The organism is Roseomonas indoligenes (assembly GCF_017813365.1).
Lineage (GTDB): Bacteria > Pseudomonadota > Alphaproteobacteria > Acetobacterales > Acetobacteraceae > Roseomonas > Roseomonas indoligenes.
In genome coordinates this window covers 1-80,893 of record NZ_JAGIZA010000021.1, presented here as the reverse complement: position 1 = coordinate 80,893, position 80,893 = coordinate 1, and the positions used below count along the sequence as shown (strand labels likewise).

Annotated in this window: 64 protein-coding genes and 2 pseudogenes; 47 read left to right on the top strand and 19 right to left on the bottom strand. The window is 66.9% G+C overall.

Annotation, left to right across the window (positions count from 1 at the left end; translation table 11 throughout):
* The 4 genes from J5Y10_RS23725 to J5Y10_RS23710 form a co-directional block, all read left to right on the top strand.
* Window positions 1-1,160, top strand: a 1,160-nt coding sequence (locus J5Y10_RS23725) for a site-specific integrase (RefSeq protein WP_209376611.1), incomplete at its 5' end; no start/stop codon positions are given.
* On the top strand, window positions 1,160-2,743 hold the full coding sequence (locus J5Y10_RS23720) for a tyrosine-type recombinase/integrase (RefSeq protein WP_209376610.1): 1,584 nt from the start codon (window positions 1,160-1,162) through the stop codon (window positions 2,741-2,743). The genes J5Y10_RS23725 and J5Y10_RS23720, both read left to right, overlap by 1 nt.
* On the top strand, window positions 2,740-4,761 hold the full coding sequence (locus J5Y10_RS23715) for a hypothetical protein (RefSeq protein WP_209376609.1): 2,022 nt from the start codon (window positions 2,740-2,742) through the stop codon (window positions 4,759-4,761). Before J5Y10_RS23720 ends, J5Y10_RS23715 begins: the two co-directional genes overlap by 4 nt.
* 25 nt (window positions 4,762-4,786) lie before the next feature.
* A complete protein-coding gene (locus J5Y10_RS23710) occupies window positions 4,787-5,263 on the top strand; it encodes a hypothetical protein (protein WP_209376608.1) in 477 nt (158 codons plus the stop codon).
* A gap of 508 nt (window positions 5,264-5,771) precedes the next feature.
* On the opposite strand, the gene J5Y10_RS23705 is transcribed toward J5Y10_RS23710, so the two are convergent.
* The 3 genes from J5Y10_RS23705 to J5Y10_RS23695 all read right to left on the bottom strand — a co-directional run bounded on the left by J5Y10_RS23705 (window position 5,772) and on the right by J5Y10_RS23695 (window position 9,636).
* On the bottom strand, window positions 5,772-8,954 hold the full coding sequence (locus J5Y10_RS23705; RefSeq protein ID WP_209376607.1) for an error-prone DNA polymerase: 3,183 nt from the start codon (window positions 8,952-8,954) through the stop codon (window positions 5,772-5,774).
* A 2-nt stretch (window positions 8,955-8,956) separates the two neighbouring features.
* A complete protein-coding gene (locus tag J5Y10_RS23700) occupies window positions 8,957-9,181 on the bottom strand; it encodes a hypothetical protein (RefSeq protein ID WP_209376606.1) in 225 nt (74 codons plus the stop codon).
* 188 nt (window positions 9,182-9,369) lie between these two features.
* A complete protein-coding gene (locus tag J5Y10_RS23695) occupies window positions 9,370-9,636 on the bottom strand; it encodes a helix-turn-helix domain-containing protein (RefSeq protein ID WP_209376605.1) in 267 nt (88 codons plus the stop codon).
* 177 nt (window positions 9,637-9,813) lie between these two features.
* On the opposite strand from J5Y10_RS23695, the gene J5Y10_RS23690 reads away from it, so the two are divergent.
* The 4 genes from J5Y10_RS23690 to J5Y10_RS23680 all read left to right on the top strand — a co-directional run bounded on the left by J5Y10_RS23690 (window position 9,814) and on the right by J5Y10_RS23680 (window position 11,875).
* On the top strand, window positions 9,814-10,020 hold the full coding sequence (locus tag J5Y10_RS23690) for a hypothetical protein (protein WP_209376604.1): 207 nt from the start codon (window positions 9,814-9,816) through the stop codon (window positions 10,018-10,020).
* Between the two features lie 48 nt (window positions 10,021-10,068).
* Window positions 10,069-10,422, top strand: a complete 354-nt coding sequence (locus J5Y10_RS28945) for a DUF6634 family protein (RefSeq protein ID WP_408901599.1) — start codon at window positions 10,069-10,071, stop codon at window positions 10,420-10,422.
* Window positions 10,403-10,735 (top strand): hypothetical protein, encoded by a 333-nt coding sequence (locus J5Y10_RS23685; protein WP_209376603.1) that lies wholly within the window; start codon window positions 10,403-10,405, stop codon window positions 10,733-10,735. Before J5Y10_RS28945 ends, J5Y10_RS23685 begins: the two co-directional genes overlap by 20 nt.
* A 561-nt stretch (window positions 10,736-11,296) precedes the next feature.
* Entirely contained in the window at window positions 11,297-11,875 is a 579-nt protein-coding gene (locus J5Y10_RS23680) for a transcriptional regulator (protein WP_209376602.1), read from the top strand.
* Window positions 11,876-12,064: 189 nt separating this feature from the next.
* On the opposite strand, the gene J5Y10_RS23675 is transcribed toward J5Y10_RS23680, so the two are convergent.
* Entirely contained in the window at window positions 12,065-14,314 is a 2,250-nt protein-coding gene (locus J5Y10_RS23675; protein ID WP_209376601.1) for an alkaline phosphatase, read from the bottom strand.
* 155 nt (window positions 14,315-14,469) lie between these two features.
* Window positions 14,470-14,925 carry a MerR family transcriptional regulator gene (locus J5Y10_RS23670; protein WP_209376600.1) on the bottom strand — a complete coding sequence of 152 codons (456 nt, stop codon included), beginning with the start codon at window positions 14,923-14,925 and terminating at the stop codon, window positions 14,470-14,472.
* 168 nt (window positions 14,926-15,093) lie between these two features.
* Here J5Y10_RS23670 and J5Y10_RS23665 point away from each other — a divergent pair, with 168 nt between their 5' ends.
* From J5Y10_RS23665 to J5Y10_RS23635, 7 genes are all read left to right on the top strand, one after another.
* Window positions 15,094-15,459, top strand: a complete 366-nt coding sequence (locus J5Y10_RS23665) for a hypothetical protein (protein ID WP_209376599.1) — start codon at window positions 15,094-15,096, stop codon at window positions 15,457-15,459.
* Window positions 15,460-15,548: 89 nt separating this feature from the next.
* Complete coding sequence (locus tag J5Y10_RS23660; protein WP_209376598.1) at window positions 15,549-16,871, top strand: TolC family protein; 1,323 nt, start codon at window positions 15,549-15,551, stop codon at window positions 16,869-16,871.
* Entirely contained in the window at window positions 16,871-18,127 is a 1,257-nt protein-coding gene (locus tag J5Y10_RS23655) for an efflux RND transporter periplasmic adaptor subunit (RefSeq protein ID WP_209376597.1), read from the top strand. The genes J5Y10_RS23660 and J5Y10_RS23655 overlap by 1 nt, the downstream gene beginning before the upstream one ends.
* A 13-nt stretch (window positions 18,128-18,140) precedes the next feature.
* Window positions 18,141-21,383 (top strand): efflux RND transporter permease subunit, encoded by a 3,243-nt coding sequence (locus J5Y10_RS23650; RefSeq protein WP_209376596.1) that lies wholly within the window; start codon window positions 18,141-18,143, stop codon window positions 21,381-21,383.
* Between the two features lie 69 nt (window positions 21,384-21,452).
* Complete coding sequence (locus tag J5Y10_RS23645; RefSeq protein ID WP_209376595.1) at window positions 21,453-21,830, top strand: hypothetical protein; 378 nt, start codon at window positions 21,453-21,455, stop codon at window positions 21,828-21,830.
* Window positions 21,831-21,928: 98 nt separating this feature from the next.
* The gene (locus J5Y10_RS23640) at window positions 21,929-22,849 is read left to right on the top strand and encodes a cation diffusion facilitator family transporter (RefSeq protein ID WP_209376594.1); all 921 of its coding nucleotides are present in this window, start codon (window positions 21,929-21,931) and stop codon (window positions 22,847-22,849) included.
* A 320-nt stretch (window positions 22,850-23,169) separates the two neighbouring features.
* The gene (locus J5Y10_RS23635) at window positions 23,170-24,057 is read left to right on the top strand and encodes a cation diffusion facilitator family transporter (protein ID WP_209376593.1); all 888 of its coding nucleotides are present in this window, start codon (window positions 23,170-23,172) and stop codon (window positions 24,055-24,057) included.
* A gap of 38 nt (window positions 24,058-24,095) precedes the next feature.
* Here the strand turns inward: J5Y10_RS23635 and J5Y10_RS23630 are convergent, their stop codons facing one another.
* A complete protein-coding gene (locus J5Y10_RS23630) occupies window positions 24,096-24,824 on the bottom strand; it encodes a sulfite exporter TauE/SafE family protein (RefSeq protein ID WP_245215021.1) in 729 nt (242 codons plus the stop codon).
* 149 nt (window positions 24,825-24,973) lie between these two features.
* Between J5Y10_RS23630 and J5Y10_RS23625 the strand changes: the two genes are divergently transcribed.
* The 6 genes from J5Y10_RS23625 to J5Y10_RS23600 all read left to right on the top strand — a co-directional run bounded on the left by J5Y10_RS23625 (window position 24,974) and on the right by J5Y10_RS23600 (window position 30,645).
* The gene (locus J5Y10_RS23625; protein ID WP_209376591.1) at window positions 24,974-27,496 is read left to right on the top strand and encodes a heavy metal translocating P-type ATPase; all 2,523 of its coding nucleotides are present in this window, start codon (window positions 24,974-24,976) and stop codon (window positions 27,494-27,496) included.
* Window positions 27,493-28,023: a signal peptidase II gene (lspA, locus tag J5Y10_RS23620; RefSeq protein WP_209376590.1), complete on the top strand. Its 531-nt coding sequence runs from the start codon at window positions 27,493-27,495 to the stop codon at window positions 28,021-28,023. The genes J5Y10_RS23625 and lspA overlap by 4 nt, the downstream gene beginning before the upstream one ends.
* 36 nt (window positions 28,024-28,059) lie before the next feature.
* Complete coding sequence (locus tag J5Y10_RS23615) at window positions 28,060-28,518, top strand: SCO family protein (RefSeq protein WP_209376589.1); 459 nt, start codon at window positions 28,060-28,062, stop codon at window positions 28,516-28,518.
* Between the two features lie 12 nt (window positions 28,519-28,530).
* Window positions 28,531-29,187: an MYG1 family protein gene (locus J5Y10_RS23610; protein WP_280855925.1), complete on the top strand. Its 657-nt coding sequence runs from the start codon at window positions 28,531-28,533 to the stop codon at window positions 29,185-29,187.
* 322 nt (window positions 29,188-29,509) lie between these two features.
* Window positions 29,510-30,142, top strand: coding sequence for a glutathione S-transferase (locus J5Y10_RS23605; RefSeq protein WP_245215020.1), 633 nt, complete (start codon window positions 29,510-29,512; stop codon window positions 30,140-30,142).
* A 128-nt stretch (window positions 30,143-30,270) separates the two neighbouring features.
* Window positions 30,271-30,645 (top strand): VOC family protein, encoded by a 375-nt coding sequence (locus J5Y10_RS23600; RefSeq protein ID WP_209376586.1) that lies wholly within the window; start codon window positions 30,271-30,273, stop codon window positions 30,643-30,645.
* Window positions 30,646-30,866: 221 nt separating this feature from the next.
* Here J5Y10_RS23600 and J5Y10_RS23595 read toward each other — a convergent pair whose 3' ends face one another.
* Window positions 30,867-31,526 (bottom strand): helix-turn-helix transcriptional regulator, encoded by a 660-nt coding sequence (locus J5Y10_RS23595; RefSeq protein WP_209376585.1) that lies wholly within the window; start codon window positions 31,524-31,526, stop codon window positions 30,867-30,869.
* Between the two features lie 12 nt (window positions 31,527-31,538).
* Between J5Y10_RS23595 and J5Y10_RS23590 the strand changes: the two genes are divergently transcribed.
* The 3 genes from J5Y10_RS23590 to J5Y10_RS23580 are packed head-to-tail and all read left to right on the top strand — an operon-like array spanning window position 31,539 to window position 33,863.
* Window positions 31,539-32,072: a VOC family protein gene (locus tag J5Y10_RS23590; RefSeq protein WP_209376584.1), complete on the top strand. Its 534-nt coding sequence runs from the start codon at window positions 31,539-31,541 to the stop codon at window positions 32,070-32,072.
* Window positions 32,073-32,110: 38 nt separating this feature from the next.
* Window positions 32,111-33,031 (top strand): exopolysaccharide biosynthesis protein, encoded by a 921-nt coding sequence (locus J5Y10_RS23585; protein ID WP_209376583.1) that lies wholly within the window; start codon window positions 32,111-32,113, stop codon window positions 33,029-33,031.
* Between the two features lie 13 nt (window positions 33,032-33,044).
* A complete protein-coding gene (locus J5Y10_RS23580) occupies window positions 33,045-33,863 on the top strand; it encodes an Ntn hydrolase family protein (protein WP_209376582.1) in 819 nt (272 codons plus the stop codon).
* A 270-nt stretch (window positions 33,864-34,133) separates the two neighbouring features.
* Here J5Y10_RS23580 and J5Y10_RS23575 read toward each other — a convergent pair whose 3' ends face one another.
* On the bottom strand, window positions 34,134-34,517 hold the full coding sequence (locus J5Y10_RS23575) for a hypothetical protein (RefSeq protein WP_209376581.1): 384 nt from the start codon (window positions 34,515-34,517) through the stop codon (window positions 34,134-34,136).
* A 369-nt stretch (window positions 34,518-34,886) separates the two neighbouring features.
* Between J5Y10_RS23575 and J5Y10_RS23570 the strand changes: the two genes are divergently transcribed.
* The 3 genes from J5Y10_RS23570 to J5Y10_RS23560 all read left to right on the top strand — a co-directional run bounded on the left by J5Y10_RS23570 (window position 34,887) and on the right by J5Y10_RS23560 (window position 36,173).
* A protein-coding gene (locus J5Y10_RS23570; protein WP_209376580.1) for an IS5 family transposase occupies window positions 34,887-35,650 on the top strand; the annotation gives its coding sequence in 2 pieces (ribosomal slippage) (window positions 34,887-35,220 and window positions 35,220-35,650; 765 coding nt in all).
* Between the two features lie 17 nt (window positions 35,651-35,667).
* A complete protein-coding gene (locus J5Y10_RS28940; protein ID WP_209376579.1) occupies window positions 35,668-35,958 on the top strand; it encodes a DUF1488 family protein in 291 nt (96 codons plus the stop codon).
* Complete coding sequence (locus J5Y10_RS23560) at window positions 35,955-36,173, top strand: hypothetical protein (protein WP_209376578.1); 219 nt, start codon at window positions 35,955-35,957, stop codon at window positions 36,171-36,173. The genes J5Y10_RS28940 and J5Y10_RS23560 overlap by 4 nt, the downstream gene beginning before the upstream one ends.
* On the opposite strand, the gene J5Y10_RS23555 is transcribed toward J5Y10_RS23560, so the two are convergent.
* Window positions 36,127-36,567, bottom strand: coding sequence for a tyrosine-type recombinase/integrase (locus tag J5Y10_RS23555; protein WP_245215019.1), 441 nt, complete (start codon window positions 36,565-36,567; stop codon window positions 36,127-36,129). The genes J5Y10_RS23560 and J5Y10_RS23555 overlap by 47 nt on opposite strands.
* Before the next feature lie 518 nt (window positions 36,568-37,085).
* On the opposite strand from J5Y10_RS23555, the gene J5Y10_RS23550 reads away from it, so the two are divergent.
* Entirely contained in the window at window positions 37,086-39,305 is a 2,220-nt protein-coding gene (locus J5Y10_RS23550) for a CHASE3 domain-containing protein (RefSeq protein ID WP_209376576.1), read from the top strand.
* Between the two features lie 90 nt (window positions 39,306-39,395).
* Here J5Y10_RS23550 and J5Y10_RS23545 read toward each other — a convergent pair whose 3' ends face one another.
* The 5 genes from J5Y10_RS23545 to J5Y10_RS23525 all read right to left on the bottom strand — a co-directional run bounded on the left by J5Y10_RS23545 (window position 39,396) and on the right by J5Y10_RS23525 (window position 47,485).
* Entirely contained in the window at window positions 39,396-42,767 is a 3,372-nt protein-coding gene (locus tag J5Y10_RS23545) for a PAS domain S-box protein (protein WP_209376575.1), read from the bottom strand.
* A gap of 175 nt (window positions 42,768-42,942) precedes the next feature.
* Window positions 42,943-46,239 carry a PAS domain-containing protein gene (locus tag J5Y10_RS23540; RefSeq protein WP_209376574.1) on the bottom strand — a complete coding sequence of 1,099 codons (3,297 nt, stop codon included), beginning with the start codon at window positions 46,237-46,239 and terminating at the stop codon, window positions 42,943-42,945.
* 50 nt (window positions 46,240-46,289) lie between these two features.
* On the bottom strand, window positions 46,290-46,487 hold the full coding sequence (locus tag J5Y10_RS23535; protein ID WP_209376573.1) for a type II toxin-antitoxin system ParD family antitoxin: 198 nt from the start codon (window positions 46,485-46,487) through the stop codon (window positions 46,290-46,292).
* A 63-nt stretch (window positions 46,488-46,550) separates the two neighbouring features.
* Complete coding sequence (locus J5Y10_RS23530; protein WP_209376572.1) at window positions 46,551-46,859, bottom strand: hypothetical protein; 309 nt, start codon at window positions 46,857-46,859, stop codon at window positions 46,551-46,553.
* Window positions 46,860-47,101: 242 nt separating this feature from the next.
* A complete protein-coding gene (locus tag J5Y10_RS23525; RefSeq protein WP_209376571.1) occupies window positions 47,102-47,485 on the bottom strand; it encodes a response regulator transcription factor in 384 nt (127 codons plus the stop codon).
* 324 nt (window positions 47,486-47,809) lie between these two features.
* Here J5Y10_RS23525 and J5Y10_RS23520 point away from each other — a divergent pair, with 324 nt between their 5' ends.
* The 6 genes from J5Y10_RS23520 (at window position 47,810) to J5Y10_RS23495 (ending at window position 54,833) form a co-directional block, all read left to right on the top strand.
* On the top strand, window positions 47,810-48,262 hold the full coding sequence (locus tag J5Y10_RS23520; RefSeq protein ID WP_209376570.1) for a DoxX family protein: 453 nt from the start codon (window positions 47,810-47,812) through the stop codon (window positions 48,260-48,262).
* 158 nt (window positions 48,263-48,420) lie between these two features.
* The gene (locus tag J5Y10_RS23515; RefSeq protein ID WP_209376569.1) at window positions 48,421-49,425 is read left to right on the top strand and encodes an AraC family transcriptional regulator; all 1,005 of its coding nucleotides are present in this window, start codon (window positions 48,421-48,423) and stop codon (window positions 49,423-49,425) included.
* A gap of 149 nt (window positions 49,426-49,574) precedes the next feature.
* The gene (locus J5Y10_RS23510; protein ID WP_209376568.1) at window positions 49,575-51,083 is read left to right on the top strand and encodes an alpha/beta hydrolase fold domain-containing protein; all 1,509 of its coding nucleotides are present in this window, start codon (window positions 49,575-49,577) and stop codon (window positions 51,081-51,083) included.
* A 169-nt stretch (window positions 51,084-51,252) separates the two neighbouring features.
* Window positions 51,253-52,341 (top strand): catalase family protein, encoded by a 1,089-nt coding sequence (locus tag J5Y10_RS23505; protein WP_209376567.1) that lies wholly within the window; start codon window positions 51,253-51,255, stop codon window positions 52,339-52,341.
* A 275-nt stretch (window positions 52,342-52,616) separates the two neighbouring features.
* Entirely contained in the window at window positions 52,617-52,808 is a 192-nt protein-coding gene (locus tag J5Y10_RS23500; protein ID WP_209376566.1) for a hypothetical protein, read from the top strand.
* A gap of 351 nt (window positions 52,809-53,159) precedes the next feature.
* Entirely contained in the window at window positions 53,160-54,833 is a 1,674-nt protein-coding gene (locus tag J5Y10_RS23495) for an ATP-binding protein (RefSeq protein WP_245215018.1), read from the top strand.
* A gap of 157 nt (window positions 54,834-54,990) precedes the next feature.
* On the opposite strand, the pseudogene J5Y10_RS28145 reads toward J5Y10_RS23495, so the two are convergent.
* Window positions 54,991-55,794 (bottom strand): annotated as a pseudogene (locus J5Y10_RS28145) (alpha/beta fold hydrolase).
* 373 nt (window positions 55,795-56,167) lie between these two features.
* Here J5Y10_RS28145 and J5Y10_RS23480 point away from each other — a divergent pair.
* Window positions 56,168-57,040, top strand: a complete 873-nt coding sequence (locus J5Y10_RS23480; protein ID WP_209376562.1) for an NmrA family NAD(P)-binding protein — start codon at window positions 56,168-56,170, stop codon at window positions 57,038-57,040.
* 26 nt (window positions 57,041-57,066) lie between these two features.
* Here J5Y10_RS23480 and J5Y10_RS28830 read toward each other — a convergent pair whose 3' ends face one another.
* The 3 genes and pseudogenes from J5Y10_RS28830 to J5Y10_RS23470 all read right to left on the bottom strand — a co-directional run bounded on the left by J5Y10_RS28830 (window position 57,067) and on the right by J5Y10_RS23470 (window position 63,643).
* Window positions 57,067-57,288, bottom strand: a complete 222-nt coding sequence (locus J5Y10_RS28830; RefSeq protein WP_342453003.1) for a thioredoxin domain-containing protein — start codon at window positions 57,286-57,288, stop codon at window positions 57,067-57,069.
* Between the two features lie 37 nt (window positions 57,289-57,325).
* Window positions 57,326-57,493: pseudogene (locus tag J5Y10_RS28825) on the bottom strand (FAD-dependent oxidoreductase); the annotation flags it as partial.
* Between the two features lie 69 nt (window positions 57,494-57,562).
* Window positions 57,563-63,643, bottom strand: a complete 6,081-nt coding sequence (locus J5Y10_RS23470) for an autotransporter outer membrane beta-barrel domain-containing protein (RefSeq protein ID WP_209376561.1) — start codon at window positions 63,641-63,643, stop codon at window positions 57,563-57,565.
* Here J5Y10_RS23470 and J5Y10_RS23465 point away from each other — a divergent pair.
* The 12 genes from J5Y10_RS23465 (at window position 63,633) to J5Y10_RS23410 (ending at window position 80,046) form a co-directional block, all read left to right on the top strand.
* Entirely contained in the window at window positions 63,633-63,791 is a 159-nt protein-coding gene (locus J5Y10_RS23465) for a hypothetical protein (RefSeq protein WP_209376560.1), read from the top strand. The genes J5Y10_RS23470 and J5Y10_RS23465 overlap by 11 nt on opposite strands.
* A gap of 852 nt (window positions 63,792-64,643) precedes the next feature.
* On the top strand, window positions 64,644-67,511 hold the full coding sequence (locus J5Y10_RS23460; RefSeq protein ID WP_209376559.1) for a winged helix-turn-helix domain-containing protein: 2,868 nt from the start codon (window positions 64,644-64,646) through the stop codon (window positions 67,509-67,511).
* A 464-nt stretch (window positions 67,512-67,975) separates the two neighbouring features.
* Window positions 67,976-68,221 (top strand): hypothetical protein, encoded by a 246-nt coding sequence (locus tag J5Y10_RS23455; protein WP_209376558.1) that lies wholly within the window; start codon window positions 67,976-67,978, stop codon window positions 68,219-68,221.
* A 34-nt stretch (window positions 68,222-68,255) separates the two neighbouring features.
* Window positions 68,256-68,726, top strand: a complete 471-nt coding sequence (locus tag J5Y10_RS23450; protein ID WP_209376557.1) for a cupin domain-containing protein — start codon at window positions 68,256-68,258, stop codon at window positions 68,724-68,726.
* 59 nt (window positions 68,727-68,785) lie between these two features.
* The gene (locus J5Y10_RS23445) at window positions 68,786-69,148 is read left to right on the top strand and encodes a GCG_CRPN prefix-to-repeats domain-containing protein (RefSeq protein WP_209376556.1); all 363 of its coding nucleotides are present in this window, start codon (window positions 68,786-68,788) and stop codon (window positions 69,146-69,148) included.
* A 41-nt stretch (window positions 69,149-69,189) separates the two neighbouring features.
* Entirely contained in the window at window positions 69,190-69,417 is a 228-nt protein-coding gene (locus tag J5Y10_RS23440; RefSeq protein ID WP_209376555.1) for a hypothetical protein, read from the top strand.
* A 69-nt stretch (window positions 69,418-69,486) separates the two neighbouring features.
* Window positions 69,487-69,705, top strand: coding sequence for a hypothetical protein (locus J5Y10_RS23435; protein WP_209376554.1), 219 nt, complete (start codon window positions 69,487-69,489; stop codon window positions 69,703-69,705).
* A 465-nt stretch (window positions 69,706-70,170) separates the two neighbouring features.
* Window positions 70,171-71,238, top strand: coding sequence for a dsDNA nuclease domain-containing protein (locus tag J5Y10_RS23430; protein ID WP_209376553.1), 1,068 nt, complete (start codon window positions 70,171-70,173; stop codon window positions 71,236-71,238).
* A gap of 51 nt (window positions 71,239-71,289) precedes the next feature.
* On the top strand, window positions 71,290-72,981 hold the full coding sequence (locus J5Y10_RS23425) for an AAA family ATPase (RefSeq protein WP_209376552.1): 1,692 nt from the start codon (window positions 71,290-71,292) through the stop codon (window positions 72,979-72,981).
* A gap of 643 nt (window positions 72,982-73,624) precedes the next feature.
* On the top strand, window positions 73,625-74,770 hold the full coding sequence (recF, locus tag J5Y10_RS23420; RefSeq protein ID WP_342453001.1) for a DNA replication/repair protein RecF: 1,146 nt from the start codon (window positions 73,625-73,627) through the stop codon (window positions 74,768-74,770).
* 150 nt (window positions 74,771-74,920) lie between these two features.
* Window positions 74,921-77,377 (top strand): DNA topoisomerase (ATP-hydrolyzing) subunit B, encoded by a 2,457-nt coding sequence (gene gyrB / locus J5Y10_RS23415; protein WP_209376550.1) that lies wholly within the window; start codon window positions 74,921-74,923, stop codon window positions 77,375-77,377.
* Window positions 77,378-77,736: 359 nt separating this feature from the next.
* Window positions 77,737-80,046 (top strand): nSTAND3 domain-containing NTPase, encoded by a 2,310-nt coding sequence (locus J5Y10_RS23410; RefSeq protein WP_209376549.1) that lies wholly within the window; start codon window positions 77,737-77,739, stop codon window positions 80,044-80,046.
* Here the strand turns inward: J5Y10_RS23410 and J5Y10_RS23405 are convergent.
* Window positions 80,029-80,760 carry a nucleotidyl transferase AbiEii/AbiGii toxin family protein gene (locus J5Y10_RS23405; RefSeq protein WP_209376548.1) on the bottom strand — a complete coding sequence of 244 codons (732 nt, stop codon included), beginning with the start codon at window positions 80,758-80,760 and terminating at the stop codon, window positions 80,029-80,031. The two genes, J5Y10_RS23410 and J5Y10_RS23405, sit on opposite strands and share 18 nt — an antisense overlap.
* Window positions 80,761-80,893 lie beyond the last annotated feature (133 nt).

Here is an 80,893-nt window from a genome sequence, read left to right as displayed (position 1 = left end):
TCGGATGGGTAGCGCTTCGTCTTGCGGGCGACTTCGGCCATCCGGCGGCGCGTCTCTCGGGTCCACATCCCGAGCTTGAATCATCTCGCCCACGTCGCGCCAAGCCATTCTCAAACGGTCACTTAGCGATAGGACTTGGAAAAGAATTCTGCACAACCCGCGGCATATCCCTGATCGAGCGAATTGCAAACGGCAACTTCCTCTCGCGCGAAGAGTTGGTCGGCTTCGCTGACGTTTGCCGGTGCCGTAACGGCAACAGCAATGTTAGAGTGCAGACTGCCTATGCGGCAACTCGATTTACAGCATTTTTAAACTACGTCTTCTGGATTTCAGAACCTATCCTCGTCAGAGCATCTGACGCTAAAGATAGAGCTCAGCTAAACGACGAATTGCGTCAATTCAAGCGTCGAGTCTTAGCTACCCAGCCCGTGATGCAGGGCCCATCTGAGGCAGCTGAGTCTTTGCGAGGGCGGTATGGTCTCGACCCCGATCAGCGTGCCCTGCTCTTGTGTGCAATTCAGCCAGGCAGTCCAGAAAATCCTTGGGGGCTTGGTGTGCAGCACCGCAACCAAGCAATCTTAGCGACAGCGTTCCGCTTTGGGCTTCGAACGGGCGAAATACTATCCCTTAAGGTTCGAGATTTTAAACAATCAATGAGCCCAGCGACTCTAACCATTCACCGTCGGCATGATGACCCCGAGGATCCTCGACGAGATCAACCCGTAGCGAAAACTCTTGGCCGACTTTTAGAGGTCGACGAGGATTATCGGCGGATATTATCTGATTGGATAACTGAGCACCGGGCGGATCGGCAACGCTACCCGGATGCTCGGCGCCACCCGTTTATGTTTGTAAACCAAAGGGGCCAACCTTTGGGGAAAGGTGGGTTCAGGAAGATCTATTTGGCCATGCGCCACCGTCATCCGTCACTTGGGCCTATTGTGAACCATATACTCCGACACGACTGGAACGAGCGTTGGGAAGAACTATCCGAGCAACACGGATGGGATCGAGAAGCGGCCGGAAAGGATCAGAAGTACGCAATGGGGTGGTCGAGTATTTCTAAGATGCCGGCCCGTTACGGCAAGCGAGTTATACAGAAACGATCCAACGCGCGAATTTCCCTAATGCAACAACGCGCAACTAGTGGAGAGCGATGATGATCAGCTGGGCCGTCGCCTACGAAAACGACAATTGCGGCAGCACTGTTCTGGCTCGGTCCGGTGCGGCAATCGACACATCAGAGTTGATATGGATACTTTCGGCCGAGGACACGATCAATTGGGAGCAGTTTCCGACACTGCCGGACCACATACGAGATGCGGTTGAAGACTACATAAAGCAATTGATCCGGTCCAGGGCTCCAAGGTACGTCGTGGTGGCGTATAACTGCCTACTCGCTGTGTTCAGGGCCGTTCAAACTAAGTTCGATACACTCTCCCCTGCAGACATTATCGATCGCTCTTGTTATGACTATGTGAGACTAAGTCTGCCACCCAATCTCGATAACGACACGGTGAATCATTATTTGGGGGCCTTTCTCCGGTGGTATACCTGGTGTGCTGATGCCGGATTAGACGGGTTCGATGAGGATGTTGCGATTGAACTAGAGGAGCGCAGGCTAGGGCGGAACAGGTCAGGCGCTGCAGTCCTTAGTCAGGATCCCGAAGCAGGACCGCTCAATCATGTAGAATTCAACTTGCTTATCACCAAGCTACGCTCGCCCGAAGCTCTGGCGCTCTCGTTGAGAGATCGTTGCGCGGTATGGCTGGCAATAGCTTGCGGTACGAATGAAAAGAACATGAGGCTGCTCCACGAGGATGACTTACTAAAAACAGTCCTTAACGATGGAACTGAAATCTACGAGATACGGATTCCTCGGATTAAGAAGGGCACGGTCGGTGAGCGTGATCAGTCTAGAACTCGACCGCTCGATGCACATATCGGACGACTTGTAGAAGCGTTAATCCTCGAGAATGCAGAAGTGAGAGCTCTAGATGACCGGTGGGACAGTGACCGCTTCGCCAGGCCTCTTTTTGCTCGACGGCGTGTTCACGACCAGATCGCCATTACAGCTTTTGAACGGGATGCCTATCGCCAGCGCAGAGGAATTTTTTCAACCATGCTTGGTCGAGTTGTGGAAGCTTTCGATCTTCGGGCATTCCCGTCAAATGAGCGGCTCGTTTTGACCACCCGACGTTTGAGATATACGTTCGCCACACGTTTAGTCGAAGCCGGAGCTCCGCCCGTTGATGTCGCCGATGCGCTAGATCATTCAGACACTAGTAACGTAATGACGTACTACAACTCGCGTTCCGATGTCGTTACGCGTTTAGATAAGGCTTTGGCGTTACGAATGGCACCGATAGCGAAAGCCTTTCTGGGGAAGATCATCTCTTCAGAGGCGGACGCGATACGGTCCGAAAACTCCGCTAGTAGGATTCGGCACTTCGATCCGGAAAGGCAAAAGTTGGAGAACGTGGGTTCTTGCGGCAATGCAAGCTACTGCGGGCTATTCGCGCCTGTAGCATGCTACACTTGTAAGGTGTTTCAGCCTTGGCTCGACGCGCCCCATGAAAAAGTTCTGGAACATCTTCTTCGACAACGTGATGCAAATCTCGAGCGGCGAGCTGATCCGAAATTCACTCAGATGAATGATCTTGCGATCTTTGCCGTTGCTGAGGTCGTGGATCGATGCAAGGATGTTCGACTTTCTAGAGCGCATGTTGGGGAAGGATCATGAATCTAAGATCCTTCAAAAGCGCGACTACCCGTACCGCCGAGAACAACCTGTGCATTTTCATCGGCGCGGCACAATCGGCGAATCCATTCCGGGTGGTGTGGGGTGATCGAACCTGGAAGACTCGCAAGAAAGCTAGGGCCAGCCGCAGAGGGAACGAAGTAATTCGATTCTGGAGACATTTGTATGTGTCCCCAGCGCGGGCTGATTTCAACGAGCCATTCGGCTCGTTCGTTCGTGCTGTGGTGTGTCACCGGGAAATACTGTCAGCTGATGGGCTTGCGATATCTCGCCATGAAGACATGGTGCGCGCTTGTCGTTACTTATACGAGGTGCTGCTACTGCGAGAGACGGTTGGCTTAGAAGATGATCGAGTGAAGATCAGCCCCTGCCGGCTTATGCGCGGAGACTTCGACGAAGCCGAATCTTCCGCGCGAGTTAGAGAAAGTGTGGGAGCAGCAAATAACATTTCAAGCGCGCTCGAAATACTGGGCGAAATGATGGACCGACGTGGGCTTGCTGCAGTGCCTCTTCAGTGGTCAGGATCGCGGAGAAGTCGGGACAAGTACGATCGGGTTGGTGATGCTGCGGAGCGGCGCCGTCAGGCGAAACTGCCGAGCGACGAAGTGTTTTCTGCACTTGCGATGATATCGTCCCGCGGCGACCTGCCCGATCGAGATTTATTGCGGCAGCGTGGGGCAGAAATACTAATGTGCTGTGGATTTCGAATCAATGAGCTACTCACGCTGCCTCGGACAACTTGGGTCGTGACACCAGTTGTCGATCGAGACGGTGAGGTGATGCTCGACCGATCTGGACGGCCAGCTGAGCGGGTCGGCTTACGTTACTGGCCCGAGAAGGGTGGGTCGACCGAGACTCAGATTAAATGGCTTCATTCTGCTGCGGTAGAAGTGGTCCGAAGAGCATTGGATGACATAACCCGTATCACGGCGCCCTTCGCTGAAGCGGCTCGCTACATGGTGGAGAACCCTGGACGTACCGTGCTTGGTCCTCCTTGGGATGCAATGCCAGCCGACCGTCACCTCTCAATGGCTGAGGCAGCTGCACTCCTGAATTTTGGCAGCCCAGTAGCAATGAGTTCGTTCGTGAAGAGGACGGCAATGGAGGTCAGACAGGTAGACTTGGGTCGTGGTCGAACGCAACTTGCCGTGCTGAAAGGCGATGTAGAGGCCCATCTGGTTCGACAATCCGGCGTAGGTGAAATTGTACTACCCGGGGGGGAAGAAAACATCGCGCTACACGATTGTCTCTTTGTGGTTCCAGTTGAGTTTTTTCATCCTAAGAACGGCAATTTGCGCGGCACGGCCACTATCGTGAACGACGGGCAGCTGAACGCCTATCTTTGTGGGAACGGCGGTACCAAGTCGATCTTCGAGCGTTTCGACGTGAGTGGTCTAGATGGGCGCTCACTCAGGGTGAATAGCCATCAGTTTCGGCACTGGTTGAACACTGTTGCACAAGAGGGCGGCCTAAGTGAGGCCGAGGTGGCCCGCTGGATGGGGCGCGTCAGCCTCGGTCAGAATGCTGCTTATGATCACGTATCACCATCTAAGATGGCGCGGCGATTACGAGAGAAGCTGCATAGTGGGCAGGCAGTAGGGCCAGTCGTCGAGCAACTTCGAGACATTAAGGATCCTGTGCGGCGCGAAGAGTTTGCACGCTCTGCTATTCCCGCTGCGCACGCGACTGATATCGGGACCTGCCTACACGATTGGTCCGCTTTGCCGTGTGACAAGCATGGGGCTTGCGTCAACTGCGAGGAACATTGGTTAGTAAAGGGTGATACCCTGCAAATGCTGAACGCCGAGCGGTTTAGAGATGATACTAAGATACTGCTGGAGATGGCTCGATTGGAAGCGAGCGAGGACACCTATGGTGCTGACAATTGGCTCGCGCATCATGAACGAGCACTCTCGCAAATCGGAAGGGTACTCGAAGCGCACCGTGATCCTAACATTCCGGATGGAACGCCTGTGCGTCTTCGACGCATCGACAATTAAGAATTGTGGGGCAGGAAGGATGGGAATGTCTAAGAACATTGGGTCACAGCGGGGGCGGGCCGCCTTGACGCCTACGATAATCGAGCGGATTGCTGGCCTGATAGAAGATTGGCCTGTGGAACGTTCGCTCACTTGGGACAGCGTTGTTGCTCAAGCTGAGGCTTACTTACGCCATAGATGGACACGTCAGGGTCTCGAGCGGCATCCCCGCATCAAGTCCGCCTATGAGGCTAAACGCCTGCGTCATCGTGAGTTTGCACGTACCGGCACAGTACCGAAACCTCGGCGCCCTGAAATCGAACTCCGTCTTCAGCAGATGGCGAAACTTGCTGCGGAGATTGAGAAGGCCAAGCGCATTGTCCGTGAGTATGACGAGCGTTTTATCCTACTCCAGGCTGCCGCTCTCCGACATGGCCTGACGCTCGCCCAACTGGAAGCTAACTTGCCCTCTATCGATCGCAGTGTGACCGATCCGATTTTGGCCAAAGTCAGACGTTTATAACAAAATACCTGGTAGCTCCGATGTCAGTTCCGAATTCGGGGGAATGCCGGGATGAACGGGTAGCGAATCCCACCTGGAAGAGCGCAAGATCGACGGGAACACGTTGTGGTTGATCTTCAGGAACAGTATGGCGCGCGACAGGAAGACTTCACGTTTCTACGCAGGTTATCTCATCTTAGATCTTCGGATTCTCACTATCTGAAAACCGGTTACGTCAATCTTCTGGGACGGGAATCGGATGTGCTACTTATGAAATCGTCGGATCCTCCGATTTTGTCTTATAAGTCGGTCGGCATGCAGGCTTCGACGGCGATAATCTTGAACTTCCGAGCCGGTGGTACTTTTAATCTCGTGGAGATGAGAAATGTCTCTGGCCGAAATGCCACGTTAGCTTGCTGAGGCGGTTCCATGACACAGTTTAGCGGATGTCGCGGCTCACCGGCAGCTTCATGGCGTGGATAGGATTGGGAGTGGAACGTCCTGAATGGTCCGAGCAACTGAGTGGAACTTACCAGCCTTTCACGGGACGATGTATCTGATTCAGTTCGTCAAGAAGGTTAGATCGATCCAGGAGCTTGCGGGCAATGACGTGGATAATCGGGATCTCGGCGTGGTCGTCCACCCGCTCCACCCGGCCCTCAGTCACGAGCAGCCGAGCGCCGAGCAGCGCCTGACGGTCGCGGGCGCCGATGGCCTTGTAGACGACCACGTTGGCCTCCCCGTGCTCGTCCTCGACGGTGACGAAGACCACGCCCTTTGCGGTGCCGGGCTGCTGCCGGAGCAGGGTGATGCCGGGCAGCCGGACCGTCTGCCCCTGACGGGCGTCGCGCAGGTACCGCGTGTCATGCAGCCCCAGACGCGCCAGGGCAGGGCGCAGCAGGGCGAGCGGGTGCTGGCGCAGGGTAAGGCCGGTCGCGCGGTAGTCGGCCGCCACCGCCTCACCGGCCGTTTCGTCGCCCAGGGCGGGCGCGGGCTCCTCGAAGTGCGGCCCCTCGGCCGCAGCGAAGAGCGGAAGGTCGTGCGGTGCCCTGATGTCCACGGCGGCCGCGTCCCAGTGCGCCCGCCGCCGCGAGGACGCGAGCCCGGCGAAGCTGTCCGCCTCCACCAGCGCATCCAGGGCCTTCCGGCTTAACTGCGCCCGCATCGCGGCCTCCTCCACCGAGGCAAAGGGCCGCCCGTTGCCGGCGTCCCTGACCTTGATGAGCCGCTGACCCTCCTCCTGGGAGAGCCCGGCCGTGACCCGCAGCCCGAGGCGGATCGCCAGCCCGTCGACGCTGTCCCGGTGGGGCCCCATCGTGCTGTCCCAGTGGGAGAGGTTCAGGTCCACCGGCCGCACCTGCACCCCGTGCCGCTGCACGTCCCGGACGATCTGCGCCGGCGAGTAGAAGCCCATCGGCTGGGAGTTCAGCAGCGCGCAGGCAAACACCCCGGGGTGGTGCCGCCGGATCCAGGAGGAGGCATAGACCAGGTGGGCGAAGGAGGCCGCGTGGCTCTCCGGAAAGCCGTAGGAGCCGAAGCCCTCGATCTGCTTGAAGCAGCGCTCGGCGAAGTCGCGGGGATAGCCGCGCCGGACCATGCCCTCCACCAGCCGGTCCCGGTAGATGCCCACGCCCTGGGTGTACTTGAAGGTCGCCATGGCCCGCCGGAGATCATCCGCCTCCTCCGGCGAGAAGCCGGCGGCGACGATCGCCACCCGCATGGCCTGCTCCTGGAAGAGCGGCACGCCCAGCGTCTTCTCCAGCACGCGCTTGAGTTCGTCCGGGTCGCCGTGCTCGGAGGACGGCCCGGCATACTCCGGCTCCTCCTGCCCCCAGCGCCGGCGGATGTAGGGGTGGACCATGTCGCCCTGGATGGGGCCGGGCCGCACGATCGCGACCTGCACGACGAGGTCGTAGAAGGTCTTGGGCTTGAGGCGGGGCAGCATGTTCATCTGCGCCCGGCTCTCGACCTGGAAGACGCCGAGGCTGTCCGCGCGCCGGAGCATCTCGTAGGTGTCGGGGCAGTCCTTCGGCAGGCCGGCGAGGTCCAGGTCCCGGCGTTTGTGCTGGCGCAGCAGCCCGAAGGCGCGCCGAATGCAGGAGAGCATCCCCAGCGCCAGCACATCCACCTTGAGGATGCCGAGCGCGTCGATGTCGTCCTTGTCCCACTCCAGGGTGGTGCGGTCCTGCATGGCGGCGTTGGTGACCACCGCCAGCTCGGTCAGCAGGCCACGGGTGATGACGAAGCCGCCGAAATGGGTCGCGATGTGGCGGGGGAAGTCCTGGATCTCCTCCGCGAACCTCACGGCCATGGCGAGGCGCTGGTCGGAGAGGTCTAGGCCCTCTGCCTCGGCGACCTCGCCCACGCCGTCCTCGCGCCCCGGGCCCCAGACGCCCTTGGCCAGCTTGCCTGTCACGTCCTCCGACAGTCCGAAGGCCTTGCCCACCTCGCGGATGGCGGAGCGCGCCCGGTAGCGGATGACGTTGGCGCAGATGGCGGCGCGGTCACGGCCGTAGCGCTGGTAGATGTGCTGGATCACCTCCTCGCGCCGCTCGTGCTCGAAGTCGATGTCGATGTCCGGCGGCTCGCCGCGGGAGGCGGAGACGAAGCGCTCGAAGAGGAGGTCGTGCTTGCTGGGGTCCACCGCCGTGACACCGAGGACGTAGCAGACGGCGGAGTTGGCCGCGGAGCCCCGGCCCTGGCAGAGGATCCCCTCGCCGCGCGCGAAGCGGACGATCTCGTGGACGGTGAGGAAGTAGGGCGCGTAGCCCAGGCTCTCGATCAACTGGAGCTCGTGGCGGAGCCGGCCGGCCACGTCCTCGGACACCCCTTCGGGCCAGCGCTCCTCGACCGCCGACCAGACACGCGCCTCCAGCGTCTGCTGCGGCGTCCGGCCCTCCTCCAGGATCTCGTCAGGGTACTCGTAGCGGAGCTGGTCCAGGGAGAAGCCCCGGGTCGCCTCCAGCACGTCAAGGGTCGCCGCCACGGCCTCGGGGTACTCCTCGAAGAGCCGCGCGATCTCGGCTGCCGGCTTGAGGCAGCGCTCCGCATTCGGCTCGGCCGCGAAGCCGAGCCCATCGATCGGCACCCCGAGGCGGATGCAGGAGAGCACATCGGCCAGCCGCTGCCGGCCCGGGTGATGGTAGCGGACGTGGTTGGTGGCGAGCAGCCGGGCCCCGACCTGCTCGGCAAGACCGGCGAGCCGCCGGATCCAGGCGCGGTCGGCACCGGCAAAGGTGTGCCAGGCCGCAAGGTGCAGCGGCAGGGCAAGGCGGTCACGCAGGTCGCGCGCGTCCGCCTCCAGCCGCGCGCCGAAGTCCGTGCCCGGCAGCTCGGGGGGCATGGCCGCGAGCACCAGCCCCTCGGCATGGGCCAGGAGGTCCGCCCTGCGCAGTTCGCAGCTGCCCTTCTCGGAGGCGAGGCGCCCGCGGGAGAGGAGGGAGGTGAGCCGGCCATAGGAGGCGCGGTCCGTGGACCAGGCGAGGTAGCGCGCCCCGCCCAGCAGCTCCAGGCGGGCGCCCACGGCGAAGGGCAGGCCCAGCTTCTTGGCCGCGACGTGGCCGCGCACCACGCCGGCGAGGCTGTTCGTGTCGCAGATGCCGATGCCGGCCAGCCCAAGTTCGGCCGCGGTCGCGACCAGCTCGGCCGGGTGCGACGCGCCGTCGAGGAAGGAGTAGTTGGATCGTGCGCCCAGCTCCGCGTAGGCGGGCATGTTCAACCGGTACTGTGGGGGCGGGCGCCGCGGCCGCGGAGGACGACGAAACCGGCTTGCCGGAGGTGCTCGGCCAAGCGCTCGGCCGCGAGGCTCGCCGCCAGGTCGCCGCCTCCGCGACGGGCCTTGCCTCGGGCGTCGAAGCGGAGCGCGTGTGAGAGTGCCGCCGCGATCTCCTCCTCGGTGACGGGGACGAGGTCGTCGGCCGGGCGGGAGGGTTCGGACATGGGCAGAGGCTCCTGGCTGCCCGACCGCTATAAGACCGCGTTCCCGATTCGTTCTAGGCGATTCGGCCGTGTGTCCCGAGGGCCCTCCACGAGCCGCAGACCTGTCGAAGGTAGTGAAGCTGGCCTGCCAGCAGGTTGAAGGAAGCGGCGACTGGTCGAGAAACCGTCACAAGCGTCTAAGCACCGCTTCAAGTTGTGCGACGTATTGTTCGATACGCTGGAGCCTCGCGAACGGTATCCAGAAATTCTTGTTCATTGAGTCCGAGCGCTTCGGAAAAGTCCATAAAGTCTTCCAACGTCAAACGTCGTTCGCCGTTCTCGATACGTGAAACGTAGGCCTGCAGCCGATGCATTCTGGCTGCAAGTTCTTGTTGGGTTAACCCAGCCTCAATCCGCTTCTTCGTGAGAATTTCTTGAATTCTGAGGGATCTGGGGGTGCGCCGCACAAGCGGCATGAGCGTCTCCAGAGAACGGAAACACTCCCGCTAAGGGGCTTGAGCGATTATACCGAAACAGTATAAATCATGGCGTTTCCGACGAGGCGTGGTGGACAGGCGTCCAGCACAGATCTCGCGCCCAATGATGCGCGCCGAGGATCCACGATGTTGCCAGAACTGCGGAAAGACACAGTCATGGCGGTGATGGACCATTTGCTGGTGCAGGACCTCAGCCTTCAGCAACGGCTCACCATGGTGGAGGCTCGACTAGCCGACCTTGAGCGCCGCTTCGGTGCCGCTGATCATGAGATCCTCAAAGCCCATTACGAGCTGATCAGCCATTTCCCTGACTTCGTAGAAGCAGCGAGGAGCAGATCCAAAGTGAAGGCAGCAGCCAGCTGAGCGTCCGCATCGGTCGTCTTCGCCCGTAAACTGGAGCTGCGTGAACGCATGATACGCATTGATGGCGTGTGCGATCTGACCACGAGGCTGAATTTACTTCGAGAAGCCACGCGCCTCGAACTGCTGGCAGCCGATCTCCGGCGCATCGCTGATGAAGGTGCGCCGACGAAGCAAGAACTAGATCGGGCGCCAATCCTCCGCGGCTGGAGCCTAACCACGATTGACCTACCATGCCTGGTCGGGATGGGATCGAATCATCCGACTCTCCGGCAAGGGCCGATTTATACGACCGATGTCTGGGCCATTGATGAGGACGCCTGTTGGGCCAGGACCCTCTCGCGATTTTACAGGCTGGCCGAGCCTGCTCAGTCAGGAGCAAGGAATGACGGAGCGACACGGTAAGCAGCAGGTTGCAGGCGCAACCTTCATCACGCAGCCAAGTGCGGTGACTGCTTTCGAACTGAACCAACCTGGCTGTGTCGGACTCGATGCCGCTGGAAGATTGGTCGTTGATCTTGCCGACGGGGCTACGGTCGACGTCGCTCAAAGTACGGCTTCGCTTGGGGAGCTTGTTGTGACAGCCGGAAGTGGTGACCGCCTGCTGTTGTTGATGGGATTCGTGACACGCGATGACGGTGAGCCGCCGCCCACGGCAGCCGAGATCGATGTGGCGGTCGATGCCTATCGGAGGAACTTAAATGCGAAGGGCAAATGATTTTCGAAGAACGAGATCAGGCGTTGAGCAACGATGCAATGTACGAAACCCACTCGCGCACTACTGCCTTCAGACTGAGCGGACAGCCTACACGCGGACTGCCCGCTCCAGTCTTTAGGCGGAACTTGCCAGCTGAACGCAGTTCTAGCGAGCGGTGATCCGGCCGCTCATGTCACAGTAGAGCACGATATTCATATCCCGTATCTCCTGCCTTGCGAGATTATCCGGCGTTCCGTGCGCAGGACTGCGATGAGATATCAGCTCTCAATCGAGTGCATCAAGGCATTTTGGAAGCGGTCGTTGTGAGCGAGGCGGTGGAGGTGATGTTGGACAGGTCCAGGGTCTCCGCAAGTCGGACCCCTCGCTGAGCCGGGAAATCGCAAGTGAGGCGACATCGTCTTATCAGGCACGCATCGGGCGATCGGTCGGCTTGGTGGTCGATTGAAAAGCCGCATCATGGTCGTGCGGAGTACCGGGCTGGGAGAGGGAGCGATGATCGTCTTTTTGGATTTTGAAGCGTCGTCGTTGGGGCCGGGGTCGTACCCCGTGGAAGTAGGTTGGATGCGCGAGGACGGCGAAGGCGAGACGCACCTCATCTGTCCCGCGTCGGAGTGGGACGATTGGTCCCTGGAATCCGAGAAGGTTCACGGACTTACCCGCGACCTCCTGGCGCGAGAAGGTATACCAGTGGAGGAGGTGGCCCGGCGGATGCTCGACGTGCTCGGCATGGAAGATGTCAGGGTTACATCAGACGCTGCAAGGTGGGAGCAGCAGTGGCTGGATCGTCTGATGCAAGCGGCCGGGCTCCAACACTCGATCAGGGTCCTCGATTTAGAGCGTGAGATCCTGCTGCCCGAAGCTCAGCGCATCCTACGCGACGCGCCGGCCGAGGGCGCGCCAGGCGCACATCTAGCCTGGGCAGCCCTCCTGGACCGAGCCAGCGACATCGTTGGGGGCTCACGGCACGCTGAGCAGAACCTTAGACGGATCCGTCATCGCGCACTCCAGGACGCTGGAGGCATGCGGTGGTGGTGGCTCGAAGTTCGGGAGCGGACCGCTGAGGCTCTTGACGAGGGTTACGGCAGTCGACTTCTCGCTCGTAAAGGGACAGTTCCACGCGGGGTCTTGGGTTGGGACTGATTACTCTCGTTTGATGCTGGGGCGGTTGATTCTGCAAGCGCGTGACCGCCGCGGCAGCGGACGTTCAGCGGCATTCGGCATATCAGGTCTTGAGCGTGGCGCGTCGGTTTGGGTGAAATCGAGGAGGGCCGCCGTCATCCGACGGCGGCCCTCCAAAAGTCAGCTCAAGAAATGCAGCGGGCGCCCGGCTCAGGCAACCCAGACGTCGCTGACCGCGAGCGCCGTACCAGCGACGAGCGTGCCGATACGAACGGCAGCCGCCCCGCCCAGACCGTCAGCGTCGTAGAGGAAGTCGCCAGAGGCCTGGTCATAGAGGACGTGCTGCTCGGCGGTGGTCGCCGTGCGGCCCAGGCCGAAGCGGGCGGCCGAGAGCTGACCCTCGCTGCCCAGCGCCGTGAACACGGAGCCGACCAGCTCGATCCGGTCCTCGCCGGAGACGAAGTCCATCAGGCGGGTCAGGTTGCCCATGCCGCCCGAGGTGTCGAAGACGAAGGTGTCGGCGCCCTCGCCGCCGAAGAGCCCGTTCTTGCCGGAGCCGCCCATCAGCGTGTCATCCCCGCCATTGCCGTGGATGCTGTCGTTGCCACCCAGGCCCGAGATGATGTTCGCCGCCTCGTTGCCGAGCAGGCGGTTGTCCAGCTGGTTGCCCGTGCCGCGGATGGCGGCACCCTCCATGATGAGCTTCTCGACGTTCGCGCCCAGCGTGTAGTCAATGAGGGCTGTGACGCGGTCGTAGCCCTCGCCCGCCAGCTCGACTACCACGTCGTTCACGTCATCCACCTGGTAACCGTCGTCGCCCCCGCCGCCCGTCATGGTGTCGGCCCCGGCACCGCCCAGGAGGCGGTCGTTGCCGACGCCACCGAAGAGCTGGTCGTCACCGCCGTTCCCGATCAGCGCGTCGTCCCCGGCCAGTCCGTGGATCACGTCGCCCGCGTTGGAACCCAGGGCGCGATCGGTGCCCTTGGTGCCGCCGCCGCTCACCAGCTCCTGCAGGTAGTTCCCCAGCTCGGCTTGGTCCGTGTAGTTCCGGCCGCTGCCGACCGTCTCGCCCGCCGCGGTGGTCGCGCTGTCCACCTGGTCGGCCAGCTCCAGGATCCCCTCGGACCCGGCACCGTAGGCGTAGAGGGGGACCAGCTGGTTGGAGTGGCCGTTGCCGAACCACTGGTACTTCGGAACCAGGTCGCCGTCCGCGTCGGGCTGGATGGCCTGGTAGGGGATGGTCTCGCCGTCCGGCCCAAAGAGCAGGTGATCGTGGTCGGCGGTGACGATGAGCAGCGTGTCGTCCCAGGTCGCCAGGCTCTCGTCGGAGGAGACCCAGTCCATCACCGACTTCACCGCGTCGTTGAAGGAGATGTACTCCTCGATCATGCGGCCGAAGTAGTTCGAGTGCATGGCGCGGTCGACCTCGCCGCCCTCGATGGTGACGACCAGCCCGTCGGCACCGGCCTCGGCATTCTGGTTCAGCTTGTTCAGCGCGGCCAGCGACAGCTCGCTCAGGGTCGGCGAGGTTTCCAGGCGGGGAACCGTGAAGGGGTCCTCGTTCACCGGGTCGGGGCTAGAGCGGTAGGAGTTCGCGCCGGTGAAGGATTCGATGATCATGGCCAGCCGCTGCTCGGAGGGCGCGGCGTCGATGGCGGCCACGATGTCGGCGCGGTCCTGCAGCAGGTTCCAGCTCACCCCGTCCTCGGACTCGAAGGTCCCGGCCTTGAGGGCGTTCCACAGCTCGTTGCCGATCCAGGTGTTGTTCGGCGTGTTCAGCAGCTGGCCGTTGTCGTTGTAGTCGGGGTTGCCCGACCCGGCGATGACGTCGAGGATGCCCTTCGCGAACATCTCCTGCGCGATGTCGGTGCGGTTGGCACGCGACACGTTGTGGGCGCCGCCGCCCGCCGCCGGGGTGGCGTCGCTGATCTGCACGGTGGTGACCACGCCGACCGTCTTGCCGATCTCGTGTGCCAGCTCAGCCAGGGTGAATAGCGGGTTGCCGTTGCCGTCGACGTTGATGGCGTTGTTGTAGCTCTTCTCGCCGTTGAAGATGGATGAGGCGGTGTTGGCGGAATCCGGCGCCGTGGCGCGGTTCCAGTCGTAGCCGTCGAAGCCGTGCGGGTAGCCGCTGGAGGTGTTCCCGGCCACCGGGTCGAGGTCGTAGTTCTTGGCCGGGTCGTAGACGGTGTTGGGGTCCTGCTGGAGACCGGCCTCGCCGGGGAGCGGGGTGGAGCGCGTGCTCAGCGGGTAGGTGGACTGGGCGGTGGAGACGAAGCCCTCGCCGTCCACGACCAGGCTGTCCGCCAGCCCGTGCCGCGGGTCGCCCTCGGGCAGGTTCGCCAGGTACTGGCGGGTCGCCTCGAGCGTGTTGAAGCCCGCTCCGTCCGCGATCATGACGATCACGTTCTTGACCTCTCCCGTCGAGGTCGTGGCGGTGGTGGTCGTGAATTGCGTCATGTCGTGGCCCCCGTACTGCGCCCGAGAGCGCGGATCAGGAGCGTCCCTAAGGGTGGATCGGGACAGGGCCATGAACCCGACGTTTCAGTCAGGTGAACATGGAGGACGGCTTAACCCTTGTTTATTCAGTCGTTCGAAGCAGCCAGGGGAGGTGGTCAGGAGTTCAGGCGCTCCTCGGCATGGCCATGGCTGGGCGCCGCGCAGTGCCCGTGCCCGAAGTCAGCCAGGGTCTCGATGATACGGCACTCCCCAACATGTCCGCCCACGCACTGGCTGGCCATCCGCTCCAGCTCCACCCGGAGCGCCTCCAGGCGCCTCGTCCGGGCATCCACCTCGGCGATGTGGGCCATGGCGATGGCGTGGGCGGCAGAACAGTCGGCTCCTGGCCTGTCAGCGAGATCCAGCAGGGAGCGGATGTGCTCCATGGAGAAGCCGAGTTCCCGGGCGTGCCGGATGAAGCCGAGCCTCCGGAGGTGGGCATCCCCGTAGGAGCGGTGCCCTCCCTCCGTGCGCGCCGGGGGAGGCAGCCAGCCCTCGGCCTCATACCAGCGGATGGTGGTCGCCTTCACGCCTGTCAGCCGGGACAGCTCGCCGATCGTCAGCCGCGCCATGGTGTCTCCTCGATCAGGGGCATCCTCAAGGATATGGGGCCTTGGGGTTGCCGTGCCGCCCTGTCGCGGTTCCTGACCCGCTCCTCATGCCGGACAGGGGTGGTGGGACAAGATGTCCTCCTCCGTCCCGATGACACCGGATTACGGTTGCGTTAGACTTGGGCCAGCATGCTCGCCCTGCCGACATCGCTGGCCGCCCGGATCCTTCGCCGAGTTCTCTCGGTGACGATGTGCGTGCTCATGCTCCTGTCCGTGGCGGTCTCCACGGACGCAGGCGCCTCGACCGTTCCGGCTCCCGCCGGGCAGGTCGGGATCGTGCTTACGGATCGTGGCCCAGGTGACGAGCCGCTGCAGCCGGATGCCCTGCCTTGTGAATGCGCCCACCATCTCTGCAACAAGGTGGTGCCTGTTCCACCGATCATCGTCGTCGGAAGCCCTGCCGTTGCCCGCCCGGACTCCATGCCGGTCCGGGCACCCACGCCGGTGCTGCTGTCCGGCCTGACGGAATTGCCGCCAAGACCACCTCGCGCCTGACGGAACGCCCCTTCCTGCCGGTCCGGCCCGCCCATTCCTGAGGGCGGCGGTGTCCGGCCCGTTCGCGGTCCGTCATCCCAGGTGCCCCTATGCCATTCAGCGTCGCCCGGCTCACGGCGGTTCTCGCCGTCGTCCCGGCCCTGGCCTTCGCGCAGGACAGCCGTCCGCCCGTTGCGCCCCTTCTCGTCACCTCGCCCCAGCAGGCGGTCGAGGCCGCGCTCACCGTCTCCCCCGCACTCCGGGGTGCCGGGGCCGCCCGCCAGGCCGTCCAAGCCGACGCCCTCCAGGCGCGACTCCGGCCCAACCCGGAGCTGAGGGGCAGTTTCGAGAACTTCGGCGGCTTCGGCGGCCGCCAGGAGAACCGCGGCGTCCGAGCGATGGAGAGCACGGTCGGCCTGGCCCAACGAATCGAACTCGGCGGCAAGCGCTCGGCGCGGATCGGGCTGGCCGCCCGGAGCGGCGAGGTCGCGGCGCTCGACTTCACGGGCGCCCGGCTGGAGATCGCCCGGGAGGTGGTGACGGCCCTGGCAACGGCGGAGGCCGCCCGGCGGCTGGTGGGTGTCGAGCGCGAACGGGCGCGGCTGGCCGCCGAGACCCTCAGGGCCGCCCGCGCCCGGGTCGAGGCAGGTCGCGACCCGCTGCTCCAAGCCGAGCGGGCCGAGGTCGTCCGAGCCACCGCCGACATCGCGGCCGAGCGCGCCCAGCGCGAGGTGGAGATAGCCCTGGCCGACCTCGCCGTGTTCATCGGCGTCCCGCGCGTGGATCTTGCCCCGCGGCAGGCCTGGTTCGATGACATCGGCCCGAATCCCGGCCGCCCCGTCCCGGCCGATCCGCTGGCCCGCCTCTCAGGCAGCCCGGAGCTGGCACGGCTGGAGGCGGCCATCGCCCAGCAGCGGGCGAACCTGACCTTACAGCGGGCCACGGCCGTCCCGGACGTGACCATCTCGGGCGACGTGCGCCGCTTCGGCGACAGCAACGAGACGGCCTTCGTCGCGGGTGCCTCCATCCCGCTGCCCTTCTACGACCTCAACCAGGGCGGCATCGCCCGCGCTCAGGCCGAGGTGACGCGGGCCGAGGCCGAGGCCGATCGCGGGCGCAGCGTGTTGGTCGCCATCCTCGTCGCAGCCGAGCAGCGCCTCGCGCTGGCCTGGCGGTCTGTCGACACGCTGCGCAGGACCGCGCTCCCCTCCGCCGAGCAGGCCGCCCGCTTTGCGACCCTCGGCTACGGCGAGGGCCGGTTCAGCTTCCTGGAGGTCTTGGACGCCCAGCGCGCTCTTTCCGACACCCGCGCCCAGCTGGTCGAGGCCATCCAGGCCTTCCATGCCCTGCGTGCCCAGGTGCAGCGCCTCCGCGGCGATCTTCCCGCCGTCTCCGCCCAGCCCGTGAACGCCCCGAACGGGAGTGCCCGCTGATGCTCCGCATGACCCTGCTGGCAGGCGCCGCTGTCGGCGGCCTCGCCCTGGCCGTCGCCTTTCCCTCCGTCCCCGAGACGGCCCGTGGACTGCTGGGCCTCTCCTCTACCCCAACCGGGGCAGCACGTGCTGCTGCGCCCGCAGCAGGTCCGAAGCCCGGCGGCCATGGCCACGGCCACGCCGAGGGCGAGGAGCACGGCGAGGAAGGCCACATCGCCATGACCGCCGAGGGCATCGAGGCGGCCGGGATCCGGGTGGCTCCGGTCGGTCCGGGCACGCTGGTGACCCGTGCGGCCGTCCCGGGGGTGCTCGCGGCCAGCCAGGACAGGCAGGCGCGCGTGACGGCCCGCCTGGGTGGCATCGTGGCCGAGGTCCGGACGGCGCTGGGCCAGGAGGTCGGGAAGGGCGACGTCCTGGCCGTGCTGGAGAGCCGCGAGGTGGCGGACGCCAAGGGCGAGTTCCTGGCCGCGACCCGGTCCGCTGCCCTGGCCGAGACCACCCTGGCCCGCGAGACCCGCCTCTGGCGCCAGCGGATCTCGGCCGAGCAGGAGTTCCTGCAGGCCCGGACCGCCGCCGAGGAGGCCCGCATCAAGGTGGATCTCGGCCGCGCCCGCCTCGCCGCCCTCGGCCTGTCGGAGACGGAGGTCGCATCCCTCGCTCGTCAGCCCGCCGCCACCCTCCGGCGCCTGGAACTGCGCGCGCCGATAGCGGGCCGGATCACCGCCCGCAACGCCGTACTGGGCGCCTCGGTGGCTGCCGACGCCGAGGTCTTCTCCGTCGCCGACCTCTCCGTCCTCTGGGTGGAGTTGGCCATCTCACCCCGTGACCTCCCCATGGCCCGGCAGGGCCAGACGGTGCTCGTCACCGGGGAGGGCGAGGCACGCACCGAGGGGAAGATCGTCTTCCTCAGCCCCGTCTTGGATCCCGAGACCCGGTCCGCCCGGGCCGTGGCCGAGATCCCCAACCTGGAGGGTACCTGGCGCGCGGGCGGCTTCGTAACCGCCCATCTCTCCACGGCCGAGCAGCGGGTGGACGTGCTGGTGCCCCGCGACGCCATCCAGGAAGTCGAGGGCAGGAAGGTCGTCTTCGTGCGGAACGAGGAGGGCTTCGAGCTGCGCGAGGTGGAGACCGGGCGCGAGGACGGGAACGGCTACGAGATCGTCTTCGGGCTGGACCAGGGGACGGAGATCGCGGTGGCCAATGCCTTCTCGCTCCGGGCCGAGCTGAGCAAGTCCGAAGCCGGGCACGCGCACTGAGGCCCGCCCGGACATGATCGGACCTATCCTCGACTTCTCCGTCCGCAACCGCTGGACGGTGGTGCTGCTGGCCGTCATCGCGGCCTGCATTGGCGCCTGGTCGGTCACGCGGCTGCCCATCGATGCGACACCGGACATCACCAACAACCAGGCGCAGATCAACACGCTGGCGCCCTCGCTCTCCCCCTACGAGATCGAGAAGCAGGTGACCTTCCCGATCGAGACGGCCCTGGCGGGCATCCCGGGGCTGGAGAGCACGCGCTCCATCTCCCGCAACGGCTTCAGTCAGGTCACGGCGGTCTTCACCGAGAGCACCGACATCTACTTCGCCCGGCAGCAGGTGCTGGAGCGCCTGATCGAGGCGCGCGAGGCCATGCCGGAGGGGGTGGAGCCGCGCCTCGGCCCCGTCTCCACCGGCCTCGGCGAGGTCACCATGTGGACGGTGAACTTCGCGCCCAGGAAGCAGGGCGACGTGGTGCCGGACGGGCAGCCTGGCTGGCAGGCGGACGGCAGCTACCTGACGCCCGAGCGCGAGCGCCTGACCACGGAGGCGGACCGGGCGACCTACCTCCGCACGGTGCAGGACTGGATCATCCGGCCGCAGATCCGGAACGTGCGGGGCGTCGCGGGGGTGGACGCCATCGGCGGATACACCAAGCAGTACGTGGTACAGCCCGACCCGGCCCGCCTCATCGGCCTGGGCCTCAGCTTTTCTGACATCAGCACGGCCATCGAGCGGAACAACGTCTCGACCGGAGCAGGCTACGTGGAGCGCGGCGGCGAAGGCCTCGTCGTCCGCTCGGGCGGGCGGGTGACGAGCGTCGCTGAGTTGGAGCAGGTCGTCGTCGCGACGCGGGAGGGCGTTCCCATCCTGCTCCGCGACGTTGGCCGCGTCACCATCGGCCAGGCGCCCCGGACGGGGAGCGCCAGCGGCAACGGGCAGGAGATGGTGGTCGGCACCGCCCTCATGCTCCTCGGCGAGAACAGCCGCATCGTCGCCGAGGCCGTCCACGCCAAGGTGGACGAACTTCGGCGGACCCTGCCGCGCGGCGTCGAGGCGGTCACGGTTCTGGACCGCGGCCTCCTCGTGGACGCCACCATCCACACCGTCGCCAAGAACCTCGGCGAGGGCGCGCTGCTGGTCATCGTCATCCTGTTCCTGATGCTGGGGAACATTCGGGCGGCCATCATCACCGCCCTGGTCATCCCGGTGACCATGCTGCTCACCGCATTCGGGATGGTGCGGGGTGGGATCTCGGCGAACCTGATGAGCCTGGGGGCCCTCGACTTCGGCCTCATCGTCGATGGTGCCGTCATCATCACCGAGAACAGCCTGCGCCACTTGGCCGAGCGCCAGCACGAGAAGGGCCGCCTGCTCACGGTTGCCGAGCGGCTTCAGACCGTGGCGGACAGCGCCAAGGAGATGATCCGGCCCTCGCTGTACGGGCAGGCCATCATCATCCTCGTCTACGCGCCGCTGCTGACCTTCACTGGGGTCGAGGGCAAGATGTTCATCCCGATGGCGCTGACCGTCATCATCGCCCTGGTCTTCGCCTTCATCCTCTCCCTGACCCTGGTGCCCGCGCTCATCGCCATCTGGATCAGCGGGCGGGTCCAGGAAAAGGACGTCGCCATCGTCCGCGGCCTCAAGCGCGCCTACGCCCCGGTGCTCGGCGGCGCGCTCCGGGCACCGTTCCCCGTCGTCGCCGTGGGCGCCCTCATCTTCGTCGCCTGCCTCGGCCTGTTCTCGCGCCTTGGGCAGGAGTTCATCCCGACGCTGGACGAGGGCAACCTCGCCATGCAGGCCCTGCGAATCCCCAGCACTTCGCTCCAGCAGTCCCAGGCTATGCAGTCCGTGCTGGAACGGCGCATATCCCGCCTGCCCGAGGTTCAGGTCATCTACTCCAAGACCGGCACGGCCGAGGTGGCATCCGACCCGATGCCGCCGAACGCCTCGGATACCTTCATCATCCTCAAGCCCCGGAACCAGTGGCCGGACCCGTCGCTGCCGAAGGCCGAGCTGGTCCGGCGCATCGAGGCGTCGGTCGCGGGCATCCCCGGCAATGCGATGGAGTTCAGCCAGCCCATCCAGATGCGCTTCAACGAGCTTCTGGCGGGCGTGCGCGGCGATCTCGCCGTGAAGGTCTTCGGCGACGAGTACGGCCCCATGCTCCAGGCGGCCGGGCAGATCTCCAACATCCTGAACGGCGTCGAGGGTGCCGAGGACGTCAAGGTGGAGCAGGCGACGGGCCTGCCCTTCCTGGAGATCACGGTGAACCGGGCGGAGATCGCCCGCCGGGGCCTGAGCGTCGCGGACGTGCAGGCCGTGGTGGCGACGGCCGTGGGCGGCCGCGAGGCGGGCATGGTCTACGAGGGGGACCGGCGCTTCGCCATCGTGGTCCGGCTGCAGGACAACCTGCGGGGCAACTTCGAGACGCTGCGGAATCTGCCCGTGCCACTGCCCGCCGTCGCCGGGCGCCCGGCGAACTCGTTGCCGCTGCAACAGCTGGCAGACCTGCGCGTCGTCGAGGGGCCGAACCAGATCAGCCGCGAGCAGGGGCGTCGACGCGTTGTCATCCAGGCCAACGCCCGTGGCCGCGACATCGGCTCCATCGTGGCCGAGGCGCAGGCCAAGGTCGCGGAACAGGTGCAGCTGCCTCCCGGCTACACCATCACCTGGGGCGGCCAGTTCGAGAACCTGGCAGAGGCGCGGGAGCGACTGACCGTCGTGGTGCCCGCCTGCTTCCTGCTCATCCTGGTGCTGCTCTACGCGGCCCTCGGTTCGGTGCGGGACGCCCTGGTCGTGTTCAGTGGTGTGCCGCTGGCCCTCTCGGGGGGCCTGCTCGCCCTGTGGCTCCGAGACATGCCTTTTTCGGTCCCCGCGGCGGTCGGCTTCATCGCGCTGTCCGGCGTGGCCGTCCTGAACGGGCTGGTGATGGCGACCTCCATCAAGGACCTCATCCTCCGCGGGCACCTGTCCTTGCGGGATGCGGTGTACCATGGCGCCATGACCCGGCTTCGGCCCGTCGCGATGACCGCGCTCGTCGCATCCCTGGGCTTCGTGCCCATGGCGATCGCGACCGGGCCGGGGGCGGAGGTTCAGAAGCCGCTGGCGACTGTCGTCATCGGCGGCCTGATCACGGCGACGCTGCTCACCCTGCTGGTGTTGCCAGCCCTCTACGTGATGTTCGGCCGAGTGCAGGCGCCCGCCTCTGAGGAAGCCCCCGCCGGGGCAGGTCACGCCCCGGCCGAGTGAGCGTGCCGGTGGCCGCCTGGAACGGCGGCCACCGGGTTCAACCAACCCCAGCTAGCAAGGATTTATGACATGCGCAGGACCTTCCTCGCGACCATCGCGGCCGCCACCCTCTCCACGGCTGCCCTGGCGCAGCAGGGCCATAGCCACGGCGACCAGGGACCGCACGGCGGGAAGATGCAGGACGTCGTGGGCGTCCACGCCGAACTGCTCACCGCCGAGCGGACGCTGACCGTCCACCTCTATGACGAGGCCGGGAAGCCTGTTCCCTCGACCGGCTACACCGCCTCGGCCCTGGTCGGCTCGGGGCAGGCGCGCCAGGTGGTCCAGCTGGCACCCGGCGCGGAGAACACGATGACCGGGACTGCGGCCAGCCCGGTCGCCCGCGGGACCTCCGTCACGCTGCAGATTAAGAACCCCACCGGGCGCAGCGGCCAAGCACGGTTCTGAATCTGCGGCCCGTGTGATCGCCCGCTCGCCAGGGCAGGCGCCTGCCGCCGTGCAGCTCCGCGCGGTGGCCCCGGCCAGTGGGCCAATATGGAGGGCGAATGGGACAGGATCACGACCACGGTGTGGGCAATGCCAACTCCGCCGCGCTGACGAAGGCGCTCGCCCTGACCGGCACCTTTTTGCTGGCCGAGGTCGCGGGCGCCTACGTCTTCAACAGCCTCGCGCTCCTGTCCGACGCAGCGCACATGCTGACGGACGCGCTGGCCCTTGCCGTTGCCCTCGTTGCTATCCGGGTCGGCCGCCGTCCCGCCGACAGGCGCCGGACCTGGGGCTATCACCGCTTCGAGATCCTCGCGGCCGCCTTCAACGCCTCGCTGCTATTCCTGGTGGCGATCTACATCCTCTACGAGGCGTACCAGCGCTTCCGCGCGCCCGCCGAGGTCGGCACTGTCGGCATGCTGGCCGTCGCCGCCTTCGGCCTGCTGGTGAACTGGATCTCCATGCGCCTGCTCGCGGGCGGGAGCGAAGGCAGCCTGAACGTGAAGGGCGCATACTTGGAGGTCTGGAGCGACTTCCTTGGCTCGGTGGCCGTCATCGCCGGGGCCGGGGTTATCTGGGCCACGGGCTGGACCTGGGTGGACGCCGTGCTCGGCATCGGCATCGCTCTCTGGGTGCTGCCCCGGACCTGGACCCTCCTGTCCGAGGCGATCGACGTGCTGCTGGAGAGCGTGCCGCGCGGCATCGACCTCAACGCCGTCGAGGCCGCCATGCGCGGGACAGCTGGGGTTCAGGACATCCATGACCTGCACGTCTGGTCGCTGACCAGCGGCAAGGTGGCCCTGTCAGCCCACGTCGTGGTGGAGCCGTCCCTGGCCAGGGAGGACCGCCTGGAGGATGCGCTGGGCACCATGCTGGCCGAGCGGTTCGGCATCACCCACGTCACCGTTCAGGCGGAACTGGCGGGTGCCCATGGCGGCACCACGACCGACGACTGGGGCGCCGCGCCTACACGAGCGTGACGCAACCGAGGGGAAGCTGTCGGGAGCAGAACCAGGTGCCCGACTGCACGTCGAGGCAGCCCTCGGATAGCTCAGCCTGTCGAGGTCTCAGGTGACAGGCCAGAACTGAGACCAGCCGGACCACGCCGTCAAAGTAGCCCCGCTTCACCTAAACAGCTTGATAGCTGTTCATATGTTGACGGTATGGTGAGGCTGTCATATCGGGGCGCCTGCGCCACCAAGCGGCTCGTCCACGAGCCTCGCTCCCGCCGTCCGTGACTGGGCGAAGCGGGTCAGCGGCCGAATTTCGGCCGCCCCCTGCCACACAACCGAGTTGCACCATGCCCCGCACCGTCCGCTTCGGCATCTACAGCATTGCGGTTGGCCTGGCCGTCCTGGTGACGAAGTTCGGCGCGTGGTGGGTCACCGGCAGCGTCGCCCTGTACTCGGACGCGCTGGAAAGCATCATCAACGTCGTGGCGGCCTGCGTGGCCACTTTGGCACTGCACGTCAGCAGCCGCCCCGCCGATGCTGGTCACCCCTACGGCCACGGAAAGGCCGAGTACCTCTCCGCGGTGCTGGAAGGTGTCCTAATCATCCTGGCCGCCCTCTCGATCCTCCGGGAGGCCTATTCTGGCTTCGTCCACCCCCGGCCGATCGAGGCTCCGCTCCTGGGCATCGCAATCAACGCGGCGGCATCGGTCATGAACGGCATGTGGGCGGCGGTGCTCGTGCGGTCCGGCCGGAGCCTGCGTTCCCCCGCCCTGGTAGCGAGCGGCAAGCACCTCTTCACCGACGTCTTCACCTCCGGTGGCGTGCTCGTCGGGTTCGCTCTCGTGCCGCTGACCGGACTGCAATGGCTTGACCCGGCGCTGGCGGCGGTGGTGGCGGTGAACATCCTCTGGAGCGGCTATGGCCTTGTCAGGACCTCCGTCGGCGGGCTCATGGACGCGGCACCCGACCCGGAGACCCTGAAGCGGCTCCGAACGCTCATCTCGGCACACGCGGAGGGAGCGCTCGAGGTCCACGAGCTGCGGGTGCGCCACGTTGGGAATGCGACCTTCCTGGAGTGCCACATCGTCATGCCCGGCGACATGCCGCTGCGCGACGCGCACGCCATCTCAGACCGGATCGAGGCGGCCCTGCGTGAGGACGAGGAGCACATGGTGGTCACGATCCACATGGAGCCGGAGGAGGAAGCCCAGCACCGCGGCGTGCTCGTTCTCTGACAGTTGCTGCGCCGGAGCCTAACCGGGGCTTCACGGCCTCAGCGCAGTAGGAGGCGGGTGCCCGCGAACAGGAGAACGGCCGCGAGGACGTAGCTGGTCGCCCGCTCCGTCATCCATCGCTGTCCGATGGCGGCGCCCAGGATGGCCCCAATGATGGCCCCTACCGAGTAGGCGGCTGTCCCCGAGGCGATCTGCTGCCCGGCGAGCAGGGCGCCCGCGAGGCCGAGCACGGAGTTGAACAGGATGAACGGGGCCGAGATGCCCGCCGTGTGCCTGGCGGAGGCCCAGCCGAACAGGACGAGTTGCGGCACCAGGAAGACGCCACCCCCGACCCCGGTCACCCCGGACAGGAACCCGGCCACCGCACCCGCCAGCATGGCGGGCTGGAGCCTCACGGTGGTCGAGCTGTCGGATGGCCTGCGGCGGTACAGCATCAACCCCGCCGCCACGATGAGCAGGATCCCGGTCGCCCTGAAGTAGAGGGGGCCGTCGAGGACGAGCAGGCCGCCGAGGAAGGCCGTCACCAGCGAGGGCAGCGCGATCGGGAGCAGCAGGCGCCAGTCGATGACGCCGGATCGGTGGAGCCGCCAGGTGGCGTAACCGGCGGCCACGATGTTCATCAGGAGGGCCGTCGGCCTCATCTCCCCGGCCGGGAAGCCCGCGAAGGCCATGACGGCGAGGAAGGCCGTCCCTCCCGCCTGGCCGACGGTAGCGTAGAGAAGCGAGACGCAGGCGATGAGGAAGGTCAGCAGGACGGCGTGATCCATGAGAGGGTGCTGTCGCCCCCTCGGCTCCATGGCAAGCCCGGACGCGATGTCCGATGGATGCGACAGCCGTCCCTCGGACGCAGATTTCCCTCTTGAACCTCCAGCCACTGGAGGTCCTATCTCTGGAGCCGTCAGCAGGAGATCGCTCGATGGACGGCACAGGGACCGAGCGCAAGCAGGGGCAGTCTGTGACCTGGCGCGTGGAGGGCATGGACTGCGCCTCCTGCGTGGCCAAGGTGGAGAAAGCCGTCACCCACCTGCCGGGTGTCACGGACGTCACGGTGAACCTCATGGCCGAGCGTCTGGGAGCCACCCTGGCGCCGGGCGGCGCTACTCCGGCGGCCGTGGAGGGCCAGATCTCCGCCCTGGGCTACAAGGCCACCCGCCTGGACGCCCCGGCCGCGGCCTCGCCGGAGTTCGCCTGGCACGTGGACGGCATGGACTGCGCCTCCTGCGTCGCCAAGGTCGAGGGCGCCGTGAAGCGCCTGCCCGGCGTCTCGGACGTCGCGGTGAACCTGATGGCGGAGCGGCTCACCCTGCGCCTGGAGCCGGGCCAGACCGACCCGGCCGCCGTCGAGCACACCATCTCCGCCATTGGCTACACGCCCCGCCCGCTTCCCGCGAGCTCGATCGCGAAGGTCGCCCCGCATGCGGCCGATGACGAAGCGGGCCATGACTATGCCGCGCACGACCACGCGGGCCACGACCACGGCGACCACGATCACGCCGGACATGACCATGGCCATGGCGGCGCCTTCGGCCATTCGCATGCCGACCACGACGACCCGGCGGACGCGACCAAGCCCTGGTACGCCACGGGTAAGGCCCGCCTCGTCTGGCTCCTGGGCGCCCTGGTCGTTGGCGTCCATGCCCTGTCACTGGTCGTCCCGGACCGCCTGACCTACCCGCTCTTCCTGGCCGCGACCCTCGTCGCCCTGGTACCCTTCGGCCGCCGGGCCTTCGCCCTGGCGCGGGCCGGGACGCCGTTCTCGATCGAGACCCTGATGGTGACGGCCGCCGCGGGCGCCGCGGTCATCGGCGCCGCCGAGGAGGCGGCCGTGGTCGTCCTGCTTTTCGCCCTGGGCGAAATGCTGGAGAACGTGGCGGCCGGGCGCGCCCGGGCGGGCATCAAGGCGCTCGCGAGCCTGATGCCTCGGACGGCCCTCCGCCTGCGGCCCGACGGCTCCACCGAGGAACTCCCGCCCGAACGGCTCGCGGTCGACGATCTCGTGCTGGTGCGCCCCGGCGACCGGGTGCCTTGCGACGGCTCCATCGAGGAAGGCCAGTCTGCCCTGGACGAGAGCCCGGTGACGGGCGAGAGCGTGCCCGTGTCCCGCGGCCCCGGCGAGGCCGTCGTAGCGGGCTCCATCAACGCCGACGGCGCCTTACGCATCCGCGTAACCCGGGCGGCCACCGACAACACCATCGCCCGCATCATCCGCATGGTGGAGGAGGCGACCGCCTCCCGCGCGCCCACGCAGCGCTTCATCGAGCGCTTCTCGACCTATTGGACGCCGGGCGCGATGGTCGTGTCACTGCTGGTCATCCTCGTTCCGCCCTTCCTGCTGGGCTGGGACTGGTGGACCAGCGTCTACCGCGGCTTGGCCGTCCTCCTGATCGCCTGCCCCTGCGCCCTGGTCATCTCCGTGCCCGCCGCCATGGCCTCCGGGCTGTCCGCGGGCGCCCGGCGGGGCCTGCTTATCAAGGGCGGCGCGGCCCTGGAGGAGATGGGCGCAGCCAAGGTGGTCGCCTTCGACAAAACGGGCACGCTCACCGCGGGCCATCCCAAGGTGACGGACGTCCTACCCGCCGGAGGGACCTCGGAGACCGACCTGCTCGCCCTGGCGGCCGGGGTCGAGCAGGGCTCCTCGCATCCGCTCGCCAAGGCCGTTGTTGCAGCAGCCGAGGCCCGGGGCGTCGCAACGCCTCCCGTCTCCGATCAGGCCGCCGTGCCCGGCAAGGGCGTCACCGCGACTGTGGGTGGGCGCAAGGTCAGCGTCGGCAGCCCCCGCCACGCCACGGAGTCAGGCGCCCAGCTGGGCGGGTTGGCGGAGGCGATTACCCGCTTGGAGAACGAGGGCAAGACGGCCGTCGTGGTTCTCGCCGACGGCGCGACTGCGGGCGTCCTGGCGCTCCGTGACGAACCGCGGGGCGACGCGGCCGAGGGGATTGCCGCCCTGTCGAAGCTGGGCATCCACTCGCTGATGCTGACGGGCGACAATGCCCGAACGGGCGCCGCGATCGCCAAGGGGCTGGGGCTCGACGTGAAGGCCGAGCTGCTACCGGACGGCAAGCTGCGGGAGATTGGAGCGCTTCGGTCCGCGGGGACGGTCGTCATGGTGGGCGACGGCATCAACGACGCCCCAGCGCTAGCGGCAGCCTCGGTCGGCGTCGCCATGGGTGGCGGAACCGATGTCGCCCTGGAGACGGCGGATGCCGCCGTCCTCAAGGACCGCGTCTCCGGGATCGCCGAGCTCGTCGGACTGTCGCGGTCCACCATGGCCAACGTGAAGGCCAACGTGGCCATCGCTGTCGGCCTCAAGGCGGTCTTCCTCGTGACCACGCTGATCGGGGTCACTGGCCTGTGGCCCGCCATCATCGCGGACACAGGGGCGACCGTTCTGGTCACGCTGAACGCCCTGCGCCTGCTCGCCTGGAAACCCGGCGCATGACCGGAACCGAGGTCTCCACGACCGCGGGGCGGGCAACCTTGCTGATTGGCTCCGGCCTTGCCGCGGCGACCGTCCTCGCGCTGGATCAGGCGACCAAGGCCTGGGCGCTCTCTGCGCTCTGGCCGCCGCACGTGCCGCACCCGGTCACGCCTTTCCTGAACTGGCGCCTCGGGTTCAACACGGGCGCCACCTTCGGTATGTTTTCCAGCGGCTCGGCCTCCGGTGTCTGGCTCCTTATCGGCGTCGCGGTGGCGGTCACGGCGTGGCTGCTGGCCTGGATGTGGCGGACCCGGTCGCGCCTAGAGGCCACGTCACTGGGCATGGTCATCGGCGGGGCCGTCGGCAACGTGGTGGACCGCCTGCGACGGGGCGCCGTGACGGACTTCATCGACGCCCACTACGCGGGCTGGCACTGGCCGACCTTCAACGTGGCGGACATCGGCATTGTCTGCGGCGTTGTCCTGCTACTGGCGGGTTCATTCCGGCCGGAGCGGAAGGCTGCCGCGACGACGGGCGCCGACGCGTAAGAGGCCACCGCGTCGGGCGGGCAGGTGCCTGAGGGGATGCGGACCCTGAGGCTGATCAGGCGGGCCGCGTGGGCGGCCGTAGCCGTGCTGGGCTTCGTCGTTGTGGGCGCCGCGACGGGATGGCTCGTGACGGGCGGCCCGCTTGGCAGCAGGGAGGCCCGCCTGCCCGCCATCGGCGGCCCGTTCTCTCTCACCGACTATTGGGGCCGGGCGGTGACCGAGCGCGACTTCTTGGACGAGCCGACGGCCGTGTTCTTCGGCTTTATCTTCTGCCCGGACGTCTGCCCCACGATGCTGGCCCGCATGGGCGAGCACGTCGATGCCCTCGGGGTGGACGCCGACCGCATCAACTGGCTGCTGATCAGCGTGGATCACGAGCCGGACACGCCGCCGAGGATGGCCGAGTACATGGCGCTCTTCGACCAGCGCATCGTCGGGCTGTCGCGGACGGAGCGCCAAGTCGCCAGGGCGGCTCAATCCTTCCAGGTGCAGTAGCGCCGGGTTCCTCTGGCAGGGGGCGATTACACCAGGCTTCTCGTCCGCCATGTCGACCTGGTGGACAACGGTGTCGAGCGCGCGGCGCCGACCGATCTCACCTCGATGGTCGACACCTTCAATAGTGCCTGGGACGCGCCGAGCCAGTCCGATCCCATTGCCTTCGAGGAGCACCAGCGCCAGGGCTTCCTTCGCGCCAGCCGTATGGTCGCCGAGGCGCTGGAGCGGCAGGTCGAGAAGGAGCGCGGCGCGGCCTTCGCCTACCAGGCGGTGGCGCAGGCCTGGGAGGACTGCAAGGCCGGGGTGAGCGGCATCCATCCCGACCTGCTGGAGCTGCCGCTGGGCATGCCGTGGCAGCGGCCGGCCTTCGACTTGGCGATGCCGGTCCTCTACGTGATGAGCCCGGAGCCCGACGGCAAATGGAAGGTGCAGGCCATGCCGGCCGAGAAGGGAAGCTTCGCCAGCCGCCTGGAGATGCCGGCCGCCTGGCGCGGGCTGCAGGACGCCGCCCTCGAAGCGGCCTGCGGCATTCCAGGAGCCGTCTTCGTCCATCGCGGCGGCCACCTGGCGATCGCTGCGACCCGAGATGCTGCCCTGGCCATGGCCAAAGCCTGCCTGACCAACAAGCTCTCGCCCGCTGAGGCCCTGAGAAAGGCGTGGGGACGCTGACGGCCAGCTGACTACGCCTGAACGATCAAGCGCCCTTGATGCCCAACGCACGGTATACCGGATATCCGGCCTGAGCGGACCTGCAACTACCGGCCAGCTCAGATTGGACCCGACATGACGGCTCTGCGTCCAATCCAGCCGTTCGCGTCTTAAGGTTGCCTTCCAGGAAGCGGAAGTTGCTGCTCACTTGGCATATAGCCGCTTGGAGTGGATGGTAGCTCTTGCGCTTCCCACCTGCCGGGCCGTTCATAACGCCTCGATACCGGCAGCTGATCCCTGCGATCAGGCCGAGAAGCAGGCAAGTGAGGCCATGACACTTAGAATGTACGACTGGCACAATGGTCCTTACCCGGCGCGCGTTCGTATCGCCCTGGCCGAGAAGGACCTGCAATCCCACGTCCAGTTCGTGTCCGTGAACCTGAGGAAAGGGGAGCACAAGACGGAGGAATTTCGCGCCAAGAACTACTCAGGCACGTTACCCGTTCTTGAACTCGACGACGGTACGTTGATCGCAGAGTGCACGGCCATCACCGAGTACCTCGACACTCTCGACGGCCAGCCGACACTGACGGGCAGGACACCCCGCGAGAAGGGCGTGATCCACATGATGAGCCGGCGCGCCGAGTTGGAGGTGCTGGATGCAATCAGCATCTACTTTCACCATGCTACGCCCGGCCTCGGCCCTCACGTCGAAGTCTATCAGAACCGGGAATGGGGTCTCTACCAGCGCGACAAGGCCGTGAGGGGAATGCGCTACTTCGATGGCGTCTTGCGTGGGCAGTCATTCGTCGCGGGCGAGGATTTCTCGATGGCCGACATCGCGCTTATCGGCGGCATGATCTTCGCAGCCATGCTGGAGGTGCAGGTGCCCGTCGAGTGCGATGCGCTCGTGTCGTGGTACGCGAGGATGTGGGAGCGTCCGAGCGTTCAGAACTGGCAGGCGATGTCCGCCTGAACTTCCGCTTGGAGTTGACCGCGGCGGCAGCTCTCCGACCGAAGCCGGGGTGGGCAAGCTGTGGAAACAGGCGCAGTGCTTGCGGGCGAACATCTGCTATCCCCTATCACCCTTTCGGGACAGGAAGCATGTTCACCCACGTCATGATCGGCAGCAACAACCTCCAACGCGCCAGGGAATTCTACGACGCCACCTTCGCCGCGTTGGGAGGCGGGCCCGGCGAGATGGATGCGAGGGGCAGGCTGATCTACGCGCACGAGGGCGGGCGGCTGATGATCACGACGCCGATCAACGGCCAGCCGGCGACGGCTGCCAATGGCGGGACCATCGGCATCGCCGCCGCGAGCCGAGACCATGTTCTCGCCTGGCATGAGGCCGGCACCACGCACGGTGGCACCGCCATCGAGAGCCCGCCCACGGAGCGCCCGAACGGGTCCTTCGTCGCCTACCTTCGCGACCCGGACGGAAACAAGCTCACCGCACGAACCCCGGCGACAATGTAGTTGCCCTAGCCGGCGTGTAAGCGCTGTGTGGGTGAAGCGGGCATCGGCGCCTCTCGGGACCTCGTGGGTGGTGCAGGACGCCACCGGGACAATCACCGGGTATTAGCGGCACTCGGCCGGAACGCCGTCACGAAGGCCTCCATGACAGCGGTGAGGTTCGCTCGGCGGCTTAGCATCCGGTGCGACCGCCTCCAGGTGCGTGACGCGGCAGCTTCCGCTCCTTACGGATTGGCGGGCCGATCGCCCGAACTGCTTTCCAGCTCACCGAGGTAGGTGCGAAGCAACGTCACGCGCTTCGGACGAAAGCTCGTCCCCGTTGCCCTTATCCCAGTAATCCGGTCGCTGAGGAACATGCGGAACGCCTCGCGCAGGCAGCACCACGCCAGGAGGGTCAGCGTTCGGTCGGTGTATACGACCGCGAGCGGCAGGATCACGCGCTCAGTGACGGCGCCGTTTCCGTCCGTGTAGCGAATGTGCAGCGCCTCCTCTTTCCAGCAGGCCTCGCGGACCGCCTCCACGTCGCAGGTCGCGGCATTCCGCGGGTCCGGCCGATAGACCCGGGAGACCGCATGGAACAGGAACTGTTCCCGGTCGTCCGGCAAGCTCGCGGCGACCTTGGCTAGGACGGAGGTGGCGGCTCTCTCCAGGGTCGGATCCCCCATGCGCTGGACCTCCGCCAAGCCCAGCGCCAGCGCCTCGATCTCCGCGCGGTCGAAGGTCTGGGGCGGAAGCGCGTAGTCCTCGACCAGCCGATAGCCGTAGCCCCGCTCGCCCTCGATCCGGGCGCCCGCCGTCCGCAGGCTCTCAATGTCGCGGTAGAGCGAGCGCAGCGACACCTCCGTCTCCCTTGCCAGGCGGGCAGCGGTGATGGGTGGGGGCATGACGCGCATCGCATGAAGGAGCCGGAGAAGACGCGCCGAGCGGGCCATGGTGCTACTGCCGTAAAATGTCAGTTGGGCCAGCGTAGCTTCGTCCTCACCAAAGGCGAAGGCGAACCCGCGATGGCGATCAAGACCACGACCCACCTGAACTTCCGCGGCAATGCCCGCGATGCGCTCGCGTTTTACCAGTCCGTATTCGGCGGCGAGCTGACGGCGTTCACCTATGCCCAGGCGCAGGCCGTCACGGATCCGGCGGAGGCGGATCAGATCATCTGGGGCCAGGTACTGGCCGAGGACGGCTTCCATGTCATGGCCTACGACGTGCCCTCGGCCGTCTCATGGGATCCGGGCACGATCCCGGTCTTCGTCTCGGTCCAAGGCGGCGATGCCGAAGGGATCAGCCGGTGCTGGAAGAGGCTGGTGGAGGACGGGACCGTTGTCCGGCCGATCGGGCCATCCGGGTTCTCACCCTTCTACGGTATGGTTCGCGACCGCTTCGGCACCACCTGGGTTCTAGCCGTCGAGGCCGCCCGCCCCGCGCCCTGATCGGCTCGGAGACTCGCAACGGACCGAGGTCGTTTCGAATGGCATTCGTCGGCCTCAGAATTCGACCATCGGACGGAGGCCGACAGGGGCCAGCGTGCGATCCCGCTGGATGTCCGCTTCTCAAACTCTCGGCTCAAGAGCGGCCATTCTGCTTACGGCCAACATCGCCCCTCCGCTTAGCGGCCATACCAGCCGGCCGACGTGTATTTTGGCCGTTTGCTAAGCAGACATCGCCGTTTCGGGTGGAGCTGTGGCCCGACAGCCCTGGACACACCGATGATGTCGGCACCCCCTTTCCGGCGTTAGTGCACCGTTCAATCAGCCGACGATGTGCGATCGGAGGCACCCCATCCTTGCAAACCGATGCAGAAGCGCGTCAGCCGACCTCTGTTGTCCTTGCAGATCTCTTCCAGCAAGCGGCACCCGAGCACGTCACCCTCGACTGGCTGCTCCGGGGTCTCGGGGACCGTTCGTTCGGGGTTCTTCTCCTCCTGCTAGCCCTTCTCGGTGCCCTGCCCGGCGTGTCAGTCGCGGTCGCGCTGCTCCTGCCCATCCCGGCCTACCAGATGCTGCGCGCCCACCCCGGTCCGGTCTTCCCCCGGGCCGTTGCGACCCGCCCGATCTCGGCTCGGCCTCTCGCCCGGCTGATCCGCGGTGTGGTCCCGGTCCTCCGCCTGCTGGAGAAGGTCGTCCATCCCCGCTGGGCCACGCCCTTCGAGGCCACCAAGCGCGTGGTCGGCGCGGCCATCCTGCCGGTGAGCGTCGGGTTCTTCGTCCCAGTACCGCTGAGCAACATCCCACCGGCCCTGGTCGTCGCCCTGATCGCCTTCGCGTACCTGGAGAGGGATGGTCTTCTTCTCCTCTTCGGGCTCCTGACCGCGCTGGCCGTCGTCGTCGGCGCGGCTCTGCTTGCCTGGGAGACGTTGAGCACGACGGGTTGGGTGCCTGGCCTGCTCTAGGAGGAGCCTGTCCGTGACGATCATCGTCTCCGTGAAGATCAACGACGGCGTGGTCATGGCCGCCGACAGCGCTGGTACCATGGCCAGCGGGCAGGTCTATGGCCATGCGAACAAGATCACGAACCTCTACGAGGGCCTGCCGATCGGCGCGATGTCCACCGGCGCGGGTGGCATCGGGAACGAGTCCGTCGAGACCCTGCTCAAGGATCTACGGCGGCGCTTTGCCGGGCTTGATCCGGAGCATGCGGACTGGCGGCTCGATCCCGCGGCCTACACCCTGGAGGACGTGGCCCATCGACTACGGACCTTCCTCTTCGAGGAGAGGGTTCAGGCCGGTGACGAGGACACCAGCCTGCAACTGCGGGTCTGCGGCTACTCCGCAGGCCGCCCGCTCGCTGAAGTATGGGAGGTCAACATCGTCGGCCGTGCCTGCCCGGCGCCCCGCTGCATCATGGGCGAGGAAGGATTCGGCGTGCTGTGGGACGGACAGTACGAGGCGCTCAACCGGCTCATCCTGGGGACCGGCTTCGAGATCGGGGCGGCCCTCGCCCGGCATGGCATCCCTAAGGGCCAGGCCTCGCACTGCAGGCAGGGCTGGTCGGGGACCTCTACGCCACACTCTCGGCCCCGGCCATGCCGATCCAGGACGCGATCGACCTCGCGCGCTTCCTCGTCGAGACCACCATCGGATTCGTGCGCTTCGCGGTCTTCCTGCCGAAATCCGTGGGCGGGGCGGTGCAGATCGCCGCGATCACCAAGCACGAGGGCTTCCGCTGGGTGCAGCGACCAGACCTTCGTGGGATGGAGCTTGGTTGACCCCCGGTACTGCTAGGAGGAAATCGTCGCAGAAGGGCAGCGCTCGACGGCTACGCTGTTCGCCAGTTCGGCAGGCGATGGATCCGCTCGTCGAGTGTGAGAAGCCCAGGAAAGGAGATCCAGGATGGCTGTTGAGGCAAGGGAGCTGTACGAGAGCTCGAACGGAGACTGTTGGTACCTCGTCCGTGAACCCCGTTCGGGGCAGGTTTTCATCCGGCACGAGCCGAACCGCGCCTCCGGCGGCGAAGCCGAGTTGATCGAGATAGCTGACTTTCTCCGACAAGGTTCAGGGCCGGAACAGCAGGAGCTGCTGCGCTTGATCGGCACCTTGCTCGACCAGCGCTGACGCTGTCGGGTCCGGTCGTGAAGCGAGCCGGCAGTCGCGTTTGTCCCGGCTTCTATGTTGCGCCCGTAGTGCACCGCCGAAGAGCAGGAGCAGGACCATCATGGCGATGCGCTCGATCTGATCGGTTACCGCGTGCATCTGAAGCTGGAAGTCGTCCTCACGGGGAGCGTGGCGGAAGGCAACCGCGGTGACGAAGACGGCCAGGAAGCCGTAGCAGTGAATGATCTCCGTCCGCCCATAGCAAACGAGGATGGCGGCGAGGGCGATTAGCCCGTCACCGGTCTTGGCCAGCTTGGTCTCGGCCGGGACGTGGAGGTGAGCCATCCGAAGGCGCGCCCGATCAGCCAGCCGGCGCCGACTTCCGCACCGATCTCCCATGGCACCCGGTAGGCGAACCACTCGGCGAACCACATGCCGGTAACGTGTGCCTGAGAGGGAATGTGGCGTGCTAGGTTGACCAATGATCCAAGCCTCCCTCCGTGTTGTCCCAGCCATGACTCTCAGTTCACGCAGTGTCTGGCATCGGGCCAGCCGCGACGTTGTTGCCGCGTTCCTCGTCATGGGGGGCATGCTCGGACTGATGTTTCTCACGGGGCTCATGGTGCCATGAACGACAATCTAGGCTCAGGACCCATTAATTTGGGGTAGCGCCTGATCGGGTTGGCTGATTCCATGGCGACTGGAGGTGCTGCCATGGCTGACGTGTTCTGGCTGACGAAGGCTCAGATCCGCAGGATCGAACCCTACTTCCCTCTCTCCCACGGGGTGCCCCGTGTGGATGATCAGCGGGTGGTCAGCGGCATTCTCCACGTCATCCGCAACGGGCTGCGGTGGCGCGACGCCCCGGCCGAGTACGGGCCGCACAAGACGCTCTACAACCGCTTCATCCGATGGAGCCGCCTCGGCGTGTTCAACCGTATCTTCGCCGGGCTCGCCGGGCGCAAAGGTGAGCCGGACCGCCTGATGATTGACGCCACCCATCTCAAGGCGCACCGGACGGCCGCCAGCCTGCTCAAAAAGGGGCTGTTCCCCGCCGTATCGGGCGCACCAAAGGCGGCCTGAACTCCAAGCTCCACGCGGTCTGCGATGGCCAGGGCCGCCCTGTCGTGCTCCTGCTCTCGGAAGGCCAGATGAGCGACCACAAGGGCGCGGCCCTGATGCTGCCCCGTCTGCCGCGGGCCAAGGAACTGCTCGGCGACAAGGGATACGACAGCAACCGCTTCCGCCAGGCGCTCACCGCCCGCGGCATCGAGCCCTGCATTCCCTCATCCAGGAGCCGCAAGCTCCCGATCCCCTACGACAAAGCCCTCTACCGCCAGCGGCACCGCATCGAGAACATGTTCGGCCGTCTGAAAGACTGGCGCCGCACCGCCATGCGCTACGACCGATGCGCCCACACCTTCTTCTCCGCCATCCTTCTCGCCAGCACCGTCCTCTTCTGGATTAACGAGTCCTGAGCCTAGCCCACCACTCCGTGCCGCGCTGGAGCCATGACCGCATCCTCTTCGATATCGAGGATCGCGGCGTCCTTGTACATTGTGCCATCTCGAAGGCGGCCATTCAGGATTCCTCCGAGAAGCGCCTGAACTTACCGGAGCAGATCCTGCGACAGTTCATGGACATCCGGGACCACGTCACGGCAGTCGCCATCCGCAAGAGCCGGAAGATGGCACCAGCGCAGGGACTACTCTGCGTTTGGTCAAGCGACCTGGATGACGATCCAGCGCCGGCGGCCCCGGCGGTCTCCCGCGCAGCAGCGGGATGACGCACGACGCTGCCAGCCGGGCTGCCGAGGCGATCGCCGACCTGCTCGCGGGGTCGCTGGACGACTGCCGGCGCGCGGTGGCGAAGGCGGACATCGGGCGGGCGAACCTCGCCCTGACTCTCACTGCCGACCGGCTGAGGCGCATACGACGGGACCTGCGCGAAGAGGTCACCGCAAAGGCGGAACCGGACCTGGGCGACCCACCACAGGAGTAGCCGCGACCCGGTCCGCCGGGCGCAGGCCGGCACCATAGGCCACCGCGAGCGCGGCCCGGTGCTTGAGGCAGGTCGTGGCCGCGATCAGGCGTGCGGCCTCGTCGGGGCTGAGCACGACCGGTAGCTTGCGGGAATAACGGAGCCGGGCCAGGTCCGGCCGGTCAAGCGTGTGGTTGAAGAAAAAGCGCAGGGCCGCGACGGTGCTGTTCATGGCAGGCGCATGCAGGCCCTGCTCGGACTGCCGGATCTGGAACCGGCGGATGTCCTCGGCCGTCGCCGTGCTGGGCGAGCGCTCCAGGAAGGCGGCAAAGCTCTCGACGGTGCGGAGGTAGTCCTTGCGGGTTTTCTCGGTGAACCCGCGCACGGCCATGTCGGCGACGAAGCACTCGCGCATGCTACCGGAGGCTGCGGGAGGGAGATGGGTCATCGGAGTCTCGCCGGGATCGAGGAGCTCCCAGCGTCGGCTCGGGCCTGAGCCCGCTCAGTTCATCCCTGTCTGGCGACGGGGCAGCGCGTTAGTGCAAGCAGGACCGATCCAACGATAGCGGGTTCGTTCTACGGCCATACCTAGCCGCACTACATGCGGACCCATATCCACGTGATGGTGCACCGACCTCTCTCCGGTGTATCAGGTTACCACAACCACCTCTCTTTCCCCGGGGCAGAACCGCCCCGGCTGTGATCAGCATCATCCAACCAAGTCCCCTTAGCACCTCGGCTCACATTAGTGAGCTCGGGAGGGCATGGAGCGTTTCTGGTTCGTCCATGCTCCCCTCAGGCCACGATAAGAGACCTGGCGCGTCCGCAGGTGTTTTCCTGCCCGGCCAGGCCGCATTTGTGGCATAGGTCCCCGGCCTTAAGGGCCGCGGACTGCCCCGGCCACGGTAAAGGCCGCGCCGCTGGGACCTCCTCTTGAGCCGACACCTCGTAACCCGCGCCAACACCGCCATCTTCGGGGTGCTGGTCGCGATCCTGCTCCTTGTCGGAGGGGTGACATGGGAGCGTTTCGTGGCGGCCCGCTCCGCCCGGGAGTGGTCTCAGCACACCGCCCAGGTGCTGACCGCCCTCAAGGACCTCGCAATCGCGGTCCGGGACGCCGAGACGGGACAGCGGGGCTACCTGCTGACCGGCAGCGACGACTACCTCGCGCCCTATCAGGCCTCGCTGGGACGGGTCACCCTCCTGTCCGGGGACCTCCAGCGCCTGACCGCCGACAACCCGGCACAGCAGAGCCGTTTACGGGATATGGCCCCGGTCCTGCAGCGCAAGCTTGAGGAACTCGCCCAGACCATCCAGATCCGGCGGGATGTGGGTCTGGAGGCGGCCTTGCGGATCGTGCGCACGCATCTCGGTCGCGATCTGATGCGGCAGATCGAGACGACCGTGGCCGCCATGACCGCCGAGGAGCAGGCCCTGCTCGCGCGCCGACAGGCCGAGACGGACAGTCGGGGCAACCTGGTCCGTTGGCTGGTCACGGCGGGAACGGCGCTGGCCGTCCTCGCTCTTCTCTGGGCCGCCCGGATGCTCAACAGGGCGTGGTCGCGCTCGTACCAGGCCGAGGCCGAGCACCGCATCCTGGCGCTCCGCCTACGAACCTCGCTGGACAGTCTGAGCCAGGGCATTGGCGTTTTCGACGCGGACCGCCGTCTGACGAACTGGAACGAGTGCTTCCAGGTGCTACTGATGCTGCCCAAGGCGATGGTGCGCCCCGGCACGCCATATGTCGCCTTCGCCGAGCACGCCGCCGAGGGTGGCGAGGCGCTCCTCGAGACCGAGGAGCAGCTCCGGCACGGTCGCATCGCCCAGGGCGAGCCAATCACCTACGAGCGCAATCGCCCGGACGGCCACCACCTGGAGCTCCGCCGCACGCTGATGCCGGACGGCGGCTTCGTGCTGACCGTGACCGACATGACCAAGCGCGCCCAGGCCGAGGGCGTGCTGCGCGAGGCCCAAAAGATGCAGGCCATCGGCCAGCTGACTGGCGGCATCGCGCACGACTTCAACAATCTCCTGACCGTCATCCTCGGCAATCTGGAGTTCATCCGCGCCAAGCTGTCCCCCACCCCCGACCTGCAGAGGAGGGTGGAGCGGGCCACCTGGGCCGCCCAGCGCGGCGCGGCCCTGACCGGGCAGCTGCTCGCCTTCGCGCGCAAGCAGCCCCTCGCTCCCACCCCCATCGACCTCGCCGCGACCATGCCGGATCTCGTTCCGCTCCTCCGGCGCACGCTCGGGGAGCACATCGACGTTCGCTACGTCGAGACGGCCGGGCTCTGGCCCGCCATGGCCGATGCCGCCCAGCTGGAGAGCGCCGTCCTGAACCTCGCCCTGAATGCGCGCGACGCCATGCCGGGCGGCGGGCGCCTGACGATCGAACTGGCGAACAAGCTGCTTGACGAGGAGTACGCCCGTCGCCACGCCGAGGTGGTTTCTGGCGACTACGCCATGGTCGCCGTCTCCGACACCGGGCACGGCATGACACCCGACGTGGTGGCCAGGGTTTTCGAGCCGTTCTTCACGACGAAGCCCGACGGCAAGGGGACGGGGCTCGGCCTCGCCATGGTCTTCGGGTTCGTCAAGCAGTCTGGCGGCCACATCAAGATCTACTCCGAGCCCGGTGAGGGCACGACCGTCCGGATCTACCTGCCGCGGGCGGTCGGCAACGCCATGTCGGTGGCACAGCTCGGCACCGCCCCCGTCGAGCTGCCCCGCGGGAGCGGGACGATCCTCGTCGTCGAGGACGAGCCCGCCGTGCGCGAGATCGCGGTCGCGATCCTCCGGGACCTTGGCTACCGGGTCCTGGAGGCAGGGGATGGCGAGGAGGCGCTGAAGGTCTTCGGCGCCCACGCGGCCGAGGTGGACCTGCTCCTGACGGACGTGGTGCTCCCCGGGGCGGTCCGTGGGCGGGAGGTGGCGGAGCGGATCTCCGCTATCCGGCCCACGGTCCGGATCCTCTTCATGTCCGGCTACACCGAGAACTCGATCGTCCATCACGGGCGACTGGACGATGGAGTCCAGCTCATCAGCAAGCCCTTCAAGCGCGATCAGCTGGCACGGAAGGTGGCCGAGGTACTCACCGGTCCCGATAGCCCGAGGGGGAACGTCGTGGAGTTGACACCCCGCCGGAACAGCTAGGCCCAGCTGCTGCCACGGGCGCTGGACGGCGGGATGGGGTAGCCCGACCCGCAGAAGGCCAAGTGATCCGTCCCCCAGGAGCCGGAAGCTCTATCCCGGCCCGGGGTCCACGATCAGATCCTTGATCCGGCTGGCCAGGGCTTCCATGGCGAAGGGCTTGGTCAGCACGTGCATGCCGGGTTCCAGGTGCCCGTTGCCGACAACGGCGTTCTCCGCGTAGCCGGTGATGAACAGCACCTTCAGCCCCGGGCGCCCCTGCCGGGCCGCATCGGCCAGTTGGCGCCCATTCATGCCGCCGGGCAGGCCGACGTCGGTGACCAGCAGATCGATCCGCAGATCGGATTGCAGCACCTTCAGCCCGGACGCACCGTCGGCCGCCTCGACGGCGGCGTAACCCAGATCCTCCAGCACCTCGGTGACCAGCATGCGGACGGTCGCCTCGTCATCCACCACGAGGACGGTCTCGCCCTCTCCCGCGCGGGGCGCCTCGGACAGGCCGGACAGGATCTCGCCCTCATCCGCCGCGCCATGATGGCGTGGCAGGTAGAGGCACATCGTGGTGCCCTGATCCACCTCCGAGTAGATCCGGACCTGCCCACCGGACTGGCGCACGAACCCATAGATCATCGAGAGGCCGAGCCCCGTCCCCTGGCCCAGCGGCTTCGTCGTGAAGAAGGGATCAAAGGCGCGGGCGATGACGTCGGGCGGCATGCCGGTTCCGGTGTCGGTGACACAGAGGCTGATGTACTGGCCGGGGGCGAGGTCGCGGTCTCGCGCCATGCGCTCATCCAGCCACTTGTTGGCGGTCTCGATGGTGATGCGCCCGCCATTGGGCATGGCGTCCCGCGCATTGATGCAGAGGTTCAGCAGCGCGCTCTCCAGCTGCGGCGGATCCACCAGCACGGGCCAGATCCCGGCCGTTCCGACGACCTCGATGGCGACCTCGGGGCCCACCGTGCGGCGGATCAGGTCCTCCATCCCGGCCACCAGCCGGTTCACGTCCGTCGGCTTGGGGTCGAGCGTCTGGCGGCGCGAGAAGGCGAGCAGCCGGTGCGTGAGCGCCGCGGCCCGCCTGGCCGCCCCCTGGGCCGCGTTGATGTAGCGGTCCACGTCCTTGACCCGCCCCTGCGCCACGCGCGTGCCCAGCAGCTCCAGGCTGCCGGTGATGCCGGTGAGCAGGTTGTTGAAGTCGTGCGCGATGCCGCCGGTGAGCTGCCCGACCGCCTCCATCTTCTGCGCCTGGCGGAGTGCCTCCTCCGTGCGCTGCAGCGTCTCGGCAGCTTCCTTCTCCGCCTGGACGTCGCGGCCGACAGCATGAATAAAGCGCTCGTCGGGCACGGCGGTCCAGGACAGCCATCGGTAGCTGCCGTCCTTGTGGCGGTACCGGTTCTCGAAGCGCAGGGTCTTGAGGCCGTCCGCCAGCTTGCCGACTTCGGCGAGGGTCGAGCCGACGTCGTCGGGGTGGACAAGGCTCATGAAGTCACCGCCAAGAAGCTCGTTCGTTCCCCAGCCCAGCAGCGTGGTCCAGGCGGGGTTCACGGCCTCGATCCGCGCGTGGAAGTCGGCCACCAGCATGATGTCGCCCGACAGGTTCCACATCCGGTTCCGGTCGCGGGTCCGCTCCTCCACCTGCTGCTCCAGCGAGGCCGCGAGGTCGCGCAGGTCCCGCTCCGCGCGCCGCCGCTCGATCGCGGAGCGCGTGCGCTCGGCGACATTGCGCATGAAGGCAAGCTCCTCGGGCGCCCAGGCGCGCGGCTCGGCATTGTTCACGAAGAACAGCGCGACGAGCCGCCCGTCCTCCACGAGCGGCAGGTTCACCATGGCCCTGGCCTCGACCTCGGCGAGTTCGGCCACCTTGTCGGCCGTGCGGGGGTCGCGCCCGACGTCACCGATCACCACGGCCTCGCCGCGCTGGAGGTCGCCCAGGTAGCTGCCGAAATCCCGGAGCCGGAACTGCCCGGTCGCGCTCCCGGTGCCCGGGCGGGTCCAGTTCCGGTCGATGGTCAGGATCTCGGCGTCGGCGCTCATGATACCGTACCCCGCCCGGCTCACGCCGAGTGTCCGGCCCATGATCTCGGCCGCGACATAGGCCATGTCCTCCAGGGCCGGCGCGTCCCGCAGCCCGTCGCCGAGGGCAAGGAGGGCGTTGCGCCGGGCCTCGGCTCGGATGCGGTCCGTCACCTCAAGGAAGATGACGGCGAAGCGGTCACCCTCGGCGTGGTGGGCCCGACCCTCGTACCAGCGGCGAAGGCCGCCCACCTGCCTCGTAAAGGTGGCTGGCTGTCCTGTCTCGACGACCCTGGCCATCTCGGCGATCCAGTCGTCCTCGATACTCGGGAACAGCTCCCGAATGGTCCTGCCCTCGGCAAGGGTGGAGGGAATGCCGACCAGGTTCCCCCAGGCCGGGTTCACCTCGAGGTAGCGCCAGTCCGTGACCTCTCCGCGCCCGTCCCGGATCACCTCGCCGAGGATGAAGCCCTCGTCCAGGCGCTCGAACAGGCCTCGCCAGTGGGCCTCGCTCCTGGCCAGGGCCAGCTCCGCCTTGCGGCGGTCGGAGATGTCGTTGAACAGGATCGCGACCCGATGCTCCTCGGGGTCGCCTACCCGCAGGGCCTGGACGTCGTACCAGCGGCCGAAGGCCTCGGCGGCGTTCTCGAAGCGCACGGGCTCGCCGGTCAGGGCGACGCGGCCGTAGGTGGCGAACCAGTGCCGTTCCAGGTCGGGTGCGATCTCGCTGACCCACTTCCCAGTGGAGCCGAACAGGCCCGTCATCCGCTCGAAGGCCGGATTGCCCTCGACGATCTGGTAGTCCACCGCCGTATCGGCGTCGTCGAAGCGCATCTGGACGATGCAGAAGCCGGTCTCGATGGCGTCGATCAGGGTGCGGTAGCGCTTCTCGTTGGCCTCGACGGCCTCGGCCGCCCTGACCTGCTCGGCGAGGAGGGCGTCCCGCTGGGCCAGGGTTCGCCGGAGTTCCAACTGGCTCATCGCCTGACGCGCGAGAGCCCGCAGGGCGGAGTGCTGCCGTTCGGTCAGGCCCTGGGGACGGGGCATGGTGTCGAGGACGCAGAGGGTCCCCAGGGGAAGGCCTTCAGGCGTCCGCAGCAGCTCGCCCGCGTAGAAGCGGAGCTCCGGCCCCGAGAGGACCAGCGGGTTGCAACCGAAGCGGTCGTCCTGAAGCAGGTCCGGGACGACGAGCTCGCCGGTTTCCAGCAACATGCGGGAGCAGATGGAGTCGTCGAGCGGCATCTCCCGCACCCCCAGGCCGACCTCGGCCTTGAACCACTGCCGCCCGGCGGCGATCAGGTTCACGGCAGCGATCGGCGCGCCCAGCAGGTCGGCGGCGAGGCGGGCGAGGTCGTCGAACTCCGGCTCTGGCGGCGTATCGAGGATGGCATAGCGGTTCAGGGCTTCGAGGCGGTCGGCCTCTGTCCAGGATGGCTCGTCTCTCGGCTCGGTCACGTGGGGCAAGGCTTCTTGTACAAATTGGCTGTCTGGGTCTGAACGCGCGCGGGCGGCCGTGGTGGGCCGACCATCGTCAAAGGGTGAAGATCGCCCGTCTGAACGGAACCAGGGGTATCCACCCAGGTGAGTCTGACCCTAACCGGGGTGGCCGAGGAGCCTCAGCTTCAGAGCACTATGCTGTCGCGCTACCGATCAACTCCTTGATCCGGCTGGCGAGCGCCTCCATCGCGAACGGCTTGGTCAGGACGTGCATGCCCGGCTCCAAGTGCCCGTTGCCGACCACGGCGTTCTCGGCATAGCCCGTGATGAAGAGCACCTTCAGCTCCGGCCGGGTGACCCGCGCCGCATCCGCCATCTGGCGCCCGTTCATCCCGCCGGGCAGCCCGACATCGGTCACCAGCAGGTCGATCTGCGCGTCGGACTGCAACACGGTCAGGCCGGAGGCGCCGTCGCCAGCCTCGATGGCGGCGTAGCCCAGCTCCTCGAGCACCTCCATGACCAGCATGCGGACGGTCGGCTCGTCGTCCACCACCAGCACCGTCTGACCTGCCTCCGCCCGCGGCGCCCCGTCGAGCGAGGGAAGGTCCTCGGCAACGTCCGCCGTGCCGTAGTACCGCGGCAGGTAGACCCGCATCGTCGTGCCCTGGTCGAGTTCGGAGTAGATGCGAACCTGCCCGCCCGACTGCCGGGCAAAGCCGTAGATCATCGAGAGACCAAGGCCCGTTCCCTGGCCGAGGGGCTTGGTGGTGAAGAAGGGATCGAAGGCGCGCGCGATCACGTCGGGCGACATGCCCGTGCCGGTGTCCGTCACACTGATCGCGACGTACTGGCCAGGCTCCATGTCCCGTTCCCGGGCCGAGCGGTCGTTCAGCCAGGTATTGGCCGTCTCGACCGTCAGGCGCCCGCCACCCGGCATGGCGTCGCGCGCGTTGATGCAGAGGTTGAGGAGGGCGTTCTCCAGCTGGTTGGGATCCACCAGCGTCGGCCAGAGCCCGGCCGTGCCGACCACTTCCACCTCGATGGCAGGGCCGGTCGTGCGCCGGATCAGCTCCTCCATCCCGGAGACCAGCCGGTTCACGTCGGTGGGCCGGGGGTCGAGCGTCTGCTGGCGGGAGAAGGCCAGCAGCCGGTGGGTGAGCGCCGCCGCCCGCTTGGCCGCGCCCTGGGCGGCGGTGACGTAGCGGTCCACGTCCTTCATCCGGCCCTGGGCAATGCGGGTGCCGAGCAGCTCCAGCGCGCCGATAATGCCGGTGAGGAGGTTGTTGAAGTCGTGCGCCAGCCCGCCCGTCAGCTGACCGACCGCCTCCATCTTCTGGCTCTGGCGCAATTGCTCCTCGGCGAGCACCAGGTCGGCCGTGCGGGCTGCGACCCGTTGCTCCAGCGTCTCGGTCAGGGCACGGAGCTCCGCGGTGACCCGGTCGCGCTCCGCCTCGATGGCACGCCGCTCCTCGACGTCGAGGACCACGCCGGGGAAGCTCAGCGGCGTGCCGTCCGTGGCGTGATCGACGCGACCGTTTGCCTCAATCCAGTAGTACCGCCCGTCCGCACGCTGCACCCGGTACTGGTGCGCGTAGGCGCCACCGCGGGCGATCACCTCGTTGATCGCGGCAGCCAGGCCCGCTTGGTCGTCCGGGTGCACCGTCGCGACGATTCCGGCCAGCGGGATACCCTCGCGGCCCAGCGCCGGGTCCAGGCCGAAGGTGTGGGCGAAGGCCTCATCCACCGTGAAGCGGTCGGTCGGCAGGTCCCAGTGCCAGGTGCCGATGATGGCGCCAGCCGCCAGGGCGAGCTGGACGCGCTCGACGTTGGCACGGGCGAGCGCCTCGCTGGCCCTCAGGCGTTCCTCCGCCCCGCGCCGGGCGGTGACGTCGTTGAAGATGATCGCGATCGTCCGCTCGGCGGGGTTGCCGACCCGGACAGCGCGCACGTCGAACCAGCGCTCGAAGGCCTCGGCGTAGCTCTCGAAGTTGGCGCGCTCGCCGGTCTTGGCGACGTGCCCGTAGGTCTCGAACCAGAACCGCTCCAGGTCCGGGGCGAACTCCGTGACCCACTTGCCGCGAAGGTCGACCCCGGCCTGGCGCTCGAAGCCCGCGTTGGCCTCGACGAAGCGGTAGTCGACCGGCTCGTCGTTCGCATCGAACTTGACCTGGACGATGGCGAACGCCGCGTCGACGTTCTCCAGGATCGACCGCGAGCGCTCCTCGCTCACCCGCAGGGCCGCCTCCGCGGTCCGCATCCCCGAAAGGTCGAGCATCGCGCCGATCATGCGGAGCGGCCGCCCGGTACCAGCCCGCATGACGTAACCCCGGTCCAGCACCGGAGCGTAAGTGCCGTCGGCCCGGCGGAAACGGTACTCCTCGCTCCAGCTCGTCCCGTTGCCGTCGATCACGGCGTGGATGCTGCGGTCGACCCTCGCCCGGTCCTCGGGATGGATCTGCGCGATCCACCAGTCCCCGGTCGGCTCCACCTGCCCGGGCGCCCAGCCATAGGCCTCCTGGAGCGCCTCGTTCCAGCGAACGCCGTTCGTCTGTAGGTTCCAGTCCCAGATCGCATCGCGGGTCGCCCTCTGGGCCAGGCGGTACCGCTCGTTCAGGGCCTCCAGCGCCTCACCCGCCAGGTGCTGCTCCGTGCGGTCGCGGAGCACCTTGAGATAGCCGGTGTGGGCGCCGTCCTCGTCCCGGAGCAGCATCATCTCGCCCGAGGCCCAGAAGCAGGTGCCGTCCTTGCGGAGATGCCAGCGCTCGTCGCTGGCACGTCCATCCCGGACCGCCCGCCGCCTCTCGAGTTCGGGTACCTCGGCGGTCTGGTCCTCTGGCGTGAAGATGAGGTCCGCTGGCTGGCCCAGCATCTCCGCCTCGGCCCAGCCAAGGATGTTCACCGCCCCGACGTTCCAGCCGGTGATCTTGCGGCCGAGGTCAGCGCTGATGATGGCGAAGTCGGTTGCGCTGTCGAGGGTCTGGCGCCGGAGCGCGTCGGCCCGGTCGCGCTCGGCCGTGACCCTGTCCCGCTCGGCCAGGGCCCGGCGGAGCGCGATCTGGCTGCTCACCTGGGCGGCCAGCGCCCTGAGGGCGAAGCGCTGGCGCTCGTCCAGGCCGGCCTCGTGCGGCACGGTGTCGATGACGCAGAGGGCGCCGATCGGCAGGCCCTCCGACATCAGGGGCACCCCCGCGTAGAAGCGAATGCCCGGCCCGCCGGTCACCAGGGGGTTATTCGCGAAGCGCGGGTCCTTGGTGGCGTCCGGCACCACCAGCCCGTCCGGCTCCAGCATGGTGGTCGGGCAGAAGGCAATGTCGCGCGGGATGTCGCGGGTGCCGAGGCCGACCTCGGCCTTGCCCCATTGCCGGTCCTCGGCCACGAGGTGGACGGCGGCCATGGGCACCCCGACGAGGTCGGCGGCCAGGCGCACGAGGTCCTCGTAGGCCTGCTCGGGAGGGGTATCGAGGAGCCCTGTCCGGTGAAGGGCGGCCAAGCGCTCCTCCTCCGTCCAGGACGGGCCGGGTCCTTGTTCAGTCATTGTGGTCAGTCGTCCGGCAGGATCTCAGGGGTGGTGATGGCGGATGCCCCGATCGAATAGGGCGGGTCAGCCCTGGTCAGGAGGCGGAGACCGGCACGGACGACTTCGCTGGCAGTCTGGTACCGCCCGGACGCCACCTGGGCCTCGATGAAACGGCGGAGTTCAGGGGTGAGCGAGACGGTCAGCGGATCACTGGAGGGCATAACACAGGATAGCAGGCGTGTTCCGGGGATGAAGTCCTCATACCCCTTGCTGTCAGCTGCTCGTCAGCTTTGGACACCCGGGGCGTTTGACTGATTGCCGTCTGGTGTCCGATCTCGCGCCGCAGCAGATAAACTGTCTCGCTGCGGCGCCATCAGACCGTCCCGAACCATGCTGATCATCATCTGAAGGAGTGTCGGCACCATCTCGTCGGCACCCCCGGCCACGAGGGCGAGGTCAGGTTGCCAAGCGCATCTGACCTGACCATCCCCGTCACGGATGGCCAGCTCCCACCCATCAACCCGCTGGCGCGCCTCCGCAGTCATCACCTGATCGAGGTGCGCAAAGATCTCCGTGTGGACGGCCTCGTCCAAACGTCGGGTACCCTGCTGCCAAAGGGGAGAAAACCAGGAGCCATCGCCAGCCATCGAAGCGCCGACCCGACGATGGCTCCCATCCAGCTCCCCCTGAGCCGGGTCGCGGGCTTCTACTTGGAAGCCTCAGGGCAACAAATTGCAAATTCAACGTGCGCGCGGGCGCTGGACGCATAGCTCCAGCCGGTCCCAGCGAGGGCCTGAACCCTTCTTGGTCGTCCCGTCCGGTAGGCGCCCAGTCCTCAGCCGCGCTGCTGCGACCCCGGGACAACGCCGAGCGCGTGCAGCCTGCCGAGCAGGTCGGAGACCTGGAACGGCTTGCTGATGAAGTCCTCGCATGGACCGAGCGATCGGCCGTTCATGTGATGCGGCCGACCACTCAGGTAGAGAACAGGAAGGTTCATATGGGAGGACCGGGCCTGCTGCGCGACGGCGAACCCGTCCAGGCCTGCGACGCCCAGGTCGACGTCGGTCGCGAGCATGCGGCAAGGGGGAACCGACTGGATGCGGCCCAGTGCCTCCTGCGGGGTCGCGTAAGCCGCGACCTCGAAGCCTTCGGTCTCCAGCACCTCCACCAGGACCTCGCGGACCAGGTCGTCGTCCTCGAGAACAAGAACGTCGCACATGGCCGGCTCCTATGAAGGCGACTGCGGCCGTGCCGGTATCAGGGAGTGACCCCGGGGCGGGCAGGCTTGCGGGGCATGGCTCCATGTCCACCGCAGCGATAGACCTGTAAGCGTTGTTAACATTCATGGTTGCGATCCGGGACCGGCCCGTCATGAATGGTGGTAAGGGCAGCAACTTCGGACCATGCAGTTGGTGGCAGGTCGCGGGACCCCTGCCGGATCAACGGGTGCAGATCCCGCCGGAGGTGTTCAGGCCGGCCCTCCTGTTGCACCTGGTGCCGTCCCATGTTCCTGGCCTTAAGCCTCGGTGGAGAGAGGATGCGCATGCCGTCTGCCAGTCGGCCCCGACCTACCCGAGGGCGCGATGTCGGCCGCTGGGTGCTGGCGGCGATCTACCTCGTGGCGGGCATCTTCCATCTCGCCGCGCCCGACCCTTTCCTTCTGATCACCCCGGAATGGGTGCCTGCCCCTCGGCAGGTCATCCTCGTGACCGGGCTCTGCGAGATCGCCGGAGCAGTGGGTCTGATAAGTCGCCGGCTCCGACGTGCCGCGGGGATCGGGCTGGCCCTCTACGCCGTCCTCGTCTTTCCCGCGAACATCAAGCACGCCCTCGACGGGCTGCCGATAGGGGAGGTGCAGCTTGGCTGGTGGTACCACCTTCCGCGCCTGGCCCTGCAGCCTATGCTGGTTTGGTGGGCGTTGTTCGCGGGAGGCGTCGTCGATTGGCCATTCGGGGCACGAGGCCGCCGGATCCTCGGACCGGTGCGACATCCTTGAATGTGTGGCGGTGCCCCGAGAGTAAGCCGGCAAGTGAGCAGCGCTGATGATCCAGTCCCAGCCTGGCCACGCGGATGCAAGAAGCCGCATCAGCCGCGGCGCGTTGCCCCTGGGTTGAGGCTGGGGGCTGAAGCTGTGCTGCAGATTGGGTCCACGCTGTGACGGCGACCAGCCACGACCGGCTTCTGACGGCCCTCGTCGTCCACCTTCACTCGACCTCCGTCTGCAGCATCGGCCAGGGCTGGCGCCTCGCCTTCGCGCCCTTTGAGACCATCACCGTCCATCACGTGCTCTCGGGGTCCGGATCCGTCCAGGTCGGCAACGACCCTCCAATGCCCTACACCCCTGGCAGCGTCATCCTCGTGCCACCCCGGTTAGGGCACGTCGTCGGTGATGCCGGAGCCGAGGCCCGCGAAGTGAGTGCCGAGGACCATTGCGGCCCGTTCGCGGACGGCCTTGCTGCCTTCACGGCCGGTACCACCCCTGAAACGCTCCTGCTCTGCGGCTCCATCCCGGCCCCGCATGGACAGATCCTCGGCGTCTTCGACCTCTTGAGGGATGCGTCGGTCGGGATGCCGGCCGGCGATGTTGGTCATGGCGTTTTCGACCTCATGCGCGCGGAGGTCGCGGCGCCCGGCATCGGCACGGCCGCCATCACGGAGGCGCTGATGAAGGCATGCCTCGTCACCCTCCTGCGTGCGCGCCTCCGCCTCGTAGACAGAGGCTTGCTCCAGTCTCCGCTGCCAGGAGATCCCCGCCTCGCCCGCGCCGCCCTCACGGTGCTCGAGAAACCCGGTGCGCCGCACACGGTGGCGAGCCTCGCCGAGAGGGCTGGGATGAGCCGCGCCTCATTTGCCGACCACTTCGCGCGGGTACTGGGGAGCGGGCCCATGGAGTTCGTCCAGTCGGTGCGACTTCGCGCGGCCGCCCGCCTGCTGCAGACCACGGACTTGCCGTTGAAGGCTGTTGCCTCCGCCGTCGGCTATGCCGACCCTTCCTCGCTCTCACGAGCCTTTCGCGTGACCTACGGCATGGACCTGACCAGCTACCGCAACCTGGGCGACCAAGCCTGGTCCGGCCCACCGGGTGTTGAGCCCCGGGAACCCTCGCCCGTCACGGGCAACTTCCAGGGCGGCGAGGAGAAGTGCGAGCCGTCCGACTGACAGCGCGTCCAGAAAGCAGGCGCAGCGTCCAATCCATCCAGACTTTGAGCAACTCCCGGATGGTCCAAGGGCTTTGACCCGTCCAGGGACGCCGGCCGATCCAGGGCACGGCCTTTCCCTCGCCAGACTGCCGGAGAAGCCAAGCCAGCATGACGATCACCACCGCCCGGGGCCTCCGGGCCGCCCTCCTTGCCGGCACCACGGCGGGCTGTCTCGCCCTGACCGGGATGGTGCAGGGCCTCCATGCCCAGACGACCGCTTCCCCGACCATGGCGGCGCAGCCGGCCACTGGGCAGGCCAGCCCGGCACCGGACATGGCCGCGGTCCTCCAGACCCTGACGGCCCTCGGCGCCAAGCCGTTCGAGACGCTCTCGCCGACCGAGGCGCGCCGCCAGCCGACGCCGGCGGATGCGGTGAAGCGCGTCATGAGCGATCGCGGCATCCAGATGCCGCCGGCCGTCGCGGCCGTGCAGACCCGCGACCTGCATGTGGACGGCGCAGCCGGTCAGCTGCCCGCGCGCCTCTACACCCCGGGCAACCGGCCGGCCGGCGCCGCGCCCCTGCCGCTGATCGTTTACTGGCACGGCGGTGGCTGGGTCGTGGCCGACCTCGACACCTACGACGCGACCCCGCGCGCCCTGGCCGCCATGACCGGCGCGGCGGTGCTGTCCGTGCACTACCGCCAGGGACCGGAGAACCGCTTCCCCGCCGCGCACGACGACGCGGTCGCGGCCTATCGCTGGGCGCTCGCCAATGCCCGCCAGCTTGGGGTCAACCCGGAGCGGCTGGCCGTCGCCGGGGAGAGCGCGGGCGGCAACCTCGCCATCAACGTCGCCATCGCGGCGCGGGACGGCAACATGGCACGCCCCGACCATGTCCTCGCCGTCTATCCCGTGGCGGGCGCCGACATGAACACGCCCTCCTACCAGGAAAACGCCAACGCGCTGCCGCTCTCGCGCGGCGCGATGGAGTGGTTCGTCAAGAACGCGCTGGAGAACCAGTCCCAGGCCCAGGATCCCCGGATCAACCTCGTCGGCCGCAACGACCTGCGCGGCCTGCCGCCGGTCACGATCGTCTCCGCCCAGATCGACCCGCTGCGGAGCGAGGGCGAGACTTTGGCGACCAAGCTGCGCGAGGCGGGCGTGGACGTGCAGCAGCGCACCTTCCCCGGCACCACCCACGAGTTCTTCGGGATGGCGACGGTGGTCCAGGGCGCCCAGCAGGCCCAGGCCTTCGCGGTCGAGCGGCTGCGCCCGGCTCTCGGCGGCCAAGCCCCGGCACCGGCCCAGCCCGTGGCCACGAACGCCCCGGCGAGCCCGGCTGCCGTGCCTTCCTTGAACCGCGAGGAAGCGGGCCGGCTGCTCGGCACCAACCTGGTCGGCGCGAACGACCAGAAGGCGGGAGAGATCGAGAACCTCGTCGTGGACGGAACCGGGCGCGTTCGTGGCGCCGTGGTCGAGTGGGGCGGCTTCCTCGGCATCGGCCAGCGCAGCGCCATCATCCCGATGGAGCGGATCCAGTTCGGCGCGGACGGCAAGGGCCACCTCAACATGACGCGCGAGCAACTCGAAGCGCTGCCCCGCTACGAGCGCGATAAGCTGGCCGAGCTGGGCCGCCAGCAGGGCCTCGGCGACAGCCTCCAGCTTCTCCGCAACTAGGCCGGCAGGCGCATGGACCCGCGGGATCCTCCCGCGGGCCCACAACCCCACTCATACCGGGCGAGAACACCGGTGACGGGCGGACAGCCCCGATGCGGCACACCGCCCGGCACGCTCCAGCCCTGATCGGACGCGGATCGTCCGGGGGTCGAACCAGGAAGGAAAGCCGATGAGCCTTGCCGCGCCGGTCCGCTACACCCCCGCCGTCGAGGAAATCCAGCCCGACGAGAGGGAGACGATCCAGGGGCTAAACGACACCTTCGATACGATCCTGGAGACGACTGCGAAGGAGGACGGGCACGCCGTCCGCTCCGTCCACGCCAAGGCACACGCCATCCTGGAAGGCCGGATGGTGATCGCGGACGGCCTCCCGCCGGAGCTGGCCCAGGGACTCTTCGCCCGGCCGGGCGAGCACAGGGTCCTCATGCGGATTTCGACCAACGCGGGCGACATCCTGCCGGACACCATCTCCCTCCCGCGCGGGTTGGCGCTGAAGGTGCTGGATGTCGAGGGCGAGCGACTGCCCGGGGCGCAGGGGACGACCCAGGACTTCATCATGGTGAACGGTCCGATGTTCCAGGCCAAGACCGCCGACAAGTTCCTCGGCAACCTCAAGATGCTCGCCGCCACCACCAACCGGATGGAGGGCGTGAAAGAAGCGATGTCCGGCGTGGCGCGCGGCCTGAACACCGTGCTCTCCGCGGTTGGCATCGAGAGCACGAAGCTGCAGTCCCTCGGCGGCGCGCCGAACGTAGACCCGATGGGCGAGACCTACTACAGCGTCACGCCTTTCCGCTACGGCGACTACATCGCGAAGTTCAGCATCGTCCCGGTCGCGCCAGCGCTGCTGGCGCTCAAGGATAAGGAGATTGACGCCACCGACAACCCGGACGCGATCCGCGATACCGTGCGCTCCGAAATGCAGGGGATCGATGGCGTGTGGGAGTTCCGCGTGCAGCTCTGCCGCGACCTGGAGAGGCAGCCGGTCGAGGACCCGACCGTGCAGTGGGATGAGGATGAGGCGCCTTTCCGGACGGTGGCAACCATCACCATCCCGCGCCAGGACAGCTGGGAGCCGGCTCGCGTGCAGGCGGTAAACGAGGAAATGCACTTCATGATCTGGACCGGCCTCGCGGCCCATCAGCCGCTCGGCAACATCAACCGCGCCCGGCGCGAGGCGTACCTCCACTCGACCCGGTTCCGGGAGCGCTTCAACCGGTGCCCGGTTCACGAGCCGGGCACGCGCTCGGCAAGCTGAAAGAGTAGTATCGCCCAATCGTTTTGCGCGATAGGAGGCTTCTCCGCCCAGGGAGAAAGTACAACGTCGTCGCTCACATCTGCCCGAACAGGCGTCACCTATCGACCTCGGGCCCCGAAACGGGGCGGAACTGCAAGGCGTTCCCGGCGACGTCTTTGCTGCCGGGCCTGAGCGGGAGAGTGAAGAAGTCTGATCAGGATCTGAAAGTCGAACCTCAGCTCCTCACCGTCTACTCCCCTTCACGGCCAGCATGACGCAAGGTCGGCCAGTGCTGGATGCTCGTCGCCTTCGGCTACATGCTCGCGCCCGCCTATCTCACCACATACCGCATCGCAAAGGCGCTCGGCCCCAGGTGGGTTGAGGGCAGGCAGCAACCGCCAAGGTGGCTCAAACGCATGGCAGCTATCGCCGCCCCTGATCTCAAGAGCGGACTGGCGGCTATCGGCCACACCCCGCAGTTCCGTTGAGCGCCCAAGGACGTCACCGCCTCCGGCCGCTGGACCGCTGACAGCCGCACCCCGCCTTCCAGCAACACCGCCGTTAGCCTGAAGCGCTCCGGTGCCGCGGATGGTGGCGGCTGGCTCTCGTAACCAGCCGCGCCAGCGACGGCCCAGGCGCTTGGCCAAAGGTCTGGGCCTCAATGGCCCAAGAGGGGCTGCTTTGGATGCTTGGTGGCCCCTTTGCTTGTTCAATTTCCGCCCTATCTCTGGCCCTCTTTACACTGGCCTCCCGCAGGCTGGATCGATTGCTGGGGGCCTTCGATGGATGAACCAGGCCAAGCGGCCGGGGCGGCCAGCGGTATTCCGGCGGAAGGCTCGATGGACCAGGGAGCGCTGGAGCCCTTGGGCCGCCCCGGCCTGCATCACTGGAAACAGGCCGAGATCACCGACACCACCCTCGACGATCGTGGCAGCGTCTTCTTCGCCGCCGTTGAGATGACCCGGATGCCGATGATCCTGGCCGATCCCCGCCAGGACGACTGCCCCATCGCCTTTGCCAACAATGCCTTTCTCGACCTGACCGGCTACGAAGAAAAGGAGGTGGTCGGGCGCAACTGCCGCTTCCTCCAGGGAGCCGGGACTGACCCCGCCCATGTCCGCCAGCTTCGTGAGGCCATTCAGGAGAAGCGTCCCACGGCGCTGGAGATCCTGAACTACCGCCGCGACGGCACGCCGTTCTGGAATGCCATCTTCATGGGCCCGGTCTTCGACAGGGCGGGCGAGCTGATCTTCCTCTTCGCCAGCCAGCTTGACGTCTCCAAGCGCCGGGAGAGCGAGCAATCCCTCCGCCAAGCCCAGAAGATGGAAGCCATCGGTCAGCTGACCGCCGGGCTGGGGCATGACTTCAACAATCTCCTGCACGTCATCGACAGCAGCCTGGAACGCCTGAAGGCCAAGCGCTTCGACGATCGTGCCTTCGAACGCTTCCACGAGGCGGCTATGGCCGCCTCGGACCGGGGCGCCAAGCTCACTCGTCAGCTTCTGGCATTCGCCAGGCGTACTCGGTTGGAGCCCAAGGGCGTCAACCTGACCGAGCTGGTGAACTCCTTCACGGAGTTGCTGGACACCTCCGTCGGAGAGAAGGTCGATCTGCACCTCAACCTGCAACGCCGCCTGCCCCAGGTGAAGGTGGACCCCAACCACCTGGAGATGGCTCTCCTCAATGTTGTGGTGAATGCCCGCGACGCCTTGCCCACAGGGGGCGCCATCACCATCACGACGCGGGCCATCCACCTGAACGGCGACGCCGCTGCCCGCCATCTGGAACCGGGCGACTACGTCCTGCTCTGTGTCAGCGACGAGGGCGTGGGCATACCGCCCCATGTTCAAGTCCGGGCGGTCGAGCCCTTTTTCACCACCAAGGGTCCGCAGCACGGCACGGGTCTCGGCCTCGCCATGGTACACGGCTTCGTCCAGCAATCTGGTGGGCGGCTTGAGATCGAGAGCGAGCCCGGGCGGGGAACGACCGTCCGGATGCTCTTCCCCCGCTATGTACCAGAGGTGGAGGCGGAGGGGACGAGCCATACTGGCTACCAGGCCCAGGCGGTCGAGGCCTCGGGCCGGGTTCTACTCATCCTGGTCGTGGATGATGGCCGCGAGATCGCCGAGATGGCCCGCGAGGCCCTGGTTGAGACAGGCTACCGGGTGGCCGTCGCGCATAGTGCCGAGGAGGCAATCAGGACCTTCGACGAGGCAGCGGCCTCCGGCGATGCCTTCGACCTTGTGTTCTCGGACGTGCTGATGCCCGGTGGGGCCAACGGGTTGGTCCTGGCCGAGCAGGTACGCGAGCGGTCGCCGGGCACGCCCGTGATCCTGACCACCGGCTACAACGACGAGATGTCGATTGACGGCCCGCAGTCGGTCGCCCTGGAGGTGCTGGGCAAGCCGTACAAGCGAACCGAGCTGATCGATCGTGTGCAGGCCGGGTTGCGCCGGGGTGCCCGGACCGGACCAGGCCGGGAGACATCCGACTTCGGCCACGCGGAGGCGTAACATTGCTCCCGCTGCCCATTGCGCGAGAAGGGCAGGACTATACGGATAAAGGGCTTCATTTCGGAAAGGCAGCGGGAGCGTGAGATCCGCCGCCGTGTTTCTGGATTGCTGCGCCCCTCCTGTGAGCGGCCGGGCCGCCCTCGGCCGGCCGGCTTGATCAATGCGGAGAAGTGCAGTCGTTCGGTGCGGGAAGTCCTGCGAAACGGTCCGCCATCCAGGCCACGGCAGTTCCGGCTATGGTGTAAGCTGCGAAACCATGCCCCACGCCGGGCAAGGAGAGCATCTGCACCGGCACGCCGGCAGCGCAGGATTGCGCCATGTAGGCGCGCGTCACCTCTGGCCGCACGATGGTGTCCGCCTGGCCCTGGGCTAGCAGCAGCGGCATGCCCGGGCGCAGCGTCCCCGGCGTGTTGGCCCGGAGCAGCGATCGCCAGGGTTCAGCCGTCGAGAGGTCCGGCACGCGCAGGAAGCCCTGTTCCATCGGCTTCTCGGACTCCTTGCGGGCAATCAGGTCGTAGATCGACTCGATGCACTCGCTCGCCAGCCGCTCCATGGCGGGATTGGCCCTAGGTACCACGACCTCGTCAGTGGGTGCGCCGAAGACCCGCTACCAGGCCCAGAGCGTCATCGCCGTCAGGTTCTTGCCGGCCGGGGTGCCCAGGTCGTCTCCCAGCAGGGCGGCCAGATCGGTCGCGGGCGCCGCGGCCGCAACGCCCGCCAACCGCAGCTCCGGCCCATAAGTCTTTGCCAAGAGCCCCGTGAAGAGTGCGGCCTGGCCGCCCTGAGAATGGCCCCAGACCGCGTAGCTGGACCCTGCCTGCGCCCCGGGCAGGGCGCGCGCGGCGCGGACGCTGTCGATTACCGCCCGTCCCTCGCTCTTGCCGACAAGGTAGGGGTGGGGTCCTTCGGTGCCGAGGCCGGGGTAGTCCGTGGCGGTGACGACGAAGCCGCGGTCCAGCATCTCCCGCAGGCCCTGAATGCTCCAGAACCGGATGAAGGCCAGGGATGGGGCGCAGCGCGGGACCACGCCGGTGGTCGGGTGGGCCCAGGCGATGACTGGGCGCCCGCCCTCCGGTGCCGGGCCGCTCGGCACCACGACGACGCCGGAGACCAGGATTGGCTCGTCCCGCAGCCCCGTCGAGCGGTGGAGGACGCGGTAGGCTGTCGCGCCGTCCGGCGCTCCCGTAATGGGCTGGCTCCGAACCAGAGGGTGTTACGGACCTAACCGGCAGTTGTGCTCGTGGATGAGGCTAGGCGCCGCAATGGATGATGAGCGGACTCTCAACCGAGAGCGATCCGTTGAGTTCGGAGACTGTCCTGCGAAGGGAGACACGATGATCATCGTTCTGGGCGCGACCGGGCATGTCGGCTCCACCGTCGCGCGGACGCTGATCGAGGCCGGGGAGAGCGTGATGGTGGTGACCCGGAGCGAGGACAAGGCTGCCTCCTGGCGCCAGCAGGGCGCGGAGGCCGCCCCGATCGATGTCGGTGACGCGGATCGGCTCCGGGACGTGCTCCGACGCGGCCGGCGTGCCTTCCTGCTGAACCCTCCCGCCGCACCGTCCACGGACACAGACCGGGAGGAGCGCCGCACGGCCGCGAGCATCGTCGCCGCCCTGGACGGCTCGGGGCTGGAGGGAGTCGTGGCGGCCTCCACCTACTGCGCCCGGCCCGGGGAGGAGGTCGGCGACCTCGGCGTGCTGTTCGAGTTCGAGCAGGCCCTCGCGGCCCAGACCATCCCGGCTGTGATCCAACGGGGGGCCTACTATATGAGCAATTGGGATGCCCTGCTGGACGCGGCGCGCGGCGGCACCCTGCCCAGCCTGTTCCCCGCCGAGCTGCGCCTCCCGATGGTGTCCCCCGACGATCTCGGTCGGGCGGCGGCGCGACGCCTTCTCGAACCGCCCGGAGGGACGGGTATTCGCCATGTGGAGGGGCCGGAGCGGTACAGCCCTCAGGACGTGGCGGACGCCTTCGCCGCGGCGTTGGGCCGGCCGGTGGCGGTCGCCGTAACACCGCGCGAGGGGTGGATCGGCAGCTTCCGTGCCCTGGGCTTCTCCGAGGCGGCCGCCCGGTCCTATGCCGGGATGACGGCGGTCAGCGTGGATGGCGCGTGCGACCTTCCCGGCGCCCCGGAGCGGGGGGCCGTTGCGTTGGCCACGTACATCACAGAGCTGGTCAGCAGGCTGGGCACGCCTGGAACCTAGGACCGCTTCGGGTCGAACCCAGTACTTCAGGCAGACCGCGTTCCTATCCTTCTACAACCGCCGGTTAGGTCCGTAACACCCTCTATGCGCCGCAGATAGGTCTCCACCTCGTCCCAGGTATGGGCCGGCGCGGTGAGGCCGACATAGCCGTCCGGCCGCACGACGAGAAGGCGGCCGGCCGCGGGCGGCCTGCGTGGCTGCCGCTCCAGCAGGGCCGGAAAGCGCGCGACCAGGGCCGCCCCGCGCACCTCGTCCTCGGCTTACAGCACGAAGCGCGGCGCAGCCCATCCGCTCCAGCAACTCGAGTGTCCGGCTCCAGATGACGACAGCGCGCGATGTCTCGGCCGGATGCGGGCTGCGGTCGATGATGCAGACGGGAAGGCCGTAGCGCGCCAGCTCGGCGGCCATGGTCAGGCCGACCGGCCCGGCGCCGACGATGAGGGTGGGTGACATCAGGGTTTCCCCTGAGTGGATGCTGGTCGACGGGCAGGGGGAAGCGATCCCCACTGCCCGCCACTCCCGTCAGAACCGGTAGGCTACGCGGGCAAGGCCGGTGTGGGAGGTGTACCCGTCCCCGACCTCAGCGCTGTACTGGACCCGCAGGTCCCAGTTGGCGGTGGTGAGCAGCTCTGCACCGAGGGTGAACTTGCCCAGCACGTCCGGGATCGGGGTGCTGGCCCGGAAGCCGCGGCTGGCCGGCTGGCCAGCGAGGCGAGCGGTGGCGGCCCAGTCCCCATTCGCGTTCAGCTCGATGCCGGCGCTGGCGAAGGGCCGCAGCACCATCCTGTCGCCTAGCCGAAGGCGCCCGCCCACTTCCACCGCCGGAACCGCGGTGAAGGTCGTCGCACCCCGGGAGTCCACGGCGAGGTTGAAGGGTGCCGCCCCGCTCTCGGTGTAGCCACCACTGCGGACGTAGTTCAGGTGCAGGTCCACCCTCGGCTGTACGTACCAGCCACCCGCCTCACCCCCGAACGGTACTTGGTAGGCCAGGCGCGTGTGGGCGCCGACATGCCAGGCGTCCGGCTTGCCCCGGGCCGTGCCCGTGAAGTTGCCGACCGTCACCGAGCGCTGGCTCTCGTACCAGCCGTAGCCGGCGTCGATGGCGCCGGAGACCTGCCAGGGGCCGGCTTGGTAGCGGAGTAGGCCGCCGACGAGCACGCTGTCGCCGCTGACCTTGGAAGAGCCCGCGTCGCCCCGGAACACGCTGCTCTGGTAGGCGATGGAGCCGCCCACGAACCAGCCCGGCGCGATCTGCACCTGCCCGCCCGTCTGCATCGTCCAGGAGGTTGCCTTGTAGCCGAGCGCGCCCCCCGTGCTGTCCTGGGTGGCCGTGCTGCCGAAGGCGCGCGCCCAGCCGCAGCTCGCCTCGTCCTGGTTGATGCCGGCGCCTGCGAAGGTGGCGCAGTCGTTCAGCATGTTGCTGGTGAAGTCGCGGCTGCTGGCGAAACGCGAGGCCGAGATGGCCCCGACCGTCTGCCCGGAGAGGCTGCTCAAAGCCTGGCCGTAGCTCGCCCCGTTCCGGACCCCGGCGAGCGCCGTGAAGCCCGCGTCCATGCTGGCGCCGCCGTTCCACAGCTCCTGCAGGTGGGAGGCGACGGCCCGCTGGTTGGCCCCGAGCCCTGCCGCCTGGCCCGTGAACTCGGCCCGAGGCTGGATCAGCAGGCTGTTGCCCGCCTGCTGGGCATCGAAGGCGAAGAGGTGCGTCCGGGTCGAGGTAAGGCCCGGGTCCACCGTCACGCCGTCCGTCGCAGTCAGCACCGTGACAGCGCGGTTCGCCACCGCCGCGGAGTGCAGCTCCAGCGTGCCACCCAGGCGCACGCTGCCCTGGACGTCGATCCGGTCAGAGGCGCCTGTGGCGTGGTTCGTGTCCAGCACCAGCCGACCCGTCCCAGACTGCACCAGGTTGCCCGTCATCGCCGTCGTCGCCATCTGACCCGCGCCGCCAATGCTCAGCGTCCCTGAGTTGCTCAACGTCCCCGCCGCGCCGAGCCGCATGACCGGGCCCGTGTTGATCGTCGCGCCGGCCGCGTTGTCGACCATGCCTCCCGTCACCCCGCAGCCGCCATTGGGGCAGGCACCGCCCCCGCCGCCATTGTCGAGGTCGACGCTGCCGGTGATGACGCCGCCGGGCTGGTTGTACACGCTGGTCCAACCGCCGGTGCCGTAGATGGCTGTCGTGCCGAGCGACGTGATCGTGCCCTGGTTGTTGACGTTGTTGTTGAGCTGGCTCGAGGGGTCTTGGATGGTGCTGCCGCCGACGATGTAGATGCCGGCGTTGTAGCCGTCGCCCGTGTTGTAGTCCCGCCCGCCCTGCACGGTGGCGTTCGGCAGGACGTTGATCCGCACGGCGGAGCCGCCAGTCGGGTTGGCGGGTGTGGTATTGGTGGCTGGCGTGGGCCGGCCGACGCTCTCGGCGAAGATGCCGGGCGAGGCGGCGCCGTTCGCCAGGACCCGGCCGCCGACGTTGACCGTCACGGTGCCGCCGGTGCCGAAGCCGCCCGCTGTGCCGTCATTGGCGCCGTAGCCGTTGCTCGTCACCCGCCCGCCGCCTCCGCCGATGCTCTGCGCGAAGATGACGGGCGTGTTGCCGGCATCGGTGGCCAGCGTGGAGGTTTGGCCTACCCCGACCAGAACCGGCCCGCCGCTACCGAAGTGGGCGGGGTAGGGCTGGAAGCCCGCGCGCTGGGCGGTCAGCCCGGTGTCGCCGGCCAGCCCGCCGCCGCCGCCGATGCTTTGCGCCAGCACCGCAATCGCGCCCTGCCCGTAGGTCATGATGCTGCCCGCGGAGCCGGCGGTGATGGAGGGATCGCCGAGGGTCACGGTCACGGCGCCCGCGTTGCCGGTCATCGCGCCGATCCCGAACGGGTTGGCCGCGTTGTTCGGCGTGCCGCCGAGCACCACGCCGCCGCCGCCGCCGATGCTCTGCGCCAGGATGCCGTAGGCGTTGCTGCCGAAGCGGACGCCGCTTGGTGAGACGGAGCCGGTGGTGATGGTGCCGCTGTGGTTCACGACCACGGCGCCCGCGGTGCCCGGCTGCGTTTCCTTGCTCGGGTCGCCGGAGCAGACAGTGCCGCAGTTGTTGCCACCGAAGGTGAGGTTGATGCCGTAGCTGCCGCCCGTGGCGACCGCGCCGCCGCCGTTGTTGTCCGAGGCGTCGCTGGACCGGGTGCGGAGGATGCCGCCGCCACCCGAGATACCCTGAGCGAGGATGCCGATGGCGTCGTGGCTCCGCGTGGTGATGGTGCCGGTGTTGGTCACCGTTACCGTGCTGGAGGTTCCGCCACCGCCGCCATCCGCGCCAATCGCGATCGGCAGGTTGAGCACGGAGGTATTGTCGGCGTTGCTGCCTTGGACCCTTGCGGCCGAGGTCCCGGCGATGCCGCCGCCGCCCGCGATGCTCTGCGCCACGATGCCGAGGGACTGGGCCCCGATCGTCGTGACGCTCCCGTTGTTGTTAACGGTGACGTCCCCCGCGTTGCCGCCGTGGCCACCCCGGCCGCCGACACTGATCGGCACGTTGCCCTGCTGGTCGTCCTCGTTGACCTTGCCGCCCGTGATGGAGGAGACGGCCGCGCCGCCCCGGCCGCCGCCGCCGCCAATCGCCTGCGCCATGATGCCGTCCGACATCGGCCCGATCGTGCCGATGGAGCCCGTGTTGATGACAGTCACGTTGCCCGCATTCCCGGCGGCGCCGCCCCGCCCCCCCACGTTCACGTGGACGGTGATCTTGGTGGAGGAGCTGTTGTCGCCGCTCTCGCCGCCGGACTCGCCGAGGTTCTCCAGGTCTTGGACGCCGCCCGCCGGATCGTCGCCCAGCCGGCGCGTCGCCGTGACGTTGCCGAGCGCCGAGTTGGCCACCCCGATGAGGCCGGAGACCGAGTTGTACTGGTTCACCGCGCCCTCGCCGCCCGTCACGAAGGCGTTGTTGAGGGAGGTCGTGGCGCCGTTGACGGAGCCGCTCGCGCCGTTGCCGCCGTCGCCGGTGTTGGTCCGGTTGCCGAGCGTGCTGGCCGACTTGCCGCCGAGCCCGCCACCGCCGCCGACGCTCTGCGCCACGATGCCCGGCGCGTCGGCCCCGAAAGTCACGAGCGTGCCGCCGTTCGTCACCGCCACTGAGTTGGCGCCGTTCGGCTGGGTTGTGCTGCCGCCGATTGCCCCGTTGCCGCCGACCGAGACGCTCGCGGTGAACTGGCCGTTGCTCGTCCCGGCCGCGCCGCCGCCGCGCCCGCCGCCGCCGCCGACCGACTGCGCCAGGATACCCATCGCCCCGTCGCCGAGGGTCAGGACGGCCCCGCCGTTGGTCACGGTGACCGGGCCGCCATTGCCGCCGCTGCCGCCCGTGCCGCCGAGCGCGACGGTGGAGGAGATGTTCGCGCCGTCGCCGGAGCTCCGGGCCGAGGCGTCGCCCGTCCCGCCATTGCCGCCGCCGCCGCCGATGCTCTGCGCCAGCACCGCGTCCGCCGCCTCGCCGCGCGTGAAGATCATGCCGCTGTTGGTGATGGTGACCGCGCCGCCCGCGCCGCCGCCGCCGCCGCTGCCACCGAGGGCGACGGAGGTGGAGACGCTGAACGGCGAGTCGTCGCCCCCCTTGGCCGTGGAGGTCGCCGAGGCGTCGCCGCCCGTGCCGCCACCGCCGCCGACACTCTGCCCCGCGATGCCGACCGAGCCGCCGCCCGCGGTCGAGATGAGGCCGGTGTTCTGGAGCGTGACGCTGTTGCCGTTCCCTCCGTTCCCGCCAGAGCCGCCGATGGAGACCGCGACCGAGACGGTCGGGATGGGGAACGTGTCGGTCGGGACACCGTAGACGGTGGCGGTCGCCCCGGAGGCGCCGCCATTGCCGCCGCCGCCGCCGATGCTCTGGCCGACGATGCCGTGGGAGTTCGCCCCCGTGGTCACGATCTGGCCCGTGCTCGTGGGGAGTGTGGCGATCTGGCCGACCGGGCCGCCGTCCCCACCGCCGCCGCCGTTGCCGCCGACCGACACCGAGGCGCCACCGATGATGGAGGTGACCCGGGAATAGGCTGCGCCGCCGTTGCCGCCGCCGCCGCCAATGGACTGCAACACGATGCCGGAGGAGTGCAGGCCGGAGGTCGCGATGCTGCCCGTGCTCGTCACGTCCACGGAGCCGCCGGCGCCGCCGCCGGCGCCCGAGCCGCCGACGACGATATTCAGGAAGCCTTCCAGCGGGCTGGTGGCACGCGCGTTGCCGCCGTTGCCGCCGCCGCCGCCGATGCTCTGCGCCAGGATGCCGGTCGAGCGCTCGCCGGAGGTCACGATGGGGCTAGAGCCGGCGCCGCTGTTGGACTTCTCGATGGAGACGTCGGCGCCGTTGCCCGCCCCCGCGCCGTCGCCGCCGACGGCCTGCCAGCCGTTCGCGTCGCCGCCGTTTCCGCCGCCGCCGCCGATGCTCTGCGCCAGGATGCCGGGGGAGTTGGTCCCGGTCGTGGTGATGGAGGAGACCGCTGCGCCGACGAACCCGACGGAGCCGCCGTTGCCGCCGGTGCCGCCATTGCCGCCGCTAGCGCCCCAGCCACCGCCCTGGCCGCCCGTGCCCCCCGCGCCGCCGAAGGACTGCGCGAGGACGCCGGGGGAGTCCGCACTGTTGGTGATGACGCGTCCCCAGTTCTCGACGTAGACGCTTCCCGCATCGGCGCCCGTGCCCGCTTTGCCGCCGTTGCCGTCGCTGCCGCCGTTGCCGTGGCCCGAGCCGCCCAGGCCGCCCTGGCCGCCGAAGGACTGCGCGGCGATGGCGGGGCCGGTGCCGGTGCTGCTCGCCGAACCACCCTGCGCGAGGACGACGGAAACGGGGCCGCCCGTGCCGCCGTTGCCTCCGTTACCGGCCTGGTCGCCAACCTCGCCGTAAGCCCCGCCACCGTCGCCGCCGTTGCCGCCCTGCGAAAGCGCGAGGATGCCGCCCTGGGTACCGCTGGCGCTGCCCCCGAAGACGACGCTCACGCCGCCGCTGCTGCTGTTGCCACCGTTGCCGGCATCGCCGCCATCGTTGTTGGAGCCGCTGGCGTTGCCGCTAGTCCCGCCGGCGCCGGCGCCGCCCGAGGCGTTGGCGAGGAGCCCCACCGAGGGCTGAACCCCGGTGTTCGGAACCCACGTCTGCGCCGTGTTCGGGTTGTTGAGCGCCCCGACCATCGGCGCATCCCGCGTGCCCGCCACGACGGTGCCGGCCGTCCCGCCGTCGCCGGAGGTGGTCGCCGTCCCCTGATGGCCGCTGTAGCCGCCGACGCCGCCGGCGCCGCCATCGGCCTGGATCACGGTGTTCCCGCTGGTCGAGGTGCCGGGCTGCATCGTGACGGTGAGGGTGTTGCCGTCGCCGCCCCGGCCGCCGTTGGCCCCCGAGTGATCGAGGCCCGTGTAGGTCCAACCCGTCCCGCCCTGGCCCCCGGTGGTCTGGACCACGACTTCACCGGCCGGGAATGCGGCGACGGGGATGTCCACGTTCGCCGCCTCGACGGGGGTGCCGGGCGCGCCGGGGTTCTGATTGTCCGGGGCCGGGGCTGGCTGCACGACGTAGTAGCAGGCATAGCCTTCAAAGGCGGCGCAGGCGTCGGCCCTGGCCTCCCCCGAAACGGAGAGCAGGATGAGCGGCACCGCGGCGACGGCCGCGAGCGCCGTGCCGGAGCTGGAGGCAAGCAGCTTCGCTCGGGACGAGGCGGATGGCGAGACCCGCCGGGGTGCTCCGGGGCACGGCGAGGCCCCGCGCGGTGCTGCAACGGTGGCGGGCGCGGAACTGTTCTGAGGGGAAGCCTTGTGGGTGGAGGAGTGCACGGCACGGGGTTCCTGGCTGGATGTGGAACCCGGTATCGCCGCTCGCGCCGCCGGACGTCCCGAGAAGCCTCTCAAGAATTGCCGATCACCTTCCGACGCTTCGTTCAGCTTTTTTTTCGGATCGGGGGCGCTGAAGTCCAAGAGTGGCCAGGGCTCCGTTGGAGCTGTCCGGGAGGGGCATGACGGGCGGCAGAGGCGGCCCGTGACGTCATGGGAGCTGGAGGGCGCCCATCCTGTCACAGTTCTGTCCACCCGCTCGAACGTCAGGCCACCTGCTTCGGCCTGGTTGGAGTGGGCACGGTCGCTGGGATCGCCCCGCGCCTTTGGGTGCGAGGGCACCGGCTCCTGCGGCGCAGGCAGGTCCCGATTCCTGAGCGAGCACGGCCACCCGTCCTTTTGCTGAACCGGCTCACCCGTCAGCTCCGGTACCGGAAGAGAAGGACGACACGGTCGATGCCGGGGGTGCTTCTCGCGGCGCCCCGGCGGGCCAGGTCACGGCATGACCCAAGTCCTGGTGAAATGCGGTCGAGATCCGCCATCGCAAGGCGTCCCGCGACGCCGCCGAGGCGCGGAGCCGAGCGAAGTGACACTCAAGGCCATCATCGTCAGCGCGCTCGGCACGATGCGAGGAGCTCGGTTACCTGAACAGCAAGAGGACGCTGCTTCGCTGTCTCCCCGCCCTGCGTCCCGGGCGAACGGCCTGAGAGCCCTATCCTCACCGAGTTGCGAAATCCAAACCTCGAAAGGCAGATGCTGTGACGAGTTGAAGCTGGTTTCGGAAAAAGATCGTATTAAGATCGGGTTGCATTTCTGAGAGGACATCATGGCACCGCGCGAGGGCTCCGGGGCATACCACTTCGACGCGTTCTGCCTCGACCCCGCACGCGGCGCCCTCCTAGGCCCGGACGGGGCCGAGCTGCGTCTGCGTCCCAAGCCCTTCGCGTTGCTCCAGCACCTGTTAGACAACCCCGGCCGCCTGCTTGGCCGTGACGAACTCATGGAAACACTGTGGCCGGGCGTGGTGGTGACGGACGACTCCCTGACCCAGTGCATCAGCGATCTCCGTCGTGCCTTTGGTGACAGGGCCGCGCACGTCCTGCGAACCATACCCAAGAGGGGATACGTGCTAACGGCGGAGGTCCGGCAGGATGCGGCGCCCCGTCCGGACATTCGGCGGAAAGCAGTTCCTGGTGCTGAGCCCGAGCAGGACATCGTGGCGCAGCGTCAGGCCTTGGTTGCGGTTCACCGTTTCGAGGCACCCGACGGGAACCAAGCGGCCATCCTCCTGGCGGACACCCTGGTCACCGACATGATGGCCTTCTTCGCCCGCTTAGAGGGGCTCCGCATCCTGCCAGCCCGGGACGGAATGGCGGCGGAAGGGTATCGGGTCAGGGGCGAGGTGCGGGCTGCCGGTACGGATCTGCGGGTCACCCTGCGGCTTGAGGACGCCGCGTCGGAAGCCGTGCTCTGGGCGGAGCGGCTGGACCGGCCACGGGACGAGCCGCGAGGGCTGCCGGAGCCGGCGCTGCTGGCCCTCGCCGCCCATCTCGAGCAGCAAGTGGAGCGGCACAGCCTCTCCCTCGCGCGCCGAAAGCCGGTGGCCGAGCGGTCGGCGCGCGAGCTCTGCCTCGTCGGCCGTGAACATCACCAGCGCGGCACCGAAGCCGACACGCTGGTGGCGAAGGAGATGTTCGCCCTGGCGATCGCGGCCGACCCGGACTACGCGACAGCTTACGCCTGGCAGGCTTACACCGTGCACCGGTCCATCACCCATGGCTGGGGCAGTCCCGGCGGGCAGGCGGCGCGGGACGAGTCTCTTCGTCTCGCCCGGAAGGCCGTTCAGCTCCAGCCGGACTCGCCGCTCTGCCTCTCGCGCCTCGCCTTCTCGCTCGTGCTGCACCAGCAATGGGAAGGCGCTGTGGACGCGGCGCGCGCGGCCCTGTCGTCGGCGGTGCCCGCCTTCGCCTCGGCCCGCAACACCTGCTGCGAGGTGCTGGCGGCCGCCGGGCATCCTGAGGAGGCCGTGGTCGTGGCTCAGGAGACCATCAGCCTCGACCCGCTCTGCCCGCCCACCACCCAAGGGATCCTCGGCCGGGCGCTGCTGATGTCCGGAAAGGTGGAGAATGCCTTGTCGCCGCTGCGCTGGTGCGCGTCGCGCCTGCCCGACTACGCGGCGACCTATGATTCCCTGCTGGTGGCAGCCGTAGAAAGCGGACGGGTTGCGGAAGCCTTGGCGGCGCGACGCGAGTTCTCTCGCATCAAGCCGGGCTGGGTGCCCCGGAACCACACTGGGTACTGGTTCTTTCGCCGCGACGAGGATGTGGAGCGCTTCGTGGCAGCTTACCGGCGCGCGTCCGAGCTGGCGGGTGCCGCGGATAAGCAGTCGATGACGTCGTCGGCGGCTTCACCGCAGGCTGAGCAGGACCAAGTCCCCACTCCTCCCAAACCTGCCGCGCCGCCTCCCCCGCCCGAGGGCGCCCGGTCTCTGGCCGACCTCCGGCGGGACACGCTGGTTATGCACCCGCTGCAAGCTGCGCCTGACGATGCCTCCGCGGCCCGCACCGCTTCCACGCTGACCTTGGGCCTTATGGCTGAGCTGGTCCGCTACGAGGATTTGTGCGTCGTCGGAGAGGCATATAACCGGGCTAGCCAGGACTACGCGTTGCGGGGTGACGCGTATGTCTCTGGCGACCGAGTCCACGCCGTTCTGCGGCTGGAGGAGGTGGCCACCGGCGCGGCCTTCTGGGCCCAGCGATTGGACTGGCCGCTGGCTCAACCGGGCGGGCTGCCCGCCGAGAGCGCCGCCTTGCTGGCCACCGCGGTGAACCTGCAGGTCGGGCGACGGAGCCTGCGCCGGGCGCGCCAGAAGCCGATGGAGCAGCTGACCGCCCGCGAACTCACGCTGCTTGGCAGGGAGGTCTACAACCGGAGCACCCCGGCGGACACCAGGGCGTCGCGCGACCTGTTCGTCAGGGCGGCCGCCGTTGACCCTGGTTATGCACCCGCTCGCGCCTGGCATGTCTTCGCGATCTCGCGTCCGACGGTGCAAGGGTGGCCTGACGGGGAGGATGGCGAGGGGCTGCATGAGGCCGTCCGCCTGGCGCGCCTTGCCGTCGAGTTGGAGCCGGACTCCCCGCTCGGTCTCGCGGCCCTCTCCCTGTGCCTCGCCTTGCGGGAGCAATGGGGCGAGGCCGTCGCCTCGGCGCGCCTTGCCCTGCGGACCGACCAAGTCGCTGATGACGCGGTGCGCATGACGGGCGGGTCCATCCTGGCGGCGGCGGGCTTTCCCGAGGAGGCGGAGGTGGGCCTTCGGCAGATGATCGCCTGGGACCCGCACTGTCCTCCGGTCGTGCACGCGGTGCTCGGGCGCGCGCTGCTCCTGCGCGGGCAGCCTGAAGAGGCGCTGGCCGAACTCCGCCTCTGTGCCGCCCGCCTGCCTGACTACGAGCTCTGTCTCAGAACCATGGTGGTCGCCGCGATAGAGGCCGGTGACATCGAGGAGGCGCGGAAGGCGTTGCGCGAGGTCGCCCGGCTACGTCCCGGCTGGGTGAACGGCACGGATCCGATCTTCTGGTTCATGCGAAAGCTGGAAGACCGGGACCGACACCAGCAGGCCTTCGAGATGGCAGTACGACTTGAGGCCACGGCGAGGGCGGGTGGTCTGCTGGATGCCTGCACGTCCACGTCCTGAGCCGGGATCCGCCCAGGGGGGCACATCCGTCCAGCTTGCGTCACTATGAGCAGGTAATGGGATCGGTGCCGCCCTTGCGGCGTCTTCGTGTCGCTGGGATCGTGGCCTCGGTCTTGGCTTCAGCAGCGAGCCACCCTTCTATATCTCGAACCTGACCACCAGCCGACGCGGCATCTGAGCAGGTGAGCCGCCTTTCCTCGTTGTTGCCCGATCGTGCTTGGGGGAGATGCCGCCTTCGGGACACCGGCATATCTTCAGCTTCCGATCGGATTTTCGGCCATCTCGAGCAGAAATTCGGAGAGGTTTCAGGCTTCACTCAGGACTTCATTCCGGACCTCCATCTACATCTTGGTCCGCGACCTAAGGGCTGCGCCGCCTCGCTCCGCCGGACATCAACGCCGGAACGCAGGCGGCGCGCTGCACAGGGCGCGTCAACGATGCAGACGACAAGAGGAACTCGGACCATGACCCGCAGAGGCTCTCTCTCCCTCGCTTCCGCCGCTGCCCTGACCGGGCTGGCCGCACTCACGGGCTGCGCCGTCGCCCAGGAGCCCTGGCCCAACCTGAACGACGCCGAGGCGCAGCTGCGCGGCGCGCTGGAATCCCTCAACCGCGCCCCGAACCGCTTCGGCGGCCACAAGGCCGAGGCCGAGCGCCTGATCCGTGGCGCACTCGCCGAGATCGAGACGGCCAAGCAGTCCTTCCGCTGACGCGCGCCAGCCCCCGTGCAGGAGGAGAGACGACGTGACAGAGTTTGACTTCCTGCACGACACGGCTGGCGGCGAGCCAATCCGCATTCCCGAGATCGGGCTGGACCTAAGGATCCGGCTCTCGGCGCGGGGGAACGACGGGCGGCTGACGGTCATTGAGACCGTCTACGCCGCAGGCTCGGGTCTGCCGCTGCACCGCCACCCCGAGACGGAAGTCCACCGCATCACCGGCGGCAGCTTCCTCTTCGAGGTGGACGGGAAGCGTTTCGACGCATCGACGGGTGACCTGGTCTGCATCCCCGGCGGGGCGGAGCACCGCTTCCTCAACGTCACGGACAGCCCGGCCAGCCAGCTCGTCCTGATCATGCCGGGGCTCGACGCCGCAGGCTTTTACACGGAGTTCGCCGGCGTCATGCGCGGCGGCACAGCCGATCCGGCCGTCCTGGCCACCTTCGAGGAGTACTGGGGCTTCGAGCTCCTGGGCCCGCCCATCCGCCCCGACTGACGGCTGAAGCCGACGCACCCGCACCACTCAACCATGTTCTCCAAGAGAGGATCTGTGCCTTGATAACCCTTCTCGGCATCATCGCCGCTGTGGCGATCGCCAGCACCGCTCCCGCAATGGCGAACGGCCAGAGCGCGCCGTTGCTTTCAGCAGCGCCACTACTGACCGAGGCCGTGTTCGCGCCTCCGAGCCCCGGTGTCGCGTCACCGATCATCCCCGTCGCCGAGGGCTGCGGCCCCGGTCGCTGGCGCGGGTCCTGGGGCGGCTGCCGCGGTCCCGGCCCGGGCTACTTCTACGCGCCGCCTCCGCCGCCGGTTTACTACGGCGGGAATGGCTGCCCACCCGGCTTCTGGCGCGGCCCCTGGGGCCATTGCCGCGACACGCCCTACCACGGCGCGCTGCCCGGCGGTGGCTGGCGGTAGCTCCGGAATCCTCTGAACCCGAACGAACAGGAGATATCCCGATGAAAGCTCTGCGTCTCACCTCGATGGCCACCACCCTCATGGCCGTCGTTCCCATGGCCGCCGTGCATGCGCAGCCTGCGCCGGCAGCTCCCTCCGCCCCGGCCGTGCAGCAGGGGCCGCAGTACCTGGCCTTCACCGAGGCCGATGCCCGCGCCGTGCTGAACGCCCGCTTGGCCGCGATCCGGACGGTGATGGAACTGACGCCGGAGCAGGAGCGGCTTTGGTAGGCGGTCGAGGCCGCCATCCGCGACATCGTGCGGGGCGCCGCCGAGCACCGCGCCCGGAGCACCTCGGCTGTGGCACCCACCCATTTCCTCGACCTGTTGAGCGGCATTGCGGATGCCGAGGAGACCCGGGCCCGCGAACTGCGCCGCTTCGTCAGCACCGCCAAGCCGCTGGCCAACTCCCTCAGCGAGGCGCAGCGCCGCCCCGTCCCGGCCTTCCTGGGCATGGATGACACGGGCGGCCCCAACCAGCCAAGCGCGCAGCTCTGGCTCTTCGACGAGGAGGGCTGACATGGCGGCGATCGGCGCGGCAGCCCCCCGCCGCGCCGATATGCGCTCTGCGATTTCGAAGATGGGGCCAGGGCCAGGAACGCAGCCTCATTCCCAATCGGGTTCCAGGAGGTCTCGCCGGTAAGACCACATGGCCGTAGACATGGCCACCATGTGTTTGCTTCTCGACACTGCTATCCCGAATGCGGCCTGTCTGCCATCGGCCAGCTGCGCCCGTGGACGGGGCGAGATCGGAAGTCAGCACGCCACCATCGCCGCTTCAGAAGCCAAATTCGCCGCCTATGCACCCCTGACAGCCTGCAAGATCACCCGCTCTGAAATCACCCTCCCGATGCATAGACCGCTCTGAAGCTCTTAGGGCAGTCATGAAGCCGCTGGGGAGGCGCTGACACGACCTGCACTAGGTCATAGGATGTATCATCAACCGAACGGCGACGACGATTCGCATTTGGAAGAAGGTGCGACTTGACGATAATCAACGACCTTCTTTCTGCGCCAGAGCGAGAGAATGGTGGCCGAACCGCTTTGGACAGATTTGACTTTCAGACTGCTTGGGGAATAGCTAACGTTCTCAGGCTCCACGACAATGCATCAAATTATGCCGTAGCATTTGAATTCCATGATGACATCGTCGAACTGGATGATGCCGATAATCCGAACGCGGCCACGTTTTATCAGGTAAAGACGCTGCAAACTGGCAAGTGGACGTTTGCCGATATATTGTTTAGAGAAGCAAAAGGTAAGGGCATCAACAAAACTCTTAAGGCATCATATGTGGGCAGGATGTTCGACAACGTCTCTCGTTTCGGACATTCTGTTTCGAAACTAGTCCTCGTCAGTAATCAACCACTGCCCGAACTGACTGAAGAATTCGGCGAACGTGCATTCTCGAGCGCCACCAAGGACTTGGTGGATAAATTCAAAGTCACTCTTCAGAAAGAATGTGTAAACTTTAACGATCAATTGCATATGAAGTATTTCTATTTTGATAGGTGTAGGCTCGATTTGGGATCCTACGAAGATACCCTAACGGGTAAAATGGCAGGGTTCTTGAACCGACATTCGGCACCTGAAGCCGCAGCATCAGCTTTCACGATCTATCTAGCGAATGAGGGACGGAAACGCTCGAAATCTTTGTCCGATGTCCAGGATTTTGCGGCGCTGAAAGCGTCAAAGTTTCTAACGAGTCATCAAATGACGGGTTGGCTAAACAGATTAACTCATGAATACACCCATCACCCAAGCTGGGAGACGATATCGCGCCAGCTGAATTTTCCTCACGCTGAGGATGTTAAGATCGAGCGTGAATGGCGTTCTTACTTGCCGGAGCGAATGCGGCGTTGGAACGCGGCAACCATGCAATTTACGAGCGAGGTCAAAAGGGCGGTGGAACCTGTTCTAGATGCGGCCGAGAACTTGGCTTCAGGTCTCTCGTCTGCTGTGCCCCTCGTGGAAGACCTCGTGAAAGGCTGGAAGCCAAACGCATCCGATTACCTCGTTAAGGCTATCATCCTTTACGAATACAAAAAATGAAAGAGGCCCGTCGCTTTCTTCTCTTAATCAGAAATTTGAGAACAAGACAATATGAAGACCTTGAGATTCGAAAGGCTGGAATTACTTTCTCTGACCGAAAAGAAGGGGAGAGTAGTCGAATTCCATCCGCGATGCACGATAATAACGGGAACAAACGGCGTCGGAAAATCCTCGATAATTAAGAGCCTTTATTGGATTCTGGGTGCGTCGCCGATTGTGGTTAATCCGAGATGGATTAAACTGAACGTGAAGGGATCGCTGGTTTTCCTGGTGGACGAAAAACGATACAGGGCGGTTAGGAATAATTCTCGAATTGCGGTTTTTGCTGAGGATGGCGAGCGCCTAATATCCACGGCAGCTTTCACCAAAGAGCTTGCGCCGTTCTTCGCACAGATGTTGGACTTCGGCTTATTGATGGCGAATAGAAATACCGGAGCTGCAGAGACGCCGCCGCCAGCATATGCCTTCCTGCCTTATTACGTGGACCAAGATGGCGGGTGGAACAAGCCCTTAACGTCGTTCGACCATCTCACTCAGTATTCGGATTTCAAGAAAAAAGTCATCGAGTTTCATACTGGAATTAGACCGAATCGCTACTACGAATTAGATGCCGAAAAAAAGCAATTAGACATTGCTGTGAAAGAACTGGAGCGCGACCACAAGGTGGCCCGAACAATTCTCGAAAGGCTGAAGTTGGATGTGAATTTTACCGCTTTGGAGTTCACCGGGGCAGAGCATGAAGCCTCGATAGAGAAATTGCTGATGAAGATGAAGTCACTCCGGGACCTTCGTAAAAGTCGGGCTAGGGAGCTAGGGGATATTTTAGATGAAAGAGTTGCGATCGATCAACAATTTGCCATAGTGCAAGCTGCGGCCGCTGAACTTGCTTTAGATGCTGAGTGGGCCGCGGCCGACGAACGTAGTGAAATACCTTGCCCGACCTGTGGCACACGTCATCAGAATGACTTCTCAAATCGCTTCTCTATACTGGCGGATCGCGAGGAGTGTTTTGAATTTCTCAGCATGTCTAAGCGGAAAATCGAAATGCTTGTTGCGCGCACACAAAGCTGTCAGGAAGCGATCGCTTCTACTGACGAAAGCATCGTAGAAATTGAAAAGCTTTTGGACACTCGACAAGGAGACGTTACTTTAAAAGAAGTGATTCAGAACGAAGGACGGCAGATCGCAGCTAAAACTTTTGATGACCAAATCAAAGAACTCGAAGCGAACATGGGGGAATTTTATGGGAAAATTGCTGCGACCAAGAGGGGCCTGAAGGATCTTGAAGACAAAGAGCTGAAGAAAAAGATTCAAGATTACTATGCGGCGCTAATGCATGAGTACGTCCGGCAGCTGAATATATCGGACCCTGACTTGGACGCGATTTCTAAGATTACAGGCAAGGTCATGGACACAGGTAGCGAGCAGCCTCGGCTAATGCTTGCATACGTCTTGGCACTTGCTGACACAATCCAAAAGTATACAAGTGCATTCGTGGCACCTTTGGTCATCGATAGCCCTGTTCAACAAGAACAAGACACGAGAAACGCTCCGGCGATCATTCAGAAGGTCGTCGCAAATCGACCGAATGGAGGCCAATCCATCATTGGCACTATATCTTTGCACGGGGTTGTTGTGGATGACTGCAAAGTTGTAACGCTAGAAGGTAAGAGTTCAGCTCTACTTGCTAGTGAATACGATGAGGTTTACCGGATCTTAGATCCGCTACTTGCGAAAATGTGAGCTTAGAAGGTTGCGGTTGGATCGCCGAGTTGGAACCGAACGGCTACACAGCTGCTGGCTGCCCGCACGCAATGGCCCAAGCCAACCGCACACATAGTATAAGGACTCGAGCAGCAGCTGACCGACACCTCTTGGACCTCTTGGTGCGGTAGGTCCAAGTGCTGCCAGGAGACCAGTCACAAGCAGGAAGCGCCGCCAGCCCCGCCAACGGCGCTCCGCTGCTTTCGAGCGCGGCCTATCCATCCCTGGGGTCCGCAACGTCTATCCTACCCCGTTTTTGTACGCTCTCGGAAGAATTATTCGTGCTTTTGAGCCTTGTATCCTGGGGGAGCCGCGCCTGCGCGGCGGGGGCAGAGCCCCATGCTCGGAGCGGGTCGTTTACAGTCTTTGCGTTTACAGGCGGGGCTGGTAGTGGAGCGGACATGGTTGGATCGTCGCGGCTTTTTGCGGCTGTTGACGGCTACGGTGCGGTTTTCGGGTCTGATCCCGCGCCGCTTGATGCGGCGCCACCCGGCGCCATCTTTCCCGGGGGATGCGGGGTCGGGCGGGACAACCCTCGCCCGGCCCCGTTCCCTTTGCCGGCACTGCCCCTGATTCCCGCGGCGCCCTGCCTCAGTGCTGCCAGGATGGCCCCGGACCCGACGTGACCCCCTCCCTCAGCCTCACCCGCCTGCAGCTTCAGGACTTCCGGAACCACGCGAACGCTTCTCTGCGCTTCTCGGCGGGGGTCGTGGTGATTGCGGGGGAGAACGGGTCTGGCAAGACGAACCTGCTGGAGGCGATCTCCCTGCTCGGCCCCGGGCGCGGGTTGCGGAGCGCCCGGATCGCTGATCTCGGCCGGCGCGTGGGGGAGGAGGGCCTGCCCTGGGCCGTCTCCGGCCGCTTCGAGGGGCCGGAGGGGACATTCGACCTCGGCACCGGCACCGCGCATGGGGGATCGCCGGAGAAGCGCGCCTTCCGCCTGGACAACGAGCCGGTGAAGACCCAGTCGGAGCTGGGCCGGCTGGTGGCGGCCGTCTGGCTGACGCCGCAAATGGACCGGCTGTTCCAGGAGGCGGCCTCCGGCCGCCGGCGCTTCCTGGACCGGCTGGTCTGGGCGTTGGACCCGAACCATGCGCGGGAGGTCTCGGCCTATGAGAACGCCATGGCGCAGCGCAACCGCCTGCTCTCCGACGGGCGCGAGGGGCGGCGCGTGGACCCGGCTTGGCTGGACGGGCTGGAGGACGCCATGGCCCGCCACGGCGTCGCTCTCACGGCCGCCAGGCGGTCCCTCATCGGCCGCCTGAACGCTGCCCTGGCCGAGGGCGTGGCGGGGGCCTTCCCGGCCGCGCTCTGCGCCCTGGAGTGCGAGACGGCGGCGGCGCTGGAGAGGGGGTCCGCCCTGGCCGTGGAGGACGGGCTGCGGGAGGCGCTGGCGGCCCGCCGGGGGCGCGATGCCGCCGCCGGGCTGGCCGTCGCCGGGCCGCACCGCTGCGACCTCCGCCTCTCCCACCTGCCCAAGGGGGTGCCGGCAGAGCTGTGCTCCACGGGGGAGCAGAAGGCGCTGCTCATCTCCACCGTGCTGGCCCATTCCGCCCTCATCGCCTCCGCCCGGGGCTTCGCGCCGCTGCTGCTGCTGGACGAGATCGCGGCCCATCTGGACGCGACCCGGCGGGAGGCGCTCTTCGCGGCCCTGACAGCCCTGCCGGCGCAGAGCTTCCTGACGGGGACGGAGCCCGGGGTCTTCGCTTCCCTGGACGGGGTGGCGGAATCCTTCTCGATCGGGCCTGAAGGCGTGATGGCGGGCTAGAAGCCCGGTTCGGGCCCTGTTTTCCGGCGTTTTTCTCGGCCCCGGATGCCCCTGCCCATGGCTTCGCGCGCGCGGAATCCTTATATTGCGGAAAGATGATTCCGCACGCCGCGCAACCGTTTCGCGCGGCCCGAGAGGTCCCCGATCCGCATGACCGAATCCGCCCGCGCCACGAAGGAAGCCGAGGTCGCCGCCGCCGGCGCCGACGGCGCCTATGACAGCGCCTCCATCACCGTCCTGCGCGGTCTGGAGGCCGTCCGCAAGCGTCCGGGCATGTATATCGGCGACACCGATGACGGCTCCGGCCTGCACCACATGGCCTTCGAGATCATCGACAACGCGGTGGACGAGGCGCAGGCCGGCCATGCCGATACCTGCGTGGTGGTGCTGAACGGCGACGGCAGCGTCACCGTGACCGACAACGGCCGCGGCATCCCGACCGACATCCACGCGGAGGAGGGCGTTTCCGCCGCCGAGGTGGTGCTGACGCGGCTGCACGCCGGCGGCAAGTTCAACCAGAACTCCTACAAGGTCTCCGGCGGCCTGCACGGCGTGGGCGCGGCGGTGGTGAACGCACTGTCGGAGTGGATGCATGTCCGCATCTGGCGCGGCGGCAAGGAGCACCTGATCCGCTTCGAGCACGGCGAGACGGTGCAGTCGCTGGAGGTGGTCGGCCCGAGCGATCACGCCGCCGGCACGGAGGTGACCTTCAAGCCTTCCTCCGGGACCTTCACGAAGACCGAGTTCGAGTTCGCCATCCTGGAGAAGCGCCTGCGCGAGCTGGCCTTCCTCAATTCCGGGCTGAAGATCCATCTGCGCGACGAGCGCCACACGCCCGTGCAGGAGGCGGACTTCCACTATGAGGGCGGCCTCGTCGCCTTCGTCGAGTGGATGGATGCCGCCGAGGATCCGCTTTTCAAGCCGCCCGTGTCCTTCGCTTCCAAGGAGGTGAACGGCATCAAGGTGGAGATGGCGATGTGGTGGAACCGCTCGCCCCGCGAGCGGACGCTGTGCTTCACCAACAACATCCCGCAGCGCGACGGCGGCACGCACCAGGCGGGCTTCCGCCAGGCGCTGACGCGCGTGGTGACGAAGTACGCCGCCGACCTCGCGAAGAAGGAAAAGGTGGAGCTCGCCGGTGACGACATGCGGGAGGGCCTGTCCTGCATCCTCTCCGTGAAGGTGCCGGACCCGAAGTTCAGCAGCCAGACGAAGGACAAGCTCGTCTCCTCCGAGGTGCAGCCGGTGGTGCACACCGCCGTGGCGGACGCGCTGAGCCACTGGTTCGAGACGCATCCGAAGGAGTCGAAGCTCGTCCTGGAGCAGGTCGTGCTCTCCGCCGTGGCGCGGAAGGCGGCCCAGGCGGCGCGGGAGAAGGTGGGGCGCAAGAACGCCCTCGACATCTCCACACTGCCCGGCAAGCTGGCGGACTGCCAGGAGAAGGATCCCGGCAAGTCCGAGCTCTTCCTCGTCGAGGGTGACTCTGCAGGCGGCTCCGCCAAGCAGGGCCGCAACCGCGCCAACCAGGCCATCCTGCCGCTGAAGGGCAAGATCCTGAACGTGGAGCGCGCGCGGATGGACAAGATGCTGTCCTCCGCCGAGGTGGGCACGCTGATCACCGCGCTCGGCGCCGGCATCGGCACGCGCGATCCGGACCGGCCGAACATGCCGTTCTTCGACCCGGACAAGCTGCGCTACCACCGCGTGATCATCATGACGGACGCGGACGTGGACGGTTCCCACATCCGCACGCTGCTGCTGACCTTCTTCTTCCGGCAGATGCCGGAGCTGATCGAGCGCGGCTATCTCTACATCGCGCAGCCGCCCCTCTATCGCGCCAAGCGCGGCAACGAGGAGCGATATCTGAAGGACGACCGCGCGCTGGAGGAGTACCTGCTGGAGAAGGCGCTCAGCGGCGCGCGCCTGATCTACGCCGACGGGCGCGAGGTGGCCGGCGAGGAGCTGCGCGCGGCGGTTGACGACCTGCGCAACGCCGCCCGCCGCATCCGGCGCCTGGCGAACAACGTGCCGGCGGAGATCGTGGAACAGGCCGCCGTGGCCGGCGCCCTGGGAGCGGAGCCGCACCTGGAGGCCGCGCCGCGCCTGGTGGAGCGGCTGAACGCCCTGGCGGCGCCGACCGAGCGCACCTGGAAGGCTACGCTGGACGCGGACGGAATGCGCGTGTTCCGCGACGTGCGCGGCGTGCGGGAGAGCCACCACCTGGATCCGGTGGCGCTGCGCTCCGCCGAGGCGCGCTGGCTGGAGGAGCGGCGCGAGGCGCTGTCCGCCGATTTCAGCGCGCCGGCCACGCTGCAGTTCGAGGCGCAGCGGCAGGAGGTGCGCGGCCCGATGGTGGCGCTGGACCGCATTCTGGCACAGGGCCGCAAGGGACTGGCCGTGCAGCGCTTCAAGGGACTGGGCGAGATGAATCCCGACCAGCTCTGGAAGACCACGCTGGACCCGGAGGTGCGGACGCTTCTGCGCGTGGCCGTGGAGGACGCCGACGATGCCGGCCGCGTCTTCTCCACCCTGATGGGCGACGTGGTGGAGCCGCGCCGCGACTTCATCGTGGGCAATGCGCTGAAGGTGGCGAACCTGGACGTGTGACGGGGATGTGAGCGTCCAGCGTAGTTTGTCCAACGGCAGGATAATCTGTCCATGAACTGGCGCCCGCTACCCAAGTGTGGGCGTCAGCTTCATCTACTTCTTCGAGCCAATACGAAGTCAATGTAGCTGCAGGGTTAGTCTAGTGGTCACGCCAGGACCCGGAGAATTCTCCCGGATAGCCACGATTATTCCTCACTTTTGGGGGTATATACATGATGTCTGGCACGGGTGGATCTAGAAGAACTTAGGGCGTGCTGGACTTATGGGGCGACTACTATAAGCCTTGGAAGGCTTACTTCTTCCCGCGACAGGTGAAATGAGCGTGGTTCGAGGTCTTTCAGGACTGGAGCGAACGGGGCGTGTACGATCTCACCCGGTTGTCCCCGATCGACTTCGAGACCCTTGCCCGGGATCTCCTCCAGGCCGAGTGGGGCCAGCGCCTCGAGGTCTTCAAGGCAGGCCGTGACCAGGGAATAGACCTCCGTTACTCCCGCCCGCACGGCACCGCGACGATCATCCAGTGCAAGCACTACGCGGGGTCCGGGCTGGAAGCTCTCCGGCGGCATTTGACCAAGACGGAGATCGAGAAGCTCCGGCCGCTGGCGCCAGATCGCTACGTGCTCTTCACCTCCGTTCCGCTCAGTCCAGGGAACAAGCGGGATATCCGAGCTGACCTGCATCCTTATGTTATCGACGACCTGGACATAATCGGTGCCGGAGATATCGAGAACCTTCTGGCCCGTCATCCTACTGTGGAGACGAATACACCCAAGCTCTGGCTGACGAGCACGCCAGTCATGGAGCGCGTATTCCATGCCGCTGAGCGTCTGCAGACCCAGCTCGAAGTAGAACGCATTTATCGGAAGCTGTCCCTGTACGTTCAGAATGCTGCCTATGGCCGCGCTCTGGGCATTCTCGAAAACGAGGGATCAGTGATTATCTCCGGCGTCCCCGGTGTCGGAAAAACGACGCTGGCGGACATGCTCCTGCTCGCCCATCTGGAAAAGGATTTCGAGCCTGTCGTGATCCGTTCCGACATGAGCGAGGCCAGGAAGTTCTTCTCGAGCGGGAAGAAGCAGATATTCTATTTCGACGACTTTCTTGGTCAGACCATGCTCGGTCCACGTTCCGATCTGGTCGGCCGTCGACAGGACGAGGCGATACTCGAATTTGTCGAACTAGCTGGCCGGACCCCGAATACCCGTTTCGTGCTAACCACGCGCGAGCACCTGCTGCAGCAGGCCATGCAAGCTTCCGAGCGTCTTCGGCGAGAAAACGGGCTGATGAAGCTGATCCGATGCGTTCTGAAAGTGGGCGACTATCCCCTGCTCGAGCGTGGGCGCATTCTCTTCAACCACGTCTATTTCGGAGATCTGCGGCAGGAACATAAGGACGAGCTGCTGGCCGACGAATTCTACCTCGACGTCCTCCAGCATCCCAACTTCAATCCGCGCCTGATCGAGTGGATGTCACAGTTCAGGAATATCCGGCATTCAGCGGCGGGGGGATATCGAGCGACAGTGGCGGCCGTCCTCGACCAGCCTGCCCTTATCTGGCAGCCTGCATTCGAGAATCAGATATCCGAGGCTGGTCGCGGTATCCTTCTTTCTCTCTACTCACTCGGCGGTTCAGCTTCCCTTCCTTATCTCGAAGAGGCCTGGGAGCCACTGCATCGCCACAGGTCGGCCCGGTACAACTTCACCAGCTCAGCAGAGGACTGGCAGAAGGCGCTGGCCGAGCTGGAGGGAGGCTTCCTCTCGTTCATCGACGGCAGGGCGACCTTCGTGAACCCCTCCGTCCGGGACTTCTTCGACGAGACGCTCTGTGCCCATCCCGAGCACGCCCGGGATCTCCTGACTGCCGCGCAGCGCTTCCGGACGGTGCTGGGCATCTGGCGCTTGGCCGCCGGGGATCGGGGCGGCCGTCTGCTGGGCTACCTCGCGCGGCAGCCCGGTCTGCTGGAGGATGCCGTGGAGCGGACCTGGGGGCTGGCCGACAAGGCCGACAGGGGTGGACCCGCTGCCATCGGAGTCGACGTGTCCAAGGCGATCACCTGGGAAGGCAGGTTCCTGGAGATCATCAGGATGGCTTCCAAAACATCCTCGACGAGGCTGCGCGGTATCGCAGGAGGGTTTCTCCCGCTCACGGAGGAGCGCTGGAAACGGTTTAGTCCTGCCTATGAGGAGATGCTGGCGGCCCTGGACGTCATGGAAGCCAATGCGCCGTTCTGGTCACCCTTCTCCAGTGCGTTACGGTCGCGTCTGATCCAGCAGATTGCCGACGAGCCGCGATCCCTGGACGGCTTCCATGCCTTCGCGATGCACTGCGAGCGCAGCCGGGTCCCCCTGGGCGAAATCGAGACCGCCGCCTTGCAGCAGGCGTTCGACGCCTACCTGAAGGACTTCCTCGACCAGGAGATCGGTCAGATCGACGACGAGGGAGATCTCGACCTCATGGACAGTCGCCTCAGCGAGATCGAAGCATGGGCTGGCAGGGAACTCGACGACGAGAGATCCGCGGTCCAGAGCCGGATCCAGGGTCTCCGCGACAACGAACGTGTTGACGAGCAACGGCCCACCTCGACCTGGTCGCCAAGTCCTCCTGTCAGCAAGGATGGTGCCCTAACCGAGGTCAGGAACATGTTCGGCGCCCTACGCCCCGACGCGTGATGCTGCCCTCGCTACGCCGCGACATGGCCGGTCACCTCGCTGCCGGAGGTCTAGGAGCAGAGGGCCGAGCGCCTGCCAGATCCCGATCAGGGCGTCGGGCAGCGAGACAGGAAAATCCTGCACGCTGGCGGACCGCACCAGGGCATCCCACCGGTTCATGATGGCGACGTCGAGCCTCTCCGGGTCGAAGGCCCGCTCGCAGTAGCCGTCGCCGCGGATAACCATCTGGGCGGCATCGCGGCCCTGGAAGACGCCGACCATTGCCTCGGACAGCGCAGGCCAGTCGAGCCGGATCCGGCGCAGGAGCAGCCAGATGTCCAGGATGTCCTGCACACGCGTGTGGTCGGGTCCGTAGGTCACGAGCAGCGCTAGCTTCTCCGCGACGATTTCCTCGGCCGTGCAGCAGGCCACCCAGACCGGCGAGCAACTCGCGCCGTCCACGCGGAAGGGCCGGAACTCCATCTCGGGAAGGGGGTGGCGCGCCGCCATGACGGCTATCCTCAGGTACAGGCGGTGCCGTCCGATCCGGGCAGGTATGCAGACCCGGTGAAGAGGTGACCTCCTCTCGGCCCTGGTTCGGATCCGCATCGCGGACCAGTCCATCGCCAGCTCCTCCCGGCAGGACCCGAGAGCGTCATGGAGCGTGGCCACGACCTCCTCGGCCGAGCGTCGCTCCAGATCGAGCAGGTCGATGCCGCGTGTAGGGCGGTGCATCACACCGAGCTGTGGATCGGCGTGGAATAGGGACCCTGTTGGAGGGGTGATCGGCGTCCAAACGGGACCCCTCTGACGGCGGGGTTCACGGTGGTTCCCGGGATGATCGGGAGCCTGGGTCGGGATGCTGGTC

Bases quoted from the DNA above. Each gene is read 5' to 3' on its own strand.
- J5Y10_RS23720 (WP_209376610.1), top strand. From the start codon at position 1,160: ATGATCAGCTGGGCCGTCGCCTACGAAAACGACAATTGCGGCAGCACT.
- J5Y10_RS23715 (WP_209376609.1), top strand. From the start codon at position 2,740: ATGAATCTAAGATCCTTCAAAAGCGCGACTACCCGTACCGCCGAGAAC.
- J5Y10_RS23710 (WP_209376608.1), top strand. From the start codon at position 4,787: ATGTCTAAGAACATTGGGTCACAGCGGGGGCGGGCCGCCTTGACGCCT.
- J5Y10_RS23705 (WP_209376607.1), bottom strand. From the start codon at position 8,954: ATGCCCGCCTACGCGGAGCTGGGCGCACGATCCAACTACTCCTTCCTC.
- J5Y10_RS23700 (WP_209376606.1), bottom strand. From the start codon at position 9,181: ATGTCCGAACCCTCCCGCCCGGCCGACGACCTCGTCCCCGTCACCGAG.
- J5Y10_RS23695 (WP_209376605.1), bottom strand. From the start codon at position 9,636: ATGCCGCTTGTGCGGCGCACCCCCAGATCCCTCAGAATTCAAGAAATT.
- J5Y10_RS23690 (WP_209376604.1), top strand. From the start codon at position 9,814: ATGGCGGTGATGGACCATTTGCTGGTGCAGGACCTCAGCCTTCAGCAA.
- J5Y10_RS28945 (WP_408901599.1), top strand. From the start codon at position 10,069: ATGATACGCATTGATGGCGTGTGCGATCTGACCACGAGGCTGAATTTA.
- J5Y10_RS23685 (WP_209376603.1), top strand. From the start codon at position 10,403: ATGACGGAGCGACACGGTAAGCAGCAGGTTGCAGGCGCAACCTTCATC.
- J5Y10_RS23680 (WP_209376602.1), top strand. From the start codon at position 11,297: ATGCGCGAGGACGGCGAAGGCGAGACGCACCTCATCTGTCCCGCGTCG.
- J5Y10_RS23675 (WP_209376601.1), bottom strand. From the start codon at position 14,314: ATGACGCAATTCACGACCACCACCGCCACGACCTCGACGGGAGAGGTC.
- J5Y10_RS23670 (WP_209376600.1), bottom strand. From the start codon at position 14,925: ATGGCGCGGCTGACGATCGGCGAGCTGTCCCGGCTGACAGGCGTGAAG.
- J5Y10_RS23665 (WP_209376599.1), top strand. From the start codon at position 15,094: ATGCTCGCCCTGCCGACATCGCTGGCCGCCCGGATCCTTCGCCGAGTT.
- J5Y10_RS23660 (WP_209376598.1), top strand. From the start codon at position 15,549: ATGCCATTCAGCGTCGCCCGGCTCACGGCGGTTCTCGCCGTCGTCCCG.
- J5Y10_RS23655 (WP_209376597.1), top strand. From the start codon at position 16,871: ATGCTCCGCATGACCCTGCTGGCAGGCGCCGCTGTCGGCGGCCTCGCC.
- J5Y10_RS23650 (WP_209376596.1), top strand. From the start codon at position 18,141: ATGATCGGACCTATCCTCGACTTCTCCGTCCGCAACCGCTGGACGGTG.
- J5Y10_RS23645 (WP_209376595.1), top strand. From the start codon at position 21,453: ATGCGCAGGACCTTCCTCGCGACCATCGCGGCCGCCACCCTCTCCACG.
- J5Y10_RS23640 (WP_209376594.1), top strand. From the start codon at position 21,929: ATGGGACAGGATCACGACCACGGTGTGGGCAATGCCAACTCCGCCGCG.
- J5Y10_RS23635 (WP_209376593.1), top strand. From the start codon at position 23,170: ATGCCCCGCACCGTCCGCTTCGGCATCTACAGCATTGCGGTTGGCCTG.
- J5Y10_RS23630 (WP_245215021.1), bottom strand. From the start codon at position 24,824: ATGGATCACGCCGTCCTGCTGACCTTCCTCATCGCCTGCGTCTCGCTT.
- J5Y10_RS23625 (WP_209376591.1), top strand. From the start codon at position 24,974: ATGGACGGCACAGGGACCGAGCGCAAGCAGGGGCAGTCTGTGACCTGG.
- lspA (WP_209376590.1), top strand. From the start codon at position 27,493: ATGACCGGAACCGAGGTCTCCACGACCGCGGGGCGGGCAACCTTGCTG.
- J5Y10_RS23615 (WP_209376589.1), top strand. From the start codon at position 28,060: ATGCGGACCCTGAGGCTGATCAGGCGGGCCGCGTGGGCGGCCGTAGCC.
- J5Y10_RS23605 (WP_245215020.1), top strand. From the start codon at position 29,510: ATGTACGACTGGCACAATGGTCCTTACCCGGCGCGCGTTCGTATCGCC.
- J5Y10_RS23600 (WP_209376586.1), top strand. From the start codon at position 30,271: ATGTTCACCCACGTCATGATCGGCAGCAACAACCTCCAACGCGCCAGG.
- J5Y10_RS23595 (WP_209376585.1), bottom strand. From the start codon at position 31,526: ATGCCCCCACCCATCACCGCTGCCCGCCTGGCAAGGGAGACGGAGGTG.
- J5Y10_RS23590 (WP_209376584.1), top strand. From the start codon at position 31,539: ATGAAGGAGCCGGAGAAGACGCGCCGAGCGGGCCATGGTGCTACTGCC.
- J5Y10_RS23585 (WP_209376583.1), top strand. From the start codon at position 32,111: ATGGCATTCGTCGGCCTCAGAATTCGACCATCGGACGGAGGCCGACAG.
- J5Y10_RS23575 (WP_209376581.1), bottom strand. From the start codon at position 34,517: ATGGCTCACCTCCACGTCCCGGCCGAGACCAAGCTGGCCAAGACCGGT.
- J5Y10_RS23560 (WP_209376578.1), top strand. From the start codon at position 35,955: ATGACGCACGACGCTGCCAGCCGGGCTGCCGAGGCGATCGCCGACCTG.
- J5Y10_RS23555 (WP_245215019.1), bottom strand. From the start codon at position 36,567: ATGCGCGAGTGCTTCGTCGCCGACATGGCCGTGCGCGGGTTCACCGAG.
- J5Y10_RS23535 (WP_209376573.1), bottom strand. From the start codon at position 46,487: ATGCCCTCCAGTGATCCGCTGACCGTCTCGCTCACCCCTGAACTCCGC.
- J5Y10_RS23525 (WP_209376571.1), bottom strand. From the start codon at position 47,485: ATGTGCGACGTTCTTGTTCTCGAGGACGACGACCTGGTCCGCGAGGTC.
- J5Y10_RS23520 (WP_209376570.1), top strand. From the start codon at position 47,810: ATGCCGTCTGCCAGTCGGCCCCGACCTACCCGAGGGCGCGATGTCGGC.
- J5Y10_RS23510 (WP_209376568.1), top strand. From the start codon at position 49,575: ATGACGATCACCACCGCCCGGGGCCTCCGGGCCGCCCTCCTTGCCGGC.
- J5Y10_RS23505 (WP_209376567.1), top strand. From the start codon at position 51,253: ATGAGCCTTGCCGCGCCGGTCCGCTACACCCCCGCCGTCGAGGAAATC.
- J5Y10_RS23500 (WP_209376566.1), top strand. From the start codon at position 52,617: ATGCTCGTCGCCTTCGGCTACATGCTCGCGCCCGCCTATCTCACCACA.
- J5Y10_RS23495 (WP_245215018.1), top strand. From the start codon at position 53,160: ATGGACCAGGGAGCGCTGGAGCCCTTGGGCCGCCCCGGCCTGCATCAC.
- J5Y10_RS23480 (WP_209376562.1), top strand. From the start codon at position 56,168: ATGATCATCGTTCTGGGCGCGACCGGGCATGTCGGCTCCACCGTCGCG.
- J5Y10_RS23465 (WP_209376560.1), top strand. From the start codon at position 63,633: ATGAGCGGCACCGCGGCGACGGCCGCGAGCGCCGTGCCGGAGCTGGAG.
- J5Y10_RS23460 (WP_209376559.1), top strand. From the start codon at position 64,644: ATGGCACCGCGCGAGGGCTCCGGGGCATACCACTTCGACGCGTTCTGC.
- J5Y10_RS23455 (WP_209376558.1), top strand. From the start codon at position 67,976: ATGACCCGCAGAGGCTCTCTCTCCCTCGCTTCCGCCGCTGCCCTGACC.
- J5Y10_RS23440 (WP_209376555.1), top strand. From the start codon at position 69,190: ATGAAAGCTCTGCGTCTCACCTCGATGGCCACCACCCTCATGGCCGTC.
- J5Y10_RS23425 (WP_209376552.1), top strand. From the start codon at position 71,290: ATGAAGACCTTGAGATTCGAAAGGCTGGAATTACTTTCTCTGACCGAA.
- gyrB (WP_209376550.1), top strand. From the start codon at position 74,921: ATGACCGAATCCGCCCGCGCCACGAAGGAAGCCGAGGTCGCCGCCGCC.
- J5Y10_RS23405 (WP_209376548.1), bottom strand. From the start codon at position 80,760: ATGCACCGCCCTACACGCGGCATCGACCTGCTCGATCTGGAGCGACGC.